At 52.7% G+C, this 115,343-nt stretch carries 84 protein-coding genes, 11 tRNA genes and 1 pseudogene (1 of these 96 running past the window's edge); 27 read left to right on the top strand and 69 right to left on the bottom strand.

Going from position 1 to position 115,343, the window contains the following annotated elements:
* On the bottom strand, positions 1-537 hold the 5' portion of the coding sequence (locus DQG23_RS30570) for an ADP-ribosylglycohydrolase family protein (RefSeq protein WP_113034833.1). Its footprint begins 1,332 nt before the window's first position; only the first 537 of its 1,869 coding nucleotides appear in the window; the start codon lies at positions 535-537; its stop codon lies off the left edge, out of view.
* A 119-nt stretch (positions 538-656) separates the two neighbouring features.
* Here DQG23_RS30570 and DQG23_RS30565 point away from each other — a divergent pair, with 119 nt between their 5' ends.
* From DQG23_RS30565 to DQG23_RS30540, 6 genes and pseudogenes are all read left to right on the top strand, one after another.
* Positions 657-1,544 carry a helix-turn-helix domain-containing protein gene (locus DQG23_RS30565; protein WP_113034832.1) on the top strand — a complete coding sequence of 296 codons (888 nt, stop codon included), beginning with the start codon at positions 657-659 and terminating at the stop codon, positions 1,542-1,544.
* A gap of 150 nt (positions 1,545-1,694) precedes the next feature.
* Positions 1,695-2,360 carry a hypothetical protein gene (locus DQG23_RS42650; RefSeq protein WP_192894656.1) on the top strand — a complete coding sequence of 222 codons (666 nt, stop codon included), beginning with the start codon at positions 1,695-1,697 and terminating at the stop codon, positions 2,358-2,360.
* Positions 2,361-3,179: 819 nt separating this feature from the next.
* Positions 3,180-4,306, top strand: a pseudogene (locus tag DQG23_RS30555) (RNA-guided endonuclease TnpB family protein).
* A 158-nt stretch (positions 4,307-4,464) separates the two neighbouring features.
* Complete coding sequence (locus DQG23_RS30550) at positions 4,465-6,075, top strand: helix-turn-helix domain-containing protein (protein WP_113034831.1); 1,611 nt, start codon at positions 4,465-4,467, stop codon at positions 6,073-6,075.
* Positions 6,076-6,171: 96 nt separating this feature from the next.
* Entirely contained in the window at positions 6,172-7,119 is a 948-nt protein-coding gene (locus DQG23_RS30545; RefSeq protein WP_158560778.1) for an ABC transporter substrate-binding protein, read from the top strand.
* Position 7,120: 1 nt separating this feature from the next.
* Positions 7,121-8,173, top strand: a complete 1,053-nt coding sequence (locus DQG23_RS30540; protein WP_113034829.1) for an NAD(P)/FAD-dependent oxidoreductase — start codon at positions 7,121-7,123, stop codon at positions 8,171-8,173.
* A gap of 70 nt (positions 8,174-8,243) precedes the next feature.
* Here DQG23_RS30540 and msrA read toward each other — a convergent pair whose 3' ends face one another.
* From msrA to DQG23_RS30510, 6 genes are all read right to left on the bottom strand, one after another.
* Positions 8,244-9,194 carry a peptide-methionine (S)-S-oxide reductase MsrA gene (gene msrA, locus DQG23_RS30535; RefSeq protein WP_113034828.1) on the bottom strand — a complete coding sequence of 317 codons (951 nt, stop codon included), beginning with the start codon at positions 9,192-9,194 and terminating at the stop codon, positions 8,244-8,246.
* Positions 9,195-9,394: 200 nt separating this feature from the next.
* On the bottom strand, positions 9,395-10,240 hold the full coding sequence (locus DQG23_RS30530) for a carbohydrate ABC transporter permease (protein ID WP_158560777.1): 846 nt from the start codon (positions 10,238-10,240) through the stop codon (positions 9,395-9,397).
* Positions 10,237-11,130: a carbohydrate ABC transporter permease gene (locus DQG23_RS30525; RefSeq protein ID WP_113034826.1), complete on the bottom strand. Its 894-nt coding sequence runs from the start codon at positions 11,128-11,130 to the stop codon at positions 10,237-10,239. Before DQG23_RS30525 ends, DQG23_RS30530 begins: the two co-directional genes overlap by 4 nt.
* A gap of 91 nt (positions 11,131-11,221) precedes the next feature.
* On the bottom strand, positions 11,222-12,580 hold the full coding sequence (locus DQG23_RS30520; protein ID WP_113034825.1) for an ABC transporter substrate-binding protein: 1,359 nt from the start codon (positions 12,578-12,580) through the stop codon (positions 11,222-11,224).
* A 27-nt stretch (positions 12,581-12,607) separates the two neighbouring features.
* A complete protein-coding gene (locus tag DQG23_RS30515; protein WP_113034824.1) occupies positions 12,608-13,030 on the bottom strand; it encodes an HIT family protein in 423 nt (140 codons plus the stop codon).
* Positions 13,027-14,619 carry a LamG-like jellyroll fold domain-containing protein gene (locus DQG23_RS30510; RefSeq protein ID WP_146762412.1) on the bottom strand — a complete coding sequence of 531 codons (1,593 nt, stop codon included), beginning with the start codon at positions 14,617-14,619 and terminating at the stop codon, positions 13,027-13,029. Before DQG23_RS30510 ends, DQG23_RS30515 begins: the two co-directional genes overlap by 4 nt.
* 180 nt (positions 14,620-14,799) lie before the next feature.
* Here DQG23_RS30510 and DQG23_RS30505 point away from each other — a divergent pair, with 180 nt between their 5' ends.
* Positions 14,800-15,663, top strand: coding sequence for a helix-turn-helix transcriptional regulator (locus DQG23_RS30505; protein ID WP_158560776.1), 864 nt, complete (start codon positions 14,800-14,802; stop codon positions 15,661-15,663).
* Between the two features lie 179 nt (positions 15,664-15,842).
* On the opposite strand, the gene DQG23_RS30500 is transcribed toward DQG23_RS30505, so the two are convergent.
* The 4 genes from DQG23_RS30500 to DQG23_RS30485 all read right to left on the bottom strand — a co-directional run bounded on the left by DQG23_RS30500 (position 15,843) and on the right by DQG23_RS30485 (position 22,055).
* Positions 15,843-17,474 carry an extracellular solute-binding protein gene (locus DQG23_RS30500; RefSeq protein WP_113034821.1) on the bottom strand — a complete coding sequence of 544 codons (1,632 nt, stop codon included), beginning with the start codon at positions 17,472-17,474 and terminating at the stop codon, positions 15,843-15,845.
* Between the two features lie 50 nt (positions 17,475-17,524).
* A complete protein-coding gene (locus DQG23_RS30495) occupies positions 17,525-18,409 on the bottom strand; it encodes a carbohydrate ABC transporter permease (protein ID WP_113034820.1) in 885 nt (294 codons plus the stop codon).
* A gap of 11 nt (positions 18,410-18,420) precedes the next feature.
* Positions 18,421-19,344, bottom strand: a complete 924-nt coding sequence (locus DQG23_RS30490) for an ABC transporter permease (RefSeq protein WP_238178121.1) — start codon at positions 19,342-19,344, stop codon at positions 18,421-18,423.
* 413 nt (positions 19,345-19,757) lie between these two features.
* Positions 19,758-22,055, bottom strand: a complete 2,298-nt coding sequence (locus tag DQG23_RS30485; protein ID WP_113034818.1) for an ATP-dependent helicase — start codon at positions 22,053-22,055, stop codon at positions 19,758-19,760.
* A gap of 259 nt (positions 22,056-22,314) precedes the next feature.
* Here DQG23_RS30485 and DQG23_RS30480 point away from each other — a divergent pair, with 259 nt between their 5' ends.
* The 4 genes from DQG23_RS30480 to DQG23_RS30460 all read left to right on the top strand — a co-directional run bounded on the left by DQG23_RS30480 (position 22,315) and on the right by DQG23_RS30460 (position 33,066).
* Positions 22,315-22,956 (top strand): LytTR family DNA-binding domain-containing protein, encoded by a 642-nt coding sequence (locus DQG23_RS30480; protein WP_113034817.1) that lies wholly within the window; start codon positions 22,315-22,317, stop codon positions 22,954-22,956.
* 385 nt (positions 22,957-23,341) lie between these two features.
* Positions 23,342-24,853: an acetyl-CoA hydrolase/transferase family protein gene (locus tag DQG23_RS30475; RefSeq protein ID WP_113034816.1), complete on the top strand. Its 1,512-nt coding sequence runs from the start codon at positions 23,342-23,344 to the stop codon at positions 24,851-24,853.
* A 482-nt stretch (positions 24,854-25,335) separates the two neighbouring features.
* Positions 25,336-30,249, top strand: coding sequence for a DUF2341 domain-containing protein (locus DQG23_RS30465; RefSeq protein ID WP_113034814.1), 4,914 nt, complete (start codon positions 25,336-25,338; stop codon positions 30,247-30,249).
* A 69-nt stretch (positions 30,250-30,318) separates the two neighbouring features.
* A complete protein-coding gene (locus DQG23_RS30460) occupies positions 30,319-33,066 on the top strand; it encodes an FG-GAP repeat domain-containing protein (RefSeq protein ID WP_113034813.1) in 2,748 nt (915 codons plus the stop codon).
* 378 nt (positions 33,067-33,444) lie between these two features.
* Here DQG23_RS30460 and DQG23_RS30455 read toward each other — a convergent pair whose 3' ends face one another.
* The 16 genes from DQG23_RS30455 to DQG23_RS43505 all read right to left on the bottom strand — a co-directional run bounded on the left by DQG23_RS30455 (position 33,445) and on the right by DQG23_RS43505 (position 49,034).
* A complete protein-coding gene (locus tag DQG23_RS30455; protein WP_158560775.1) occupies positions 33,445-34,179 on the bottom strand; it encodes a response regulator transcription factor in 735 nt (244 codons plus the stop codon).
* On the bottom strand, positions 34,176-35,960 hold the full coding sequence (locus DQG23_RS30450; RefSeq protein WP_113034811.1) for a sensor histidine kinase: 1,785 nt from the start codon (positions 35,958-35,960) through the stop codon (positions 34,176-34,178). Before DQG23_RS30450 ends, DQG23_RS30455 begins: the two co-directional genes overlap by 4 nt.
* Positions 35,961-36,024: 64 nt before the next feature.
* The gene (locus DQG23_RS30445) at positions 36,025-37,731 is read right to left on the bottom strand and encodes an extracellular solute-binding protein (protein ID WP_113034810.1); all 1,707 of its coding nucleotides are present in this window, start codon (positions 37,729-37,731) and stop codon (positions 36,025-36,027) included.
* Positions 37,732-37,789: 58 nt separating this feature from the next.
* Entirely contained in the window at positions 37,790-38,680 is an 891-nt protein-coding gene (locus DQG23_RS30440; protein WP_113034809.1) for a carbohydrate ABC transporter permease, read from the bottom strand.
* Between the two features lie 18 nt (positions 38,681-38,698).
* Positions 38,699-39,499, bottom strand: a complete 801-nt coding sequence (locus DQG23_RS30435) for an ABC transporter permease (RefSeq protein ID WP_238178118.1) — start codon at positions 39,497-39,499, stop codon at positions 38,699-38,701.
* A 326-nt stretch (positions 39,500-39,825) separates the two neighbouring features.
* Positions 39,826-40,206 (bottom strand): rhodanese-like domain-containing protein, encoded by a 381-nt coding sequence (locus tag DQG23_RS30430; RefSeq protein WP_113034808.1) that lies wholly within the window; start codon positions 40,204-40,206, stop codon positions 39,826-39,828.
* Between the two features lie 16 nt (positions 40,207-40,222).
* Positions 40,223-40,483, bottom strand: a complete 261-nt coding sequence (locus DQG23_RS30425; protein ID WP_113034807.1) for a metal-sensitive transcriptional regulator — start codon at positions 40,481-40,483, stop codon at positions 40,223-40,225.
* Between the two features lie 137 nt (positions 40,484-40,620).
* Positions 40,621-41,100 (bottom strand): DsrE/DsrF/DrsH-like family protein, encoded by a 480-nt coding sequence (locus tag DQG23_RS30420; RefSeq protein WP_113034806.1) that lies wholly within the window; start codon positions 41,098-41,100, stop codon positions 40,621-40,623.
* Positions 41,101-41,168: 68 nt separating this feature from the next.
* Positions 41,169-41,396, bottom strand: a complete 228-nt coding sequence (locus DQG23_RS30415; protein ID WP_113034805.1) for a sulfurtransferase TusA family protein — start codon at positions 41,394-41,396, stop codon at positions 41,169-41,171.
* A gap of 15 nt (positions 41,397-41,411) precedes the next feature.
* Positions 41,412-42,548 (bottom strand): MBL fold metallo-hydrolase, encoded by a 1,137-nt coding sequence (locus DQG23_RS30410; protein ID WP_113034804.1) that lies wholly within the window; start codon positions 42,546-42,548, stop codon positions 41,412-41,414.
* Between the two features lie 42 nt (positions 42,549-42,590).
* Positions 42,591-43,166, bottom strand: a complete 576-nt coding sequence (locus tag DQG23_RS30405; protein ID WP_113034803.1) for a sulfurtransferase TusA family protein — start codon at positions 43,164-43,166, stop codon at positions 42,591-42,593.
* 120 nt (positions 43,167-43,286) lie between these two features.
* Positions 43,287-43,502, bottom strand: coding sequence for a thioredoxin family protein (locus DQG23_RS30400; RefSeq protein WP_113034802.1), 216 nt, complete (start codon positions 43,500-43,502; stop codon positions 43,287-43,289).
* A 122-nt stretch (positions 43,503-43,624) separates the two neighbouring features.
* Positions 43,625-45,373, bottom strand: coding sequence for a Rieske (2Fe-2S) protein (locus tag DQG23_RS30395; protein ID WP_113034801.1), 1,749 nt, complete (start codon positions 45,371-45,373; stop codon positions 43,625-43,627).
* Positions 45,374-45,480: 107 nt separating this feature from the next.
* Positions 45,481-47,805 (bottom strand): ATP-dependent DNA helicase, encoded by a 2,325-nt coding sequence (locus DQG23_RS30390; RefSeq protein WP_113034800.1) that lies wholly within the window; start codon positions 47,803-47,805, stop codon positions 45,481-45,483.
* Positions 47,806-47,940: 135 nt separating this feature from the next.
* Positions 47,941-48,690 carry a class I SAM-dependent methyltransferase gene (locus tag DQG23_RS30385; protein ID WP_113034799.1) on the bottom strand — a complete coding sequence of 250 codons (750 nt, stop codon included), beginning with the start codon at positions 48,688-48,690 and terminating at the stop codon, positions 47,941-47,943.
* Between the two features lie 209 nt (positions 48,691-48,899).
* On the bottom strand, positions 48,900-49,034 hold the full coding sequence (locus DQG23_RS43505) for a hypothetical protein (RefSeq protein WP_272949077.1): 135 nt from the start codon (positions 49,032-49,034) through the stop codon (positions 48,900-48,902).
* A gap of 176 nt (positions 49,035-49,210) precedes the next feature.
* Here DQG23_RS43505 and DQG23_RS30380 point away from each other — a divergent pair, with 176 nt between their 5' ends.
* Positions 49,211-50,215 carry an ABC transporter substrate-binding protein gene (locus DQG23_RS30380; protein ID WP_238178117.1) on the top strand — a complete coding sequence of 335 codons (1,005 nt, stop codon included), beginning with the start codon at positions 49,211-49,213 and terminating at the stop codon, positions 50,213-50,215.
* A 129-nt stretch (positions 50,216-50,344) separates the two neighbouring features.
* Here DQG23_RS30380 and DQG23_RS30375 read toward each other — a convergent pair whose 3' ends face one another.
* From DQG23_RS30375 to DQG23_RS30360, 4 genes are all read right to left on the bottom strand, one after another.
* Positions 50,345-50,965, bottom strand: a complete 621-nt coding sequence (locus tag DQG23_RS30375; protein ID WP_113034798.1) for a flavin reductase family protein — start codon at positions 50,963-50,965, stop codon at positions 50,345-50,347.
* Between the two features lie 103 nt (positions 50,966-51,068).
* Positions 51,069-51,677, bottom strand: a complete 609-nt coding sequence (locus DQG23_RS30370) for an alpha/beta hydrolase (RefSeq protein WP_113034797.1) — start codon at positions 51,675-51,677, stop codon at positions 51,069-51,071.
* Positions 51,674-52,624, bottom strand: a complete 951-nt coding sequence (locus tag DQG23_RS30365; RefSeq protein WP_113034796.1) for a ring-cleaving dioxygenase — start codon at positions 52,622-52,624, stop codon at positions 51,674-51,676. Before DQG23_RS30365 ends, DQG23_RS30370 begins: the two co-directional genes overlap by 4 nt.
* A 140-nt stretch (positions 52,625-52,764) precedes the next feature.
* Entirely contained in the window at positions 52,765-53,214 is a 450-nt protein-coding gene (locus tag DQG23_RS30360) for a MarR family winged helix-turn-helix transcriptional regulator (RefSeq protein WP_113034795.1), read from the bottom strand.
* A gap of 190 nt (positions 53,215-53,404) precedes the next feature.
* On the opposite strand from DQG23_RS30360, the gene DQG23_RS30355 reads away from it, so the two are divergent.
* The 3 genes from DQG23_RS30355 (at position 53,405) to DQG23_RS30345 (ending at position 56,589) form a co-directional block, all read left to right on the top strand.
* Complete coding sequence (locus tag DQG23_RS30355) at positions 53,405-54,436, top strand: FUSC family protein (protein WP_113034853.1); 1,032 nt, start codon at positions 53,405-53,407, stop codon at positions 54,434-54,436.
* Positions 54,437-54,725: 289 nt separating this feature from the next.
* Positions 54,726-55,376, top strand: coding sequence for a TetR/AcrR family transcriptional regulator (locus tag DQG23_RS30350; protein WP_113034794.1), 651 nt, complete (start codon positions 54,726-54,728; stop codon positions 55,374-55,376).
* Positions 55,377-55,407: 31 nt separating this feature from the next.
* Complete coding sequence (locus DQG23_RS30345; RefSeq protein ID WP_113034852.1) at positions 55,408-56,589, top strand: YhgE/Pip domain-containing protein; 1,182 nt, start codon at positions 55,408-55,410, stop codon at positions 56,587-56,589.
* 156 nt (positions 56,590-56,745) lie between these two features.
* On the opposite strand, the gene DQG23_RS30340 is transcribed toward DQG23_RS30345, so the two are convergent.
* Positions 56,746-58,995, bottom strand: coding sequence for a helix-turn-helix domain-containing protein (locus DQG23_RS30340; protein WP_113034793.1), 2,250 nt, complete (start codon positions 58,993-58,995; stop codon positions 56,746-56,748).
* A gap of 478 nt (positions 58,996-59,473) precedes the next feature.
* On the opposite strand from DQG23_RS30340, the gene DQG23_RS30335 reads away from it, so the two are divergent.
* The 4 genes from DQG23_RS30335 to trhO all read left to right on the top strand — a co-directional run bounded on the left by DQG23_RS30335 (position 59,474) and on the right by trhO (position 64,193).
* Complete coding sequence (locus DQG23_RS30335; protein ID WP_113034792.1) at positions 59,474-61,135, top strand: extracellular solute-binding protein; 1,662 nt, start codon at positions 59,474-59,476, stop codon at positions 61,133-61,135.
* Positions 61,136-61,262: 127 nt separating this feature from the next.
* Positions 61,263-62,159: an ABC transporter permease gene (locus DQG23_RS30330; protein ID WP_113034791.1), complete on the top strand. Its 897-nt coding sequence runs from the start codon at positions 61,263-61,265 to the stop codon at positions 62,157-62,159.
* Positions 62,160-62,178: 19 nt separating this feature from the next.
* Complete coding sequence (locus DQG23_RS30325; protein ID WP_113034790.1) at positions 62,179-63,063, top strand: carbohydrate ABC transporter permease; 885 nt, start codon at positions 62,179-62,181, stop codon at positions 63,061-63,063.
* A 236-nt stretch (positions 63,064-63,299) separates the two neighbouring features.
* Positions 63,300-64,193 carry an oxygen-dependent tRNA uridine(34) hydroxylase TrhO gene (gene trhO, locus DQG23_RS30320; protein ID WP_113034789.1) on the top strand — a complete coding sequence of 298 codons (894 nt, stop codon included), beginning with the start codon at positions 63,300-63,302 and terminating at the stop codon, positions 64,191-64,193.
* A gap of 370 nt (positions 64,194-64,563) precedes the next feature.
* Here the strand turns inward: trhO and DQG23_RS30315 are convergent, their stop codons facing one another.
* A complete protein-coding gene (locus DQG23_RS30315; RefSeq protein WP_158560774.1) occupies positions 64,564-66,819 on the bottom strand; it encodes an aminotransferase class III-fold pyridoxal phosphate-dependent enzyme in 2,256 nt (751 codons plus the stop codon).
* A 45-nt stretch (positions 66,820-66,864) separates the two neighbouring features.
* Complete coding sequence (locus DQG23_RS30310; protein WP_113034787.1) at positions 66,865-67,098, bottom strand: hypothetical protein; 234 nt, start codon at positions 67,096-67,098, stop codon at positions 66,865-66,867.
* An 88-nt stretch (positions 67,099-67,186) separates the two neighbouring features.
* Here DQG23_RS30310 and DQG23_RS30305 point away from each other — a divergent pair, with 88 nt between their 5' ends.
* A complete protein-coding gene (locus tag DQG23_RS30305; RefSeq protein WP_158560773.1) occupies positions 67,187-68,320 on the top strand; it encodes an SGNH/GDSL hydrolase family protein in 1,134 nt (377 codons plus the stop codon).
* A gap of 507 nt (positions 68,321-68,827) precedes the next feature.
* On the opposite strand, the gene DQG23_RS42330 is transcribed toward DQG23_RS30305, so the two are convergent.
* The 4 genes from DQG23_RS42330 to DQG23_RS30290 all read right to left on the bottom strand — a co-directional run bounded on the left by DQG23_RS42330 (position 68,828) and on the right by DQG23_RS30290 (position 72,848).
* Positions 68,828-68,992, bottom strand: a complete 165-nt coding sequence (locus DQG23_RS42330; protein ID WP_158560772.1) for a hypothetical protein — start codon at positions 68,990-68,992, stop codon at positions 68,828-68,830.
* 380 nt (positions 68,993-69,372) lie between these two features.
* Complete coding sequence (locus DQG23_RS30300) at positions 69,373-69,789, bottom strand: VOC family protein (protein WP_113034785.1); 417 nt, start codon at positions 69,787-69,789, stop codon at positions 69,373-69,375.
* 173 nt (positions 69,790-69,962) lie between these two features.
* Complete coding sequence (locus DQG23_RS30295) at positions 69,963-71,606, bottom strand: aminotransferase class III-fold pyridoxal phosphate-dependent enzyme (RefSeq protein ID WP_202865974.1); 1,644 nt, start codon at positions 71,604-71,606, stop codon at positions 69,963-69,965.
* Positions 71,607-71,645: 39 nt separating this feature from the next.
* Positions 71,646-72,848, bottom strand: a complete 1,203-nt coding sequence (locus DQG23_RS30290; RefSeq protein WP_113034784.1) for an NAD(P)/FAD-dependent oxidoreductase — start codon at positions 72,846-72,848, stop codon at positions 71,646-71,648.
* A gap of 213 nt (positions 72,849-73,061) precedes the next feature.
* On the opposite strand from DQG23_RS30290, the gene DQG23_RS30285 reads away from it, so the two are divergent.
* The 3 genes from DQG23_RS30285 (at position 73,062) to DQG23_RS30270 (ending at position 77,008) form a co-directional block, all read left to right on the top strand.
* A complete protein-coding gene (locus tag DQG23_RS30285; RefSeq protein ID WP_158560771.1) occupies positions 73,062-73,997 on the top strand; it encodes an AraC family transcriptional regulator in 936 nt (311 codons plus the stop codon).
* A gap of 1,079 nt (positions 73,998-75,076) precedes the next feature.
* On the top strand, positions 75,077-75,292 hold the full coding sequence (locus DQG23_RS30275) for a hypothetical protein (protein WP_113034781.1): 216 nt from the start codon (positions 75,077-75,079) through the stop codon (positions 75,290-75,292).
* Positions 75,293-75,838: 546 nt separating this feature from the next.
* A complete protein-coding gene (locus tag DQG23_RS30270) occupies positions 75,839-77,008 on the top strand; it encodes a response regulator (protein WP_158560770.1) in 1,170 nt (389 codons plus the stop codon).
* 51 nt (positions 77,009-77,059) lie between these two features.
* Here the strand turns inward: DQG23_RS30270 and DQG23_RS30265 are convergent, their stop codons facing one another.
* The 3 genes from DQG23_RS30265 to DQG23_RS43500 are packed head-to-tail and all read right to left on the bottom strand — an operon-like array spanning position 77,060 to position 82,866.
* A complete protein-coding gene (locus tag DQG23_RS30265; protein WP_113034779.1) occupies positions 77,060-78,688 on the bottom strand; it encodes an RCC1 domain-containing protein in 1,629 nt (542 codons plus the stop codon).
* A gap of 22 nt (positions 78,689-78,710) precedes the next feature.
* Positions 78,711-80,540, bottom strand: coding sequence for a glycosyltransferase (locus DQG23_RS30260; RefSeq protein ID WP_113034778.1), 1,830 nt, complete (start codon positions 80,538-80,540; stop codon positions 78,711-78,713).
* Positions 80,541-80,556: 16 nt separating this feature from the next.
* Entirely contained in the window at positions 80,557-82,866 is a 2,310-nt protein-coding gene (locus DQG23_RS43500) for a BclA C-terminal domain-containing protein (protein ID WP_113034777.1), read from the bottom strand.
* Positions 82,867-83,163: 297 nt separating this feature from the next.
* On the opposite strand from DQG23_RS43500, the gene secF reads away from it, so the two are divergent.
* Positions 83,164-86,733, top strand: coding sequence for a protein translocase subunit SecF (gene secF, locus DQG23_RS30250; protein ID WP_113034776.1), 3,570 nt, complete (start codon positions 83,164-83,166; stop codon positions 86,731-86,733).
* Between the two features lie 146 nt (positions 86,734-86,879).
* On the opposite strand, the gene DQG23_RS30245 is transcribed toward secF, so the two are convergent.
* From DQG23_RS30245 to DQG23_RS30155, 19 genes are all read right to left on the bottom strand, one after another.
* The gene (locus DQG23_RS30245) at positions 86,880-87,356 is read right to left on the bottom strand and encodes an NUDIX hydrolase (RefSeq protein ID WP_113034775.1); all 477 of its coding nucleotides are present in this window, start codon (positions 87,354-87,356) and stop codon (positions 86,880-86,882) included.
* A gap of 462 nt (positions 87,357-87,818) precedes the next feature.
* Entirely contained in the window at positions 87,819-89,648 is a 1,830-nt protein-coding gene (glmS, locus tag DQG23_RS30240; protein ID WP_113034774.1) for a glutamine--fructose-6-phosphate transaminase (isomerizing), read from the bottom strand.
* Between the two features lie 779 nt (positions 89,649-90,427).
* On the bottom strand, positions 90,428-91,768 hold the full coding sequence (glmM, locus tag DQG23_RS30235; protein WP_113034773.1) for a phosphoglucosamine mutase: 1,341 nt from the start codon (positions 91,766-91,768) through the stop codon (positions 90,428-90,430).
* A 33-nt stretch (positions 91,769-91,801) separates the two neighbouring features.
* Positions 91,802-93,229 carry a CdaR family protein gene (locus DQG23_RS30230; protein ID WP_113034772.1) on the bottom strand — a complete coding sequence of 476 codons (1,428 nt, stop codon included), beginning with the start codon at positions 93,227-93,229 and terminating at the stop codon, positions 91,802-91,804.
* Entirely contained in the window at positions 93,222-94,052 is an 831-nt protein-coding gene (gene cdaA, locus DQG23_RS30225) for a diadenylate cyclase CdaA (RefSeq protein ID WP_113034771.1), read from the bottom strand. The genes DQG23_RS30230 and cdaA overlap by 8 nt, the downstream gene beginning before the upstream one ends.
* A 395-nt stretch (positions 94,053-94,447) precedes the next feature.
* Positions 94,448-95,053 (bottom strand): zf-HC2 domain-containing protein, encoded by a 606-nt coding sequence (locus DQG23_RS30220; RefSeq protein ID WP_113034770.1) that lies wholly within the window; start codon positions 95,051-95,053, stop codon positions 94,448-94,450.
* A gap of 73 nt (positions 95,054-95,126) precedes the next feature.
* A complete protein-coding gene (gene sigW, locus DQG23_RS30215) occupies positions 95,127-95,708 on the bottom strand; it encodes an RNA polymerase sigma factor SigW (protein WP_113034769.1) in 582 nt (193 codons plus the stop codon).
* A 381-nt stretch (positions 95,709-96,089) separates the two neighbouring features.
* On the bottom strand, positions 96,090-98,885 hold the full coding sequence (ppc, locus tag DQG23_RS30210) for a phosphoenolpyruvate carboxylase (RefSeq protein ID WP_113034768.1): 2,796 nt from the start codon (positions 98,883-98,885) through the stop codon (positions 96,090-96,092).
* Between the two features lie 311 nt (positions 98,886-99,196).
* On the bottom strand, positions 99,197-99,985 hold the full coding sequence (locus tag DQG23_RS30205) for an ABC transporter ATP-binding protein (protein WP_113034767.1): 789 nt from the start codon (positions 99,983-99,985) through the stop codon (positions 99,197-99,199).
* Entirely contained in the window at positions 99,975-100,970 is a 996-nt protein-coding gene (locus tag DQG23_RS30200) for a FecCD family ABC transporter permease (RefSeq protein ID WP_113034766.1), read from the bottom strand. The genes DQG23_RS30205 and DQG23_RS30200 overlap by 11 nt, the downstream gene beginning before the upstream one ends.
* Positions 100,967-101,860, bottom strand: coding sequence for a heme ABC transporter substrate-binding protein IsdE (gene isdE / locus DQG23_RS30195; RefSeq protein WP_113034850.1), 894 nt, complete (start codon positions 101,858-101,860; stop codon positions 100,967-100,969). Before isdE ends, DQG23_RS30200 begins: the two co-directional genes overlap by 4 nt.
* Before the next feature lie 170 nt (positions 101,861-102,030).
* Positions 102,031-103,440 carry an NEAT domain-containing protein gene (locus tag DQG23_RS30190; RefSeq protein ID WP_158560769.1) on the bottom strand — a complete coding sequence of 470 codons (1,410 nt, stop codon included), beginning with the start codon at positions 103,438-103,440 and terminating at the stop codon, positions 102,031-102,033.
* A 55-nt stretch (positions 103,441-103,495) separates the two neighbouring features.
* Entirely contained in the window at positions 103,496-104,467 is a 972-nt protein-coding gene (locus DQG23_RS30185; protein ID WP_113034764.1) for an NEAT domain-containing protein, read from the bottom strand.
* Positions 104,468-104,751: 284 nt separating this feature from the next.
* Positions 104,752-104,825 (bottom strand) — tRNA-Gly (locus DQG23_RS30180).
* Between the two features lie 47 nt (positions 104,826-104,872).
* Positions 104,873-104,949: transfer RNA gene (locus tag DQG23_RS30175), tRNA-Pro, on the bottom strand.
* Between the two features lie 9 nt (positions 104,950-104,958).
* A tRNA-Arg gene (locus tag DQG23_RS30170) sits at positions 104,959-105,035 on the bottom strand.
* 63 nt (positions 105,036-105,098) lie between these two features.
* Positions 105,099-105,173, bottom strand: a tRNA-Gly gene (locus tag DQG23_RS30165).
* A 399-nt stretch (positions 105,174-105,572) separates the two neighbouring features.
* Positions 105,573-107,231, bottom strand: coding sequence for a helix-turn-helix domain-containing protein (locus tag DQG23_RS30160; protein ID WP_113034763.1), 1,659 nt, complete (start codon positions 107,229-107,231; stop codon positions 105,573-105,575).
* Positions 107,232-107,253: 22 nt separating this feature from the next.
* The gene (locus DQG23_RS30155; RefSeq protein WP_113034762.1) at positions 107,254-108,276 is read right to left on the bottom strand and encodes an ABC transporter substrate-binding protein; all 1,023 of its coding nucleotides are present in this window, start codon (positions 108,274-108,276) and stop codon (positions 107,254-107,256) included.
* A gap of 385 nt (positions 108,277-108,661) precedes the next feature.
* Here DQG23_RS30155 and nrdI point away from each other — a divergent pair, with 385 nt between their 5' ends.
* From nrdI to nrdF, 3 genes are read left to right on the top strand one after another with little or no spacing between them, the layout of a single operon-like run.
* A complete protein-coding gene (nrdI, locus tag DQG23_RS30150) occupies positions 108,662-109,021 on the top strand; it encodes a class Ib ribonucleoside-diphosphate reductase assembly flavoprotein NrdI (protein WP_113034761.1) in 360 nt (119 codons plus the stop codon).
* Positions 109,008-111,092, top strand: a complete 2,085-nt coding sequence (nrdE, locus tag DQG23_RS30145; protein WP_113034760.1) for a class 1b ribonucleoside-diphosphate reductase subunit alpha — start codon at positions 109,008-109,010, stop codon at positions 111,090-111,092. Before nrdI ends, nrdE begins: the two co-directional genes overlap by 14 nt.
* A 30-nt stretch (positions 111,093-111,122) precedes the next feature.
* On the top strand, positions 111,123-112,094 hold the full coding sequence (gene nrdF, locus DQG23_RS30140) for a class 1b ribonucleoside-diphosphate reductase subunit beta (RefSeq protein ID WP_113034759.1): 972 nt from the start codon (positions 111,123-111,125) through the stop codon (positions 112,092-112,094).
* 215 nt (positions 112,095-112,309) lie between these two features.
* On the opposite strand, the gene DQG23_RS30135 is transcribed toward nrdF, so the two are convergent.
* From DQG23_RS30135 to DQG23_RS30095, 9 genes are all read right to left on the bottom strand, one after another.
* Entirely contained in the window at positions 112,310-113,344 is a 1,035-nt protein-coding gene (locus tag DQG23_RS30135; protein ID WP_238178115.1) for an ABC transporter substrate-binding protein, read from the bottom strand.
* A 117-nt stretch (positions 113,345-113,461) separates the two neighbouring features.
* Positions 113,462-114,292 (bottom strand): AraC family transcriptional regulator, encoded by an 831-nt coding sequence (locus tag DQG23_RS30130; protein ID WP_158560768.1) that lies wholly within the window; start codon positions 114,290-114,292, stop codon positions 113,462-113,464.
* A gap of 384 nt (positions 114,293-114,676) precedes the next feature.
* A tRNA-Leu gene (locus tag DQG23_RS30125) sits at positions 114,677-114,759 on the bottom strand.
* 8 nt (positions 114,760-114,767) lie between these two features.
* Positions 114,768-114,843 (bottom strand) — tRNA-Lys (locus DQG23_RS30120).
* A gap of 5 nt (positions 114,844-114,848) precedes the next feature.
* Positions 114,849-114,923: transfer RNA gene (locus DQG23_RS30115), tRNA-Gln, on the bottom strand.
* Positions 114,924-114,932: 9 nt separating this feature from the next.
* Positions 114,933-115,008: transfer RNA gene (locus DQG23_RS30110), tRNA-Thr, on the bottom strand.
* 18 nt (positions 115,009-115,026) lie between these two features.
* Positions 115,027-115,102 (bottom strand) — tRNA-Val (locus tag DQG23_RS30105).
* An 11-nt stretch (positions 115,103-115,113) separates the two neighbouring features.
* Positions 115,114-115,188, bottom strand: a tRNA-Glu gene (locus tag DQG23_RS30100).
* 10 nt (positions 115,189-115,198) lie between these two features.
* Positions 115,199-115,274: transfer RNA gene (locus DQG23_RS30095), tRNA-Thr, on the bottom strand.
* Positions 115,275-115,343: the final 69 nt, after the last annotated feature.

The following is a 115,343-nucleotide window of genomic DNA, read 5'->3' as shown; positions in this document are numbered from 1 at the left end:
ATCGCGGTCGGTTTCGAAGAACACCGCGCTCTCGATCGCGGCAAAAAACATTTCGCCGTAAACGCCTTCCCCGCCCGCATGATCGACGATGGCGTCCTGATAGGCGTAATAGGCCGCGCGCTCGGGCGCTCCGGGGGCCGTCATCGCCCATATCTCGGAACGGATCGGCGAGCCCATGCAGTCCGCGAACGGATTATTAAACGAGCCCGCTACCGGCGGAATAAGTCCTCTGCGGAGGTTGGAAAGCGCATATCCGTATTCGTCGAACGGAAAAAAAACATGCTCCATCCACTCCTTGCCGAGCTCGCGAGCAGTCAGTCCAGGCCCGTACTGCTCCAGCGCATGCAGCCAAACGAGCTGCAAATCCAAGTCGTCGTTCTCCAGAGGACCGTCCGGCAGCTCCGGATAGAAGGTCAAATCGAGCAGCTCCTTCTTCCCCTCGACCGGCGCGCCGAGCGTTCCCCCTATATTTTTGCCGAGCCATCCCCCATACACGATCCGGTAATAATCTTGTTCGTTTAATATGCTCATGCCCATGCGGAAGCCTCCATCGTTTGTGATATAATCAACCTGACTCGATTATAGGGACGGCTTACGGCGCAGCGCCATGAACGAAAATTCGTTTTTTTAAGAAAAAACATTGGGGGCAGTCATCCATGTACTATTCGTTGTCGCGCTTATCCGTACTGGACGTAAAGTGGGCCGATCTGTTCGACGCGAATCAGGAAGGCTTTGCGAACGATCATTACAATCCGTACTATGAATTGATCCTGGTAGCCGAAGGCACCGTACATCTGCAGGCGGGGGACTCTCGAATGACCCTGCAAACCGGCGAATCCGTGCTGCTGAAGCCTTGGGAGACGCATTCCGGCTGGGGGACCGACGGCCGCGAGGGGAAGTTTTATTGGGTGCAGTTTTCGTGCGAGCCGGGGCTGGACGAATTTGCGCTTAGCCGGGCAGCAGAGCTAAATATCGTCCATGCAGAGCGTACCGAGCTGCGGACCGTCGACATCCGACATGAGGATCAGCTGATCGTCCCCCGGCTCTTTCGCATCCAACAGCGGTACAAGCTGCTCGGTTTGTTCGAAAACCTCGTGGAAACGATGAACCGGCCCGAAGGGTATTTCCGTTTTCACGCTACGCTCCTGCTGGCGGAAATGCTGCGGCTCATTGCCGACGATTTTCTCGAGCGCAGCCATCTCGACACCGCGTTTCCGATTTCATACATCACGTTCCGCAACCTCGTCAACGATTTGAACAACTCCTATTTAACCGATATTTCCAAAGAAACGCTGGAGCGCGCGGCGAACCGGAAATACGAGTATTTATGCCAAGTTTTCAAAAGGTACGCCGGGACGTCGATCTCCCATTACATCCAGCAGCTTCGAATCCAACGCGCCAAGCACCTGCTGCATAATACGGCCAAAAGTGTCCAAGAAATCGCCAAAGACGTCGGATATGCGGATCCTTTTTATTTCAGCCGCATTTTCAAGAAGATCGAAGGCGTGTCCCCGCAGCGGTTCCGGGAAGAGAGACCGACCTGAAGCCTCGGGGGCATCAGGTTTGGCGCCAGGTGAGGGGCTCAAGTTTATGCAAATTCTAACCAAAATTTAAGTTCCCTTTAATATTCACTCCCTACAATGAGAACCGAGTCCAAAAGCGACGGTCATCATTCCAAGAGGAGTCGATAAAATATGAATACCAAGCAAATCATAGGCACCGGGGCCCTGCTCGCCTTGCTCTTGACAGGCTGCGGCGCAAAGCCGGCGGAAGAAAGCCCTGCGCAGGCTAGCTCCAGTCCGGACGCGAATGCAAGCCAAGGACAGCGGCAGGGCGGTGAACGCCCGGCGATGAACCAGGGCATGATGCAGATGAACCTTTCGTTCCAAACGCTTATTGCAATGGACAAGACGGAAGGGCTCGCAATCGCCAAGGATCAGGCGGAGCAGCTGCTGCCGATCGTGCAGGAAAGCATAACGAACAATGAGCTGTCCGCTGACAACAAGGCCAAACTTACCGAGAAGCTGACGGCCGAGCAGAAAAAGTACCTGGAGGATAGCGAAGCCCAGATGCAGGAACGGCTCAGCCAGGGCAGACAAGGCGGACCAAACGGGCAAGGCGCTCCGGGCGGGCAGGACGGGCAAGGCGCTCCCCGCGGACAAGGCGGCGGGCGTATGCAAGGTGCGCCTGGCGAGGGACCGGGCGGGCAAGGCGGACAAAACCCGCAAGGCGCTCCAGGCGACGGACAGGGCCAGCAGGGTGCCCCGGGCGGCGGACAAGGCGGACGCGGAGGGTTCGGTGGGTTCGGCGGCGGCATGAATGCCGGACAACAGTTGGTCGAGCTGCTTCAGTCCAAGTAACACCTATCCATACGCGCTTAAAAATCGGAGGCATCGGCCTCCGATTTTTTTGCACACCCCATTCAGCTGTATATGAAAAATCATATTCATTCTGCTCCATTCGTAGCATTCTTGGCGAACGTATGCGAAAAACCGAGTATAATTAGCTCCTGACCAAGGTTTTCGAGCAATATATATGAAATATCACATACATTTGTTCCCGCTGCAGGTTCTTGGCGAACGTGAATGAATAATCATTCACATTTGCTTCATCAATAGGGTTTTCGGCGAACGTATGCGAAAAGGCACAACCATCTCGCTCCAACTACTGGAAAATAACAGTTCCTTCTCCCAATTGTCAGGTTAGCCGTTCCCGCAGTTCGATTTCGCCCAATTGGAGCAGAGACATCGCCCTCGTATGCCTCTCCAGTCCGATACCCGCTTACAGAGACGTTTTTACAATCTGCGAGCGAAATTCCCCCTTCCAAGCCGACAAAACCGGACTCCAGCTCAAGACTATGCTCTCCTTCTCCCTCCAGGCGGGCAAAATCGGACTTCAGGCAAAAAAGGGCGCCAGCAAGCTCCACTAATCTGCATATGGTTTTTACCCTTGGAAATAAGGTCAGGCGAAGGTTTCCCCCTATTTTTCACTAGTACATCCGTACAGGGTTAGACAAACTTTTAACTTAAGAGCCGAGAAGTCCCCGACCTCTACTACCATACTCACGTAGTGAGCGTGTAGGTGGGGGATGAATCGGTGCATTTCGTTATGTGGTTTGCCAAAAAATAGGAACGTACATTCCCTTATTTGTGGTATAATCTGCTTATGGGGGTGAGGGGATGAATAAGGCTTATCGGCTCCGCATCTATCCTACATCTGAGCAAGAATCGATGATTCGTCAAACATTTGGCTGCGTCCGGTTTCTCTACAATCAGATGCTGGCGGAACGTAAGGACAAGTCCGGATGCGATCAAGCGGATGCCGAACGACCGAATCGGCAAAAGTACCGGACACCGGCAGCATTCAAGACGGCGTTCCCCTGGCTTCGCGAAGTAGACAGCCTTGCCTTATGCAATGCGGAGTTGAACCTAAAGTCGGCCTTCCACCGTTTCTTTCGAGACAAGCGTAACGGGTATCCGAAGTTCAAGAGCCGGAAAAATCCGGTGCAGAGCTACACGACGAACAATCAGAAGGGCACCATACGTATCACGGCCGATCGCAAGCATGTCCGCATCCCGAAGCTCGGCGAGATCCGGATCAAGCTCCATCGCCAAATTCCGAATGGCCATACGATCAAATCGGCCACGATCAGCCGCAGTTCTAGCGGAAGCTATCACATCGCCATCCTGACCCATTACGAGATCGATGTAAAACCGATCGTCCCCCAGCCTGACAAGGTTTTGGGATTAGACTATAGCTCGAAGGGGTCTACATCGACCACACGAATGCAGCCGCAAATTATCCGAAGTACTTCCGCAAAATGGAGACTCGGCTGAAGAACGAACAGCGGGTGCTCTCCCGAAGAAAAAAGGGCGGCTCCAACTGGCATAAACAAAAGCTGCGGGTCGCCCGTCTCCATGAGAAAGTATCCAATCAGCGGAAAGATTTCCTGCACAAATTGAGCAGGCAGCTAGCCGAAGCCTGGGAGGCTGTCGTGGTGGAAGACCTGAATATGAAAGCCATGTCGCAAGCGTTATCTCTCGGAAAAGCAACGATGGATAACGGGAATGGGCTGTTCAGGACGTTCCTGGGCTACAAACTGGCCGAGCGAGGAAAGCGTCTTGTTCGGATCGACAAATGGTTTCCATCCAGCAAACGGTGCGGATCATGCGGCAAGATCAACAAGACATTGACGCTGAAGGAACGTGTCTGGGTATGTGAGGGCTGCGGCAGTATCCATCAAAGGGATGAGAATGCAGCCGGAAACATACGAGTCGAAGGGTTGAGCCTGTTAGGACTAGCATAGAGTAAGAGAGAACCGCCGGGCTGGCGGGGATAGCCCAGTAAGGATAACTGCGATAGCAGGTAGGTCCTGGGAAGCCCCCACTTCTATAAGTGGTGGGAGCATGTCACCCGATGGTGTACCATCATGGTATATCCTTCTCAAAATGACGGGGTGAAACTATGACACAATCTCCTGCATATTGGCTGGCTCAGTGGAAAGAAAGCCATCACTTGACAGAGTGGCTTTCACAAAATAGTAAACAGCCTTTAGTTTACAATGCGATCATTGTCGTCACGGACGGGCAAGCATTATGGCATATTAATGGGCATAAGCAGCGGATCGGCGCAGGCAGTCTGCTCGCAGTTGAAAAAAACTCCGCGATCCGCATCGAAAACCAGGGAACGTTGGATTTTGCCGGCTGCTTGATTTACTTCGATACTTACGATACAAATGATCATTCCCCCTTCGACTGGCAGGCCAAAAACCCCAAAGGCTATCAGACCTTGCAAGTGGCCGATGCCGCTATGGCAGCACTGAGACTTTCTTTGCATGAATCCGTCAAACAGCTGTCGCAAAGCGAAATCATCCGGCAGCAAGCGATCGTTTACGATTTGTTGCGATTATTTTATCAAACCGATGATACCGCATCGCTGCTGCCGGCCCAACGCCTGCAGAAATCCGTTTTATTTATTCAAGAGCATTACAATGAAAACATTACAAGAGAACAACTGGCCGCGATTGCCGGTATCAGTAAATGGCATTATAGCCGGAAATTCACGGAGCTTTACGGTAAATCGCCTTCCGATTTTTTAACGGATTATCGTATTTTTCGCGCGCAAGAAGCCTTGCTGACCACTTCGGCGCTTTCTCAAGATATTTCAAGACAGGTAGGATTTGAAGATGCGCACTATTTCAGCCGCCGCTTTAAGGCCGTCGTAGGCGTCTCGCCCAAACATTATGCCGCAACGCTGCACCGGCGAAACCTATGCTTTACCTCCGCTTCGCACGCTGAAATCGCGATTGCGTTAGGGATTCGTCCGGATAGCGTCGTTGTCGCTTCCAGCATCATGCCGGCCTATCAGCATGAGCTTTTCAAATCCGAACAGATTGCCCTATTGGCTATGCCGCAATATGTTTTGAACGTTGAAGATATCCGGCGGCGGTCGCCTCATTTGATCATTGGCGAAAATTTGTCGGAACCGTCCAAACAAGGCTTACGGGCAATCGCGCCTGTGCTCACGGGATTGCCTCATGATCTTTACGCGCTGATCCGTTATTTGGGCAAGCTCCTTCAACGCGGCTCGGAAGCCGCTCATTTAATCCATACGCTGCAAAATAAAACCGAGCATGTTAAAAATCATATTCATCCACGTCTGCCTGAACATGCGACGGCTCTCTATTTACGCGTCGAGTCGTTCGGTTATCGCTATTTGGGCGAGCTGTCAAGCAGCGTTTCGAAATTGCTGTATCAGGAGCTTGGATTTGCAATGCCTCCTCAGCTTCAAGGGGATAAACGGGGCTTCCATTCCTGCACGCTCGATCAGTTGTTGGCCGTTAACCCCGCATTTTTGTTTGTCGAACAACGAACGATGGAGTACTTCAGCTCCGACGACAGTATGAAAAAATTAAAAGACAGCACGCAATGGCATGCACTGGACGCCGTTAAAAATCAACGTGTTTGCTATGTGGACACGGGCCTTTGGATTAATAATTGCAGCGCTTTCGGCAAGCCGATTATTTTAGATAAAATCGAACAATTTATTGCGAGTACGCAACAAGCAGCACAATAATCCCCCTTTATGCGCACGATATTCTATGGAACATCGTTCTTTTATCTGCTAGCATCTGATAGTGATAATCATTATCAAAGAAAAGGGGATAAAAGAATGCCTAGATTACTGAAACACCTAGTGCCTTTGTTCGTTTTTACGCTTTTATTAAGCGCCTGCTCCGGAACCTCCGCAAAGGAAGAAGCAAAAACGAAAACGGTTCGCGATGCATACGGCGAAGTGACGATTCCGCTAAAGCCCCAAAATATGCTTGTAACCAATACGAGTGTGGCGGAAAGCATGCTTGAGCTCGGGATTATTCCGCAAAAAGTGCTCATCGTAAAAGAAATTGAGCCCGAATACCGTTTCAAGATGTTTGAAAAGCATAAGGTGGAAATGATTGAGGTCCAGCAATATGAAGAAAATCTTGAACGCATCCTTGCTTTGGCGCCTGATTTAATCGTGGGACCGCAGGGCTCTACCGATGCCAAACGATATGAGGCATTAACGAAAATCGCCCCTACTGTGGCCATTGATATAGGCAGTTCTTTGGCTGCGGCGTTACCGGCCATAGGGAAAATGTTCGGCAAGGAAGCGGAGGCTGAAAAAAGCTTAGCCAAATTCAACGAAAAAATTGCGGAGGCTAAACAAAAACTGCAAAAAGCGGTCGGCGAGCAAACGGTTCTTGTTCTACGCGTAGAACCGAAACAGTACCGCGCGCTTGGCGCCAAAGACCTCGGTCCCGGGAATGATATTATGTATCATATGCTTGGCCTGAAAATCCCGGAAAAATTGGCCGATGCAAAAGATTGGTTTACGCCGGTCTCGTTAGAAACGTTACCTGAAATTAAAGCGGACCATATTTTTGTCGAAAAGCGTGTTCTGCAAAACTACAGCAGCGAACAATCGATGAAGGATCTGGAAAACAGCCCGTTATGGAAATCGATGGAAGCCGTTAAAGCGGGACGCGTGTATCCGCTGGAAACCAAAGATTATATTCAAGGAGAAGGACCAGTCGGCTCCGCTTTATTTATTGATTATCTCGTAGAAAAGCTGGTGCCTTAATATGAATACGGAAACCATGGACTTGTATGACGTAACGATTATCGGCGGCGGCCCTGCCGGCATGTATTCCGCTTTTTATAGCGGCATGCGGGAGATGAAGACGAAAATTATCGAGGTCAAACAGGAGCTCGGAGGCTTTATGCGCACCTATCCCGAAAAATTGGTTTGGGATGTCGGAGGCATCGGGCCCGTACGGTGCGAAGAAATTATTGAGGCATTAATGAAGCAAGCCAAAACATTCGACCCTACGATCGTTTTCGGACAAGAGGTCGTCGGCATGGAAAAACGCGATGACGGCATTTTCATCCTGACCTCCAAAACCGGCGAACGCCACTATTCGCGAACGGTCATTTTAGCCGCAGGCCGCGGTATTACGCACATTCAAAAGCTGCTAGTCGAAGGCGCAGACCGCTACGAGCTTACGAATCTGCATTATACCGTGACAAATTTAAACAGATTCAAGGATAAACGCGTCCTCATTTCGGGCGGTGGGGATTCGGCGGTGGAATGGGCAATCGAAATGGCGCCGATTGCCAAAGAAGTCGTCGTGGTGCATCGCCGGGAAGATTTTAGCGCATTCGAATCCTCCGTAAAACGCATGAAGCAAATGACCAAAGCTTTCGTGCCTTATGTCGTCTCGCGTTTGCACGGGAATCAAAATAAAATTGAGCGGGTTTCCATCCAACATGTCGAAACGGGCGGCATTATCGAGCATGACGTTGACGAAGTATTGGTTAATCACGGCTTTGAACGCGTCTTTTACGGCCCGATTATGAAATGGGGCTTAGATACGGAAGAATACGGCGTTTCCGTGTCCCCCAAAATGTGCACGAGTTTGCCGGGTATTTTCGGCGCCGGCGATTGCATAACGAATGAAGGCAAGATTCGTCTGATCGCAGGAGCGTTTAACGATGCCGTATTAGCGGTAAACAGCGCTAAACTTTATTTAGACCCTAATGACACGGAGATGGGCGGTGTCTCTTCCCACAATGACCGTTTCGCAGAAAAAAACGAGCAGTTGATGAAGCGCAAAAGCAAGCCGGAAACGGTTTGACTTTGCGGCTCACGCAAAAGCCGCTTGCTCTTCTCAAGGAAGCAAGCGGCTTTCTCTTTTCGTATCGCTCCTAAAACAAAGACAAGTACTTGCCGTACCCTTCCTTCTCCAGCTCTTCCTTCGGGATGAAGCGCAGCGCCGCGGAGTTGATGCAATACCGCAGCCCGGTTGGCCCGGGACCGTCATGGAAGACATGCCCCAAGTGGGAGTCGGCGTCTTTGCTTCGCACCTCGGTACGAACCATCCCATGGGTCAGATCGACCTCCTCCGTCACGGCCTCATCGGCCACAGGCTTCGTGAAGCTCGGCCAGCCGCAGCCCGAATCGAATTTGTCCCGCGAGGTGAACAGCGGCTCGCCCGAAACGATATCGACGTACAGCCCTTCACCGTGATGATCCCAGAACTCATTGCGGAACGGCGGCTCCGTCGCGCTGTTCTGCGTAACCTCGTACTGGAGCGCCGTAAGCCTTTGGCGGAGCGCCGTTTGATCCTTCTCCAAACTCCACGTCTTCTTCAAAAAAGCGTCCCGTCCCGAGCCCTTCCGGTACATTTTGTAACGGATCGGGTTTTTCTTATGGTAATCCTGATGGTATTCCTCGGCCGCATAAAAAGGCCCCGCCGTTTCGATAGCCGTTACGATCGGGCGATCGAACCGCCCGCTTGCGCCAAGCTCGCGTTTGGAAGCCTCAGCCGCCTCGCGCTGCTCCTCGCTATGAACGAAAATCGCCGGACGGTACGACGAGCCCCTGTCATGAAACTGGCCGCCCGCATCCGTCGGATCGATTTGCTGCCAAAAAACGTTCAACAGCTTCTCATACGTTATTTTCGCAGGATCGAACGTTATTTGAACGGCCTCCGTATGACCGGTCTCATCGGTGCAAACCTGCTCGTAAGTAGGATTCGGCACATGCCCGCCCGTATAGCCGGAAACGACCTTCACGATCCCCGGCCATTCCTCGAAAGGAGTAACCATACACCAAAAGCATCCGCCCGCAAAAGTAGCCAGCTGATTTTCGCTCATTCGAATCTCCTCGCTTTGCACGTTAATTTTATTCGTTGTTCCGTGAATCTCATCTGGCGACGCGTTGTGCCTCCTTTACTATTATAACGCAATTTAAGCAACAAACAGCCACTCTCGCTCGAGCGGCTGCTTGACTTCCCTATTCGTCTGTTAAAGACGGCTATAACCTCGGAATTTTATGCCGCCGTACCGGCACCGGCTTATTCTTTGACCGCCCCCATCGTTAATCCTTTTACAAAATACTTCTGCAAGGCGATGAATATAATCATCAGCGGAATCGCGCCGATCGTCCCCCCTGCCATAGCTAAACCGTAATTGATGGTTGGCGAATTACCGACCGGGTTTCTGGATATGACCGAAATGCCAATATTTATTGTCCACGAGTGAATATCCTTAAGGACGATCAATTGCCACATAAAATCATTCCACGCCGTTAAAAACATAATGACGGCAAGCGCCGTGATCGACGGTTTAACCAAAGGAATAATGATCCGGGTAAAAATCACCGGTTCCGATGCGCCGTCAATTTTTGCCGACTCCAGAAGCTCATTCGGTATGGACTGGATGAATTGCCGCATCATAAAAATGCCGTAAGGCCACACGACAAGCGGTATAATCGCTCCGAATATATTATCCATCAATCCGAACTTAAGCACCGTTAGAAATAGCGGAATTAAGGAAGCTTGCTTAGGGAGCATCATCGTAATCAGAATGGAGACGAACAAGATGGATTTGAACGGAAAGCTCTTTTTGCTGAACGCATAACCCATCATGGTGCAAATAAGGATGCAAAATACGGTTGTAAGCGCGCTAATCGCAAAGCTATTCATAAGCCATGACAAGACGGGAAAGCTTCCGTTAAACAACGTCTTATAGTTTTCCAGCGTCGGCGCAAGCGGAATCAGCTCCGGGGGCACCTGCATGGTTGACTTCATTTGTTTAAATGATCCTGTAACCATCCAATATAGAGGTCCTACACATACCATAGCGAATAAAGCGACCAGCGCAATCAAGCCCGCCCGGCCTGTCCATAACATACGCTTCATGCCCGCTCTCCTCTCTCCGAAAACAAATACCATGAAAGCAGAGCAAACACGGATATGATCAGAACAAGAATCATCCCTTCTGCAGAAGCGCCGCCGTAGTCCCCGCGGACAAAAGCTCTTTTGTACATATCGAAAACGAGCGTCGTCGTACTGTTAAAGGGACCGCCGTCAGTCAGAAGATACACCACTTCCCAGATCTGAAAGCTGAATATGAGCTGCGTGATGACAACGAAGGCGGTAATGGACTTTAACATCGGCAATGTAATCCGGAAGAAAATCCGTACCGGCGACGCGCCGTCAATTTTCGCAGCCTCATATAGAGTTGGCGAAATGGTCCCGAGTGCTGCCACAAATATAATGATTAACGTTCCGCACGTCCATGTTAATACGACAAAGCTGGCGGAATTGAGAGCAGTCGATACATTGGCCAGCCAATAAACCGGCTCCGCCCCGAAAAGGGAAAGCAAATAATTGAGAATCCCGTATACCGGGTGGTAAATCCAGAGCCAAATAGCGGAAACGATAACTCCGCCTACAACATTCGGGAGGAAGAAGGCGCCTCTGAATATCGATTGCATCCAGTTGCGCATGGGAAAGATGGTTACTGCAATCAATAAGGATACCGCTGTGCTGGTCGGGGTAATAATCAAGGCGAATTTAATGGAATTCATAACGCTGGCGCGAAAGACCGAATCCGCAAACAGATCTGTATAATTACGAAATCCTACAAAAGTCTGCTTCACCAAATTATAGTCATAGAAGCTAATTACGAACGTCCGGATCATCGGTATGAAATTGAAGATAAGGAAGATCACATATCCCGGCAAAATGAAATAATATGCCCACCGCTCCTTTACCATGATCCGAACGAATCTGACCAGATACGCCATTGCATTCCCTCCTGGAGGACAGTTCCTTGCTAAGCGCGATTGTCCCTGTTGCTCGAATGGAATGCCAGGGACAATCGCTGAACGGAGTTCTTTACCTTGTTAATATTTTGTTAACCTCGGCTTCAAACCATTTCAATGCTTCTTCCGGCGTTTGATGCTTGGTAAATAACGCTTGATTCATATTTTTGTAGAGCTCTCTAATGTCGGCATACTGGCTTAGTCCCTGGCCGATATTCATAATGCCTTCCTGGCTCATCAGCTTGTAAACGGCTTGCTGCTCGGCGGAAAGATTCATTTTATCCATCTGGCTCTTTCTTAGAGGGAAGGAATTGCGAGCGGCTGCGAGAATAGGTCCCCACTGCTCGGAAACGTATTTGGCAAACTTGGCGGATTCCTCGACGACTTTCGGGTCTTTGTTCTCGAATACGATCAGATTATCGGTAAACACGCCCATCGGGGAGCTTTTCTTGTCCGCAGGGGCGGGATAGGCAACGTAATAAACCTCAAACCCTTTCTCCTTGCCCATCGATTCAAAAACAGGCACCTCCGGCGCAATCGCCAGCTGCTGCTTCTCGAACAGCGCCCACATGTCATCATCGGTTAACGCGGCGGGGGCAGGCACCGCCAAACCTTGATCGAGAAGACTTAAAATAAATTGAGTCCCTTTCACGCCCTCAGGACTATTCAAGGCCGCTTTACTGAAATCCGGGCTGTTAAACATTTGCGCGCCGAACGGCCATAAGTAGCCCATAATCGATTCGGCGGCGCTTTGCGTTTTGGCAAACAGAATCGTGGAATACACATTAGGAGGCGAGTTTATCGCCTTTAATGCTTTTACATATTCATCCGTCGTCCATTTGCGAACGCTCGGATCGGGAAGCAGATTGACCAAGCCCGCCTTCTCGAACAGTGTCTTATTGATCGCCATCACTTTAGGCGTCGTGTAAACGGGTATCCGCCACAAATCCCGCTCAGGGAGCGAACCGGCAATGAAATCCGAACGTTCGTCCGCAGACAAATAGCCGTCCAGCGCTGCCGTTAATCCCATCCCGCGGTACTTGGCCGATCTGCCCTCCGAATCGAACAATACGTTAGGCAGCTTGCCGCTTGCTATTTCCACATCCAACTGCTGCGTCGTTCCGTCCGCCGCATTAAGCGACAGCACATCGAAGGTGACATGCGGATTCAGTTTCGTGTACTCGTCTGCGATCAGCCGGAGATAGTCTCCTACATTTGCGGTACGATCCTCAAAGCCTGGAATTTTCGTCAAGTTGGAATACCCTTGTCCTACGAGCTTCAGCTTAATCTTCGACTTCGTGTCGGAGCCGCTCTGGCTTCCGTTTGTGTTCGCCGGAGAATTGGAAGCGTCCTTCGAACAGCCTGCCAGAACGAATACGATCAATCCGACAACCGCTATGATTGCATACATCCCTGCCCTAAACGTTCTCATTCTATATGCACCCCTTTAGCTTGCTGTTTACAAATGCGCCTTAAGTTTGTCAATGATCGATTGATATTGTTCTTCCGTTAAAAATTTTTTCTTCCCTTCTTCTCCGGTCAACTCGAAAGGCCATCCCCACATTTTTCCCGCGCGTGTCTTAGGTACAAGATGGAAGTGAATATGAGAGTCAATATCCCCATATACCGCATAATTAATCTTATCGGGCGAGAAGACATGCTGTATCGCTTGGGCTACTTTGGCAACATCCTTCATATACCCGGCCAGTTTCTCGTCATCCAGTTGGAACAGCTCCGTCTTGTGGATGTCCAGAACGACATAACAGCGACCCGGATATTCCTGCTCATTATTGAGATATACTCGGGAATGCGCTAGAATCGCCACTTCTTTCATGTAATCCTTATACTCTTCCGTGCAGTAAAAGCAATTGTTTGGGTTCATTTGCCGCCGGCTCCCTTGCTTGAATTTTCTTCGCCTTCCAGCGCTGCATCAAACAGCCTGACATTCCGGATTTGCCCCGAAAATACGCTTTGCGGTCCGGAGCCGATTACCATCGGCACGGTATTCGGAATGAAGTCGCACTCATTGGATACGTCGACGGAAGAAACCGGCTCGTCGTCGAGATATAAAGATAATTTCTTGCCATCGTACGAAATGGCTGCTTGATGCCATCCGTCGGACAAGGAATGATCAAACGTGGCGAGAGGATCGTTGTACAGACTCCATACTTTTCCGCTCGGCAGCGTGCCTGCGTACAGCCCTCCATTGAAAACGGCCATCGACCACACCCTGCGGTATTTAATATCGGGATGCGGAGGCTCCAGCTCGGCAAGCAGCTCCCATTGACGATCTCCTTTGAAGCCATACACTTGCCCGCTTGGCAAAGTGCCTCCATAAAGCTTTCCGTTCAGCACGGAAATCCCCATAACCTCCATTTCCGAGCCCATCAGGCCGTAATCGCTCCACTCCGTTCCGCCTTCGTAACGCAGCATGCGCCCTTCATGCCAAACGCCCATCAGCAGCTCGTTATGAAACGTCGAGAAGCAATAAACCTGGTCAACCTTAGGCGCTGTCCCGCAATATTCCCACGGCGTATTCAAGGTTCTGCGATACACCCCTCCGCTTTGATTGCAGCCGATGTATAGATAACCCTGGTGAACGCTCACGGTCATCGTTCTCAGATCGGCCCCCGGAGCGCCGAGCGCTTGGCACGCTCCCTCCTCGTCATAGGCAAATACCCCATGAGGATAATAAGACATGGCAATCAATCGGTCCTGATAGACGGTTAGAGACCCTACGCTGTCCGAATCCGGAACCGGCAGTTCAGCGAAAAACGACCACTCCCGCCCGCCCTCATACCGATAAATCTTGCCGCCAGGCTCCTGATTCGGAGACTCCGGAAGCAGGGATCCCGCCGCCTTGTAACGCATCGTACCCGCGTACAGCCTGCCCTTCCATTCAACTAGCGACCAGACGGAGTTGCTTTGATCCGGGTGCCCGCAATCCGTCCATTCACCCGCTTCTTGATCAAGCCGGTATACATGACCGAGACGATCCTTCTCGTCATCGAAAATGCCTGCATACAGAGATTCATTGTATACGCATAACGTACAAACCAGTCTGCCGTTGCCCGGGCTTCCCCAATCCTTCCACGTATGCTTCGGCGTTTGGTTGCTCCAGCCGAATTGAAGATTCCGCCAATTGGACTGTGTTGAAGTCACTCCCGTTTGCGTAAGCACGGAAAGATGCCATCCGCTCATCGTATCCCTCGAATAGCGGCTGACAAGACCGCCCGGAAGGAACCCGTCCGCATCATTAATTTTGAATTCCAGCGATAGACTGAACGGGCGGGAACCATCCGTTTCCTGAAGCGCCGGAAGCTCAATAAACGATTGCCGGCCGTCAAAGACAGCGCTTTCATTAAACTTAATATTTTCCGCCTTCCCGTGACGGCCATACTTACTGGCATCTTCGCCATTTTCTATCATAGGCCAATAACCGATTGGTTCTCTTCCAGTATGGATACTCAACTTTCATCTTCCTTTCCAAATCGTAAATGGTATTGCGGATATACTAGCCGCTGCACGGTCAAGGGAGAACGGCGTCGGCAGCCGAGCTTGGAGCGTAGTCCTGCTTTCTTGTCCGAGCGGCTTCCGCCCCCCTTCCCATTGGTGTACTATGAAGACATCATGGAATGGAGTGATCCTCATATGGGGTATGAACATCTGAACATTAAAGTCGGCATCGGATATTTATTGTTTGATTTGCTGCTTGATTCGGTGCTCGAGCCGGTATCCGTGGACAAGCGGTTGGACAAGCACAACCATTTCGCTTTTGAATTGCATTACTTCATTTCAGGGTCGGGCACGATGATCGTGGAGCATCAGTCTTTCCAGATTGAGCCTTGTTCGGTTCATCTGATAGGCCCCGGAGTTTACCATCAAATTCAGGATAACCCAAGCAGCCCTACCACACGGTTCAACACGCAGTTCATGTTCAGCCATGCGAAGGTCGAAGACCGCTACTCCTCCCGGATCGAAAGCGACGAGATTTTTCAGGTTCTGTCCGATATCCGCTACGTCCAGTTCAATGACGACGGGGGCATATCTCGCTTTTTCGAATCGATTCGCAGCGAACTGGAAATCCCTTCCTCTGGAAGATATACGTATATTCAAAGCCTGTTTACTCAGATGCTTGTTCGTCTTGTCCGCTCCATCCGTCCAAATACCGAAACCCGGAACGAACTACCCAATAAGCCGGTTGACGACTTGCGAACGCGCATCATCGACATTTACTTCAATGGATACAAGCATCATATTACGCTCGACGGCCTCGCTTCGCAGTTGAATCTGAGCGTCAAGCAGACGAATCGGATACTGAAAAAATATTACAATACCACCTTCAAGCAGAAGCTTCTGGACACCCGCATCGAAGTAGCCAAGGACCTATTGCGTCATAAAAACTGGTCGATTCAGCGAATCGGCGAAGAAGTCGGTTATTCGACATTGAAGAGCTTTTATGAAGCCTTTGTAAATCGGACGGGCGTCTCGCCGAGCCGGTACCGGAAAACTTGACGAGCGGCCACCCGTTTGTGAGCTATTATATCGAAGAAAAATTAAGGCTGAAACGACCAAAAAGGACCTCTTTTGCAAGCAGAGGTCCAAAAACACCCTATGGATGGGAGGCTAAAGAACAGCCCCCCTTTTTTTCGGTTATTCCCAATCATCTTGAAGTCGAGCAACTATTGCGGCTCTTACTTGCTTTTGCTGTAGCGGTCATATGCCGCTTGATACACTTTCAAGTACTCGGCAACGCCCATATTTTTGACGGTGGTCACGTATTTGTCCCAGTCGTCGAGCGACGCCGCGCCGGTAACGAACTTCGCTTCCATCTCCGCGATGTACGTATGGATGTCCCCGCCTTTGGTCTTCATGAACTCCGACTCTTCCTCCGTGAAGTTGAAGTTGTACCAGAGCTCCTTGATGGCGTGCGGCTCCGCCTTTTTGCCCGCTTCGATCGATTCCGGCAGCGTTTCCGACCCTTTGAAATATTTCTCCTGCACGTACCCCGGGTAGCTGCCGCCCATCCAGGTCACGTACTTGGTCAGCGCTTGGTCCATCGTCAGGCCGGCCGGATTTTTCTTGATTTCGTCGACGTATTCGAGCTTGCCGTCCGCCGTTTTCGTATAGCTGACTCCTTCGACGCCCATGAAGTAGAACTGCGCGCCTTCGTCGCCGTAAAAGTTGTCGATCCAACGAATCGTCGCTTCCGGATTTTTATTTTTGTCCGTGATGACGAACGCGCCCGGCCATACCATCGGCACTTTGATGTGCGTGTACAGCTGATCGCCGTTCGGCCCTTTCAACGCGCCTAAGCCGAAGTAACCTTCGCCGTTGAACTGCGTCTTCGGATTCGGGTTGATCGTCGAGCCGAGCACCCCTTTGCCTCCCTTGGCGTACAGCTCATTGCCCTTCTGCGTAAACACGTCCTTGTCGATCAAGCCTTCCGCATAAAGCTTGCGAACATATTCCAGGACGCCCTTGAAGTTATCGCTCAGACGGTAAAAACGCAGCTCGTTCGTCTTCGGATCAACATCGACATGCTTATGCCCGAGTCCGCGCGTGCCGACGCCCCAGGCTCCCATGATTTGGTCCATAAGCGGTCCGATGCCCGTGCCGCTGTAAGGAATTTCATCCGCCTGTCCGTTCCCGTTCAGATCGGTCGATTTGACGGCCTTCAAATAATTGTACAGCTCCTCCGTCGTTTGCGGCTCCTTCATGTTGAGCTTGTCCAGCCATTCCTGCTTCACCCAGAGCGGCGTCCCGATCAGCATCGGGAGAAATTCCGGACTATAGAAGGACGGGAACGAGTAAATATTTCCGTCCGGCATCGTGAGCGCTTTGCGCAGGTCCGGGTGCTTGTCCATCAGCTTCTTCAGATTCGGGGCATACGTATCCAAATAATCGTTCAGCTTGAGAAAAACGCCCTGGCTTCCGTATTTCATCAGATCCGCCGCAGGCACCCTTGCCGAATAAAAAGCGTCCGGGTAATCCCCGTTGGCCAGCGCAAGATTGCGCTTCTCCGTCAAGCTTTCGAAAGGTATGAACTGGAAGTTGACCTTGACGTTCGTTTGCTTGGCATATTCGCTCCATACGAGCCTTTCCTCGAACTTGTTGCTGCCGTTCGTCGCCGCAAGTCCGGTAAAAAACGTCAGCTCGATCGGCTCCTTCGCGATCGGCATGCCGCTTGCATTTACGTTTTGCGGCGCTTTGTCGGGAGCGCCTGTAGAAGCTGTATCCGAATCCTTCGTATTTCCGCATGCCGCGAGCAAGCTGATCGCCATGACGGAGCTTACGGATAGTGCAGTCCATTGTTTGAATCTCATTGGTGTCGATTCCTCCTACGTATGTTTGTTGCGATATATGCTATAGGGTGTCAGCCCTTTATAGCTCCGATCATGACGCCTTTGACGAAATATTTTTGCAGCAGCGGGTAAAGCACCAGAATCGGCAAATTCGCGATGACGACGACAGCGTATTTGACAAGCTCTTCGTCCATGATCGTCTGGGCGTGCGAGCTGTCGCCGATGCTGACCATCTCCTCCATTTGTCCCTGGATCAAAATTTCCCGCAAAATCAGCTGAAGCGGATAAGCGGCCCGGTCGGTCAAATAAATAAGCGCGTTGAAATACGCGTTCCAGTGGCCGACGCTGTAGAACAGCACCATCACCGCCAAAATCGGTATCGATAGCGGAAGCACGATCCGCCACAAAATCCGCCAATCGGAGCAGCCGTCGATCGCAGCCGCCTCCTGAATTTCGTTCGGAATGCTCGATTGGAAAAACGTCCGCATGATGATGATGTTCCAGATCGAGACCGCACTCGGGATAATAAGCGCCCAGAACGTATTGAGCATGCCGAGCTGCTTGACCAGCATGTAGCTGGGGATGAGCCCGCCGCTGAAAAACATCGTGAACACCATCAATCCCATAATCAAGTTGCGTCCGGCGAAATCGCGCCTGGACAGCGGGTAAGCCGCCATGACCGTCATGACCAGATTGATCGCGGTTCCCGCCGCGGTATAGAAAATCGTGTTGCCATAGCTGTTCAGCAATTCCTTGTTATCCAGCACCTTGCTGTAGCCCTTCCAGGTTATATCCTTGGGCAGCAGCCACATGTCCCCGTTCAGAACATGCGCCGGATTGCTGACGGACGCGCTCAGGACGAACACGAGCGGATATAGCACGATCAGCGAGACTATGGCGAGAAGCGCGATATTCACGCCATCGAACCATTTGTCCCCTAAGCTTCGGGTTTCCATCGAATTCCTCCTTACCACAGGCTGACTTGATTGACTTTTTTGGCGATCCGGTTGACCGTCAGCAGCAAAATGAAATTGACGAGCGAGTTGAACAGCCCCACCGCTGCGGAAAAGCTGTACTGCGCCCCCAAAATGCCGCTCCGGTACACGTAAGTCGAGATAACGTCCGAGCTCTCGTTGTTCAGCGAGTTCTGCATGAGGAACACCTTCTCGAAGCCGACGCCCATAAGCGTGCCGATATTCAATATGAGCAAAATGACGATCGTCGGGCGAATGCCCGGCAAATTGACATGCCAGATCCGCTGCATGCGGGACGCTCCGTCCACCCTCGCCGCTTCGTGAAGCTGCGGGTCGATGCCGGCAAGCGCGGCCAAATAAATGATCGAGCTCCAGCCCATTTGCTGCCAAACGCCGGAGAACACGTAAATCGTTTTGAACCATTCGGGCTGCGTCATGAACGGGATCGGCTCGCCGCCGAGCGCTTTAATGGCCGTGTTGACAAGACCGCTGTTCGGCGACAGGAACATCATCACCATCCCGACGACTACGACGGTCGACAAGAAGTGCGGCGCGTACGTCACCGTCTGCACGAATTTCCGGTATCCTTTTAGACGCACCTCGTTGATCATCAACGCCAAAATAATCGGCACGGGGAAACCTACGGCCAGCTCGTACAGGCTGATTCCAAGCGTGTTCCGGATAAGCCTCCAGAAAAAATAGCTTTCGAAGAAGCGCTCGAAGTGCTTAAAGCCTACCCAAGGGCTTCCCCAGATGCCTTTGGTCGCGATGAAATTTTTGAAGGCGATCTGCACCCCGTACATCGGCCAATAATGAAAAACGAGAAAATAAACGACCACGGGCGCTATCAGCAAATAAAGCTGCCAATGCTTGCGGAGCGCTCTAACGAACGCGCTTCGTCTTTTTGTAACCGTCAAGGCCGGCGTATGCCGGAGTTGCGCTTGCTCCAAAGTGAATTCCTCCCTGAACGTCGATTTCCGATACGCCAAAAAAAGACGATAAAAAAACCAAAAGCCAAGCAGCCCTTTTCGCCTTCACGCGAAAATTGCGTCTTCTCTTCTGGGGTTTCTCATCGTCTCCACCCAAAACTATTCAGTTCTTTTCATCGTTTTCGCCTAAATCTGCTGCGAACGAAAGAACGGCCGTCTAGTCATTCCGTAAACCAACCTGCACTGTCTGTGCCGTCCGTTCCGCTGCATAGGAAAGCTCTCTTGGTGTTTGACGTTGATGCTGCGCTTAAATAAAAGCATACAGCCGAACTATTAGCGGAGAATCAAACGCACGTAAAGAAATTGTAAAGGCCGGCTGTTTGAGAACAGCCGACCTTCGTTTAATGATCCGCAGCCGGCTCCAAAACCCCCAGCTCGATACACGCTTCTATAGAGAGAATCTTCAGTCCCGTCTTGAACCGGATATGGGCGAAATCGCCGTCGAGCTTCGCCACTTCCCCGCGGCCGAAAGCCCGATGCGTAACGGCCGCTCCCGGCGTCAGCCGCGATCTATGCCTGATCGCATTCGGATTATAGGCGGCCTTCGGCTTCGCTGTTTTCGACACGCGGGGAACTGCGGTTCCCGAGCCTTTCGTTTGTCCGGATTCGCCGCGCCGGTTATCGGACGCCCGCATACTCTGCTTGGAAGAAGCGGACGGCTTGACCTGCGGCGGGTCCTGAATATGGCGGACGTTCGTCATAAAGCGGGACTCCCTTACTTTCGCCCCGTCTCTCATCGTATAAGACAATAATTCCAAATGCGTCTTGGCCCTCGTCATCCCGACATAAAAAAGCCGGACCGCCTCCTCCATATCGTCCCTGTCCCCGTCCTCCAGCTTCTTGATATCTTCGCTTGACGGAATGACGCCGTCGATCAAATCGATCATAAATACGTGCTCGAACTCCAAGCCTTTGGTGCTATGAAACGTGGAAAGCGTAACGGCATTGGCGTGCTTGTTGAATCTGGACGTCTTCAAGGCGGACGCCAGATGATTCAGCCTCTTCGCGAAATCCTCCATCGTTTCGAGACTGTCGGCAATTTCCTCGAGCGTATTCAATATGCCTAGCAAGTACTCCTTCCGGAAGCCGAGCCGCTCGCACATTTTTTCGATCGCCTTCTCGTACCCGAGCTTCTGGCGAACCGTACGGATAACGGCGAGCGGAGCGCCCCCCTTCATGCTTTCGAACGTTTCCTTCACTTCCGGCAGCAGCTTGAGCTGATAGTCCTGCAGAGGGACGAAACGCAGCAAATTGTCGAAGACGGACTCCTCGTTATCGATCTCTTTAAGCGCCGCCATCTGCTTTTTGGTAATATAACCGCTGCACTTCATATGGATTTTCTCGAAAATGTCGGCACGTTTGTCCGTATACGTCATCCGCATGAAATTCAACATATCCTCGACGACCCAATGGGAGAAAAAACGATTGTCTCCGTCCTTCATATAAAAAGGAATGCCGGCCCGGTCGAACGCATTCATGAGCGAAATCGACGACGAATTGTTCCTGTACAGGACAGCGGCTTCACGAAGGTCGTCCAGCGCCGACACGCGCTCCACCAGATAGCGCGCCTGCTCGCTGTAATCGGTCAGCGTGTTCAATACAATCGGTTTATGCAAAGGATTCTCGGTGAACATGTTTTTGTCGTACCGGTTCTTGTTGCGCTTAATGAAACGGTTCGCGACATCCACTACATTTTTGGAGGAACGGTAGTTTTGCTCCATTTTCAATATAACGGCCGCAGGATAAATCCGCTTGAAATCGAGCAAATATTGCGGCTCTGCGGCTCGCCACGTATAGATGCTTTGATCGTCGTCCGCAACCACGCACAAATTGCCGTGCGCTTCGACCAGCTTTGCGATAATCGCATGCTGGACCAGCGACGTATCCTGGCTTTCGTCCGTCAGCACGTAATCGTAACGCCGCTGAAACCGCCGTTTCAGCTCCTCGTCCTTGGCGAGGGCGTCATTCGCTATGGTGAGCATGTCGTCGAAATCGATCAGCAGCTTGTCCGCCGCCGACCGCTTAAATGTCTCATAATCCTGCAGCACGCGTACGGCCTGAGGAACATCGCACTTGATCTCGGACCATCTTTCCGGAGGAAGTCCCTTGTTCTTGACGAAGCTGATGTAGGAGGTCAGCTCGTCCATCTGATCGTCGGTGATCGTTTCCCCGGCAATTCTTCTATATAAGTCCCGCAAAATCAGCTTCTTATGAAGAGGCAGGCTGCCCGGAAGGCTCTCTTGCTCCGCATCGGCATCGACTTCGCCTTCAATAATCTGATAAGCCGTTCCCGTACGGCGAAAATGCTCCCTCATCATCTCGAAGGCCAGACTGTGGATCGTCGAAAAATTCGCGCCGCCGCCGGACGGACGGACGGGAAACAGTCGCTCGAAGCGTTCCTTCATATCGTTAGCGGAAGCGCGGCTGAATGTGACGGCCTTGATGCGCGACGGATCTACGCCCTTCTCCTCGAGCAGGAAGCCGATTCTCATAATAATCGTGCTTGTTTTACCGGAGCCGGGCGAAGCCAGCAGCAGGAGCGGCCCTTCGGTACGAAGCACCGCCTGCTTCTGGACCGTATTGAGCGTTATGCCCGTTTCCTTCATTTTTCGAACGAAAAAACGTTCATTTTTGTCCATAACCGTATTATCCTTCCGCTTTTTCTGCTGTTATGGCAGCCAACCAGCGAATCTATCGTCAGCAATCTACCTATATATGCATTATAACACCAACCGCCGGGTTCCAGCCTAAGCCTCATGGTCAAAAAGCATGTTATCGGGCGATCGGGGAATAGTAAAACAAATAAAATAGTAAGGGCAAATTCACATTTTCCCCATAAAACTTGCGGATTTTTATTATATAATTATGGAAAAGAGCAGCATGCAAGAGGTGCAGGAAATGGACTTTACAATGGAATCCCTCTTTGATACGCTTGGCGAATTATTTCTGGACGAAGCATCCATCGCCGTATCGAATTTGAACGAATACATCTATTATCGGCCCAGCAAACGAATCGACCTGAAAATCAAAAAAGGCGATCCCGTCAAAGAGGGAACGATTACCCATAAAGCGCTGACCAGCAGGCAAAAGGTTGCCGAGTATATCGACCGCGACATTTTTGGCGTTCCCTATTACGGCATGGCTGCGCCGCTTATGCGCGACGGGAAGCTGGAGGGCTCCGTATCTGCCATTTTTCCGACATTGACGAACGGAAAAGCGGTCGTTACCATAAGATATAACGACGGATGGATTCCTCTCCCTTTCCCGGAAGTGATGTATTTGGAAGCGAGCGACCGGAAGACGAAGGTAGTAAGCGAACGCGTAATCGGCACCCATAAATACACGCTGAATGAATTCGATTTTCTTCTGCCGAAAGACTATTTTGTCCGCTGCCACCGTTCTTTCATCGTGAACATCAACCACATCAAAGAGATTTATCCGGATACCCATTCGACTCTGGTGCTGATTATGAAAAATAAACAAAAAATTACCGTCAGCCAAACCTATACAAGCTACTTCCGGAAATTGCTTGGCTTTTAATCGTCTTTTTGTGCTTCATACTTAAAAAACAGGGTTTCATCCTATTTTTGACCCATTTCATCCTAAAAAGCAGCTTTAGAAATGCACTTCGCTTAAAATTATTCTAAATGTCATATATTTTGTTATAAATATGGTGTAAAAGGCCAAGGATAAACGGCTTCGCCTTCATTAAGGCAGGCTCGTTTTACCGGGAAGTCGGGCAATCAGCTGCTGTTATACTTTATGAGACTTCAATAGATAAACGCCGAGCGGCGTACGAACGTTTTGCGAATCGGCTTTGGAAACATAAGCTTTGTTGCCATGCGTTTATCTGCCTAAGTACCCGTCAACGACGACATACTTTTTGTAATCGTTTCAAAAATTATAGTATCGGGAGTGGAGTTCAATGGAGAACCTTAACCGTATTAGAAATGAGAACCTTCACAATCGGGTTGTATCTGCAGAAGAAGCGGCTTCGTGGATTCAAGACGGTATGACTCTTGGCCTTAGCGGATTTACTAGAGCGGGCGACGCGAAAGCGGTTCCGCTCGCGCTCGTCGAACGCGCCAAAACCGATCCTTTGAAAGTAAACCTTTTCACAGGCGCGTCGCTTGGCTGCGACATCGATAAATTGTTCGCGGAGAACAATATGATCATCAAGCGTCTGCCTTTCCAGGCCGATGCTTCCATGCGCAAAAAAATCAACAAAGGCGAGTTCTATTTCTACGACCAGCATCTTTCGCACACCTCCGAAATGCTGCGTTCAGGAACGCTTCCGGCCATCGATATCGCGATTCTCGAAGCGCTTGCCATTACGGAAGACGGCATGATCATTCCTACGACGTCGACGGGTAATAACCTGGCATTCGCGCAAAGCGCGAAGTCGATCATCGTCGAGATCAATATGACGCAGCCGGAGCTGCTTGAAGGCGTGCATGACCTGTACGCGCCGGGCAAGCAAGGCGAGCGCGGTCCGGTTCCGATCATGAAGCCGCAAGACCGCATCGGCGTCAAAGGCATTCAAGTTGATCCGGAACGAATCCGCGGCATCGTCTTCACCGAAATCCCGGATTCGCCGTCCACGATTTTCGAGCCGGACGAAGAAACGAACATGATCGCGCAGCACCTGATCACCTTCCTGCGCAAAGAAGTGGAATCGGGACGTTTGACGAACAGCCTGGCACCGCTGCAATCCGGTATCGGCTCCGTGGCGAACGCCGTGCTGTCCGGTATGGTCAATTCCGAATTCGAGAATCTTACCGTATACTCCGAAGTGCTGCAGGACGCCGTGTTCGAGCTGCTCGACGCTGGCAAAGTCGATTTCGCTTCCTGCTGCTCCATTACGCTGTCCGCTCCTATGATGGAGAAAGTGTTCAACAATATGGAGAAATACCGCGACCGGCTCATCATGAGACCGCAGGAAATTTCCAACCTTCCGGAAGTTATCCGCCGCATGGGCTTGATCGCGATGAACACTGCGCTCGAATTCGACATTTACGGCAACGTCAACTCGACGCATGTATCCGGCACGCACATGATGAACGGCATCGGCGGCTCGGGCGACTTTGCCCGCAACTCGCGGATCTCGATCTTCGTCACGAAATCGATCGCGAAAGACGGCGCCATTTCGAGTATCGTCCCTATGGTTTCGCACGTCGATCATACGGAGCATGATGTTCAGGTCGTTGCGACAGAGCAAGGTTACGCGGATCTCCGCGGGCTGGCTCCAAGAGAGCGCGCTATGCTTATTATCGAGAACTGCGCACATCCGATGTACAAAGAACAGCTGCGCGCTTACTACGAAGAAGCACTTACAAGAGGCGGACAAACGCCGCACGTCTTGGAAAAGGCGCTTTCCTGGCACACGAACTACGCGCAAAAAGGAACTATGCTTGAAGAGAAATACCAAAACGCTTAATGCAATCGACAAACACCGGCGGTTTACCGCCGGTGTTTTTTATTGTCTAGGAAATTATACGAAGCGATTTCTGTGGATAACCGGGGGCTCCCCCAAAAGTACTCGGAATAATCTGCGCAGAATACCGTCACTTTTGGGGGACTTTGTTCTGAATAGGAGCGAGCGTCAAGCGGATGCTCTGACCCAGAGCATCTAATCCTTACTACCCCAGCTTGCATTTTGGCATATTCCACATTGGCCTCACCAGGCCCCTTCTTACCATACATCCCACTGGCGGGCTCGCAGAGTCCGTTCGTCTGCAACTTCCCGGGGAATGTTCTGAACATTCCGGGGTTTTCCATGATTGGAGCTGCTCTTATACTTTGAGGGGAAGTCTGATATTCCTAGAGTAGAAAAGGAGGGCTCGATGAACGAATAAGGCATACAGGTCAAAAGAGAAATGTAAACGCATCCAAAATATTGGTAAACGAGGAGGATGGGTTATGGCTGGTAAATGGCCAATTCGTAAAATGTTTCGCAAGCTCCAATTATTCGTTTGCGCGCTTCTGGTTTTAGCCATGCTGGTTCCGGAAGCTTCGGCTGCGGCTGAGCAGACGGGCGGAGGGAACGGTGCGGGAACGGAGGGCGTTCCGCAATCGGTGTACGGCTCCGTATATGACAGCGGACCGGTTTCGTCAGGGCTGCTCCAGGGAGTAGCCGGTTATACGGAGAGAGACACGAATCCGGCAACGGGGCAGCTTAACGGCTTCGGATATGCTTACGGATTTCAGTTGGACTACGGGTACCGCAGTATCGGAGTCGACCTCGGCTCCAAAACAACCGTTAATACGATCGAGCTAGAGGTCGAAGAGGCAAGCAACCGGGTCGAGAAAGCCGACCTGTCGCTGTACGTCAGCGATGATAACGCGACTTTCGTCAAAGTAAAGGATTGGGATTTTGTCAAAATCGACAAGAAGGTTATTTTGTACAATTTTTCGGAATCGGCGCGCTATGTTAAGATTCATAACCATTTCGACGATACCCTGGGTACCTTCTATGCGGACAATCTGCAGGATATGATCAAGGCGTACCGCTTGCCCCCAGGGCGTTTCACGGCAGGCGGGGGACAGAGCTGGCTGTTCCGCAAGCCGGTAACGGTAAGCAATCCGAATAGCGAAACGCTGTACGACAGGGCCGTTTATCTGACTAAAACGGGGCTTGGCACAGAGGAATTGATCACAGCAGGCAAGCTGCAGGCGGATTACCGCGACGTGCGGTTTGCGGATGCCAACGGCAAAGAGCTCCACTACTATATGGACGACAACGGCTTCTTCGTCCGTATTCCTCAGCTTCAAGCATCGGCAAGTGAAATCGTTTACTTCACATACGGCAACTCTAAGGCTGCTTTCCGCGGTCATGCGCAGGAGGCGCTGCAGGTCGAATACGGCAACAAGACGCTCGTCGCTCAAGATGGGGAGGTCAAGCCCTTGAGGCTGAAAGACGGCACCTTGATGATACTTGCCGGATCGAGCGACAAGGGAGTTACCTCGAAATATTCCTATGACGGGGGCAAAAACTGGACGAACCCGGAAACGCTCATTCCGCCGGTGAGCAATTCAGGCAAGTACCATTTCCCGGGCGGCGCGTATGTGGATGACGTTACGGGAGAGGTGTACCTGTTCTTCGCGGTCAATTATTACTTCGGCGCTTGGACCAGCGGCAGCACTTGTCTCGATATAAGTGTATGCCGCAACGATATGTATGTTGTAAAATCGACGAGTTTTAACGGCAAAAAGCCGGTGTTCAGCACGCCGCAGCAAATAACCGGGATCGAAACGGCGTCCGGCCATCCGATTCACTATATGGCTTCCTATACGAATCCGATCCGGTTGAGCACAGGCCGGCTGCTTGAGCCGTTCCATTATGTGATCGGAGACGACGGCACGTTCGGCGTCGGGTTCCTGTATTCGGACGATGAAGGGGCAAGCTGGCATAAGAGCGTCTCGGAGCTTTCCATTCTTTCGGTCGGCGGAGAAGGAGGCGTTACGGAGGTCGCCGTCATCGAGCTGGCCGACGGCACCGTGAAAACGTATATGCGCCAGCAGCGGGCGGATTTGTTTTACTTGGGGACGAGCTCCTCGACCGACCATGGGAGCACGTGGTCGCCAGTCGTAAACAGCGATGTGATGAGCACGAATACGTTCCCGGCCATGATCCGTGACGGAAATAACGATATCCTGCTTACCTGGTCCGGGCATAATGCGCTGGGAGGCGGCAGCTATCACCGTAACAATCTGACCGTCGCTTACAGCAATGACGAGACGGCGACCTGGCAAGCCTACAGGGATGTGCTCGGCCGAACGCGGCTTTCCACGCCGGGATGGCTGAATTTCAATGAAGCTACAACGGTCATACAAGCCGATAAGGTTCCGGCCGGTGAGGATGAATGGCTGTTTACCTGGCCGGGGCGAGTTGGAGTCTACTCGCTATTGCTTGAAGATTTCGATCGGTATTTGCGCCGCAGCCACGGGGTACTCGATGATTTTGAGTATGAGAAACCGCTGATCACACCGGATAACGGTAGCAGATTGGCTAACGATTATTGGTGGAAATCGACTGATTCCGGCGTAGTTACGACAAGCGATGCTCATGCCAAGCAAGGGTCGCGTTCTCTTCAGCTACATGATACGGTGAACGACAAAAAAGGAACGGCCGCCTCGAGACTGTTCCCCGCCGCCCGCAAGGCAAGCGTACAGTTTTCCGTATACGGGGCCAGCTTTGCGAACGATCTGTACGTGTCTCTTCAGGAAGGCTTCTCACAAAGCTGGAACGCGCTTGGCGCAGGATTCATTTTGCAGGTCGCACCTGACGGAAAGCTCCAATACACGGACACCGCTACCGATTCTTCGACTTCGGAGACGAAATTAGGGTTTGTCAATCCGGATACCGATCCGACGAAGGGCAATCTGACCTCGATCGGCATTAAGGATGGATTTGCTTTCGATTACGTAAATAGAAGCGTCGGCGCCGATCTTGCTCGTTATATGAATATTAAGGAGATTCGATTGATCAACAGCAAAGCGAACCAGACCACGAATCGGCTGGAGAAAGCAAATCTTGAGGTATATATCAGCAACTCGAATGGAGGCGACTGGACGAAAGTCGAAGGCTGGTCTTTCACCAAGCCGAATGGGAACAACATTACGATCGGATTTGAGGGCTTGTCCGTATCCGCCCGATATATCAAAGTGCATCAGAGCTATGCCGATACGAATTTTACATTCAGCGGACCGCTGCAAGAAATTATGACGGTCATTACGGACCAAAGCGCGCCGATTGTGTTCCACGAATTGCCGACACCGACTGTACTGACTGCTAACGAGTGGAATACGATCCAAATCGATTACGATTTGGATGCGACACCGGCAGCGTCGGCGGAAGTGTACGTGAATGGCGTTTTCAATGGAGCAATTGCGAAGGCGCATCCCGGTAAAACGATCAATCATCTGATGTTCTCTTCCGGCGCCGGGCTCGGAACGAACGTATTTATCGACGAAGTGATGATCCAGGACAAGTCGCTGGCGTTTCCGCTCGCAGGTCTTGTCGGTCCTGAGGAGGCTGTAGTCGAGGGGCAGGATAAGACGGCTCCGACAGTCGTTATCCTGCCGAACGGCAACGAAGCGTGGCAGAACGCGGCGTCGCCTGTCGTTACGGTGAGCGACGAATGGAGTGGCGTCGATGCAGCCAAGCTGGAGTACGCGTGGTCGCAGAGCGAGACAGCGCCAGCCGCAGGCTGGGAAACCTTTGTCAACGGCGCTGCTTTAGCAAAGAACAGTTCGGCGGCATCCGGGGACTGGTACTTGCACGTCCGTGCAGCCGATCTTGCCGGCAATATAACGGTTGCCCATTCCAAGCGGTTTCGGCTGCTAAGCCAAAACGAGTGGAGCCCGACGGCGGCAAGTATTGTGCTTACGGCGCCTGCCGCGATCCAGCAAGGCCAGACGATAACGGTAACAGGAACGGTATATGATGTTGCAGGCTTGCCGCTTGCGGGAGCAACCGTATTTTTGACAGCTTCGAAGGGTGGCATCGCTCCAAGTGCGGTAACGGACGCCAGCGGTGCGTTTACGGTACAGTTCCTAGCGCCTGCGTATAACTGCGAAATTTTAATTACTGCTTTCGTACCGGGGTCGTCGGCGTTCAAGACGACTGCCATTAAGATAACGACCGCCGGAAATGGTAACGGCAATGGCGGCAATGGCGGCAATGGCGGCAACGGGAACAACGGCGGTAATAGTGGCGGAGGCGCGTCAACCCTTGCGCCGGCGCCGAGCGCTATCGTCATTTTGAAGCCAGCCGACTTTAAGGCGGAGAATGGCGCGGTGACCGTGACGTTGGGAGCAGACAAGGAAGGCGTATCGCTGCCAGGCAATGCGGTTGATTTAATCGGTGCAGATGCAGCCCTCGTCATACAGGCAGGGGACATGAAGCTGAAAATTCCTGCAGGTGTGCTCGCTGACGCGGTTGGATTGCTGCCTGTGAACGAGCGGAATAACGGCTCGATTATCGTGAAGGTAAAACCGGTTGCGAGTTTGGCACAGCCGCATCTGATGTCGGGCAGTTCGATGTTCGAATTAATCATTGAAGCGGTCGGAGCTGATAACAAATCCAAGCGTCTCAGCACATTCGACAAAACGGTAACCGTTACGCTTCCGGCGCCGGACGTGAAAAATCCGAAGCTGGCGGGCATATATTTTATCGATGAGAACGGGACGTTCCGGCTGATCGGCGGAGCTTACTCGCAAGACGGCTATACGGCTGAACTGAGCCGACTCGGCAGGTACGGCGTTTACGAGTATACGAAGTCCTATCGCGATGTGCCGGAAAGCCACTGGGCTTACGCAATCATTCAGGAGCTCTCGTTCAAGGAAATTGCGAACGGCATGACCGACGGCACATTCGCTCCGGATCAAGCGCTGACACGTGCAGAGCTGACCGCTTTGCTCGTCAGGTCTCTAGGGCTTGGCAGCAAGCTTGCGGCGGGATCATCGCAAGCGCAGTTCCGCGATGTGAATGACGGCGACTGGTATGCGGAAGCCGTTCGGACAGCCTATGCGCTCGGGCTGGTGCAAGGAACGAGCGATGAGTCGTTCGAGCCGAACCGTACGGTTACCCGCGAAGAAATGGCGGTCATGATCGTCCGGGCCATCGAGAAACAAACGGGCGAGACTTTACCGAAAGGGGAAGCCGATTTCGCAGACCTGGAGCAAATCAGCGTCTGGGCGCAGTCTGCGGTCGGCAAAGCCTTCAAGCAGAAACTGATCGAAGGACGCGCCGAAAGGAGCTTCGTACCGGACGGAACCGCTACGCGAGCGGAAAGCGCCAAGCTGATTTTGCTGCTTACCGGTCATCTATAAGCTTGCTTCAGGGGTTGTGCCGTTAGCGGTCAACCCCTGGCAATAAACAAAAAGAGAGGCGAGGAAGACGTGAAACAAGGGGTCATCAAAGAAGCGGGGTTCGCTTCCTTCAGTCAGGGGAAGTTTGGGAATGCGGGGCAAAATCTTTATGTTTCGCATAAAGGCATTTTGCAGAGGATTCATTTATTCGATGTAAACGGAGACGGGTACATCGATTTGCCGCTGGTCAATTCGCATGATGACGACACGCGCGTTCCGGCTTACGTTCATGTCAATCCGCTGGAAAACGGCGCCCGGCGCGAATTACCGACCGAAGGGGCTTTTGCCGCCGCCGTCGGCGACTTGAATCAAGACGGGTACGATGATCTGGTCATCGGCAACCAATATAATGGCGTGACGAATTTTGTTTACGCGCAAATTTACTATGGCTCGCCCGAAGGCTACAGCACGAAGCGGATGCTGAATTTATGGGCGCCGTCCTGCAAGGATGTCGAAATCGGCGATTTCAACGGCGACGGACGGAAGGACATCGTCTTTGTCAGTCTGGAAAGGCTGCGGCTGTTTTATCAGAGCAAGGAAGGCTTCCGCACGAATGGGTACGTCGACGTGGAGCTCGATCATCCGATCGAGTCGATCGCTGCGGCCGATCTCGACGGCGACGGGTACGACGATCTGCTCGTCCGTACGACCGACAGCAGGATCGCGATCTACTGGGGCGGTCCCGAGGGCATTCGAGCGGATCGTCGCACCTGGCTGGATACGGCACTGACGGGGACGGCCGCGATCGAGACGAAGATCGATCAAGCCGCGAGCGGAGCCGGGGCGGGCAGCCTGTTTGTGTATGCGGTCCCGCAAGCTCCCCGCTTCAAGGTGCTGCGCCTCGGAGGAAGGCCGCATATATTCGTTTGCCGCGGCGAACAAGCCGTTTTCATCCCGATCCTGCAGGATCGTACAGCTGGCGCGCCCCTTGTGCTCGAGAGCGGGGCGGTAACAAGCGCCGCCGTAGGCGATGTAAACGGTGACGGCCTGGAGGATATCGTGCTGTCGTCCCGCAAGCCGGACGAGGAAGGAAAGGAATGGTCGTGGATTTATTGGGGCTCGGCAAGCGGCTACTCGAACGATAACCGGACGGCCTTCCGAACGACGAGCGCAAACGATGCCGTCGCGGCGGATCTGGACGGAAACGGCTTCGCTGACGTTATCGTTTGTCAGGACAAGACGGAGGAGATGTACACGACCGAATCATTAATCTATCGCGGCTCCCCGAGCGGTTTGGCTGACGAGCCGCTGCGGCTGGAAACGCATTGCGCCCTGGATGTGTTCGTCGCCCGCACAATGGCGGACAGCCGTCCCCAGGTTATTTTTCTCAATCATTTGTCCAACCGGATTTTGGGCGATGTGCCTACTTACATTTATTTGGGCGGTCCGGACGGCTTCTCGCCCGAGCGCAGGCTCGAATTGGCAAGCTGGGCGGCGACGGAAGCGCGGATTTGCGATTTCAACGATGACAGTTATCCGGATATTTTCATTGCTAACTGCAATGAGAACGCGATGCACCTGGACAGAGGCTCCTATATTTACTATAACGGCCCGGAAGGCTTTCAGACGGAAAACCGGGTAGAGCTGCCGACGAAATATTCGATGAACAGTTGCTGCGCCGATCTTAACCGCGACGGCTGGCTCGATCTGATTGTAGTCGGCCATGCCAACGACGAGCTGCTTATTTTCTACGGCTCGGAGAACGGGTTCACGGCAGAGCCTGTCCGCATCAAACTGATTATCGACGGCGTTGTTTATTCGCAGCCGCGGTTTATGACGCTGGCCGATTTGAATAACGACGGCTGGCTCGATCTGGTCATTCCCGATTGCGGGAAGACAGAGGATCTGCTCATTTTGTGGGGCGGTCCCGACGGGTTCTCGATCGACCGCCGCACGCTGCTGCCGGAAGGGGCAGGAATTTGTACCCGCGCAGCCGACTTGAATGGGAACGGCTGGCTCGATCTGGTCGTCGGCGGCATGAGAGGGTCCGATCCGGTAGATCCGTACCGGTCATTCGTCTATATTTACTGGGGCGGTCCGGAAGGGTACTCCAATGACAGGCGCACGCAGCTGCAGGCGCAGTTCGCCGTCGATCTTGCCATAGCCGATTTTAACAATGACGGCATTCTCGATATTTTTGTGGCCAGCTATCATGGAACGCGGACGCGTGATCTCGATTCTTACATCTATTGGGGAGAGCCCGGCGGGGATTTTTCAGAAAACAAGCGGTCGCGCCTGTTCGGCCATTCCGTTGCCGGGGCGCTGGCTGCCGATTTCAACGAAGACGGATACATCGATTTGGCTACGGCCAATCATAAAACATTCGGCAATCATCCGGGGAAGTCCTTCGTTTGGTGGAACGGCCCGGACGGCTTCTCCGAGCAGCGGGTGACCAAGCTGCCGACGATGGGGCCGCACGGGATTACGCATTCCGACATCGGCAATGTGATGGATCGCGGCCCCGAGGAGTATTATGAATCCCGGGCGATCGAGCTACCGGAAGGCTGTTCGTTGACAGGAGTATCATGGGACGCGGACATTCCGCCCAAAACATGGGTGAAGGCGCAGGTTCGCAGCGCGGCGACCGAGGAAACCTTGCGGCAGGCGCCATGGTGCGGCGCCGAAGGAGAGGGATCCTGGCTGGAGGGCAACGGTGAACGGCCAAACGTCTTGCCGCCTGGACAATGGATACAGTACCGGCTGGCGCTTGGCGCGGTCAACAGCGGCGGCACGCCGCGCATTCGCGAAGTGTCTCTCGCATACGAGCGGCAAGCGTGAACCCATTGTGGCCGATGCTGCATCCCGCATTGGCGATCATCGACGATTGCAGCGGATGACAGCGAACGATGATCATTCGATACCTTGCCCCCGCGTCTTGCCCAAGATGCGGGGCAAGTTGTTTCCGAACGCGGCCGGCGGGGAAGCAGCTTCATTTCCGCGATCAATGTTCCGGCGAGAATCAAGAGGCTGCCCGCCGCCAGACGGAAGGTGAACGCTTCATGGAGGATAAGAACGGAAAATAACGAGCCGAACGCTGGATAAAATGATCACGGCCTTCGTTTCCGTCGTATTTTTTTCGCGACGTCTGCAGGAGAAAAGCAATCGTGTGAGAAAATCTACATTTTTTACTGCGCGGTCAACTAGCGAAAGAACCTACTATGACGAGATGAGGTGCTTATTCCGGTAGTCGCCCGGATTGACCCCCGTATACTGCTTGAACTTCTCGTAAAACCAATCCATATCATTGTAACCGACGGCTGCGGCAACCTCGTATACCTTCATATCGTTTGCCTCCAGCATTTCCTTAGCCTTCTCCATTCTAATCCGGAGCACATACTCGCTGAAACCGACCCCGGTCTGCGCCTTGAACAAGCTGCCTAAATAAGCCGCATTCATGTAAAGATGCGCCGCAATATTTTTCATGCTCACTTGCTCGGCGTAATGCTCTTTCACCCAGAACTTTACGAAATCGACTGCGCTGGCCGGACTCTCCGGTTTCGAGCGTCCGCCGCCGCTCTTTTCTTCCAGCTCGTGCTTTAATTTAAGCAGCAGCCGGTCCAGCTCTTCCGCTTCGGCAGGCTTCAGCAAATAATCCTTAACCCCATACTTCATAGCCGCTCTGGCATTCGAAAAGTCTTCGTACCCGCTCATAATGACTACCGCAACATCGGAAAATTCGCGGATCGACGCAATTAATGCGATTCCGTCCATAACCGGCATCCGAATATCTGTAATTACCAGCGCGAAGGAATCTTGGCGCAGCAGCTCCAGAGCCTGTTTGCCGTTAGACGCCTCCGCGCCGATCACGAAGCCCGTTTGCTCCCAGTCCAGCAAATACTTAATCGATTTCAATGCGCCGGGTTCATCGTCGACCAGCAATACTTTATTCATGCGGAGCCCTCCTTTTCGTAAGAAGACGGGGAATAGGGAATACATAAGAACGCCTGCACGCCTTGGCCGGGCTCGCTTTCGAGCCGGACGCCGTACAGGGGGCCGAAGCTTTGCAGTCGCTGATGCACGTTCAGCAGACCGATATGCTGCTGGCCGGAAGGCTGCACGGACTCCGTCAATCTTTGGCGAACCTCGGCCAGACGCTCCGGCGTCATGCCCGGTCCATTATCTGAAACGCAAAGCTGCAGCGTATGCTCGGCGACCCTTTCAGCCAAAATCGTCACCAGCGTCGCCGACTCGTTCCGTTCGACCCCGTGGACGACTGCGTTCTCAATCATCGTTTGCAGGGATAGCTTCGGAATTTGCAGCTCTCGGAACGAGACAGGCACTTTGATACGGTAAGAGAGCCTGTCGGAATAACGGAACGACTGGATTTTCAAATACGTTTCTACAACGTTAATTTCCTCCTCGAGAGAAACCATACGTCCGCTCTTCCCAAGCACCTGACGGAATGATTTTGCCAGCAAGCTGACGATTTCGGCATTGGCCCGATCGCCCTTCTCCAGCAAATTGCCGCGTATTGCGTTCAGCGTGTTGTACAAATAATGCGGATTGATCTGCGTTTGCAGCGCGTAGAGCTCGGCTTCCTTCGTTTTCAGCTGCAGCTCTTTAGCCACGAGCTCCGATTCGTATACTTCGCGGATCAGCCTTTGCATGCGCATCACCATGCCGTTGAATACGTGGCTGAGGCTGCTTACCTCATCACTGCCTTTCACATTCTCGATCGGCTGCAGCCTGTCCATGTCGGTCTGTCTCATCCGCGCGGACAGCTTCCGGAGTCTGCGGGTTATCCGCCCGGAAACGAAAAAATTAACGATCATAAATACAATGAGCGTTAACGAACATAAAATGATGGTGGTTGTAAACAACGTCTTGGACCGTGCCTCCAGCTCGTTGAGCGGAATCAAGGAGGCAACCTGAATGCCGTTGATACTGTTGCGCGAATCCAGCCGCTGTGTGGTCAGTAAATATTCCTTGCCGCCATGCGTCACGCTATGAACACCTGGCCTATCCGGAAACGAGCTGTAATACCAATCGCGATCTGACGCTGCAGGCAGCCGCCCGCCCGTTACACTGTCCAATACGGGAATGCCGTCGGGCATGACGATCAGAAAGCGGCTTTTCTCGCTCTCTTTTGTGATCAGATTGTGCAGCTTCACGGGATGCAGATCGATTTGCATAAATAAACAGGAGCCTGCCGTCAAATGGTTGAGTCTTTGCGTCAAACGCAGCCGGCCCATTCCGCCATCAGGCACGACGCTCCATCGTCGTAGCAATTCCCTGTTGGATCCGTCCGGAGGACAAGCGCGTCCCTCGGCAATGCCGGTCATTTCGGACAGCGGCCTAATATTGCCGACATGAAAAGAAGAATTGTCCGTATAGATATTAATATCCAGCAACTCTTTAGACGACTGGATTGCGAACATTTGAGGTTTCACAAATTCGAAATACTCGTTATGCGCTTCGGCGTACGTTTCGAAATTTTCCTGCAGCCGAAGTTGAAGCACATCGTCCATGTAAAAGTAATCGGTAATATCTTCGTATGATTTCAGCAGATTGTCAACGTTTTCCGCCAACTGAGACGACGAATGCGCCGCGTTTTCCTTTAGAATATCGAGGATCGTTCGCCGCGCGTAGCTTTCCATCGCAATAATGAGGGAAGCGATCAGAATGACGACAACGACTCCGTTCGTAATGAAGAGCTTGCTGCGTATATTCATCCCGCTTCCCCCTTTGCGCTTACACAATGATGATCAAGGATAATCGTTCCGATAAATTACACGATTATTTGAAATATTTCGCGTTCTTCTCGACGTTTTCCTTCCAAAGCGCGGTATACGCTTCCTCCACCTTCTTGATGCCTTCTTTATCCAGCTGTACCTGGAAGGCATCCCACAGCTTGTTGAATTCTTCCTCGTTCTTGCTGAAAATAATTTTCGGAGACTCTTTCAGCCACAATTGCTTCAAGCGCTCCAAAATTTTCGCAGCTTCCGCTTTCATATCTTCCGATAATTCGCCGAGCGTGCCCCGCTTTAGCTTGATCTGAGGCAGGAAATCGGACCATACTTCCTTGCCGTACGCCTTCAGTACTTCATTCGTTCTTGCATCATAGCCTTTCTTCACGGATTCCTTCGTAGTCGGCGTAGCGTAGTCGCCGTCCGCAAGTTTCGTGCCGTGGTCGAGATAGAGCGACGTTCCGTAGAAAGGAGAAGCGATTTCCTTCCAGATCAAATCAGGATTGGATGCTTTATTTTTATCGAACTCGGCGTTTACTGTCCGTTTGCCATCCTTCACCTCGAAGTGCTTGCCTTCAATACCCCAGTTGATCAAAATTTGCCCTTCATCCGAGAAAATGTAATCGAGCAGCTTGATGATTTCCTCCGGATTTTTCGTTTTCTTCGAGATGACCCAGTTCCAGTTCGAACGGGTCAGTGCTGACGTGAAGGAGTTGTTCGGCGCGCTGCTATCGAACATGATCGGGAAGTACGCGAACAAATGGTCGGTATCACCCGATGCGCGCATCACTTTCTCTACTTCAGGCTGAACCCACCAGGACGGGAAAAAGCCTGCCAATACGCGGTTTTCCGTAATTTTCTTGACCGCCGCCTCCGGCTTTAGCGTGAAAAACTCTTTGTCCAGCATGCCGGCATTGTACATTTTGTTCAGAAACTGATAATACCTCTTCATTTCCTCGGTACGATACTGGTACTGCAAGCTGTTGTCGGAACCGACTTTAAATCCGCCTTCATTCAGCATGCCGGACCCTTCCGAGGAAGGAGTCGCCAAATTTTCACCGCCGTTTCCGTAGAAGTTAAAGCCGGTAAACGGAATGATTTGCTTGCCGTCGATCTCCGGATGTTTTTTGTAAAACGCTTGCAAAACGTCAAACAGCTGATCGAACGTTTTGATTTCCGGATAGCCCGCTTCCTCCAGCACGTCGTACCTTACGCCAAAGTTCGCTTGGAGCAAAGGAGACGGCTCCGTTGCCAGCTTCGGTACGAACAGGGAGTAGATGTGGCCGTCTTTGCCTTTGAGCAAATCGAAGTACTTTCCGTATTTCTCCTTGATGTTCTTGCCGTACTTCTCGATCAGCTCATCGAGCTGAATGATGGCTCCGGCATCTTTGTATTTCTCTACGTAAGTCGGCGGCAGCACCAGCATATCGGCCGGATAATCGCCGGAAGCCAGCCACAAGTCGAATTTCTGGATGCGGTCGCCCGTGACGGTAATCGGATCGAATTTCGTATTCGTGCGCTTCTGCAGCTCCGTCATGACCGGATTGTTCATATCCAAATTCGGATACAGGTTGCCGAATTGAATCGTCGTCGGCTCCTTAGGAGCCGCAGGACTTGCGCTTGCGCCGGGGCTCGGACTCGCGCTCGCTCCCCCGGATTTCGTATCGGTTTCTTTGGACTTGTCTCCGCCGCTGCAGCCGGCCAGTGCCGTAACCGCAAGCGCAGCGCTCAGAAAGTAAGCGACTGTTTTTTTCATAGTCCCACCCTTTCATCTCTTGTATTATATCATCCGGTTAAACCGGCAGATATCGAAATTATTCCTTGACGGCGCCGAGCGTCATGCCCTTAATAAAGTATTTCTGCAGGAACGGATACACGAGCAAAATCGGCACCGTCACAAAAATCGTCATCGTCGCGCGAATCGATTCCGGCGTCGTCATGCGCATCATTTCCGGATCGATCGAATCCATATTGCCTGCGCCGATCTGATCGGTAGACTGAAGCAATATTTTCATCAGCTCGTATTGCAGCAAGGACAAGCTCTCTCTCGTGTTGAACAGGAAATTGTCGATCCAGGCATTCCAGTGGCCGACGGAAACGAACAGCGAGATCGTCGCGATAACCGGTAAGCTGATGGGCACCACGACCCGGGTAAGCACTTGAAACTCGCTCGCCCCCTCCATCCTTGCCGATTCGATCAGCCCGCTCGGCAGCTGGTCGAAGAAGCTGCGCATGATCATCACGTTGAAAGCGCCGATTAAGCCGGGAATGATGTAAACAAGGAACGTGTTCGTCAGACCCAAATTTTTAATAAGCAAATAATAAGGAATCAGCCCGCCGTTGACATACATGCTGACGACGATGATCGTGTTCAGCGGCTTGCGGAGCACGTATTCTGTCCGGCTTAGCGCATAAGAGACCATGATAGTGGCGATCAGCGCAAGCGTAGTCCCGATCACCGTTCTGGCGACAGATAGACTGACCGAGGAAAACAGCCGCTGATTTTGAAAAATAAGCACGTAATTGTCGAACGTGAACTTCCTGGGAAGCAAATAGATGCCTCCCTTTACCGTATCCATCGATTGGTTGAGCGAGATGGCCAGCAAATTCAAGAACGGATACAACGTTGCAGCCGCCAGCAGCGTCAGCGCCAAATAGTTGAGCGTATGAAAGGCAGCTCCGCCTAAGGTTAACTTTTCTCTCATTGTGCGTACCCCCGTAGCTTAGAGGACATGGGATTGTCCCAGTCTTTTGGCCAGCTGATTGACGCCGAGCACCAAGATGATACTGACCATCGATTTGAACATACTGATCGCCACGCCGTAAGAATAGTCGCCCAGCTTGAGTGCGTAATCGAGAGCGTACAAATCGAGAACCTTCGAATATTCGATGACAAGCGAGTTGCCGAGAAGCATTTGGGATTCGTATCCGGTCGATATCAAGTGCCCGACTGCCAGTATAAGCAGCATCGTTGCGGTGGGCAGCAAGGAAGGGAACGAAATATAGATCATCTTCTTAAACCGACCCGCGCCATCGACATCGGCCGCTTCGTACAATTCCGGGTTGACTCCGGAAAGCACCGCCAAATAGATGATCGTGCTCCAGCCGAGCTCCTTCCATAATCCGGCGAACGTATGGATAACCCAGAACCATTTTTCCTTGGACAGGAAGTAGATCGGCTCGTCGATGAGGCCAAGGTTCTTTAGCAGCTCGTTGAACGGGCCGTAATCCGGCGATAGCACGAAAATCATAATGTTGGAAATGACGACCCAAGACACGAAATGCGGAATGTAAACGATCGTCTGAACGGTACGCTTAAACAAGGTGAGCCTGACTTCGTTAAGCAGAAGCGCAAGCACGATCGCGCAGACGAAGCCGGACACCAGGCCCATCACGCTCATGGCCAGCGTATTGCGGAGCGCGTTGTAAAACTGATCGTCCTTGAATAGCTCAGCGAATTGATCGAACCCTACGAAAGGGCTTCCAAAAATACCTTTCGGTATCGAGTACTTCTGGAATGCCATAATCCACCCCCATAGGGGCAAATAACCGAATACAACCAACACGCCCACGAATGGGACGGACATCAATACCAGCTGGTACTGGGAAATGAGCTTGCGAAAGCCGCTCTTCTTGCGCGCTATCGGCTCCGTATTCGCTGCTCTGGCTTTGCTGACTTGGCTATTTATTGTTCTCCCCCCCAAAACGTTCCGATACAATAAGTATATAAAGCGGGCTTGACCGTTCCTATCCGGGAACGTGCAGGAGAACACCGGTGAAAATTCAGTTTTTTGGCATGAAAAAAACGATCATCAGCGACTGTACTCGTTCGCCAATGATCGTTCGGATTTTACTTCGCCAGCTTCCCCGGCCATGCCATGATCCCGCCTTGCAGATGAGACAGCTCCCGGAATCCGTTGCCGAGAACCATTTTGGCGGCCTGCTTGCTTCTCATCCCGCTGCGACAGTATAAATAAACGTTTTTGTCATGCGGAATCTCCGATAACCTGCCTTTTAGTTGAGATAAGGGAATATTGACCGCCCCCGGAATATACCCCTGCTTCACTTCCATCTGCTCCCGCACATCGATCAGAACGCGATTGCGGTCCGCTTGAAGCTCCTGCTGAAACTGCTCCGGCGTCAGGTTTCTCAAACCTTTGACCCCGGCCAGCCGGGTATACAGAAACCAGATCAGCAGCGCCCCAATGAGCACATATATGATCGTATTCATTCTGCAGCCTCTCTCCTTATCTGCTTTTCACCAGCAGTTCCACCGCTTGCTTGACGACTTTGCTCGAGTCTCTGCCGGCTTCATTCTCCTCGCGAATGCATTGCTCCAAATTTACCGCAACGATGTACGCGATCGCTTTATCGGCCGCGCTGCGCACGGCGGAAATTTGACTGACGACATCCTTGCAGTCCTGGCCTTCCTCCATCATCTTCAAAATCCCGCGGATTTGCCCTTCCATCCGTCTTAATCTTTTTTTCACATCATCATCGTAATTCATATAAGCCTTCCTCTCATCGATACCGGTATAGGTATATTATTGCCGATAACAAGTGCGGAGACAACTGGAGGAAGGCCACGTTCATGCTCAAGGATAAACGGCTTCGCCGTCCTATACCCTTTCGAAGTCTTATATTTTTATATAAACAAGTTGACCTTCGCATCGGCGGCATCGCCCAAATAAGCGGCAACACCCGCATACTCGATACCGTCCAGCAGCTCTTCCTTCTGCAAGCCGAGCAAATCCATCGTCATCGTGCACGCGACCAATTTCACGCCTTGCTCCTGCGCCAGCTCGATAAGCTGCGGCAGCGTCAGCGCGTTGTGTTTCTTCATGACATGCTTGATCATCTTCGGACCCATGCCGGCGAAATGCATTTTGGATAGTCCGAGCTTATTCGCGCCGCGCGGCATCATTTTGGCGAACATGTTTTCCAGCCAGCCCTTCTTGACCTGCACCGGTTCGTCCTTACGAAGGGTATTCAGCCCCCAGAAGGTAAAAAAGATCGTCACTTCATGGTCGTATGCCGCCGCTCCGTTCGCAATAATGAATGCGGCGATCGCTTTGTCCAGCTCCCCGCTAAACAGTACGATCGTCGTTTTTTCTTTGTTTTCCATGGGTGCCACCTTTCCGTTATGGTTTATACATATACCCGCATAGGTACTAAACTTATGAAAAAAATATACTACGACCCTTTTCTGACGAGAAAAGTAAACACGCCGTTCGCTTCCTTCGCTTCGACAAGCTCATGCTTCGTCTGCTTCACCCAAGCCTGAAAATCGTTCATCGATCCCTTATCCGTCGTTTGAAGCTCCATGATTTGTCCGGGCTGCAAAGAGTCGATCCCTTTCTTCGCTTTGACGATCGGCATCGGACAAGCGAGCCCTTTCGCGTCTACAATTAAGTTTGCCATCCTGTTTTCCTCCTCTTAATGATGATGCACCGCACAGCGGTTTGGACCGATTTCCAGCTCCACGGCGCGCTCCGGCTCAACCTGAAGCTCGCCCCGGTTGATCGCCACAATCTCCTCGAAATTCGGCGGTTTTTCCGAAGAGGCGGCCCCGGCTACATGCTCTACAAAATCGTCCTTGTCAGCATTGCGCATCATATCGTTGCTTTGGCGAATATCGCCGAGACTTGCCCCGACGATACCGTTATCGCCGATTTCCGTTATATCCGCATAATGCGCCGGCAGCACCAGCACGTCGTCGGATAACTTGCTCACTTTATGAAAGACGGTATCGTACAAATCCTGCGCCCACTCTTCCGCTTTTCCGCCGAGATCCGGACGCCCCAAGCCGCCCACGAAAATCGTATCGCCGGACATCAGCAGCTTATCGTTTATCAGAAACGATGTCGAACCCGGCGTATGCCCCGGCGTCGGAACGGCAAGCACCTCCACCTCCGCCCGGCCGAAACGGATCCGCTCATGATGCTCCAGCGGCTCGAACTTCAAATCCGTGCCCTGCACTTCCCCGGAGGAAATATAATAGGCTGCGCCTGTCAGAGCGGCAAGTGCGGGTCCGCCCGAAATATGATCCGCATGAAGATGGGAATCGACGACATGCTCGATCGTAAAGCCGTGCCGCTCGGCCAGCTCCAAATAATAGTCGACCTTCCGGCTTGCATCGACGATCATCGCTTTTCCTTCCGAAATGGCCGCATAAGACAAACAACCCTTCGAAAAACGGTTGATTTGCAGCAGCTCCACTTTATCGTCCGCGAATACGGTCGCAGCATGGTAAAATTGGCTCCACGCCAGCATACCGCCGTCTAATACGGAAGATTTGAAGCCCTTCTCCTCCAGCGTTTCAGCCACGAACATAGCGGATCCGCCTTTGGCGCAAACGACGACCATCTCTTCATCCGTCGGCAAGTCCTTGAAATTCGCGTCATCGTCTTCGAGAAAGTCAAAATACGGGATATTGATCGACCGGACCGTTTGCCCTTCGATTTTCCAGTCCGCATGTTCCTCCGTATTGCGCACGTCCAAAATCCATACGTCTTGACCGGCATTCATTCTCTCATGCAGTTGTTCGGCTGAGAGTAACGGTATGTGAGACATAACTTCCCTCCTCATTCATATAGGACCTTATTCAGCTGAAGCCTAGTCCGTCTCTAGCTTGTAGCTCCACTGCGACATGCCGGGGATGACATTGGCCACGTTGGCGAAGCCTTTCCCCGCAAGCAGTTGACAAGCCATATCGCTCCTGTTGCCGGTGCGGCAAACAACATAATAATTAACGCTCGGATCCAGCGAAGTGAGCTTCCCTTCAAGCTCTCCGGCAGGAATCGAAACGGCGCCGGGAATTCGTCCGAATGCGTATTCGGCCGGCTCCCGTACATCGATGATAATCATACTGGATCCCGAGGCCAGGTTGTCGTTTAGTTCTTCGTTGCTCACGGTGTGCGGAAAGTTCATTTCGGCCTTCGTTTCGGATGCCTCCGCTTTGCGGATGTAGTGACGGTATATGCCGTTTTCTTCTTGTAAGCCTACATATTGATGACCGGTACGATTTGCCCAGCTCTTCAAATCCGCTATGGAGCCCTTGTCCGTCGCGCTAACTTCCAGTACTTCGCCGGCGTTCATCTCGTCGATCGTCTTCTTGGTGCGAACTACGGGCAGCGGGCAGGCGAGCCCTTCGCAAACGAGCTTGCGGTTTACCTGAAATGTGTTAGTCATGAAAATGTCGCTCCTTCTCGTTAAAAGAGTCCGGCAATCCAGTCGGCTCCGGTTTCAATCGATCTTCGAGGATCGCTGCAAAACACATACCCCTATAGGTATATAAAATAGCAAAAAAAATTACATAAACTCGCGAAGCATGCCCATCAAGTGCGCTTTACTTTGAACCCCGACCGTTTTCCGTACGATTCGACCATTTTTAAATAACGCCAAGGTGGGAATACTCATAATGCCGTACTCGGAAAATATCGCCGGATTATGGTCTACAAGCACAGGAACCGGAGACTCCAAAACATCTTTACGAACTGCCCGATCGGAAGTTTGGATCAGTGACATGGACAATCCCTCATTTCGATCTTGTTAAATACATATACCCGTATAGGTATAACAACAATATATAAAAAAAGCCGGCTTCCGTCAACAGCCGGCCAAAAGTATTTTTATCCAATGCAATCGGCTTACTCGTCTTCGAACAACCGCTCTCCGCGATGCAGCCGCCACGCGATCGTTGCCGTGTGCGGCAGCTCTCTGGCGGTCGGCGCATGGGCGGCCAAATAACGCGTGCAGGCAAACAGCATCGTCTCCTTCGCCCGTTCGGCGAAAGCATCCGTTCTATCCCGCCAACGCTCATATTCCGCGACGGAGGCTTCATACAGCTGAAAAGAGTGAAACTCCGCATCTTCTCTCAACAAGGCATGGCCGAGCGTATTCAGCAGCGCTTCCGGATCCCGCTTCGCCCCCAGGTAGCCGGCAACCCAGCGCGCGGCTTCATCGACCTGCTGTCTCTTGTCCATAAGCTCGAGCAGCTGCTCGAGGGCATATTCGCCGCCCGAAGCCGAGCCGTCGGCCGCCGTTTTGGGCCGCTGCGCCCGCGGGACGTTCAAGAAACGGTCATGATACACCGCGATCGCGCCATGGAACAGCGCACGGTTGAGCAGCGGCTCCTTCGAACGAAGCAGCCGTTCGTGCACCGCATGCGCATAGGTAAACGTATGCAGCACCGCTATCCAGTCGCCGAAATCGTTCTGCGTATGGAAATGAACAATACGTTCCGCTGCGGCCGCCGCTACAAGCTGCGCGAGCCGGGACGGCTGCACGCCTGCGAGAAGAAGCTCCGTCAGCCTCTCGATCGTTTCAAGCGGCCGGTCGCTTAAGAACTGCTTTAACAGAGCTTGCTCGTCCAGCGCTTCTTCGCGGGACTCGGCAGGCTCGGCCGCTTCAAGCCGTTCAACCGCTTGCCGGATAGGGGTTACCAAGTCGAGCGGCGCCTGCCAGTGATGAAGCTCCTCGCTGCGGGCAGGGGAACGAAGGAGCGGAACGAGAGAAGCGAGCACCTGATCCTCGGAGCCCGGCTCCATATGCTCCAAAATCTCGAAAGCCTTATTATGAAAATCGAATGTATGTCCGCCATCCAAATAAAAATGGTCCGTAGCGGCAATCAGCATCATGTCGGCCAGCATTTCGGACGAAGCCCCGCCCGCAATAGCCGTCAGGAGAACCTTCTCCGCTCCCTGCGTATCGCGTACCTCCACGCAGCTCCGGTACCATTGGATAAGCCTGTCTTCCTTTAACTCCGCGGCCGGAAGCGAACCGAGCAAATGCCGGGGAGAGCGCCCTGCGCTGGACCTCGCCACATGCACGAGACCATGATAGAGGGCCAAGATCCGTCCTTTTTTATCCAGCTTGGGAAGCACATTGCGCATTGCGGTCAAAATAGACAGCCCGGATCCCCAGCCGTTCCCCTGCTTCGTCCCGAACCGGATCCCCTCGCGAACGATCTCGTCTGCCGGGACGCCCGATTCGACAAGCCCGACGACCGCTTTGGCAATCACGATACCGATGTTCTGCTCAAGTCCCTCCTGCAGCCTCCGCATCTGTTTTTCGGCGCTGAGGGCATGTCTCGGCTTGGCGTTTACCCATACGTCTTCGCCTTCTACTCTCACATCGTAAGACGGCACATCGTCCGCCCAAGGGTCAAGCGTGCCTCCGCTGCAAACGTCGAACCGCGCATGATGCCAATGACAGGTCAGAATACCGTCGCATAAGCTTCCAAGGTGAAGCGGAAATCCCAAATGCGGACAACGATTATCGACAGCCGACACTTGATCCTCATGAAAAAAGACTGCAATTCCGCCCTTGATCACCTTAGCCCGTTCGTTTCTCAGCGTCTCCAGCGTCCCGGCGTGAATCCATTCCGCAGCGCTCATTCCATTCGCCTCCTTTTCGGATACCTTACACCTTTACTATACGCGCCTTAATGCGCGTTTCCTTCCCACGCCAATGAAATAATGGAAAATTTGGGAGGTTTCTTTACTCAATTAAGCTCTGACTCCGGCTCAAGCCCCGCCAATTCATAATGTTTCCATTCGGCAGGCAGCAGCCGATTATACGGCTGCTTCAAATACCTGTCGTCGATCAGCAAAAGCGTCCCCCGGTCCGTCGCCGAACGGATCAGCCTGCCCCCCGCCTGCAGCACCTTGTTCATCCCGGGATAAACGTATGCGTAGTCGTAGCCGTTCTTGCCGCCGCCGTCGAAAAAGTCCTTCAACAAATTGCGCTCCGCACAAAGCTGCGGCAGTCCGACGCCCACGACGACGACCCCTTTCAGCCTGTCCCCGACCAGATCGATTCCCTCCGAAAAAATACCGCCCATAACGGCGAAGCCGATCAGCGGTCTCTCGTTCTCCGCCTGAAACCGCCGCAGATAACTCTCCCGCTCCTCCTCCGTCATCGCCGTTTGCTGCACGATCGTGTCGACCGCATCCGTTATCTCCAGCTCCATAAAGCATTCGTAAACGCTGTTCATGTACGCATAAGAAGGGAAAAACGCGAAGTAATTGCCCGGCTTCTCGGCGACGACCCGCCGAATATGCCTGGCGATCGCGTCCTTCGTCCGGTCCCGGTCCTGATAGCGGGTGGATAGCGGAGCAAGCTCCACGGTCAGCTGATCGCTTGAGAACGGCGAAGGAATCGACACCGAATAGTCGTCTTCCTTGTCTCCCCCCAGCATGTCCATAAAATAGCCGAGCGGCGACAAGGTTGCGGAGAAAAACACCTGCGACCGGTAGCCCTTGCCCATTTGTTTGAGCAGGTAAGAGGGATCCAGGCACATCAGCTTGATCCGGAAGCCGTCTCTCGCGTCCTCCGAATACGTCACATAACGCTCGTCGTAAAGCTTGGCAATGCGGAGAAAGCTTTGGACGGCAAAATACGTGTCCAGCAGTTGCCCGCTATCCGCGTTCGCCGGGACAGCGATCAGATGGCGCTCCGCCTGAGCGGCGAACGTCTCAAGCATCGCGTTAAGCTCGTCCGGCCGTTCCGTCGTTACGGTCATTTTGCCGACACCCGCTTGCTTGCGCGCTTCGATGAAATACGAATTGATCCTTTTGGCCGCTGCGTGAAGCTCCGGTTGAACGGTCTTATACTCGCGCTGAATCGCCAGAAAGTCGGCCTTGTTCAGCTCGCTCGAGTACATCTCCCGCGCCCGGTCGACCAGGTTATGAGCTTCGTCGATCAATAGGGCGGTCCGGCGCTTCTGCTCCTCGAACAGACGCTTCAAGCTCACCCGCGGATCGAACGCATAGTTGTAGTCGCAAATGACCGCATCTGCCGCGTAGGCCGCATCGAGGGCGAATTCGAACGGGCAAACGCTGTGCTTGCGTGCATAGCTTTCGATAACGGGCCTCGTCATAAGCGTCTCGTTCGCCAGCATATCGAGCAAAGCCCCGTTGATCCGGTCATAATAGCCGTCCGCATACGGACAATGCTCCTTCGTGCAGCGCATTTCCGTCTGAAAGCAAACCTTTTCTTTGGCCGTCAGCGTAACGGCATGCACGTGCAGACCTTTGGCGCAAAGCAGCCCGAGCGCTTCCTCCGCCGCCGTTCGAACGATCGTTTTGGCCGTCAAATAGAAAAATTGCTGCAGCAGCCCTTCCCCCATCGCCTTAACGGCCGGGAACAAGGTGGAAATCGTTTTGCCCATTCCGGTCGGCGCTTTTGCAAACAGCTTGCGTCCGTCCGCTATTGTTTTGTATACGGTGCCGGCGAATTTCCTTTGCCCTTCGCGGTACGACTCGAACGGAAACGGCAGCGCCTTGATGCTCTCCGTCCTCTCGCTCTCATGCTTATGCATCAGCGCGGCGTAAGGGGCGTAGGCTTCCACGAGCCGGAGCACGAATCCCTCAAGCTCCTCGAACGAGGCATCCTGCGCAAACCGCTTCTGCTCGTCCGTATTCACCTGCACGTACGTGAGCTGGACGCGCATCCGGCTCAGTCCATGTGCCTTGGCGTACATGTAGGCGTAACATTTGGCTTGCGCCCAATGTACGGGGTACGTATCGTCCGCAATGACGTGCAAATCGCCCGAAGTCGATTTGATTTCGTCCACGGTGACGTCTTCCTCGGAGACCAGCAAGCCGTCGCACCTGCCCTCGATCGCGAACAGCATGCCGCTGCCGGCGATCTCCGTCCGCAGGAACACTTCCTTCTGGTCCTTTTCGCCGTATTGCTTCTGTATCTTTAAATGGGCCTTCGTGCCGTCGGTCAACGCCTGGGAAGTCCGGAATCCGGACTCGATGCTGCCGCTGCGAAACGCATATTCAACAAGAGCTCTCACCGAAATCTGCACCGTATGGGACATAACTCCTCCTCCGCCAACCTTCCGAACATACATTCTTATTCCATTATACCAAAAAAATAAAGCTGCGGCATGCTTCAGCCGGCACGAACGAAGCGAAGAAAAGCCCCGGCAGCTGCTGCCGGAGCTTAATGGCGTTTACTTTCGCGCGATAATCATAAACCGTTCTTCGTTCGTTCGGATTCCGCGTTCCGTTTGATTTTGCTCGACGAAAGCCCGGAGTATGTCCAAATCGTTCGGATTATCCCCGAAGCCGGGAACGATCGGCGTGTGCGTCAGAAGGAACATCAGATCCTCGACGCTTTCATAATAAACGGCCGCATCGTAGACGAAGGACTGAATATCCGCAAAGCCCGCCTCCCGAAGCGCCGCTTCGTTTTGCTTCAGCAGCGTTCCCGGCTCGGCCGCGTCATACTGCCCTCTCCCGAACGCTTGCTTGATATTCCTCTTATCTCCTTCACTCACCTGCTGCGTCAAAAATACGCCGTCCCGTGTAAGCACCCTGGCGGCTTCTCCCGCATGAAAACCGCAATGCCGCGCGCACACCACATCGAAAAAAAACGCAGGGAACTCAAGCCGTCCGGCATCCATCCGCATAAACCGCACATGACGTTTCCCAAGCCGCTCGCGATTCGTTTTTGCCGTTTCCACCATCGGCTCCGAATGGTCTATGCCTACCGCAAGCAGCGCCGCATCGGCGATCTGCAGCAGCTTTTCGCCTCCGCCCGTGCCGATATCAAGCAGCAAATCCGACGGTTTGCACCTGCTTACGACCTCTGCGTAAAAATCCCAAGCGGCACCCTCGGTTATCACCTTCAGCTTGCTGAAATCCCAACCGTTCAGTCGCCCGATTTTATCGTAAAACCGTTTATATAAGCCATTGTCCATATGAATCCGCCTTTCATCATGAGGTAATTAGACCCTCAACCGGCTACTTCGAACGATATGGAGCAGCATCCCCTTCACCCCGCTCTTCAAGCTGCGTTCAGTATAGGCCGTATCCGGCGCCGCCGCAAGGGAACGCTTGGTTGGAACGATTTTCCCCTTCACGGAAAATGAAAATAAGGTTGCACCGCGGACACGTATAGTGCTATACTTCACTTGATAATGATAATCGTTATCATTAATGCTGTGCCGATGATAATCGCTTGCCGGTATATATATTCGCTGGCGTTTATCGCAGCCGGAGAAACTCCCCAGATTTGCGCCGATTCCGAAAAAATCTCCAGCATAGGGCCACTCCAAGGGGGAATTCATTGTAAACACATATGACAAGAAGGTTATTACTCTGGTCCGAATCGCAATCTATACGACGACTACCTATGCAAATCGTTCACATGGCGAGTAGTAAGTGACATTAACTGTTAAGCGGTCCAAGGAATCAAACAATCAAAGGGAGGATATTTCTATGTCTCGACGTTTCAAAAAAATCAGTACATACGCGCACATGATGATGATCATGATGATTGTCGTCGTCGCAGCGGCCTGCGGCAAAGCTCCCGCTCCGGAAACGAAGCCGTCGGCTTCCGTTCAGCCTTCTTCATCCGCGCAAGCTTCCGCAAAGCCTGCCGATAATGCGAACGAAACCATTTCGTATACGGCGGAGAACGGTGTAGTGAAGCTAAAGAAAAATCCGCAGCGCGTCGTCGTTTTGGAAAGCTGGTATGTCGGCTTTTTCCTGGCGATCGGCATTAAGCCCCTCGCGGTAACCCAAGGCGCTTTCGATAATCCTTTTTTCAAAGGGAAGCTGGATGGCGTCGAAAATCTCGGGGACGGGAAATCGGTTGAGAAAATTTTAGAATTGAATCCCGACCTGATCATCGCGTTTGACGGGAACGAGAATCTTGAGAAAATACAAAGCATCGCGCCTACGGTTGCCGTCAAGTACGGGAAGCTGAACTACAAGGACCAGATTGTCGAATTCGGCAAAATGACGGGCAAGGAAGATAAGGCCAAGGAATGGGTGGCGAATTGGAATAAGAAGATCGCCGACTACAAGCCGAAGGTTGAAGCCGCTGTAGGCAGCAAAACGGTTTCGATTTTGAACCCTTATGCGAAGGGACTGTATGTATTCGGACATAACTACGGCCGCGGCGGAGAAATTATTTATGACGAGTTCAAGCTTAAAGCGCCGCCGGGAGCGCAGAAAGCGGCCATCGACAGCAAAACGGGCTGGGCGTCGATCTCTCTGGAGAAGCTGCCCGAGTATGCCGGCGATTTCATTTTCACAAGTCCTTGGTCGGGAGACACGGCGGATCCTGATACGGTTTACGGAAGCACGATTTGGAAATCGCTCCCTGCGGTTAAGGAAAACCGCGTTTTCCAAGTCGATCCTAAAGCCTTTACGTTTAACGACCCCATATCGCTGGAAGCGGAGCTCGACTTCATCGTCGAAAAGCTGACGCAAAAATAACCGCTGGCGGTTCATTATTCGCCATACGGCCGGCACTGCGCCGAATACTATGCAAAAGGAGAAACGCTTGAGCGAAGCCGGCTCAAGGTTTCTCCTTTTTGTATCGTTACCGGACCGCTGAAAATCCGATTACTGCGGACGCTCGATCGCGAACAGTTCGCCCAGCTTGGCGTACGTGCTGCCGGCCATTCGGCTTACCGGGTTCAGGCGGAGCGGATCAATATGGCCGCCGTTATCATAAACGTCCTCGGCCAAATGGAAGCGAACGACGCGGCCGATCAGCAGATCGCAGGCAGGTTCATCCCCATCCCTGGCGCGGCCAAGCGGGATCGCTTGCTCCAGCACGCATTCCATGCGGATTTTCGCCTCCTGCAGACCGGGTACGGCAATCGCCTCTCCGGCGACCGGCGTAAAACCCGCCTTTGCAGCCTCGCTTTCGTCGGGAGGCAATCCTGCCGCCGTTTCGTTTACCTTCCCGACGATCGATTCGTCGGTAATATGAACGACGAACGCACCTGCGTCGATCGCATTCCTTGCCGTGTCCTTCATCGCGCCTTGCTTGCGCTGAACGGATACGGAGAGCATGGGGGGCGAAGCCGTCACAATCGAAAAGTAGCTGAAAGGAGCGGCGTTGAGAACGCCGTCCTTGGATAGCGTCGTGACGAGCGCAATCGGTCTCGGCACGACGCTGCCGATCAGAAGCTTGTAGCTGTCCCGCTCGCTTAGAGCAGCCGGATCGATGGATATCATCTGCATTCTCCTATGCGATCATTATAGAATCGAAGGGCATAATGCGGCATTCTGAGCCGTTCGCGGTAAAAGTTTTCATGACGGCGTCCGCCGCATGCCGTATTTACGCCAAATGCTCCCGAAACCAAGCCGCCGCCGCTTGTACTTCCGTGGAAGTAAGCTGATGGCCGTACCGCTCCCAATGCACCTTGACCGATGCGCCGGCACCGCTCAAAAGCTCTTGAAGCTCCTCGGTCTCCCGGGCGGAACAGATCGGATCGTTCTCCCCGGCGCCGATGAAAATCGGGGTCCCGGACAAATCCGGGATCACGATTCCCCGCCTCGGCACCATCGGATGGTGAAGAATCGCGCCCTTCAAGGCGTTCTTGTAATGGAACAGCAGGCTGCCTGCAATATTGGCCCCGTTGGAATACCCGATCGCCACGACGTTGCTTCTGTCGAAGCCGTACTCGCCGGCCGCTTGATCGAGAAACTCGAACATTTCCTTCGTACGGAAGATCAAATCCTCTTCGTCGAACACGCCTTCGGCCAGACGTCTGAAGAACCGCGGCATCCCGTTCTCTAGCACATTGCCCCGGACGCTGAGCACGGCGGAATCCGGCGAAATCATCTCGGCAAGCGGCAGCAGATCATGCTCCGTTCCCCCGGTTCCATGGAACAATACCAGTGTCGGCGCATCCGGACGGCCGCCCTCTTTGAAAATATGCTTCATTGTTTGTTCCCCTCCAATACTCTCACTTCAATCGGCAGCAAATTCGCTTCGATCTCTGCGCGGTGCGGCTCGAACCATTCGGGCAGCATCAATTTCTCGCCCAGCGATTCGGCCGGCTCATCTTTCGCGAAGCCCGGAGGATCCGTAGCGATCTCGAATAAAATGCCGCCGCTTTCGCGGAAATAAATCGCATTGAAATATTGGCGGTCGATGATTTGCGTCGGCTGATAGCCGTATTGCGATACGGCGCTTTGCCAGTCCGCATGCTCGGCGAAATCCTTCGCGCGCCAAGCGATATGGTGAACGGTGCCCGCTCCGCCGCCGCCCCAGCCCATATTAGCGAGCGGCACGTCGATGACGTTGCCGATGTCGCCTGCGGCTTTGAGCCGTGCGTACTCGGCGTCTTCCCCGACTTTTTGCAAGCCGAGCACGTTCTCCAGCACTTCGATCGTTTTCTGCGAGTTTACGCTGAAGAGAACGGCGCCGCCGAAGCCCTTGATCGCATGGTCGGCCGTTATGCCCCCGAACGACCAGCTGCTGCGCGGTCCTTCCTCGCGTTCGACGAGCTCGAGACGCAGCCCTTCATTATCCGAAAATTGCAGGTATTGCTCGTTAAACCGGCTTACTTTCGCCGCCGCAATGCCGAAGCCTTCCAGACGTTGTTCCCAGAATGCCATCGAGCCCGGCGGAATCACATAAGTCGTGATGCCGACCTGCCCTCCCCCTATGCGCCCTCTGCGCGATTCCGGCCACGGGAAGAAGGTAATGATCGTTCCGGGGCTTCCCGCTTCGTCGCCAAAGTACAAATGATAAACCTCCGGAGCGTCGAAGTTGATCGTTTTTTTAACGAGCCGAAGGCCGAGCACCCCTGCGTAGAAATCGACGTTCGCCTGCGGATCGCTCGCAAAAGCCGTAATATGATGAATACCTGCCGTTTGCATAGTCATATGAATGCCTCCTAATTAGTCGTATTTATGATTAAAATGAGTGTTCCCTTACCTGCAGCGGCACATCCTGATCGCAAATTATCTTAAATATGAATATCTTTTATTTAAGATATTTGGCGAAAAGAGCGCCACCGAACGGCTTATTGCTCTTCCGCTCCCTTGCCCAACTTCTTCAGCAGCTCGGTCGCGTTATGCTTTTCATCCGGTGAAAGTGCCTTCATCAAGGAATGAATAGTGGCCGCATGCTCGGGAAAAATACGGTCAAAGAGCCCGGTTCCCGCCGCTGTAATTTCCGCATAAATGACCCTTCGGTCATCTGCGCAAGGTACCCGCTTCAACAAGCCTTTGCTCTCCAGCTTATCGACATTATACGTGATGCTGCCGCTCGTAATGAGTATTTTCTCCCCGATTTGCTGCAGCGGGATTTTCCCCTTCGTATACAGCACCTCGAGAATCGTAAATTCCGAAGGCGATAAATCGTATTGCTTCATATCTTTCACCGCCCGGTCCATCACGGTCTTGTATGCTTTGGACAAAACGACGAAAAGCTTGAGAGAATCCGCTTGGGCATCGTCCAATTTCACTTGCATGGCTTTCACCTCCTTGCTGAGCAATATTTATTTTGAATTTGAATATCTTAAATTAAAGATAAACCATTTCGAGACCGTTGTCAACCCCTCCCTCCGCTTGTTGAAACGTTTGCCGAACGGTATAATTTTCTTTATTATCGGCCTTATTTTTCGCCGTTACTCATCATTCAAACCAAAGGAGGGAGATGCCATGACCTTCGGTGCCCGCATGATCAAGACGGGAATCGCCGTTACTCTGTCATTGTACGTGAGCGTATGGCTGAATTTCACTCCCCCCGTGATTGCTGCCGTTGCCGCGATATTCGCCATGCAGCCCTCGATATACCGGTCATGGCGCTATTTCCTCGAACAGCTCCAGACCATTACGCTGGGCGCCGCGATTGCCATGCTGGCCGGTATGCTTCTCTCTAACGACCCGATCGCTGTCGGAGTCGTCTGCATCCTGGTCATCATGCTGTGTATCAAGCTCAAAATGGTCGAGACGATCGGCCTGACCTTGGTTACAGTCGTCGCGGTGATGGAAGCCAGCGGTCAATGGGATTTTGCGCTGAATCGTTTTCTGCTTAGCATGATCGGCATCGTTTCGGCCTTCCTGATCAATATCTTGTTCCTTCCGCCTAAACCTAAGGAGCAGTTTAACGACCAGATCCATACCGCCTTTACCCGGCTCTCTTTGCTGCTTCGGACGGCGATATCCGACGAGATCAAAGAAAAGGTGTTCCGGGAAGAAAAGCAAGGACTGCAGGACAGCTTAAATTCGCTCCGGGAGAAATATAAGCTGCTGGAAGAGGAATTGAAAAAGCTGAAACGGGCCAAATACCGCGAAACGCGCCAGCTTGTCGTTTATAAGCAGATGCTGTATACCTTGCAGAAAGGCTACGAGGTGCTGGAAGCCGTGCATGAGCACTACTTCCAAGCGGACCGGACGGCCGACTTGAACAAAAGCTTCGACCGGCACTTGGAGAAGCTGATCAAGTTTCATGAGCATGTGCTTCTTAAATTTGACGACAAGCTGAAGCCCGACAGCTGGGATTCCGCTTCGATCGAGGAAGTGAACGAGCTTTTCATGAAAAACGCCGCGGACTTTTACAGCGAAGGACGGGAAGGCTCGCTGCGGCTCTTTATCGTCGCGTCGGCCATATGTGAATATGGTTATCAAGCTGCCCGTTTGGACCGTTTGGTCAATCACGTGGACCCGGGCGGCGAAGAAAAAGCGGGGTAGAAAAGCTTTAAGCGTTTGGGGAAAATATGGCGATGAGACAAGGTATAGATATGGAGGTACGATAGTTATTTCAATAAAAGGCTGCCGGTAAACCGGCAGCCTTTTGCATGATGCCTTCGTTTCCGCTAAAAAATCTCCCCTTACTTAGAATGGAATAATAAAGATCTGCAAAACATTTAAGTGAGTGGTTACTCACTTTTGTATTGACGAAAAAGCATTGCTTACTATATTATTGAGTAAGTACTTACTCACTATTGAGTCGACTTAACTTAAAATAGAGGTGAAACTGATGACCAACAACCTATTAAGTGCAATCCTATCGTCGCAATCAGTAAAGCTCTCCGTGAAGCAAGAGCGGATCGTCGAAGCGGCAATTCGATTGTTTGCCGAAAAGGGCTATTCAAATACTTCAACTGCTGAAATTGCCAAGGTTGCCGAAGTATCTGAGGCAAGCATCTTTAAGCAATATGGAACGAAAGACAAGTTACTGTTATCCCTTATTGTCCCGCATTTGAAGGAATTCTTCCCTTCTATTGCGGATGAGGTAATCGGTCAAATAAGCAAAGCTAATTCCACTTTTGAAGGATTCTTAACAGCGTTTCTTAAAAATCGTGTAGAATTTGGCTTGGAAAACAAGGAAATATTCCAAGTAATCATAAAAGAATTAATTTATAACGAGGAATTGAAAAGTGAAATCATTCCTTACATTTTCGAAGTAGTTACTTCGCGCATAACCCAAGTTATCGATTTTTTTAAAGAACGCGGCGAACTTAATGACATCCCAACCGACAGAATCCTAAAGTTGCTTTTCACGTTCATTGGCGGATTCTTTGCTTCGCGTTTTGTGCTGTTGAATAAAGAGTCAATTAACGACGAGGAAATTGAAGATGCGATCCGTTTTATAATGGACGGCATTCGAAAATCACCTTCCGCTAACTAATGATTATATAAGAGGAGGAACATTCATGAATATCTTTAAAAACAGGCTCGCACTGTTGTCGCCAATACTTGCATTCTTGGTCATATTTATTTTTTCACTTACACTGTTCCCATCCGTTCAAGTCCAGCCTAAAAACTTACCTATCGCCATTGTCAACGAAGACCAAGGAGTCGAAATTCCAAATCAGCCAAAGATGAATATGGGGCAAACAATCGTTGACACGATGCAGCAAACCTCATCGTCGACATCTGGTGAGGATCCCGCCGTTAAATGGGTGGAAGTAGGTAGTGTTGAAGAAGTACAAAACGGCCTAAATAACCGAGAGTATTACGCGGCGCTTGTCATTCCAAAAGATTTTAGCGCAAAGCAAGCTTCCTTGCGCACTCAAACCCCTGCTTCGCCTGAAGTTCAAATCTATATTAATCAAGGTATGAATAGTGCGGCTTCCGCAATGGGAGGGCAAGTCCTAAACGGAGTCGTGGATAACATAAACAACAATGTTCGTGCCCAGATCCTTGACGGTTTTAATAAACAAGGAGCAACACTGACGACGGAGCAGGCATCCAGCTTGGTAACACCTATAGCCAAGAAGGTTACCAATGTCAATGAAACCGGAACGAAAAGCGCAAATGGCAACGCCCCGATTTCCTTATTCCAACCGCTTTGGATGGCATGTATTGCGAGCGCGGCGATCCTCTTTATTGCCATCAGCAAAACGACGGCTAAAACTCGAAAAGAGAATGTCGCTGCGAAGTTAATGCAGATTGCAATAGGTGGGATTGTTGCAGTAGTCGTTGGATTCGGTTCAACTTGGCTAGCAAAAAATATGGTGGGATTTCATATTCCGCAGTTTACGGATACGGCACTTTTCTTAACGATTACCTCTTTTAGTTTTTTCCTAATGATTTCCGCCGTATTGTCGTTGTTTGGCATGAAAGGAATCGCCGTTTTTGCCTTAATGCTTTTCTTTGGTGCGCCGTTACTCGCCTTAGCTCCTGAAATGATGTCCTCGTTTTATCGGGACTGGGTGTATTCTTGGTTACCAATGCGTTTTATGGTGGAAGGCCTACGAGAACTGTTCTTCTTCGGTAAGGGGTTAAGTTGGAATCTTGTATCGTCGCTTACTTGGATTGGCTTAGCCAGCAGCATCGTTATCCTCGGTTCTGTTTTGAAGCCTCGTGCAGTACGATATCAACAAAAGCTTGAAGGCTGACAATAAAGCACACGAATCCTCAAGTTGATTCGTGTGCTTTTATTTTATTTTGACACAAAGAATTCGGTGAAGTAACCCGCGTCAGGCAATTGCCATTATTTTTATCTTCTTTTCTTTTATGCACTTAGTTGTTCTGATAAGCAAATGAATGACCGCCTACCCCTTCTCCACGACCAAATGGACCCTCTTGTACTCTCCTGGCGTAATGCCCGTCACCTTCTTGAACATGCGCGTAAACGAGTTTGCGTTCAAATACCCGACCTGCTCGGCGATGTCCTGGATGCGCTGGTCCGAATGCAGCAGCAGATGCTTCGCCTTCAAAATCCGAAGCTCGGTCAAATAGTCGGAGAAATTGACGCCCGTTTTATCCTTGAAATACGCCGAAAAATAATTTGCCGACATGTTCAGCTTATCCGCAACCATCTCGAGCGAGAGATCTTCGTTATAATGCGTATGAATGTACTCCAGCATAAAATGCTTGATCGGATGCTGCCCTTCCTTCTGCTCCATCAGCAGCTGGACGGCCTCCGTCAGGAACCATTCGTAGAAATCCGCATAGTGCTCCGGACACGTGCATTCCTGCATGCGCTGATACGGCGAGCTCAGGTCGAAGACCGAGCTGATGTCCAGATTCGCGGCGATCATATGCTTCAACACCTTGCCCACGACTTCCTTGGCCAGCTCCGTGTACTGGTTGGCGGAAGCGTCAACCTTCTCCATCTGCGCGAGCATCCTCGCGAGAATAAGGTGCGCGGACGCCGCATTCCCCGCCTGAAGGAAAGTCTGGAACTCCTGCTCCTGAGCGGCGGTAAAGCCGGGCACATGAGGCTCGGGCCACAGCTCCGTGATCGTTTGGGTCTCGCTTCTGAGCTTGCGTCTCTTGGCCATTTCGAGCGTTTCCTCGTAAGCGGAATTGAATGCGGCGGGAGGCCGCAGCTCCGGGCTGTAGACGATCGTGACGCCGATATGTTTTTTCTCTTCATCGAATGCATGCTTTAAACGGTCGACCGCCCCGGCAAGCTCCTCCAGCCCTTCCTCGGCGAAAATCAGCGTAAGAATATGATCCTTCTCCGTTTGCAGCGTCACCGAATCCGGAAAGCGGCCCGCCAGCGTCGTGCCGATGAATTCGTGAATATAGGAAACGGCCCCGTCCTGCTCCAGGCTCGACAGCTTGTGAAACTCTCGGGTCATCGTCAAATGAAACAAGACGAGATAAAACGGCTTCTGATTCTCCTCCCCCTTCTCCAAAGCCGGATTGCTGTAAATATTTTTGAGCTTATACATGTAATCCAGCTGGCGGAGCTGCGACCGCTTGCGGTCCAAATCCACATTGATTTCCTGGTTCGTCTGGATAATGCTTTTGATTTCTTCATATATAAAGTTGTATTCCTTGATTTTGCTCTTCAGATGATTGTTCGGATTGAACCGGCGAATCGCGGCGATCATTTGCTGAACGGGCGTGTTGAATTTCAAGCTCATAATGATGGAGATCAGTACGCTCAGCAGAAGCGCGAATGCAAGTACCATGATCAGAATGAAGTTGAGGCGCGACACCTGCTTCGTAATATTTTCAAGCGGAACGACCGTTAGATAAGTAATTCCGGTAAGCGCGCCCTTTTTATAGAAATAAAGCTGGTTATTCTTCTTGACGTACGACTCGCTTCCGGTAAGCATTCCCAGAATTTCAGCAGGCACGGGGTCGGGAGCGGATCCGAACAGCTGCTGGTTCAAGGGATCGAACATATACAGCCTGTTTTGATTCGAGTTGCGGTAGGCACGGTACATTTTTTCAGGTTCGAGCAGAGCCGTAATATAAAGCTCACTATAAATATCGTTTTTCAGTACAATGGGAATTAAGGACGCCCGGTTGCTGTAATTATCGATGAAGACTGTTTCTTTCAGAACCTTGGTCTTGTACTGCTCCTCAAATTGCTTATCCCAAAAGGCATAGTCATAGTTCGGGCTGTTGTAGCTGCGGGCGAAAAACTGGGATGCGTCGCTCGGTCCGTTTTTGTCGATCAGGTAAGAACGGTTGCGGAAATGCAGCCAAATGTCGTTCAAGTACATCTGATCGTTGGACAAGATCTTTTTCACCTCGTCGACGACCTGATTAACCGTATCGAAATATTGGCTCATGCCTAGATCGTGCAGCACGACCACCTTCTCGTCAAAATATAGCCGGACAACCGCGCCTTGGATCATGCGGATATGGTTTTCGTACCGCTCTACGGTATTGTTCAAGTTTTGCTGATTGTTATTTATGATTTCCCGTTGAATGTTGCTGTTGAAAAACGAATAAGAAAACAGATGGAACGACAAAATGAGGAGGATGACGCAGATGAAACCGGTCAGCAGCTTAAAAAACAGCGTATTTTTACCGAATGAAAAAGGAAGCGGTTTCAACACTTGGAAGCACCAGCCTTTCTTAAAATCTCAGAAAGCATATCTCCGCTGATTGTTCGATTTCCCGGTAAACGCGCACTTCTTCGGAAAGTACGGAGCAGCCGTTTATCCTTGAAATCTCAGAAAGCATATCTCCGCTGATTGTTCGATTTCTCGGTAAACGCGCACTTCTTCGGAAAGAACGGCGCAGCCGTTTATCCTTGACATGCGTACAAAAGGCGACAAACAGTATTCCTATTGTAGCACAGTAGCAAGCATGCGGTCAGCGGACCGGTAATATGCACTTTCTCCGATTCTATTCCGGTTTACACATTCCGCGATTCGGGCTTCAAATCGGAGAATTTGCAGCTATTCATCCCCATCTCCCCTCCGTTAAGGTAAAAGCACAACACGACGAACTCGAGGACGAACGGAAGGAGGCGCACTCAGCATCATGTAAGCGGTTTAAAAATTCGTACTATACAAGGAGGGTGTCATTCCTATGAAACTGAAACGCGCAAGCATGGCAACCACAGCTTCGATCCTGCTCGCCGCATCGGTGTTGTCCGCATGCAGCCAAAGCAAAGAGACAGAACCGCCGGCATCGGCCCAGCCCAAAGAATCGGCCGCAGCGCCTGCGACCGGCGGCAAATACGATCCGCCCATTGAACTGACCTCAGTCAATTTCACTTACGGCTCTTCGACCAAATTCGGTAACGGCGACGATATGAACAACAATCCTTGGACGCGCCATCTGAAGGATACGCTCGGCATTTCCGTCAAGACGTTATGGGAGGTTCCTTCCGCCGAGCTGGAGCAAAAAACGAATCTGCTGATCGCCTCCGGCGAGCTCCCGGACTTTTTCCTGGTCACGGCTACGCAGCTGGTGCAGCTCGAGAAAGCGAATCTTATCGAAGATATGACGAACGTTTATAAGCAGCATGCCCCGGATAACGTCAAGCAGGTGATGGAGCAAGCCGGCAAGGAGGTCACGGAGGCGGCCACCATCAAAGGCAAGCTGATGGGGATCCCTTTTACGGGAGTCGCGAAAGAATCGGTGCCGTTGCTGTGGGTACGGGAAGATTGGATGAAAAAGCTGAATTTGCCGGAGCCCAAAACGATGCAGGATGTTTTGGCCATTTCGGAAGCCTTCACGAACAAAGACCCTGACGGAAACGGCAAAAACGACACGTTCGGCTTGGCGATGGATAAAGATCTGGGCCTCGCCGGCGGCCTCCTGAATGCCTACCATGCCTATAGATCAATTTGGGTGAAGGATAAGAACGGGCAGCTGGCTTACAGCAGCGTCCAGCCGGAAATGAAAACCGCGCTCGCAAAGCTGCAAGAGATGTACAAAACCGGACAACTGGACAAAGAGTTCGGCGTGAAAAATACGGCTAAAGTAAACGAAGACATCGGCAGCAATAAAGTCGGCATGATGTACAGCAGCTTGACGGCGGGTATTGCGCCGCTGGCCGGCTTGACCAAAGACGCTGTCTGGAAGCCGTATCCCGCACCGTCCGCCGATGGGCAGCCGACGCTTCTGCAGCATCCGCTCAATACGTTCTACGGATTCTGGGTCGTCAAGAAGGGCACCAAGCATCCTGAAGCGGTCCTGAAGCTGGCCGACGAATGGATCAAATTGTTCTATTTGAACACCTCCGACGACTTGTTCAAAAAGTTCAACGCGGACGGCAGCATTTCCTACTGGATGAACTCGCCGGTCAAAATGTACAAATCGTTCAAAAACGCGGAAATTTCCACTCATCTGGAGCCGCTGCTGAAGAGCGACAAAAAGCCGGAAGCCGATCAGCTCGCGAAGCTGACGCCGGAGGAACGGCAGGAATACGACTACATCCAGAAGTACAAGGCAGGCGACAAGAGCTTGTGGGGCTGGGCTTCGCGAAGCGAAATCGGCGGCTCGGGAAGCATCGTCAACCAGTATATCAAGAACAACCAGTTCATGCCGAACCTGTTTACCGCCCCTCCTACGCCGGCAATGGTGCAGAAAAACGCGAACCTGCTGAAGACGGAGCTTGAGGTATTCACCAAAATCATATTGGGCGAATCCGTCGATCTGTTCGATCAATTCGTCAGCGATTGGAAAAAGCTCGGCGGCGACGAAATGACGAAAGAAGTGAACGACTGGTATAAGAGCAAATAAAGCCGGCGCCGCATGCTTCGGACGAGCTGCGCTGGGAAACGGAATCATTTGCGCATTTTGCGCACGCTGACATTTATGACGAGAGGGAGCTTAGTCTCCCTTTTCGTTTGGATCGGAGGATTTGGTTATGCTGAGAACGTTCAAGCTGGAGCTGCCGCTTCACCTCATGATTTGGCCCGGTTTATTGATTGTGCTCCTGTATCATTACGGACCGATGGTCGGCATCGCCATGGCTTTCCAAAATTACATCCCCACGATGGGGCTTCGCGGGTCGGAGTGGGTAGGCCTTGAGAACTTCAAATATATGTTCAGTCTGCCGGACACTCTCATTGTTTTAAAGAACACGCTTATCATTTCCATAATGAAAATCGCAGCCGGCCTCCTGGTGCCCATCACGATGGCTTTGCTCATAAATGAAGTGCGGATCAAATCGTTCAAACGATCCGTGCAAACGATGATTTATTTGCCCCACTTTTTGTCCTGGGTCATTGCCGGGGGCATCCTGATCGACATCCTTTCCCCCTCTCAAGGGATCGTCAATAAAATTTTATCGTCGGTCGGCATAGACCCGATTTATTTCCTCGGGGACAAAAGCTGGTTCCGGTATGTGCTCGTTATATCGAACGAATGGAAGGAATTCGGCTTCAGCACGATCGTTTATTTGGCCGCCTTAACCGGCATCGACCCTTCCCAATACGAGGCGGCAACCATGGACGGCGCCAACCGGTGGCGGCAAACCTGGCATGTTTCGCTTCCCGGCATGCGGCCGATCATTTTCTTGCTCATGACGCTGAGCCTCGGCAACGTGCTGAACGCGGGCTTCGAGCAGGTATTCATTTTGTACAGCCCTCAAGTGTATGAGACAGGCGACATCATCGATACGATGGTATATCGGATGGGTCTCGTGCAGCTGCAGTACAGCATGGCAGCCGCCGTCGGCTTGTTCAAGTCGGTCGTTTCGCTCGTACTCGTCAGCTTATCCTATTGGCTGGCTTACCGCTTCGCCAAGTACCGCATTTTTTAAAGAGCAAGGAGGGATCCGAATGGTCGAAAGGCCGACTTTATCTAGAAAAGCTTTCATTGCGCTCAATTATACAGCATTAACCGTTCTCTCTCTTCTTTGCCTGCTTCCGCTCGTCCATATGCTGGCCATCTCCCTCAGCTCCAGCACGGCTGCAGGAGCCGGAATGGTCAAGCTGTGGCCGATCGAGTTCAATACGAAGGCTTATGAATATGTGCTGCAGAAGGATCAGTTCCTGGACTCGCTGCTCATCTCCGTGAAGAGAGTGCTGCTCGGCACGTCCTTAAATCTTTTGCTTATCGTACTATGCGCCTATCCGCTATCGAAGGAAGTCAAAGCCTTCAAGCTCCGCACCGTTTATGTCTGGCTTTTCTTCATTACGATCCTGTTCGGCGGCGGACTTATCCCGACTTATATGGTCATCCAGAGCACAGGCTTGCTGAACTCCATATGGGCGCTTATCATTCCTAACGCGGTTCCCGTATTCAGTGTCGTGCTGATGCTCAATTTCTTCAGGGGGCTGCCTCGGGAGCTTGAGGAATCGGCCTTCATCGACGGAGCCGGACATTTCACGATCATGTGGAAAATATTCGTTCCGCTTTCCCTGCCCGCGCTTGCGACGCTTACGCTCTTCTCGATCGTCGGGCATTGGAACGCCTGGTTCGACGGCATCATTTATATGAATACGCCGACCAAATACCCGCTTCAGAGCTATTTGCAAACCGCCGTTATTCAGGAGGATCTGGCGGCCATGTCGGTGAACGACCAGAAGCTGATCAAGGAAATATCCAATAAAACGTTCCGTGCCGCCCAGCTCTTCCTGGGTGCCCTGCCGGTGCTGCTCGTATACCCGTTTCTCCAGCGGTTTTTCATCAGCGGAATCGTCATGGGGAGCGTCAAAGGCTAGCCAAACGAGGTGCTGCTTAGGTCCGAATCGCGACCTGAGACGGCCTCGTTTTTTCATGTTTTACTCGTTGCATGCAGCTGTAAAAGCGCCTTCTAAATATACTTTATATACCAAAATATTGACTAAGTAACCAAAAGAAGATACAATGTAGGGTATCGACACGGCGGAAGAGAAGGGAACCCCTTCTGCTTCCGCTATTCCCTGTTTCACATTGAATAGAGAGGTGCATAACCATCATGTCAGATTATCGGATTCTTCTTTTTTATAAATATGTTCCGGTTCCCGAAGCCGAAAGCTTCGCAGCCGAGCATCTTCAATATTGCAAGGAGCTTGGCGTTAAGGGACGCATCCTGATCGCCGACGAAGGCATCAACGGCACGTTGTCCGGTACGATCGAGCAAACGGAGCGCTACATGGCGGATATGCGCAAGCATCCCCTGTTCGCCGATATCGTCTACAAAATAGACGAAAGCGACATTCATGCGTTCAAGAAAATTTTCGTCCGTTACAAGCAGGAGCTTGTTACGCTTCGCTATCATAAAAAGCTAAATCCCCATACGGACGGGGGCAATCGGCTGCAGCCGAAAGAGTTCTACGATTATTTGCAGCGGGACGACGTCATCGTTCTCGACGGAAGAAGCGATTACGAATACGACCTCGGCCGTTTCCGCAATGCGATCAAGCCGAGTCTGGAAGCTTTCCGCGAGTTCCCGGAGTGGATCGAGAACAATATGGCCGAGCACAAAGACAAGACGATTCTCACTTACTGCACAGGCGGCATTCGCTGTGAAATGCTTACGGCTGTGATGCGCGACCAAGGGTTTAAGGACGTCTATCAACTGGACGGCGGGATCGTAACGTACGGGAAAGACCCCGAGGTTCAGGGCAGAGGCTTCGACGGAAACTGTTACGTGTTCGACGAGCGCATTTCGGTGCGGATCAACCAGACCGATGAGCACGTCGTCGTAGGCGAATGCCATCATTGCGGCAAGCCGACCGAACGGTACATTAACTGCAAGGACGACACCTGTCATCGTCAGCATCTCGTCTGCGACGAATGCGAAACGATGTCCGGCGGCTACTGCTCGACCGAATGCGAAAAGCATGATACGACGGCTGCGGCTGTATAATCCGCCAGTCCCCGAAACGATAAAGAAGCCTCCAAATCCACCTAGGGTGGAAATGAGGCTTCTTTTTTTCCAAGGAATCGCTGTCAAGCGGATCGGCCATACTAAGCATCTACATAAGATCGATCATACGCCGCTCAACCCGATGACCATCGTATCGCTAGAGACCGGCTTTGCGATCGCCTGCTTCCGGCAGCCTTCCGTACCGAGATAAACGCTTTCGAAGAAAGCGACTTTGTAAGCATATGCTTAGCGACAAGCGCGTTTACCAAGATTTAGAGCCGCTACCACGATATACTTTCTGATAAGTCAAGAAACACCGGTTGGTCTGCCGAAGCCCCGCTGGGCTTTCACCACATAGGCTAGCTTTAGCTCATTCCTGCCGCCGCCGTTCAAGCATACCGGCGAGCTCGGTAAATACTTCGCCGATCGCTTGCCCGTACGATGCGACGATTTCGGGCGTATGAGCCAGCGTCGGGTAAAAATCCGTTCCGGCCAGAAAACCTCTGTTCAGCATTTTGACGGTATACTGATTTTTCAGTTCGTCCGCATATTCGCCGGTAAACTCGAACCTCGCCAGGCAAGGATACCCGTCGATAGCCTTAATCAGGAGACCGGATTGAAGGCCATACGTTTTCCAGGCGCCTTTTACTGCCGATCCCGCATCCGCAATGATCCCCGGGACGTTCACGGCACGCATCCGCTCCAGCGTTGCAAGCGCTGCGGCCGGTCCTACGCTATCCGTGCAGGAAGCGCTGCTAAGGAAGCTTCGATGTGCGCCTTCCATCGCTTCGCTCGTTCCGATTACCGCCCCGATTGGATAGCCGTTGCCCAGAGTCTTGGCAAAAACGGCGATGTCCGGATAAACGCCCTGCCTCAAGTGAGCGCCGCCCGCATGCAGCCGCCAGCCTATCGTGATTTCGTCGAATATAAGCAGACCGCCGGCCCGATGCGTTTCATCGCGCACATATTCCAAAAAGCCCGGCTCCGGATCCTCATAACGGCAGGGTTCCATTAAAACCGCAGCGAGCCGGTCACCGTACCGGCCGATCAGTTGATCGAACGCTTGCTTGTCATTGGCACGAAACGTAACGATCTTCTCGCTTAGCTCGCCAGGCACGCCTGGCGAGGCTGACTCATGCGGCAAATGCACGTTCAAAGCGTCATCCACGCCGAGACTTGCCGCTAAATCCCCATCGCTCCTGCCATGGCGTCCGCAAACGGCCACGATCGAGCGGTTCGTCGTCGCGCGTGCGATTCGAACGGCCAGGGAGCAAGCTTCCCCTCCCGTTCTCGTATACCCTACCTGCTGCGCCCAAGGATGAATGTCGAGCAGCCGTTCCGACAATTCCGCCTCTTCCGGCGCATAAAACGTGCTTATGCCGCCAAGATGAAGGCGCCTTTTGACGGCACGGGTTACATCCTCGTCGCGGTAGCCGAGCAAGCAGGAGCCGATCCCGTTCGTGGACATATCGTAGTAATGCTTGCGATCGAGATCCCAAACCTCGCATCCCCGCGCCTCGCTGAAATAGGCCGGCCACTTATCGCGTGCCTGCAGCTCCGGCCTTAAAAACTGCGTGCCCCCAGGAATGATTGCTTTGGCTGCGCTGTACAGCCGCTGCGTCCGATTATCATGAGCAGTTGCCTGTTTCGTTAACCGCATCGCATTATCATAGAAAATATGCTCGATATCGGTCTTGTTGAGTCCGATCATATCGGCTGCCGATTTCAAAGCCCGCAGCGATTCCAAACCGACCAGCGTCGGCTCGGTGCGGCCGGCGGCATGCCCCCAGTCCAGCGTTTCCTTCTGCATCCAGAAGAAGCCGTCTCCGACCGTAACGGCCTTGCCTCGGATGTCCGAAACCGGGAAATCGCTGCCCCACATCAGCTTCTCCGGCCCGAATTCGTACAGAACCGGCGCAATCGCCTCCGCCTCGCAAACGGCGGACATGTCGAAATATACGTTTTCCAAGCCTCTTAGCGCTTTTACGTTATACGCATGAGGAGCGTGGAAGCTCCGGCCCGCATGCGCCAGCACGCATTTCGCTTTCGGATACCGGCTGCACAAGTCGCGAAGCTGCTTCTGATTTTCGGGATCCGCCATCGCGGAATCCTTGACGATGTGCAGCATAATGACAAGCTCATGCCGGTCGGCCAATTGCCAGAAGCGTTCCGGTACGAATTCGACGATTTCGGAGTCGGCCGTCACTTGTCTGGAGCTGAAGCAATGATACGGCTTGAAGCCCACGATTTTCTCATTTTGCAAAAACAAGCTGATCTGCTCGTCGGAGTAACCCGGAGCAATCAGAATTAGGCCTCTGCTATTCGTTTCTCCTGCCAATTGTTCGATTAAATATCGATTCGCCCCATCCAGATCGCAAGACTTGAACGGAGCCGGAAACAGCAAACCGCCCTGGACACGTCTTCCCAGCAGCTGCTCGACGGAAGCGCGCCAGCGGTCGGCCGACATCTCGCCGCCTCCCTCGGTCCATATGGATTCACCTGAATAATTGAGGTCCCGGACTCTCCAAATATGCGCATGCGCATCGAAAATACGCCCAGGCACGAAGCCCTCAAGCTGCTCCCTGATCTGCAAGTCCTTCTCCGTAAAGGTAAAATGCTCCCGCATCGCCATATCCTCCATTCTTATCTTCATATGCCTGATAATCTAACGTTAAGTTTGAGGTACGATCGTCGAAAGCCGGGGCGAAAACCGCCGGATTCGAACAGGCTTCGTCACCGAAGGCATGCTTTCATTCGTCATAAAAACGAGCAGAACGGACTTCTTGCCGTCATTCGTCTCCGAGTGGGAGGTACTGATTGCCGAATCCTTCGGCAGAAGGAAATCGGCCGGTAGAAATTCGGACTTCGAATTGTCCCTTATCGGCCGTTTACGGATTGCGAGCAAATGCCCGCTACTTCTTCCTTAACCGCAGCCGCTTGTGCTATTCTGCTTATAGGATTGAAAAACATTTTACTTTTAGGAGATGCCGATTATGCTTACGAATTCGGGTGTAGAATCTGCTGGAACCAACATTCCGGCAACACTATGTACGTTAAACGACGCATGGACGGAGTGGCTGAGGGGAAGCAAATTTCCGATCGCTTTTTTTGGAGACAGCACGGTAGACGGCGCGAATACGACCGATTGGACGGCCAATACCCTCGGAGCGGACAATCTTTCGCCCAACGCTTTCTCGAAGAAGCTGGAGGACTTGCTTAGCCTGGCAACGGGTAACGATTCTTTGCGCATCTATAACGCCGGCTTCAGCGGCAAAACGGGACGCTGGGCGGTAACGATTCTGGAGGAGCAATTCGGCGAGACGTCGGCCTATCATGACGTGAAAATGATCGGAATCGGCTTCGGCATCAACGACCGTTTAGGTTTTGAGGACGAAAAAGCGTATAGAGACGGTTTCAAAGGGTATATCGAGCATATTATTCACTGGTGCTACGACAAAGGCATCCAGCCTTTTCTGCTGACCACCCAGGCAAGCGTCGAGCCAGGCGTCATGACGCAATATGCGGAAGCCTACCCGATGCGAACGAGCGGGCATATCGACAGCGTAGCGAACGAAGTGAAGAGAGAGCTGGCACGGGCATACGGACTGCAGCTCATCGACATGAACCGTTTTACGGAAAGCTTTTTGCTGTATTCGTCTATAAGCACCCAGCGGATTATTTCGGATCGGCTGCATTTCGGAGATATCGGCCATCAATATGAAGCGGAGGTTCTGTTTGCGCACATTTCCCCTCGTACCCTTGTCGCAGACGGCTATACCAAAATCGATTATTCCAGCCAAAAAGTAACGGACAGCGTGCCGGAGGACTGGCTTACGATGCCTGAGGAGCCGGCGGACCGCTTTAAAGTCTACGTCGATCACACGAAAGAGGATACGGCCGACATGCTGATCTTTTCTTCGTGGGTGTTCGTGAACGCCAAACGGATGCTGACGTTGAAGGCATTCCGTGGAAGCTCGCCGGATACGTATGTTCGCGTGAACGGCAAGACAGCACGGTTGGCGGAGGCCGAGACGGTATTGGGTCAATTGGATCTGGGCCTCTATAAACTTGAAGTCTTCACCGGGGCATCGGATAAAGCGGATTTTAAAGGATTTATTTTAGAATAAGCAGGGCTGTGCACGGTTCACGGTCAAGTACGAAAGATTAACCAGACGCACGTTTAAACAACTAGACGTGACATCGCTTATGAAATCAATATAAGAGCTGAAAGGCCGCTGTACGTTGACCGCTTATGATCTAAGGTTTGCTGCCCACACATGTCATGAAAGTGCCGTCCACAACCGATGGTTTTTACAAGGCACAATAGCACCCAAACCTTGCAATAGATGCGGTCAACGTACTAGTACGTTGACCGCTTAAAACCCAAAGCTTGCTGCCCGACTTTTTTGAAAAATCCGCAGACAAGCCCCGGGTTTGTATACGGCACAGTTGCGCTAATACCTTGGATTTGATGCGGTCCAGGTACTTGGTGGATGCATTAGAAAAGCAGGGCGACACCCTGCTTTTTTTGATTCATGCTATACGGTTAAAACTACGCCAAACGCCGGTGTGAAAGACGCCGTCAGACGCGCGGGCCGGCAAAGCTGCGATCGGGGGTGGCCAACGTCGTCAGGTTACCCGGTCCCCGTATCTCCCTCGCCCGTCGAGTTTTCTTTCCCTTTGTTGATCCAACTTCCCTTGCCGATCCAACATGCCGCTTTCCTTCGCTTCGTTCTTCGTTGCTGCTCCAGCGCCGTCATGATGAACCGGTACTTCCCGTACTTCCCTTTCTCCTCCACGCCTTCGAACGAGCCACTCCCGCAATTCGATTTCGCCCAATTGGAGCGGTGGTATCGCCTTTGTCTGCCTCTCCAGTCCGAAAAAAAACCCTTACAGAGCGATTTTTACCATCTACCCGTGAAAACCCTCACGCTAAGCGGGTAAAATCGGACTCCAGCACAATACTGAGCTTTCTCCGTCTCTCTTAGCGGGCAAATTCGGACTCCAGCACAATACTGAGCTTTCTCCGTCTCTCTTAGCGGGCAAATTCGGACTCCAACGCACACCGCGCTTTCCCTGTCTCTCCAAGTGAGCAAATTCGGACTCCAACATAACTTCGAGCTTTCTCCGCCTCTCCAAGCAGATAACTCGGACTCCGGCGAAACTCCGGGCTTTCTCCTTAGCCTTGATTAACGGCACTTTCATCCATATAAATGAACTCCCATAGATGGCCGTCCAAATCCTCGAAGCTCCATGTATACATAAAACCGTGGTCTACCGGTTCATTCGAAGCCTTCCCGCCTGCCGCCAAAGCCTTATTTACGATTTCATCGACCTTTTCCCTGCTGTCGGCGGACATCGCCATAATCACTTCCGTGCTTTTGGTCGCGTCGGAAACTTCCTTTTTGATGAACGTAGAGAAAAACGGTTCCGTCAACAACATGACGAACGTGCTATCGTTGATGATCATGCAGCCTGCGTTCTGATCGGTAAACTGGGGGTTGAATGCAAACCCGATCGCATTAAAAAATTCGATCGTTTTATTCAAATCTTTAATCGGCAAATTGACAAAGGTTTTATCGGCTGTAAGCGCCATACGATCACCTCTACATTAAATTTAACTTCCCTCCCCTATTATAATGCCAATCAGGCATCGCGATTTCTTATGGATTGCTATCTTGAGCCCTCCGCCTTTGCTCTGGCCGCATATTCCCCTTCGAGCTTCAGAAACGTCAGCGGAAGATTATTTTTGAAGCGCACTGCCGGCATTTACAACAATCGGCGAAACCCGCTATGTGCCGTCGGCCCCCGCAAGCTTTGCTCCACCTTGTCTTCCCGAAGCGCATCGGCAATAATGCCAAACACGCAGTCCACCTCCTCGTCGTACATGTTCACGATGTTTTCCGTATGCGCAAGCGTAGGGTATACGGCCGTTCCCGCCAAAAATCCCCGTTCCAGCATCAACTGCGTGTACAGCGTGCGCAGCTGCTCGGCCTGATCGTGGACGAAGCGGAAATGCGCGAGACAAGCATAACCGTCTCCGGTCTCGACGGGCAGCCCGTGCCTCGCCGCATTGCGCGACCATGACGCCATAATCCGCTCCCCGATCGCACCGGCATGTGCGGCCGCTCCTGTCGCTTCCATCTTTGCCAGCGTAGCTAGCGCCGCTGCCGGTCCGACGCGTTCGGTCCAATACGTGCTGCTGATGAACGATACGTGCGCTCCTTGCATCGCCTGCTCCGTACCGATGACGGCGCCGATCGGATGGCCGTTGCCTAGCGCTTTGGCAAATACGGCGATGTCAGGTGCAACGCCCAGCCGAAGATGTGCCCCGCCGTAGGTCAATCGCCAGCCGATCGTAATCTCGTCGAAAACGAGCAGAGCGCCGGCACGATGCGCCTCGTCGCGCACGTATTCAAGGAAGCCCGGCTCCGGATCCCGGTAACGGCACGGCTCCATGATGACGCAAGCGAGCCGCGGGCCGTATCGATCGAGGATCGAGCGAAACGCCTCGCGATCGTTATAGGGGAACGTCGGCACCGTCCCGGTCAGTTCCTTCGGTACGCCTGCCGGGTCGAGCCCGGGCAGCAAATGTCCGCTCAGCGCCTCCGTTTCGCCGAGATTGGCGGACAAATACCAGTCGTGCCAACCGTGGTAGCCGCATACCGCAACGACGGAGCGTCCCGTCGTCGCCCGGGCGATGCGGATCGCCGCCGCGCACGACTCGCCGCCGCTGCGGGTGAAGCGCACCTGCTGCGCCCACGGATGAATCGCGCACAGACGCTCGGCCAGTTCCACCTCTTCCGGCGGATTGAGCGTGCTCATGCTCCCCCGCTCTATCGCGCCGATCGCCGCCCGCGTCACGTCCTCGTCGCGGAAGCCGAGCAGGCACGCTCCGATGCCGTTCGTCGACAGGTCGTAATAATGCCGCCCGTCAAGATCCCATACCTCGCAGCCGCGCGCTTCCCGGTAATAAGCCGGCCACAGCCCCGGCGCCATCTGCTCGGGCCGCTTGCTGAGCAGTTGCACCCCGCCGGGGATGATCCGCTTGGCGCGTTCGTACAGCCGCTGCGTTGCACTCGCGGACGCAGCGACTCTTGCGTCCGGACTTGCCGGCCGCTCAGCCTCTGGCGCTTCTTCGGCCCCCGCACTTCCCTCCGATGCGTCTCTGGGCGCCGCTCCTTCCGTGGACACTTCCCCGTTTGCCGCACCTCCTGCCATCGTTTCCCCAGCTACCGCACTTCCCGCCGACGTGTCCACTGCCGCCGCTCCTTCCGTCGTCGCTTCCCCGGCTGCCGCGCCTCCTGCCATTGTTTCCCCAGCTACCATGCTTCCCGCCGACGCCCCCTCCGCCACACTCCCCACTCTCTCGGGGACATTATCCTTCTGTGACGCATGATCCATAGCCATCATTTTGTCTCCCCCAATTTTCAAATCGATCTTTGACTCCTCCTAATGGCGCCTTCGCGCCACATGCTTCTGCTTTACGGTTTCGGCCAAATAAGCGTCGGCTTCCGCCGGGTCAAAACGATCCGGCGAGAATGCGCCGATATCGATGCCGGTGCGGCCGCTTTCCACCAGCTCCGCCAACAGCAGACCGGCAGCTGGGTTATAGGCGAAGCCACCCGAGTGAAACGCAACGCCGACATACAAACCGGGAAGACCCCCGACCGGCCCGACAATCGGCTCGCCGTCCATCGAAAAGGTGAGCAGCCCGAGCCTTCGCTCCTCCCATTCGACGCCCGTAAGCTGCGGCACATAAGGAGTAAAACTGCGCCTTAGATCCTCCTTCAGCGACTCCGGCGCTTCCAGCGAACTTAGGTGATACGATAGCTCGGTCACTCGCTGCTCCTCCCGTTCCGCCGTTTCGATGCCAAACAGCAGCCTGCCGCCGGCAGCCGGACGAACATACCCGCCGAGCGGATCGGCGTTAATCGCCGGAATCGCAAGCGGCGCTGCGAGCGGCTGCGTCACGTAACGCTGGTGAACGACCGCTTTGACCGGCAGACGGATGCCGGCTTCGGCCAGCAGCGCGTTCGTCCAGGCGTACACGGTGCTGACAACCGCATCCGCCTCGATCGTCCCGCGCGCGGTTCGAACGCCGGCGACCTTGCCGCTCCGCACGACAAACCCGGTCGCCGGTTCATGCTCGCGAATCTCGACGCCAAGCTCCCGGCACCTGCGGGCAAGCGCCGGGACGTACTCGTCCGGTTCGCTATATCCGCCGAGCGGGTCGTACAGCCCGATAAACTCGTCGCGGGGCTGAAGCTGCGGCCACCGCCGGCGCATCTCGTCCGCATCCAGCACCTCGAACGGAGCTCCGCAGCGCCGATACAGGGGCAGCAATCGTTCGCGCTCCGGCCAAGATTGCGGGTCGAACAAATTCAAGGCGCCGACAGCCTGGAACGTATAGCCGTCGAGCTCCTCCGACAACTCACGAAACAGCTGCAGGCTGATTTTGCGGGCAAGCACGCCGGTTTCGCTCCATAGGAGCGCGGTAATAATACCCGCTGCGCGGCTGCTCGAGCCGTCTCCGACCGGCCCTTTGTCGAGCACGACGATGCTGCCGCAGCCTTTGCGCGCCAAGTGATAAGCGGTGCTCAGCCCTGTTACGCCGCCTCCCAGAATTACCGTTTTGGATCCCATAAGACCCATTCCTTTCCGCCTCCTGTCCTGAAGGACGATATGCTGCTATTGTAAAATCTCCCCTGCAGCCGGACAATGATCCGCACGGACATCTTCGCGCGAATGATGACCGGTTTCAATACCCGCTTTGTTCATTGGAGCACCCTCATAATCCATTCTTTACCTGCCGCCGGGATGGTGCTACAATGCATCCATAAAACTGAGCTCCCGAGGTCGATGCGAATGAGCCTTCACCAGTCAGGAGAACAAAGTTCGAAGCAGTCTTTTCCGAAGCAATTCGAATGTCGCGTGGAACTGGGCGCTTTACGGTTCCATTTGTTTACCGATGCCGGCTTTTTTCGAACGAGCTGCGATTGGCGTGTTTTGAATCACAACCATGTTTTGTATGAAGTCCAGTTTGTGCACAAGGGTTCGATCGTACTTAGCCTGGAGGACGGCTGCCATGAAGTGCCGGAAGGAAGCTTCTGTGTCATTCCCCCAGGGATGTATCATTCGCAGCAGCGTCCCCTGTCCGGCGAAGAGGCTCACAAAACCTGCTTTTCTTTCCGTTTTGACGTCATGCCTCGTCCGAAGCACGAATATTCGCCCGGCGAAACGGAAGAGCTGCTTCGCGTGCTGCAGAACGCACCGTTCTTCATCTCCCCGGACAGCCATGCGACAGCAGAGCTCCTGGACGAAATCAAGCGCGAATTGCTCACGCGGCCGGTCGGCTATCTAGCCAAGGTGCAGTGCATGTTCGGCCAAGCTCTCGTCGACGTCATTCGTTCATCGCCCAACATCCAGACGACCCCGCGAAACAGGATGCAACCGGCCACGCCTGTCGACAACAGGCTCACCATCATCGATACGTTCTTCTCCGAGCAATTCGACAGCCCGCTGAGGGAGGAAGATCTCGCCGGTTTGCTTTACGTCAGCCATCGGCAGCTTAACCGCATTTTGCACGATTTGTACGGGATGTCGTTCCGTCGGAAGCTGCAGCACACACGTATGAAAGTAGCGATGGATTTGTTGAAGCATACCGATTTGCCCGTAAAAGAAATCGCGGCGAGAGTCGGCTATCCGTTCGCGGAAAACTTCCACGCCCAATTCAAGGCTCTGACGAATACGACGCCAACCGCTTACCGTAACGGAGCCTCTTCGCGGCCGGATGAAGGCTGACGTATATTTAACCAATATATAGGGGGGACGTTTCCCTGCCTTTGCCGACATGATCGATAATAGCGGCCGGCCCTGTAAACCCTCACACCGCACCCCCGGCGTGCGATGTTTCGCTGCATGACGGCGGTCGGCCGGGCAGCTTTGTCAGGAGGGAAAACAGACCATAAATTAAAAAGAAGCTTTCAAACCCACTGCCAAGAGGAGCGGAGATGTAAGCTTCTTTTTCTGCATAACCAATATCTTGACCGCATCAATTGCAAGGTTTGGATGCTACTGCGCCTCGTAAGAACCATCGGTTTGTGGACGGCACTTTCATGACATGTTTGGGCAGCAAACCTTAGTTCATATGCGGTCAAGGTACTATTACGCCATCAAGTCTAACGAATTGATGACCTGTTTACGAAAACAAAACCCGGATATCGTAATGGTTATGCACGAACCGTTATCAGTTTGAAATAGTGAAGTTTGCCTCACGAACTTTCCCTCATTATGAGGGTCGCTATCCTTCGCACGATCTAATGTTACATCTTTAAAATCTATAGGATAAGCGTTGAAATGCCACTAGCCTCTCGCAACGCTTTCCCGTGCGAACACTAGCAATCTTTTGTTCACTATGATGACATTGCATAACATTGGGTAAATCCGCCTCGATGTTCGTCGAATCCGCCGGCGGCCGAATACCGGAAGCCTCGTCACGGAACGATAGCTATCGGCCAGCTCATGTTTTTTTCGAATTCATGATGACGTAAGCCGTTAGAAATGAGATTTGTAGAGAGATAACCATACATATAACGACTAGCAGACCTTGATCGCCAGCAGGGTCCATTACCATCGAGAGCACATAAAAAGCCGCTATCGTAATAAAAACAATGCCCAGAAAAAACACAACCATTCTAAGCATTCTTTCATTTCTTGCCCGATTCCGAGACATCGAATCCCCCCATCAGTCACCTTGGCGCACTAATCTATTTTCATTATAACTCCCTTCATTGTTTTTTTTAGGTTTATTTCACAAATTAATGATTAAAGCCCTATTTTGTGGTATAAGAAAAACAACAATACTTTAGAGGAGGGTAAAAATGACAGACAAAGATACTACCGAACAAAACGAAACTCCCGCTCCTACCGAACCGTTCAACAGCGCGGTTGACCACTACCAAAAAATTATGGGAATGCCTTCAAGTAAAGCAGACCTGAAAACATTCCCCAAGTTTATTAAATATTTTTACTATTTTGTCATTACATTTGTGATCATCGCTTTCCTTCTCATGATCTTGATTCCGATATTTAAATAATGCAGCACCCTCACTCCTCGCTATCCCCCGACAAGCTCACTTTCCAGCCACTCATAAGCCAGCTTTCGGATCGGACGCGGAAATTGATGGCCGTAGCTGCCGATCAGCCCATGAAATGATCCCGGGCGCCTTCCGTTCATCCCAATATTCGCGAGCATGCTCCGATGCGGTCAGCACAACGCAATAATGCATAGGATGCCGCACCCGTACGAACGGCTGCAATAATTCCCCTAGCTGCAAGTCTCATTTTGCCCCAACCGTCCCTTTATCAGGATATCCCCGCTTCCCCCCATTGTAAGTAACCGCCTATACCTCGTCAATCGGGCGGTAGCGGCGGCTCCATCTCAAAATAATAATTGCCCCCAAACAGGCTGGTTTGTTAAAATAATTTGCGGAGTTGCATTCCCTGCCAAGCAGTCTCTACAACAAGATATCTTTAAGCAGCTCTCTATTCGCGATCCCGAGCAATTCTTTCACAAAGTTTCTTGCTTCATCTGGAGCAAACCGACTACACTCATTTTAGACATGCTGGAGGGAGCATCCGATATGAAAGCCGTCATCGTGGACGACGAGATTCCGTCTCAGGACATATTGAAATATATCTTAGAGAAAGATGGCCGTTTGCAGGTGGCCGGTACATACGCCAGTCCGCACGCCGCCTTGCGTGCTCTCCCTGTCATTCGGCCGGATGTTGTTTTTATCGACGTTCAAATGCCGATGATGAGCGGTTTAGAAATGGCAAGTAAAGTAAACGGTATCAATGAACATATTCATATCGTGTTTGTCACCGGCCACCAAACCTATGCCCTACAAGCATTCGAGCTGGGCGTGTTGGATTACGTTCTGAAACCGGTCACCCCTATACAGTTGAACCGGGCAATAGAACGACTGCTCAAGAGAAAGAGTCAGCAACCCGTTGAGCATGGCGCACATTCCGCCGAATCAAAAACTCCCTCCTCCCCGCCCTTATCTGCTCCCTCTAGCGCGCGTATTCGTTGCCTTGGCGGTTTCGAAGTAACCGGACCAGGTGCGGAAGCCCAGCCTATCAAATGGCGCACATCCAAAACCGAGGAATTGATGGCTTACCTTTATTTAAAACGAAGTAAACGTGTCACCAAATGGGAGCTATTCGACAATATTTGGCCGAACGTTTCTCAAGAGCAAGCGCATTCCCATCTGCACACTACCCTTTATAAAGTACGCCGGTCGCTTAAAGAAGCGGACATCGCCGGAACGATCGATTATGCAAACAACTGCTACGAGGTGCACCTTGCGTCCATTTTATCCGATGCGGAGAGCTTCGAACGCTTTGTTCATAACGAGGCTCCGGTGAACGGCAATAACGCCGAGCAATATGAGCGTATGCTCGCCTCCCATCAAGGCGAATTGTTCGAAGGCTACGATTACGTCTGGTGCGAATCTGCGCGGGAGTATTACCGGGATCTGTATGTCAAAGCATCCAGACAACTGGCTTTGCACTGGATTGAGCAAGGAAGCTACGAACCGGCCATCGCCGTGCTTCGGCGTTCGCTGGACAAATTCTACTTGGACGAGGACTCTCATGAGCTTATGCTGCGAACCTACTTTCTGCGCAAGGACCGGATATCCCTGGTCAAACACTACCAGAGCTTTCATGCCATGCTGCAAACGGAGCTGGGGCTTCTCCCCAAAGAATCGACCAGCCAAATGTACGCGGATATGCTCGAGAGTCTTTAACGTCAAAAACCCCCGGACCATGACGGTTCCGGAGGTTTTGCAGGCAATATGCTAAAGCGTGGTCAGCTGTATGGATGCCCGTTGCGAGAGCTTGCCTGAAGTATCCCTCGACTGGATTTCCACGGTGTAGGAAGCTCCGGACTGCAGGCCGCGCAGGACGTACTCCGGCAAACCGCTTGTCCCGGCCAGTTCGCCGTCTACATAAATTTCATAAGCGGCGATGCCGGCATCGTCGATCGCTCCCGTCCAAGACAATTGCGCCATTGACTTAGATACGCCTACAAGGGAAATCTCTACAGGCGCAGTCGGGTTTTCCGAATCGGCGGCTTCTGGGGAGATCGCCAGCACCTTTACAGGCGCCGTAACGGACTGTTCCGTCCCGTTGCCGAGCTGTCCGCCGGCATTGGAGCCCCAGGTATAGACGACGCCTCTTTCACTAACGGCTCCGCCGTTGTAGAAACCTGCACCGATCGACCGGACGCCGTCAAGTCCTCCGATACGCTCAGGGGAAAAGCGGTCAGCCGTATGTCCGGCGCCAAGTTGGCCTAGCCGGTTCGCTCCCCAGCCCCATAATTGGCCGTCGCCCGTTGCCGCAAAGCTGTAAAACATACCGGCGGCGATATTGGAAATGCCCTGCAATCCCGGGACCTCCGCAGGGTGCAGCCTGTCCGTCATTGTGCCGTCTCCCAGCTGGCCTTGGCCGTTTCCGCCCCAAGCCGTTACCGTGCCGTCTGTCATGACAGCCAGCGCATGATCGGAGCCTGCGGCTATTTGCTTCGCAGCGCCGAGTACCGGAGCCGGCTTGACTTTGCCGCTTTTTGTCCCGTCCCCAAGTTGACCGGAGCTGTTGTCGCCCCAGCTCCACACGGTACCGTCCTCGCCAAGCGCCAGCGTGTAATAGCCTGCCGCCGCAACCTGCTTAATTCCTTCCAAGCCTTCTACCTGCACCGGAACGCTCCGCTTCACGGCATCGTCCGCGCCGAGCTGACCCTTGTTGTTTAAGCCCCAGCTCCAAACCGTACCGTCTTTCTTCAGCGCCACCGTATGCGCAATTCCGCTTGCCATGCCTGCCACGTCTTGCAAGACCGGAACGGGAACCGCGCTGCCTGTCACGGTATCGGCGCCCAATTCGCCCAGACTGTTGCTGCCCCACGCCCATAACGTGCCGTCAGCCGTCAAAGCCAGCGAATAAAACGCTCCCGCGGAAACCGCCGTGGCCTGCTGAAGTCCCGGCACCTGCACGGGAGCTTTTCTGCGGCTATTCGTTCCGTCGCCGAGCTGTCCGTTTCCGTTCTCTCCCCAGCTCCATACTTGTCCAAGCTTATCGATGGCAAGCGCGTGATTTTGGCCGAACGCCATTATCCCGTATACGGTGTCGGGCGCAATGCCCTCGGACGCGCCATCCCCGTAAACCTGCCCGGTGACGGAGCTCGATTCGCCCGGATTGCCGGTAATGGGCAAGGATACCGCCGGCGGAACTTCTTCTGCGCCGTACGTATCTCCCGTCACCGTTGCGGGCTCTCCCGGCGCCGCCGTATCTTGCAAGATCGGCTCGTTCGGCAAACCGGCCGGCACGGCAGGCGATGATGTTACGTCATCCGGCTTCGGCACCGCGTTGGCCGGCGATACCGCCGATGCCAGCAATGCGGCCAAGCCGGCTGCAACCGTTATTTTATTCATTGAAACAGCAAGCTCCTCCTCGTCACGTCGACAAACGTGTCAATAAATACTCCCGATTTCCCTTCACCCGGGTATCGTCGGGAATGAACGCAGCCGCTTGCTCATTATGTCCGTAAGCCAGCTCGTATTGGCCAAGCCTGTCGTAGCATACGCACAGCTGCAAATGCGGCAGCCATGTCCAGCAAACGTGCTGAAGGATCGCGTGGCTGTCCGCAGGCGGCGTCAACCCGGCGGCAAGCTTGTACCACCATACAGCGTCCGCGTAGTTGCCCTCGCTGAGATAGAACATCCCAAGACGACAGCAATTTTCCGCGCGCGGCAGCGCATAGGAGAACGATTGCAGCGCTTTTTGCTTCGCCCTCAGCATATCCTTCAGCTCACGGTAGCATTCCGCCGCTCGCCCGCAGGCGGAAATCTTGTCCTCGACCCAGCCTTCGTTCCCCGCCAAAAAGCATTCGTATTGCTCGGCCGCGCGTTCCCACTGCCCATGCTCGAACAGTTCATTGGCAAAATAAAATTGATCCCTCGGCGTAAACAATTCTCCGGCTGCAAATCTCCGCTCGTAAATTTGCAAATTACGCGAGCTGTTCGTATGTTGACGGTCGTGCGTCACGCAGACATCGGAGTGGAGGAACTTCCCGTATACGTCCAGATATTCATGAACAATGCCAACCCATCTAAAGCCGCAGCTCCGTCTAACAAGACGGTTTCGACGCAAGCTCGCCGTGACGTTGCCGTATTCGTCCCGCGCCAGATTATACGTCATCGAGACGGCGTCGGTTTGCCAGGGCAGCGCAGATACGAGAGTGCGAAATTTAAGCCGGTCCTCCGGCAGCAAAATATCGTCCGCGTCGAGCCAAAGAATATACTCTTGCGTCGCCAACTCGAATGCCCGGTTTCGCGCTTTCGCAAAATCGTCCTCCCAGACGAAATCGTAAATTGCTGCATCGAATTGACGCGCGATCGCTTTCGTTCGATCCGTCGAGCCCGTATCCAAGATGACGATCTCGTCCACCAAGTCGCATACGCTGGACAGGCAGCGCGCCAACGTCTGTTCCTCGTTCTTGACAATCATGCAGAGGCTGACCGTGATATCCCGCTTCCAGTTCGACAGCGCTGCCGTTACGTCTTCGCCCCATTTCTCCATCGCTGTCCGGCGATTGGCTTCCAGCTGGCGGGCCAACCGCCCAGGATCTTCGGGAAAGAGCGGAAGCGGCGGCGAATACCGCACAAAGCAATCCAGCGCCACATACAAGCCGAAACCGGCCAGGAGCGCACGGTAGCACAAGTCGTCATCCTCGTAGGTTTCCAGAACGAACCGTTCATCGAAGCCGCCCAACTGCCGGAAGGCTTCCTTATCGGCTAGCAGCAAAATATTGAGCAGGCGGGCGACCGGCATCGCTGACTGCTGCTTCCCCAGCAGCAGCGGACGCATCGCACGGTCTACCGCAAGCATCGCCTCTGAGGGAACTTCCGACGCATTCTGAATTCCGCTTACGCCGTGAGTCATAGGCCCGACCAGCGCAGCTTCCGGATGAGCATCCATGCAGTCCGATAACGCATCGAGCCAGCCTTCTGAAACCTGAATGTGGTCCCTGATGAAGGCAATACGGTCTCCCGCCGCTGCGGCGAATCCGCGGTTATAGCCTGCGGCCACGCCTTCCCGCTGCTCCAAGGCAACGATCCGGCAAACGGGAGCTCCGGGCTGCGAAAGCAGCCCGTTAATCTCCGGCAAACCTCCATCATTCACCACAATCAGCTCGTAAGGGCGTTTCGTATGCTTTCCGATCGCCGCCAGGCAGCTCTCCAATTGCTTCGCATGCTGGGCCAGTACGACTATGCTAATGTTCATCGCCTATCTACTCCTGTTATTCTTTCAACAATACGATGTTGAGCGAAGCTCCGTCACCGGTTAGCAGTGTAGCAGCTCCAATCAATCCATAAAATTCCAGCGATAAAGTATCTCCGGCGGCAAGACTGACGATCATCGTATTGGTAAAGCTCGATCTGGTTAAGATCGGCGGAATATCACTGTCAGGCAATCCGGCAGTGCCATTCACTGTAATTCTTACTCCCACAAACATCGGCGCAGTTAAGTTGACATCATATTGTAGCAAATAGATACCGGATTTATTGACGGTGAACTCCGTGTTCGAACCATCTACCGTAACTCCGGACGTTTGTTGGCTATTCGGCAGCGGGATTTTCGTGCCGAATGGTACTACCGCTATAACAGCACCCGTAGTATTCGAGGCATAGCCGTGATTGCCCGTCGTGCCTTCTCCCGGTGCTCCGGTCGCTCCCGTTACCCCAGTCTCGCCGGTTGCTCCGGTTGCCCCAGTCGTTCCCGTTGCTCCGGTTGCTCCCGTTACCCCAGTCTCGCCGGTTGCCCCAGTTGCTCCCGTTACCCCAGTCTCGCCGGTTACCCCGGTCGTTCCCGTCGCTCCTGTCGCTCCCGTTGCACCGGTCTCGCCAGTTGCCCCAGTTGCTCCAGTTACCCCAGTCTCGCCGGTTGCCCCAGTCGTTCCCGTCGCTCCAGTCGCTCCCGTTGCACCAGTCTCGCCGGTTGCCCCGGTCGTTCCCGTTGCTCCAGTTGCTCCCGTTGCACCAGTCTCGCCGGTTGCCCCGGTCGTTCCCGTTGCTCCTGTCGCTCCCGTTGCACCGGTCTCGCCAGTTGCTCCAGTTGCTCCCGTTATCCCAGTTTCGCCGGTTGCTCCAGTTGCTCCAGTTGCTCCAGTTGCTCCAGTCTCGCCGGTTGCTGCGGTCGTTCCGGTCGCTCCGGTCGCTCCGGCTGCTCCGGTTGCACCAGTCTCGCCGGTTGCCCCGGTCGTTCCAGTTGCCCCTGTCGTTCCCGTTGCTCCGGTCTCGCCAGTTGCTCCAGTTGCTCCGGTTGCTCCGGTCGTTCCGGTCGCTCCGGTCGATCCAGTTGCTCCGGTCGATCCAGTCTCGCCGGTTGCTCCGGTCGTTCCGGTTGCTCCGGTCGCTCCAGTTGCTCCGGTCGCTCCGGTCGCTCCAGTCTCGCCGGTTGCTCCGGTCGTTCCGGTTGCTCCAGTGCCGCCAGTTGCTCCGGTCGCTCCGGTTGTTCCAGTGCCGCCGGTTACCCCTGTCGAACCGGTTGTACCTGTAGCGCCAGTTGCGCCCGTTGCACCGTCATGGCCGCTATTTCCTGTCATACCGGTCGCGCCTGTTGCTCCAACCGACCCTGTCGCTCCGGTTGCTCCCGTCGCTCCTACCGGTCCTGTTGCGCCTGTAACGCCCTTCGGCAACAGCTTCTTCAGCAGCTCCTCAGGCTTGATCAGCGCTTCCGTTACCTGCACCATGCCCGCTTTTTGACCGTCATGTATAATCGTAACAGGTTGTCCGGCCGCGAGCGCGGAACGGTCCATCGGCTCGCTGGAGCCCGCCGTGAACACCATCGTATCGGCCGCCCATGCGTAAGACTGCACATTGCCATTTGTCAGCACCGTGATCCCGTTATCGTTCGATTCCACCACAGTACCGTACGCTACGCTTCTCGAAACTTTTGCCGTTTTCACCAAATAAGGAAGCGTGCGAGTCAAAATAGCCGTCATCTCGGCACGCGTCAACTTGTCCTTCGGCTTGAACAGGTTGCCCGTCGTGCCTTCGACGATGCCCAAGCTGGCAGCTACGTTCACATAGCCGAGATAATCAGAAGAAATGTTTTCCCCGTCCGTGAAGAACGAAGCTTCCTTGGACATCGCTTCGGCGTCGCGCTGCGCTTGGATCGCCCGTATCACGATTTGCGTCACCCATTCGCGGGACGATTGGGTCTGCCCCCAGAGCATATTGCCTTCGGATACGATCTCGTCGCTATCGATCAATCCGAGCTTCAATCCCAGATTCACATAAGGCTTGGCCCAGTCGTCAGCAGATAGCGAGTCGTCAGTCGTCCCCAAGTTTCCTTCTTCGCCGAGCAAGCGTACCATCATCGCCATCGCTTCTTGCTTGCTTACCATATCCAGAGGATTGAATTTAGTATCCGTCTTGCCTTTAATGACTTCCATTAACGACATTTGGGTAATATGCCTTTGCGCCCATGGGACCGTTTTAATGTCCTCAAAAAATCCGTCTGCGGCTTGTACAGCCTGAGCCGACATGTTTAGCAGCATTACGATGCTCATTCCTGACACGAGTATCCGGCTTTTCTTCTTCTTCATCGCTTCTTCTCCTTATCGTTTCCGCATTTTTCGACAATTTCTGTCCGTTTACCGCCATGAACTGCATAAACCGCGCCGATTGTTCTTCCGTTCCCCCGCTTTCGTCATAATTTGCTATTAATCACCAACTAGTTCATTTTAACTACATGCTCTGGACATTCACTGAACATCCGAATCTTCCTTATAACGCCGCATTGTCCAGTAAATGTCCAGAATCATCGCCTATACTTTTTTAGTAGAATAGGAGAAAATGCGTATAAACATTAAAATGTAACGATCTTCCAATGAGGTGTTAGATTGCTGAACTACAAAAGAATCGCCGCGTTTTTAATCAGCGTAATTTTGACATTGTTCGTCATTGCTGCGACCAGCGGCAATATTTTGCAACAAATGCGATTGGGACTTGACCTGAAAGGCGGATTCGAGGTGCTTTACGAAGCGTCCCCTTCAACGGACGGTATGGAAGTGACCCGCGAAGCGCTGATGCAAACGGCAAAAAGCCTGGAGCATCGCGTCAATGCGCTCGGAACGAGCGAGCCCGAAATTTGGACGGAAGGCAGTCGCTATATCCGTGTAAGGCTCGCCGGCGTCGAGGATGAGCGCAACGTCCGCGAGCTGCTGAAGAAACCAGCGGAGCTGACCATTCGCGGGCCCGACGGTACAATCGAGCTGTACGGACGGGACTTTGTCGAAGGAGCTGCCGCCGTCGTTTACGATAAGGCTCAGCGCCCTATGATCCGCGTCGAGGTGAAAGAAAAAGAAAAGCTTAGAAAGCTGTCGGAAAGGCTCCTTCATCAACCGATTTCCATCTATTTGGATGAAACATTGCTTACCGAGCCTACCATTAACGCCGTTATGACCGACGGCATCTCGACCATTTACGGAAACTATATGCCCGAACAAGCCAAAGAGCTGGCCGATAACATCAATCTGGGTGCGCTTCCGCTCAAGCTGACAGAGAAATATGCCCAATCCGTCGGCGCATCGCTGGGCCAGCATTCTTTAAAAGAAACGGCGCTTGCCGGTCTCACCGGTTCTATTCTCATTCTGATATTCATGCTTGTCTTGTATCGGATGGCCGGAGTCGTCGCCAGCATTACGCTGATTACGTATACCTGGCTGCTTCTGCTTGTAATGAACGGGTTAAACGCGACGTTGACGCTGCCCGGGATTGCGGCAATCGTGCTCGGAATCGGCATGGCGGTTGACGCCAACATCATCACCTATGCCAGGTTCAAAGAAGAAGCGGCCAAAGAGCCGGATTTGCTCAAAGCGCTGAAAGCCAGCTCCAGCCATTCTTTCCGCACGATCATGGACGCGAATGTAACGACTGCGCTGGCGGCTATCGTTTTGTTTCAAGTGGGCACCGGCGCTATACGCGGCTTCGCATTGACTTTACTCGTCAGTATAGCGCTTAGCTTTCTGACGAATGTGTATATGTCGCAGTGGCTGCTGAAAACGTTAATGCAAACCCGTCTATTTCGCCGCCCTTCGGCGTTTGCAGCCGGAATAACGAAACAGGAACCATTCGTTAAGGACAAGACTTCTGCTCGCGGATTCGATTTCGCCGGAAAGCGCAAGCTTTTCTACGCGATCTCCATAGCTTTGACGATCGTCGGCATCGCCAGCTTGGCTGTCCAAGGTTTACATCTGGGAGTAGATTTCAAAGCGGGGACGACGCTCGACATTACGCTGGGACAAAGCATCGATAAACAGCGCGCCGAGCAAATCGTGCGGGATGCCGGCTTCCGGCCGTCCACGGTCACGATCGGAGGAGATGGACAGAATCGGGTGTCTTTACGTTTCGAAACGATCCTCGATCCCAACCTTGGCGAAGGAGACCAAGTCGTAGCTGCATTTGCCGCCGTATACGGAAACCAGATCGAACGGGAAGAAAACACCGTCGATCCCGGTATTGCGCGGGATCTTGCCTTCAAAGCCGTTATCGCGGTAGCGGTAGCCAGCGCAGGGATTCTGCTGTATTTGGCATTCCGTTTCCAATGGTCTTTCGCTTTGGCGGCCATTGTTGCACTACTTCATGATGCCTTTATCGTCGTCAGTACTTTTTCTCTCTTTCGGATCGAGGTCAACTTGACTTTTATTGCGGCCTTGCTTACGATCATCGGTTATTCGATCAACGATACCGTCGTCACATTCGATAGAATTCGTGAAAATGTGAAACGGGAGCGGCCCGTTTCGACGGAGCAATACGCAAGCATCGTGAACGCAAGCATCATGCAGACGCTAGGACGATCGGTTAATACTGTAGTTGCCGTCCTATTCCCCAGCGTCGCCTTGCTGTTCTGGGGCAGCGAGTCCATCCGCGTTTTTTCGCTGGCTATGACGATCGGACTGATTGCAGGCATGTACTCTTCGATCTTTATCGCCAGCCAAATCTGGTTATCTATTCGCATCAAACTTGGGAACAAACCGGAGACCCGGTCCGAGCGCCCGCGCAATCCCCGGTTTGCCGAGATAGAACCGATCGAAGATGTGAGTGGAGCAGAAACGATGCTCACAAGCATTGTGATTATTACCTACAATAAACTCGATTACACGAAATCGTGCATCGAGAGCATCCGTAAGCATACCGCTCCCGATTCCTACGAAATGATCGTCGTCGATAACCATTCCAGCGACGAAACGGTTTCTTGGCTGCGGGAACAATCCGATATCGTCGTCATATACAACGACTTTAATGCCGGGTTTCCTGCTGCGTGCAATCAGGGGATCGGAATCGCGAAGGGCGACGCTATCCTGCTGCTGAATAACGACACCGTAGTCACGGCCCGCTGGCTGGAAAATATGCTAATCGCGCTTCACAGCGATCCGCAAATCGGCGCCGTAGGAACCGTCACCAACAGCTGCTCGTACTATCAAACCATCCCGGCTATGTACAAAAATATGGAAGGCATGCAGCTTTTCGCCGAAGCATTTAACCGGTCAAATCCGATTCTTTGGGAGGAACGGCTGAAGCTGGTCGGTTACAATATGCTGATTAAGCGCCATATTCTCGAGGAAATCGGCGAATTGGACGAGCGATTTACGCCGGGCAATTGCGAGGATGACGACCTTAGCTATCGGATCAGAAGAGCCGGCTACCGTTTGCTGCTATGCAAGGATACATTTATCCATCACTACGGGAGCGTCTCATTCGGAGAGCGGGCGGTCGAATTTAATAAGTTGATTAGCTCCAATCGGCAAAAATTCATGGACAAATGGGGGTTTCACCCGGATCGCGCCACGGAAATACGCAGCGATTTGGTTGATCGAATACCCGGCACAGCCGGCGATGCAGCTCCCCATGTTCTCGAAATCGGATGCGGACTTGGCGGTACCCTGTTAAAGATCAAGGATAAGTTTCCGGAAGCGGTCCTGTACGGCGCAGATGCTAACGGGAATGCCGCTGAAGGCGCATCGCTAGTTTGCTCCGCCCCTGCTTATACGGGAACGGCCGAGCAGGCATTGGAGCTTCATTCTCCCGCTTCGCTTGATGTAGTGATTCTGCATAACACATTTCACAGTTTGCACAATCCGATTTCGGCACTGCACAGATGCCGGGAGACGCTACGGGAAGGCGGGGTGCTACTGGCGGTCGTACCAAATATTTTTCAGCCGTCCACCCTGTTCAGGCTTCTGGACAATTCCATCCAAAGAGACGAGTTGCTCGGCATGGCCTCCCCGGAAATCCGCGATTGGTTAAGTAAAGCCGGCTTCGAGAATATCGAGGTGACAGGCATCTACAATTCGGCGACCACGGAGGACCGCCAATTCATGGAAGCCGTCGCTTCCTTGCGGGGAACCGAAGCTCCCGTGAACTATAACTTCAGGGAGTTCGTGGTGCGCGCTGTCCGCTCGCATGCATAAGCCGACATTCGGCTAGCGCGAACATGCTGAAGGAGAGATAAGCAACTAACAAAAAAAGGGCGTATAAGCGCACAGCTTATTCGCCCTTTTTTCGCCTTTATCCTGATGGTGTAAACCGCCGATCCTTTTAGCGGAACCATTCAAGGTCAGCATTCATTGTGTAATCTGGACAATAAGTTATATTCCGGACTTACTTCACAAGCTTCATACGGAACAAAATGCTTTGCTTTCATAGCATCAAGCGTACGAGACTTTTGCTGCGGACGCGTTATGTATTGGCCAATGTTCGAATCGTCTAGCAGGATATACCTCGCTTCTAAAATCTCCTTCGGTTGAATTTTTATATCGCCGCCGATATACACTGCCTTAAACACTACTGCTAAAACATGCCGAGTCGCATTATAATACACGCCTGTTATGCCGATGGGACGGATTAAAATCCCTGTCTCCTCAAAAAACTCCCTTCGAACAGCCTCATCTAACGGTTCCCCGATCTCGACGTTCCCTCCCGGCATTTCCCATGTATCCGATCGCAAATGAGTTCTTAGTAACAAGACTTCGTCTTTTTCGTTTTTCACCAAAGCTGAGACCGCAATTATATGTTTTGGATGTTCATACCCCACTCGTCATCACCACCTAAGTATGATAATCCGAATATACCATTTTATTTCTTTTAAGCAGCTAATAGCATGCTTATAAATTCATGATAAGCGCCCGTTATTTCAAATAAAAAAGTGAAGCAGCTGCCGCAGCACGCCACCCCACTCTATCGGGCAGGAAAAGGATCAGGCTACAAGAACAGAAATAGTCTGGGTAAAGCCTGAACTTAGCCCCACTCCAACGCCTTAGAAGCCTTGAAACGCCTGATAAAGCCTCTGAGATACATCCGAGAATAACCCTGCTTTCTCCTGTCTTCCCCCAGATCTCCCGCCCCTGCCCCAAAAAGAAAAGCCGAGCAAATGTCAGGAAATAATCCTGGATCTGCTCGACTCTGATACGACTTTTAATTGCTCAATACGAATTTAATTTGCGGTCAAATGACTTTGTTTGCGTGCAACGCCTGCTGCTACAAAACCCAACCCCCACTACTCCACCGTCACGCTCTTCGCCAAGTTCCTCGGCTTGTCGACGTCGTTGCCGCGTGCCAGCGAGGCGTAGTAAGCGAGCAGTTGCAGCGGGATAACGGATAACGCCGGCGTCAGCAGCGGAAGCGTGCGCGGGATGGCGAACACTTCGTCGACCGCTTTCTCGAGCTCATGGTCGCCTTCGTTGGCGAGACCGAGGACGTGCGCGCCGCGCGCCTTCACTTCCTTGATGTTGCTTACCGTCTTCTCGAACAACGCATCCTGCGTCGCCAATGCGATGACGGGGATGCCTTCCTCGATCAGCGCCAGAGTGCCGTGCTTCAACTCTCCGGCCGCATAGGCCTCGGAGTGGATATACGAAATCTCCTTCAGCTTCAAGGAGCCTTCCATAGCTACCGCATAATCTAAACCGCGGCCGATGAAGAACAGATTGTCATGGCCCGCGATGTCCTCGGCGATCCGCTTGATCGCATCTTTTTCCTGCAAAATGGCCTCAACTTGCTCCGGCAGCGCCTGAAGCGCAGCGATCGTTTGCGCGATTTCCGCCGCTTCCATCGTGCCCAGCGTTTGCGCCAGGTGCAGGCCAAACAGGTAAAACGCGATCAACTGCGACGTATACGCCTTCGTGGAGGCGACGGCGATTTCCGGCCCCGCCCACGTGACGATCACATCGTCCGCTTCCCGGGCGACGGAGCTGCCGACCACGTTCGTAATCGCCACGACGCGCGCGCCGCATCGTTTCGCTTCACGCAGCGCCGCCAGCGTATCGGCCGTCTCGCCGGATTGGCTGACGACGATTGCGAGCGTATCGCTCGTAATAATCGGTGACCGGTACCGGTATTCCGACGCGACATCGATTTCGACCGGAATACGCGCCAGCTTCTCGATGACCGACTTGCCGATCAAGCCTGCATGGAATGCCGTGCCGCAGGCGACGATATGAACGTTGCGAATGCCGCGAATTTGCTCAGCCGACATCCCGACTTCCTTCAGCTCGACACGGTCGCCGGTTTGCGAAATACGGCTGCCCATCGTATCGCGGTAAGCCTTCGGCTGCTCGTGAATCTCTTTAAGCATAAAATGGTCGAAGCCGGCCTTCTCCGCCGTCACAATATCCCAGTCCACATGGAACATCTCGCGGGAAATAAAGTTCCCCTCGATCGTCATCAGCTCGACGCCGTCCTGCGTCAACGCCGCCATTTCGCCGTCGTTCAGGATGTACACGTTGCGCGTGTGCTCCAAAATCGCCGGAATATCCGAGCCGATGAAATTCTCATCCTGCCCTACCCCGATAATAAGCGGGCTGGCCAGCCTCACGGCGACAAGCTTATCCGGCTCATACTCGGTCAGAACGCCAAGCGCAAAAGCGCCGCTCATCCGCTTGACGGCCTTCTGGACCGCCTTCACGATGTCGCCTTCGTACAAGCTTGCAATCAAGTGCGAGATAACCTCGGTGTCCGTTTCCGAGACGAACTGCACCCCTTGCGCAATCAGCTCTTCTTTTAAAGCGATATAATTTTCAATAATGCCGTTGTGCACGACAGAAAATTTCTGCGAATTATCCGTATGCGGATGCGAATTGACGTCCGACGGCTTGCCGTGCGTCGCCCAGCGCGTATGTCCGATCCCGATCGTTCCGCGCAGCGGGTCCCCGCTCAATTGCGACTCGAGCACGGCGAGGCGTCCCTTCGCCTTCTTCACCTCAAGTCCGTTCGCCGTATGAACGGCAATGCCTGCGGAATCGTATCCGCGATATTCGAGCTTTTTCAGCCCATCGATCAAAATGTCCTGGGAATCCCGTTTACCTACATAACCAACAATACCGCACATTCGTGATTACCTCCGATATATTCGTCCGCGACGATTTTCAAGGATCAGCAGATAAAAGGCAATAGCAAACCAAGGGCATCCCATGCCCTTTTTTTGAAATGTCGGCAACGTATATCCTTCGCCGGTATTCCATTTCTCCGGTATACGCACTCGTCCTTAGCTTACGCTTAAGAAGCCGTTTCAACTTGAAAACTAGTAGCTTCACCAATCCATAAGCTATAATTTCCAAAGTCAAACAAAGCCGCTCCAAACGGCAATACGCTATACGATTGCTGCTACGCTCTATGCATGCTGTTTCATCACATGTTGGGATCTTGTCCGACCGGTCGCCCGGTTTTTTGCCCCCCAACTTACGGCACTGATGGTGTACCGGAAGGTCCCCGCCGAATAACTTCGAACACCTTCACCTCGTCAGCTCAAGCCGTTTCCGTCCCGCTCGAGCTCTGGCGCTTGCATTTCAAAAACCGCTATCCACCTTTCCATTTTGAGTCATAATCAATAATATTCATTTTAGCTCGGATGCGCAACAGATTTTTTGCGACAATATTCGCGGACACGCTCCGACTCGCCCTCAGTCGCAAGAACCCCCGACTTCGACATCGGGGGTCCGTCTTCGACAGCTTGCAAGCGGCTTTCGTCGCTCACGCTCGACGTCGGCGACAGAACGCACGCAGCGGTCTACCTGCCGAACCTGAAAACCGGCTTACATCGTTTCACGTTCGACACACAGCGGCGGCGTTGGAACGCACGCAGCTGCTACCGGTCGAGCATACAGCGGCTTACGCCAACTCGCGTTCGATGACGTCGGCGATGGAGCGAACGCAGCGTTCCACCTGATCCTTCTCCGGTCCTTCGGCCATGACGCGGATAAGCGACTCGGTTCCCGAAGGTCTGACCAGAACGCGGCCGTTATCGCCCAGCTCTTCTTCCACAACGCGAATCGCTTCGCCGATCGCAACATTTTGCTTCCACGTGCTCTTGTCTGCAACGCGGACGTTAACCAGCACTTGCGGAAACTGGCGCATAAGCTTGCGCAGCTCGCTCAGCTTCTTGCCGGAGCGCACGACCGTATCGGCCAACTGCAGCCCTGACAAAATACCGTCGCCCGACGTGCTGTAATCGAGGAAAATAATATGGCCGGATTGCTCGCCGCCGAGGTTGTATCCGCCTTTGCGCATTTCTTCCATGACGTAGCGGTCGCCTACGGCCGTTTGCACCGTATTCAGTCCAAGCTCGCGAGCCGCCTTAAAAAAGCCCAGGTTGCTCATCACCGTCGTCACGATCGTGCCGTGGTTCAGCTTCCCTTGCTTGTTCAACGCATCGCCGCAAATCGTCAGCACAAAATCGCCGTCTACTTCTTCTCCCATCTCGTCTACCGCAATCAAACGGTCGGCATCGCCGTCAAAGGACAGACCGATGTCCGCCTTCTGCTTCAGCACCTCGGCGCGCAGCGCCTCCGGATGCGTCGAGCCGCAGTTGTCGTTGATGTTGCGGCCGTTCGGCTCCGCCCCGATCGTGATCACTTCCGCCCCCAGCTCGCGGAACACGCGCGGCGCAAGCTCGTATGCAGCGCCGTGCGCGCAGTCGAGTACGATTTTCAGCCCGGCAAACGATGAAGATACCGTCGTTTTCAAAAATTCGGCATACTGCCATTTCAAATCCGCGTCATCCCTCAACGCTCCGAGATCTCCGCCGACGGGACGAGGCAGTTCGTCCGACTCGGCGTCGAGCAGACGCTCGATTTCAAGCTCCTTGTCGTCAAGGAGCTTGAAGCCGTCTCCGCCGAAAAACTTGATGCCGTTATCCTGAACGGGGTTATGCGACGCCGAGATCATGACCCCCGCATCCGCTCCAAGCTTTCTGGTCAAATAAGCAACCGCCGGTGTGGATACCACGCCTAGCCGGATTACATCGGCGCCGATAGAAAGAAGCCCGGCTACGAGCGCAGCCTCAAGCATCGGACCCGAAATACGCGTATCCCGTCCGATCACGACCTTAGGCTGCTTGGCTTGGCCTGTAAGAACATAGCCGCCGCAGCGGCCGATTTTATATGCGAGCTCCGGTGTCAGTTCCTGATTGGCGACGCCTCTCACGCCGTCCGTTCCAAAATATTTCCCCATAGTATTTATACTCCCCCGAATATACTTAATAGTTTAGTTTGTTTTCTTGCCGTCTCCCCCGGCAGGCGCTCCTGAGCTTTCGGAGCTTTTTGACTGTGTAGGCGTTATCGTGGCCGTTCCGCTGGAAGCAGTCGGAGACGGCACAGGTGTAGGTGACGGCGTAGGCGAACCGCTTCCCCCTGCAGGAGGAGCGGTCGGCGTTTCCGTCGATTCTCCGCCCGTAACCGGCTTGGACGGCTGATTCGCCGTAATTTCAACGACTGCTTTCAGCGCAGGCTGCTGAGCGGCCTGCATCAAAAACGGCGGCAGATTCAAGGTGATCGGAAGCTCCTGGGTACCGGAAGCCGCGTTCGTAACGTCGACAACCGCTTGAATGTCCTGAGGCTTCAGCTTATCCAGCAGCGCCGGAGCTCCTTCCACCGTAACCGCCAACTGGCTGCCTTCGGGAGAAATGAGCTTGGCGGTATAACCCTCGCTCTGTCCGATCAGCGTGATCGGCACCTTCTCGACGACCTTCGTAGCTGAAGGGACCACGGCGATCTTAATCTCCGCCTTGGCCGGATCGACCCGGGTGACGCCCTTCTTAAGCGGAACGTCGACCGATAGCGACCTGTCTTCCTTAAGCCCGTTCAAGTCGATCTGCAAGCCGTCGTAGAACTCCATTTTATCCAGTATATCCTGAGGTCCGAAAACGGTGACTTGCTCCGGCTTCGTGACCGATGCCACACTGAAGCCTTGAGCAGGCCGGCCGACGAATTTAACCTGCAGCGGCATCGCTTTGAGCGGGCTCGTAATCGGCACCTCGACATCGACGACCTGCGGGTTGATCACGCCGTCGATCTTCTTTCCATTCTTGTCGTAGGCGACCAGCTTCACCTGCTTCGTCACCGCTCCGTTCGCCTTGTCCACGCTGACCTCGCCTCGCGCCGATTCCACCGCGTTGATCTGGCTTTCCGGCACCGTTACCTGCACGCGCGTCGGCTTGACCACCGGCTGCCCGGCTTTATAGCCTTCCGCAGGCGTACCCGCCACATTGATGGTGACCGGCACTTGCTTCATTTGCATTTCCTCAAGCTCAGCCCTCACGAAAGCAGGCGTCGCCTCCGCCGTTACCGTGCTAGGCGCTCCTATTACTTTAACGGGAAGCGAATGAACGCCGCTTTTCATTTGGGTCAAGTCGAGCTCGACGCGGATTTTGGCCGTATCGACCTTGCGTACCGCATCCGACCGCCCGCTAAGCACAACGGTAACTTCCGCAGGCTGAATGGAGCGGAGCGAGTACAGCTCCTGATCGTATTTGGCCACGATGCTCACATTGCTGATCGTTTGATTCCGCAGCGTCGAGCCCGTATTGCCGCTTGAAGTGGTCTGCACGTCCAAATGAACGACCACCCACAGCAAAATGCCGATTACTAGGGCGATACCCTTCACCACATTGTTATTGCGCAGCCATTTATCCATTCGTCTTGTCCCCCTTCCCTTTCCAGAAGGTGAACGTCGTCTTCTCTTTCACTTTCGGCTTCAGCTCCGAGTGAAGCTTGGAGATGAGCGATTCCTCTTTAATGTCGCGAACGACCATCCCATTGATGGCCAGCGAAACTTGTCCGGTTTCCTCCGATACGACGACGGAAATCGCATCCGACACTTCGCTCATGCCGATTGCCGCGCGGTGGCGCGTGCCGAGCTCCTTGCTGATAAACGGATTCTCGGACAGCGGCAAATAACAGCCGGCCGCCATCAAGCGGTTTTGCCTGATGATGACGGCTCCGTCATGCAGCGGCGTGTTCGGGATGAAAATGTTGATCAGCAGCTCCGACGTAATTTCGGAACCGATCGGTATGCCCGATTCGATATACTCGTTCAAACCCGTCTCCCGTTCGAAAACGATCAATGCGCCTATGCGCCTTTTGGATAAGTTTGCGACGGTTTTCATAATTTCGCCGATGCGCTGATTCACTTCCTGGTCTTCCTCGGCGGTCGAGCGGCTGAACAGCTTGCCTCTGCCGAGCTGCTCGAGCGCACGTCTCAGCTCCGGCTGGAAAATGATAATGAGCGCAATCAACCCGATGTTGAACATTTGCGTCATCATCCACTGCAGCGTGTTCAGATGAAACGTAATGCTGAGCGCCCAAGTCACCATAACGACGAAAATGCCTTTAAGCAGCTGGATCGCTCTTGTACCGCGCAGCAGCATAAGCAGCTTATAAATTACATAACTTACGATCAGCACGTCGATGATTTCTTTAATGGAATCTTTAAACGACAGCTCGGTCAAGTAGTCCATTCTAAGTCCCCCAGTAAAGCCTGTCTCTTTCCGGATATGCGTTTCGGGACTCCCCGTATGTTTGAGTCGAAGCTAAGCGCCTGCAGACGCCTTTTACGCTCGCGTTTACCGTATGTGTAGACACGGCTTCCGCGATATGTTTGCTGGCAAGTTCAAAAAAAGTCGACTTTTTGAACTTCCGCTATTTTATGTAAGTCTTAGTATGCCTTATCTTAGATCATACCATATTCAAGGATAAACGCCTACTCGACGTCATTTGGACTGTGTGTTTACCGCAGGTTTGGCGCTGCATCCACGATATACTTTCCGCTAAACTCAAATAAAAAACCTCCCCTTTCAACAATTGAAGGGAAGGTTTTCAGAAAATGCGCTTGTCTTGCTGTCCCGCAAGAGTCTTATTTGGCAACGGATGACACCCATTCGTTCACCTTGTACCACACCCACTCGATCGTTTGATCGATCGGTTTGATCTTACCGGCAATGTGAGCGGTAGAAGCCAAATTGTAGGTTCCGTCGATGACGATCAGGTTCCCTTTCACTTCGCCTTCCACTTCGACCTTCCCGCGCTGCACCAACAAATCTCCATTTACCGAACGACCCGCCGGGACATATACGGTATCCCCTTTAATGACGACTTCATCCAGATGCGACACTTTGACCATCATATCCGTATCCTGGTCCCAGAAAGTAGCAAAGCTGCTCAGCATGACCAGCAAAAATACGGAGGCGACCGAAATCGCCGGATGCCGCTTCACCCAATGCATCCACATCTTGCGGCGTTTGGGCTGCGGCAGCGAGGAGATGATCCGGGCCGTTAATTCATCGGGCGCATGACTGCGCGGCAGCGTCTTGACTAGCGCTTCCGTTCTCTCAAGCTGCTGGAACCGTGCACGGCAATCCTGGCAAGTCAGCATATGCCGCTTCAGGGCCGTTGCCTCCGAGCTTGTAAGATCGCCGTCCAAATAATCATGCATCAAGGGGAGCGCTTCTTTGCAATTCATCGGTCAGCCGCTCCTTTCTGCCACCATACTGTTTCTATTTTGGTATACCATACGAATGAGCTCACGATATGTTTCATAAATTTTTGCCGCCGTACTCATTTTCCAGCTTTTTGCGTAAAAACTCCCTGCCGCGATGCACCCTCGTTTTGACCGTCGTAACCGGCATATCCAAGACATCGCCGATCTCCTGCAGAGACATATCATGCAAATAACGAAGAATGACGACGGATTTGTACTTTTCCGGCAGCGAATCGATCGCCTTGCGAATGTTATGCTGCGTTTCCGACAACAGCAGCTCGCTTTCCGGGGTCGCCTCGTCGCTCGGCAGCAATGAATACCAGTCGGAGCCTTCGCCGTCCGGCATTTCGGCATCAAGCGAATAATTGGCTTTCCGCTTGCGCAGCCGGTCTATGCATAGATTGGTCGCTATCCGATAAATCCAGGTGGAGAACTTTTGATTTTCATCGTAACGCTCCAAGTTCGTATACACCCGCAAAAACGTTTCTTGCACGATGTCCTCCGCCTCGTGCGCCTGGCTTAACATCCGGTAAGCCAAATGGTACAGCTTGTCTTTATACATGTCGACCAATTCGGCGAACGCCCTTCGATCGCCGTTTCGCGACAATTTGGCAAGCCGCGTCTCCACATAGTTCACTAGATCTCCTCCAACCCGGGTTACCCTGCCCGCAATCGATGCTGTCCCGAACCGCCGCATCGTCGGCTTCTCTGTATGTGGTCCCCTGTGTCCGCCTCATAAAACAAAACGTCTTTATATATTGTAATCAAAAATTAAGCTTTTGACGAATTTCTCGAAGCATAACCTTTAATTGGCGAACTGGCAATGATCCGCTGCCTGTTTAAGGTTCCTGCCTCCATAAAGAAAAGGAGCCGCGCAGCCTTACGTATAAGGTTGCCGACTCCTGTTCGTTCGATCAAATTGCGCCGTCAACCGTTCCGTTAAAATACTAATACGAAGCGGCTGTCGCCACGTTTCAACTATTAAAATTTATCTTTTATCCAATCCGGACTAGGTCGATCAGCCCGTATTCCGCAAGCCTGCCGCAATGCCGTTAATGGTCAGCAGCACTTCTTTAAGCAAGCCGTTGTCGTCTTCTCCGCGCCCGCGAAGCTCGCGCAGCTCCGTCAGGAGACCCACTTGCATGTAGCTCAGCGGGTCGACATACGGATTCCGCAGACGAATCGATTCCTGCAAAATCGGAACATTTTCCAAAATGCCGTCCTGCCCTGTAATCTCCAGAATCAGCCGTGAGGTCAGCTCATATTCTTCCTTGATAAGCGTAAAAATACGAACAGCGACGTCCTGATCCTTGACCATGCTGCCATACTCGTTCGCAATCGTCAAATCCGCCTTGGCCAGCGCCATCTGCAGATTGTCGATCGTGGAGCGGAAGAACGGCCACTTGGCGTACATAAGCTGGAGCTGCTTCATATTGTCCGGATTATCCTGCAAAAAGCTTTGCAAGCCCGTTCCGGCCGCATACCAGGCAGGCAGCAAGTAGCGGGTCTGCGTCCATGCGAATACCCAAGGGATAGCGCGCAAATCTTCGAAGCGGTCGCCGTTTTTGCGCTTGGAAGGACGAGAACCGATGTTCAGCTCGCCGATTTCCGGCAGCGGCGTCGTTTCTTTGAAAAATCCGTAAAAATCCGGATCGCGGAAAATAAGATCCTGATACTTGTTCTGGGCCTGCTCGGAAATGCCGAGCATAATTTCCTCCCATTTCTCTTCGGAAACGTCGTTCTGCGGCTTCTTCGCCATGACGGCGGCCGTAATAAGCGCCCATGTCGCCTGCTCCAGACTCCGGTACGCTATGCCTTTGATCGCATAACGCTGCGAGAGCACCTCGCCCTGCTCGGTAATCTTGATGCCGCCTCCGACCGTATCCGCCGGCTGCGCCAGTATGCTCCGGTTGAGCGGCATGCCGCCGCGTCCGAGAGCGCCGCCCCGGCCGTGGAAAAACTTCAGCTTCACGCCGAATTCGTTCGCCGCTTCCGTAATGCTCTTCAACGCTACGCGCAGCTCCCAGTTTGCAGTCAGAACGCCGCCGTCCTTATTGCTGTCCGAATACCCAAGCATGATCTCCTGGAGCTCGCCCATAGACTTGAGGCTGTCCCGGTAAGCCGGAATCGCGAACAAGGTGCGCATAATATTGGGAGCCGCATGCAGGTCGTCGATCGTTTCGAACAACGGAACTGGCTGCAGCGTACAGATCACTTGCCCGCTGCGTTCGCGCCGGTACAAGCCCACTTCCTTGCTGAAAACCATAACCTCAAGCAGATCGCTTGAATCTTGAGTCATGCTGATCAAGTAGCTGTTGATGCAGTCGCGCCCGAATTCCTCCTGCGCCTTGCGGATTGTCCGGTAAACATCCAAACATTCCTGCGTCGATTCGGTATACTCCAAATAAGGCGATGTAATCGGACGCGGATCATTCAGAACGCCGGTAAGAAGCGTCACTTTTTCTTCTTCGGAAAGTGCGGCGTAGTTGTCCGAGACGCCCATTTTCTGCAAAACTTCCGTCATCGCATTCTCATGCTCTTTGCTGTGCTGTCTGACGTCCAGCGCCGCCATATGGAAGCCGAACAGCTCGACTTGACGAATCAGTTTGCGGACGAAATTGTCGCTAATATAGTCCGCGTAGTGGCTTCTCAGACTGCGATCGATGATATGCAGATCCTCAAGAAAGTCGGCGGAGCTATTGTACCGCTTCGGATCGTTATGTCCCGCTTGGGATTGCCCGATGTTGCGGAGCTTCTCGATCATATATTTAAGCTTAATCCGGTACGTTTCTCTATCATTGCGCCAAAGCTCTTCCGGCTTTAGCTCCAATCGCTCGCTGTCGCGTTTTATCGAATCGACAAGCTCGACGGAAACGGCGGCGATACTGTTGCTGAAGCTCATATGCCCCATCAAGCTGCGAAGCGAGGCTTCATATTTCCGGAGCGCAAGCGAGCGCTGCATGCCGAGCGTTTCCCATGTAATGCGGGAGGTAACGGAAGGATTTCCGTCGCGATCCCCGCCGATCCAAGAACCAAAACGCAGAAACGACGGCACATGCCAAGATTTATTCGGATAATATTTATTCAAACAGCGTTCCAGCTCCCCGTAAACTTCCGGCAGAACCTCGAACAGCGTCTCATCGAAATAATACATGCCGTTCTTCACTTCGTCGATGACCGTCGGCTTGCGTTCCCGCAGCTCGTCGGTCTGCCACAGGGTCAGCACCTCGCCGAGAAGCGTTTCGCGAAGCTGATCCCGCTCCCGGTTCGTCAGCATCGGATTGTCCAGCTCCAAAGCCTCTTTGGCGATGCGCTGATGAATATCAAGAACCGCCCGGCGGGTTGCTTCCGTCGGATGTGCCGTTATAACGAGCTCAAGCGAAATGCGCTTCAAAATGTCATCCACTTCATCGGCGCCCGTCCCATGCAGGCTGAGTTCCTTCACGACGCTTTCAATCGATCCCGGCTGGATCGACTCTCCGGCCGATCGTTCGTAATCGCGTTTGCGGCGAATCCGATGATTCTGCTCGGCAATGTTGACAAGCTGAAAGAAAATGGCAAATGCACGAATAACCTTCTTGCGCTTATCGGGAGCAAGAGAGTCAAGCGTGCTCTTAAATTGATCGTATACCTCATGCGTAAATTGCGCTCGCATGGACTTGCTCAATTCTCTAATTTGCTCCACGATAGCCAATAGTTCGTTACCGCCCTGATGGACAAGCACTTCTCCCAGAATGCTGGTGAGAAAGCGTACGTCGCGGCGCAGCAGTTGCTTTGACGAATCATTCGACAAGGGGTTTCTAGCTTCCGACATAATTACCTACCTTCCTATCTGGAAAACCATATCATGATGACGTAACCATTTTGTCACATTCTTATTATTTTATCATATTTATCGCTTTTGCGAAGGTTGTTTTCCAAAATGAAAGCGCATAACGCAGGAAGTTTTTCAGCGGATCTACCACTTCCTTGCCGCAAAGACGTTGTCAACGGAGTCTGATGCCATTTTCTGGCGGACTTACTGACTCGAGCATTCTAAATAAACAGCAATAACCCCTCAAAGGCTTAAAGCCTTGAGGGGCTGCTCCCGACTGTCCGAAAAACGGAGGAAAATAATTAGTCCTGTTAGCGCCTGATCGAGTCTTGGATGCCGACAGGGACGATGTATATGCCCGTATTTTCCTCTTCACCCACAATGACATGAACGCCGTAAATCTCCCTGACCCTCTCCGAAGTAATGACCTCATGCGGCAAACCGTGGGCGACGATCTCTCCGTCCTTCATCGCAATGATGTAATCGCTGTAGCGAATCGCCTGGTTAATATCGTGCAAAACCATCGCAATGGTCAGGTTGTATTCGCGGTTGAGCCGTCTGACGAGCTCCAGTATCTCCAATTGATAGTACATATCCAGGAAGGTGGTCGGCTCATCGAGAAACAGCATGGGCGTTTTTTGCGCCAGCGCCATGGCCAGCCATACCCTTTGCCGCTCCCCGCCGGATAGCTTCTCGACGGAAGTATCCCGCTTCCCGGTCAGATTGGTGCAGGCCAACGCCCATTGAATCGCTTCCCGGTCTTCCTCGCCATTGCCGCCAAACCAGCTGCGATGAGGAATGCGCCCGTATCCAACCAGCCGCTCTACCGTTATATCCGCCGGAGCGCTGTTCTGCTGATGAACGACCGCCAGCTTGCGGGCCAGCTCCATGGCGGAATAACGATGGACCGCCTTGCCGTCGATCACCGCCTTACCGGATTGCGGATGATGCAGGCCGGACATGACCCCGAGCAAAGTCGATTTTCCGCAACCGTTCGGTCCGATAATTGTCGTGATTTTGCCGCCGGGAAGAGCGGCCTGAATGCCCTTCAGATGTTCCTTCCGCTTGTCATGAGAGAAGACGACCTGGTTAATTTCCATACATCCGCCCTCCCCTCTTCAACAAGATGAGCAAAAACGGCCCGCCGATCATCATCATGATGACCGAAGCAGGAATTTCGACCGGTTGCGCCACGATTCTGCCCAATGTATCAGCGACCAGCACCAGCAAGGCGCCGGCGAGCGCGGAGAAGGGAAGCGATACGCGATGTTCGGAGCCGACGCAAATCCGGGCGATCGCCGGCACAAGCAAACCGACGAAAAAAAGAAATCCGCCGACAGCAGCGGCCGAACTGGCCAGCAGCACCGCTACCGCCGAAAGGGCAACACGTGCCCGGACGACATGCAAGCCGAGGTTTTGTGCGGTTTTGTCCTGAAGCAGCAGCATATCGCACCAGGGGAACAGGACATAGGCCAGAATAAGCCCGATCGTTCCGTAAATAAGCAGCAAGCGCACGTCTCCCCAGGTCGTCAATGAAAACGTTGATGCGCTGATCAGATTCGCTTGGCCGATGGAAGAGCGCACAAAAGCCGGAACCAGTTGCCCGATGCCTGTAAAGATCATATGAACGGCAATGCCGACCAGCACCATCCGCAGCGGACTTAACCCGCCCTGCCACGCAAATGTGTAAACGAGCAGGCACGCGACGGCTCCTCCGATAAAGGCAAACAGCGGCGTCCAGAAAAACAGCATCGGAAACAGACCGGCCAAAACCATTGTAAACACGCCGGCGCCGGCAGAAATACCGATGATCCCCGCGTCCGCCAGCGGGTTGCGCATCACAGCCTGCAGCAATGCCCCGGATACGGCTAACGTCGCACCGGCCAGCATCGACACGAAGATTCTCGGGAAACGCAAATCGCGAATAACATCCACGCGCTCATCCGTTCCGCTCAATAAGCCTGCGATCAATTCCGGGGCGGTAATCCGGATGCTCCCGGTGATCGCCGCATACAGAAACACGGCAATCAGAGCCGTCAGCAAACCGGCAAACATGGCAACAAGCTTTATCGATCTCCTGTTCATTCGTACAACATCCTGATCAAATCGTCCAAAGCATCGCTCACGGCCATATTGCCTATCATCCCGAACCGCGATTCTTCCAGATCGTAAACGCGTCCCGTCTTCACGGCATTAAAATGCTTCCATATACTATTCGTCCGAAACTCCTTGTCGAACATCTTGACCACCTCATCGGGCAAGCCGTGGGCAGCACGCAATATGATATCCGGATTCGCCTGCTGCAGATGCTCCGTGTTCGATGCGACATATTCCACCTGTTCGCCCTGAACGACATTAACGCCTCCCAGGCTTTTCACCAAATCTCCGATATACGAATGTTCCGTTGCAACCAGATAACTGCCGGGGATGCCCATCAGAATAAGCACGCTCGGCGCCGGCTTGCCGGCTATCGCCGCCTGTACTTCCCCCATCTTCTCCCGATACTGCCGCGCAACCCGCTCCGCCTGCTCCTCACGCCCATACCGCTGTCCAAGCTTAAGGATCGTCGCATTCATACTCTCCAGACTCGTTAAATCGAGAAAATCAGCCTTAACGCCAGCGCTTTCATACTTTGGGCCCAGATCATATTTCAGCGTCGTGACCGACAACACCTCGTCCGGTTTCAGCATACGCACCAATTCCATATCGGGGCTCATCGGGCTTCCAATCTTCTTCGCCCCGTCATAACGGGCCGGAAGCTTCTTGCTGCTGGTTGGCACGCCTACCACATCGACTTCCAGAAGGTCCAGAATCTCCGTAATCGCCACCGTTGTGGAAACAATACGGGGGGAGGTCTGGACATCCGCTTTCGCCGCCTGCTCCTGCGTCTTAGGACCGGGACTCGCAGCCAGAGCGGCTGATTCCGCATTGCCGGGCGATGCGGTCGTCGCGGCTGCAGGATCGGGAGCGGTCATGCAGCCCGGCAACAGTGCGCCCACGAAGAACAAGCATATTGCCAGCAACCCGTTCCGAGCCATTAATCGATAATTCCTCTGTATCGTAATCACCCCTCTGGCCAAAAGGGATGCCAGTGTCCTGACATCCCCATTAACCGTAAAACTATTGTGGACTTTGCCTATTTTCTTTACTTCGCTGCGGAGCTCGCCAACAATTTAATAACCAGTGTTACGATTTCTGCGCGCGTCGCAATGTCCGCCGGAGCGAATGTATGCTCGCTGCGGCCGGAGATCAACCCGGCTTCCACAGCGGCAGCTACCGAAGGCTGCGCCCATACCGGGATGCTGCCGGCATCGCTGAAGGACGGCACAGCGCCATCCGTTACCTTAAGCCCCTTCGCTTTGGCAATAATAACGGCCAGTTCCGCTCTATTGAGGCTGGCATTCGGACGGAATGCCCCATCGTCATAACCGCTCATCAATCCTGCCGCGCGAACTTGCTTGACGGCAGCCGCGGCATAGCCGGGAATGTCCGCTTCATCCGAAGCATTCGGAATTTCCACTGCCTGATTCAGCTTCAACGCATTTGCAAAAATAACAGCAGCCTGCGCTCTCGTTATTTGGTTATCCGGTTTAAAGGTATGATCTTCGTAACCTTGCACGATACCGTGTTTAACCGCTTCTTCAATGGCTGTTTTTGCCCAATGCTCCTGAATGTCGCGGAAAGTCGGCTGTGCAGCTTCTCCGCTGCCTTCCGATGATCCCGATGCGGCGCTCAAAACAATTTGCGCTTTATGTTTCATGACGCCTCGCGGCCCCGCGTTAACTTCCAGCGCGATATTTTGCTTCTTGGTCACATCAGTGACGACGATCCCCACCGTGCGGCTGTCGGCATCCTTGTCTTCGCTCAGAACGACCGAATCGACAAATTTTTCGCCGTTTTCATACTGAAACGCAGTAATCATGGAGCTGCTGAACAATGTGAAGGTCAAGAAATACGCGCCATCACGCTCGTAAAGCTTTCCGGTTTTGCTAGCATAGTTGCCCAGGCTCGAAGGCTCGTCCGTTCCGTCTTTCAGGACGGAAAGCTGCACTTCGTTAGAACCGTCCGTTGCTTCGGCTTCTTCCGCAGGCTTTGACCCTCCCGGCATGCCGGTCGTGTCGAACGACAGTTGAACGTTATATTCGCCCTTGTAATTCATCGCCGGCACTTCTACAACGAACCGGGCATTGGTCTTCTCGCGGATATTGCCCACCCGGAACTTAACCGTCCGCGTATCAGCAGCCTCGTCTTGCCCTGTGACCGAAGCCGCTTGCAAGGTTCCATCCTGTTCGACTTCAAACTTGGCAATCCAGCCGCTTTTCAGCAGCGTCAGCTCGGCATAGCCAACCCCGTCTTCCACGGTCACCTTCGCCGGCTTCTGCACATACTGATCGGCCGCCGAAACTTCGTCGGTACCGTCTTTTAATACTTTGAAATCAACTTGATACGCGCGCTCCGGTTGCCCTTCGCTTTCCGCGGCGAATGCCGGTACTGCCGAAAAGATCAATAACAGTGCAGTCAATAAAGAAATAAGATTCGTCCATTTTGCTCTCAATGTGTTCAAGCTCCTTTGTGCGAAATTTCTACTGTTATGCTGATTATTGCTCATACTAGGAATGCGCTTGCCGCTTTCTCCTTTTATGCCGGTAGGCAAATACGATGCCCAAAGCGCATCCCGCTAAGACAACCGGCATAATCACCAGCCATGTGCTGCTCCCTGACGCAACATCCTCAGAATTGTCGGACGGCTCCTGATCGGCCTCTTGCCGAACGCTCCCGCTCTCCGCCGAATCCGAGACGCCCGTCGCCACCGCGCCACCGCCCGATGCCGCAGGAGCGGCGTTCTCTGCGGAGCGTTCCGGTTCTGCGCCTTTTTCCGGCCCGGATGACTCTTGTTCCTGCTGTTTCGGCTCGGATGCCGAGAGCTCCTGCTGCTTCGGTTCAACAGCCGGGGACTCCTGTCGCTTCGGCTCGACTGCCGGGAGCTCCTGTTGCTTCGGCTCGGCTTTACCCGGCTCGTTCCGCGTATCTTCTTTCACCGAATCGCTTGCTTTGGCTTCCCCGCCTGCGCCGGCTACGGGTTCATCGGGTAGGCTCTTTCCCTCCGCTACCGGTGCAGACTCGTCGAGCAGCTGATCCGTCTTAAACACCAGCCGAACGGTATAGGCATGATCGTAGTCCAGCTCGTCAATTTTCACATGAACAGCGAGTGCAGCCGGCACAAGCAGATCCTTATGCGGAAGCCGGAATACTTTCGTATCCTCGGCCTCATTGGCATCCACAGCTTGCAATTGAACGCCGTCGGGTCCCGCCGGATACTTGAGCGACGTTATCCATTTGTTGTGATTCGTCTGAAAATACACAACCGCTTCGCCGTTTCGCACTTCTACACGGGCCGGTTTCTCAAAATAATCATTGGAGATGGATACGGATTCATCGTCCGGTTTTTTTACCGTGTATTCTACCTCGTACGTGCCGTCCGCCAGTTTGGCTGCCGCAGCTTCGTTATTTCCGGCGAGAAAAAATAATGCGATCACCATCACCGCCGACAATCCCCATGCCGTGATCGTATCTTTTGGCATTATCCAACAGTCCTCCTTACACGCTCGTCGGCACCGCTGTCATCCAGCGGCATGTCCATCGTTCCCCCACCTCTTTCTTTATGTACAACGTACACAGCGCAAATTTTGGTAAATGACCTGACTTCTTTCAGAATACCATTGGTTTTAAATCAATATCAATAATAATAATCATTCTCAAGTGAAGAAAGTATGAACATTTGTTCCAACCGCCTTCTCGCTCCCGCACACAGCCCTGAAACAACAAAAAAAGCCTTATATGCTAAGGCTTCATAGTTTTAAAATTATGGAGCGGGTGATGGGAATCGAACCCACGCTACCAGCTTGGAAGGCTGGAGTTCTACCATTGAACTACACCCGCAAATATCATCTGCAAAAGCTGAAGCTTCTGCCGATTTGAAAACTTAATGGTCGGGACGACACGATTTGAACATGCGACCCCCTGGTCCCAAACCAGGTGCTCTACCAAGCTGAGCTACGTCCCGAAGTATGAATGGCGTGCCCTGAGAGATTCGAACTCCCGACCTTTTGATTCGTAGTCAAACGCTCTATCCAGCTGAGCTAAGGGCACATTCATGAAGTTGTANCAAACGCTCTATCCAGCTGAGCTAAGGGCACATTCATGAAGTTGTAATGGAGCGGACGACGGGAATCGAACCCGCGACCCTCGCCTTGGCAAGGCGATGCTCTACCGCTGAGCCACGTCCGCATGTAACTTTTGCTGTTATCCTCACTTCGTTTAGAAGCAAGTTGTTCAGCAGCGACAAAATCTATTGTATCAAATCCTCAACCAGTTTGCAAGCTTTTTTTGAAAAAGTTTTTTGTTGAGGATGCCGGCGCCTTTAGGGCAGTTGAACCCCACAGTCTTTCTTGAGTGAAGCTCGTTTCGCTCAATTTAGCGACATCCGTTATATTATCAGGTTTTTCCGCCGATTGCAAATATTTTTTGAATTTATTTTCGATCCGTTTTTTTTGAGCTTTTTCCGAGCTGGAAGGCCTCCCCCTTCACTGTTCCGGAGCGAGCTGCTGGAGGCCTAAACCTTATTGAGGACATTCAGTAACGATTCGAAACCGTTAAACTTTGCATGATGCGGTCGGCTGAGCGATGTCATGTCCAAAGAGCGGGGAAATGCTCCAGCGCAAGCTGGCTCGTTAACGCATCGTCCAAATTCCAGAATGCTTCCAGACAATGGACCTTGCCGGAACGAACGGCGGGCAGCCGCACCCAGCTCGAGCAGCAAGCAAGCTCCGAAAGCACGGCCGATACGCGCAGATCCGGACGAACAAAAACGAACAGCCGGTCTCCCACGGCATATTGATCGAGACGCTCGGGAGTTATGGATATGTAATAATGGCCGCGAACCGGGCGCAAGCGTTGTATCCGCTCGTCCATGCGAAATCCGAGAGGGTGATACAGCAGTTTGGCCAGCCCGCGTTGACGATGAAGCAAATAAAGCTTGAGATTGCCGTCATAGAACAGCACGGTCGCCGTTTCATCGTCGGCTTTGCGGGCTTGAAGCTTCTGCCACATCCGTTCCCGGCGCAAGTCGTATGCGTTCAGCCAGCGATCCGCTCGTTCTCGTATGCCGAGAACCTCCCCCAGTTTTTGCAGACGGCGATACATGGGCGCATATTCGTTCACCACAATCGTCGGCGCGATCGCGGAAAGCTCCGGGTACTTGTCGCTCCCATAACGGCTGAGCAGCACAAGATCGGGATTCAGCTCGCGAACCTTATCCGGGCTTAACGGGAATCCGATCTCGCGTGTAAGTTGTACCTTGCCCAACAAGGGATCGTTATCGCAAAAACGCAAATTCGCGCCGACGGGCGAAATGTCCAGCGCAAGCAAATCTCCCAGAGTGCCGCCGTCGTCATAAACGATGCGACTGAGCGCCGCGGGAGAAGGATGCACGGCCTCCTGCTCCCGCGGCGCGGAATGCTTGGGGTTATAGATCCGCGCATATTGGCCGGGAGATACGCCGGTCAGCAGCTTGAATCTGCGATTAAAATAATGCTCGTCGCTGAATCCGACCCGATGAGCCACTTCCCACACTTGCTCATCGGTACCGCTCAGCCGTATTTTTGCCTGCTCGATTCTTAAATGGATCAGGTAGCTGCTTGGCTTGGTCCCGGTCAATTTCTTGAATATGCGGAGATATTGCCAGCGGGGCAGCTGAGCCATATCCGCAAGCTGCTGCACAGTGATGACCCGGTGATAATGGTTTTGCAAATAATCGATCGTTTGTCCCACCGAACTCTCAGGATCGCGGGACTGCTTCTCCAGCGCGCTTTGTTCCAAAAGCAGGAGAAGCAGAGACAGAAAATCGCGGTTCCATCGGAGCTGGATCAGCCCGTCTTGCCGGGCGTCTCCTTTCTCCCAAAGCCCGGCAAATTCGTTGAGAACGGATGCGGGCAGCCGGGTACCTTGGGACAACCGCTCCAATATACTTTGCAGGGCTTTATCGTCCGCACCGGCATGAATTGCCGTAAAGGACATCAGACAGGCTGCGCACGCTCTCCCGTTACCGGTAATAACGGCTTCGCTGCCGGGAGAAATCAAGAGGCAGGTCCCCGGCTCGGCCATTCGTCCTTGCCCCTCGAACTTCACCTCCGGCGTTCCCTGAAGGACCAGAAGGAGCCGGTATACGTCTGCCCGTTCGCGTTCAATCGGAACCTGTTCATCGCTGTCGCAGGTCAAACGCCGAACGGCCGCCAATACGAATGTGAACGGAAGCGACCGCCGGTCGTTTGATGAAGATGAAAACATAGGTCTGATCTCTCCTGTTGGCTTACTCGAAAGTCTCGGTTTCCAAAATCCGCGGAAAAACCTCAATGAGCTTGCGGGTAGTAATCAAATCACTGTCATTGTATTCGAGCGGAATGTAATGCGTCTTGCCGTTTTTGACCGGCGGAAGGCTTTGAAAAATTTTGCTCTGTTTCAATTGCTTGAAGCCTTCTTTGGCTTCCGCATTGTTCGCATAGAGCAGAAACAAGCGATCGGCGATCAAGGTGTCATGCAGCGCCTCCTCCGTGATTTCTATGTAAGGCGAACCGGAGGATGGCGACAAGGATGCGACCTTTTCCGACATTTTAAAACCCATAGGGTTGTTGATCAGGTCGAACACGCCGAAGTTTTTCATCAAATACATGCTCTTGTTCCAATAATAAACGACGACGGCCGCCGTTTCTCCTTCGGCTATTTTTCCTTGCGAGCGCAGCTGCTGCCACATCGCCTTGGTTTTGTCCTCCAGCTCGGACAGGATGGCCTTTGCCTCCGCTTGTTTGCCCAAAATCTCGCCGATTTCGGTAAGCCGCTTTTGCAGCGGCACCGACTCGTCAAAAGCGGCCAGAGGCCCGATTTTCTTCAGCATATCGTATTCGTTATCCTGTGTCTCGTAACCCATGATCGTCAACTCCGGTTGCAGTTCGACCAATTGCTCCAAGTTCGTGGGCATGCCCAGATCGGGCGCTTTGGCGCTTAAGCTTTCATGCACCGATTTCAAAATGGCGGAGTTGCTCATATAACGGTGCGGGTAACCGACTGGCTCAAAACCCAATTCCTTGACGTCAAGTATGGCTCCCGATCCTGCCACAACCGCAATCCTCCGCGGATAAACGGGAATTTCGGTTTTTCGGCCTTGAAAATCCGTATACGTTTTGAACGCTTGCGGCACTTCGGCGGCGGCAGCGTTTTGTTGTTCCCCAGATGATGCGTCGGACGATTTTGTGGATGCCGCGCCGCAAGCGGCTAGCAAAACAAACAATAGAAGGATTGATGCGCTTTTACATAAAGCGAACCGTAGTTTGTTCATAGTTTCCCCGTCTCCTGTACGATTTGTGTGCTCTCTTGCAATTGATAATGATAATCATTATACTTGAGCCACCTTTAGATTACACTACGGATTTTGAAAACATCAATGGATGGAAATGACGACCTTTTGCACAAAGAAAACAGCGCGGCGCACTAAGAAAGAAGCGAAAATCGCTCTCTTCCAATCGATAATGAAACTCATACTCGTACATTTTCATTCCATCTACCCATTGACACCCACAATATATTGATATAAATTATGGTAGAACCAACTACATATTGATTAAAATACTGGATTGCCGATAGACAAACAATGCGACGACCCGGCCTGAGGTCCGGGATCCCTCGCCGCCTGAGCCGCTATCCGGTCCGAAGGAGATGCTCACGTGCTTATCGCTTACGATTCCAAAACAGGGAATGTAAAGAGATTTATTCATAAGCTGAACCTGCCGTCCGTTCAAATCGAGGACGCGATGACGATCGGCGAACCGTTCGTCTTGGTTACCTATACGACAGGCTTCGGTCAGGCGCCTGCGAAGGTGCTGTCATTTCTGAGGCACAACTATAATCGGATGATCGGCGTTTCGGCCAGCGGAAACCGCAACTGGGGAGACCGCTTCGGGGCAAGCGCGGATCTCATTGCCCGCTTGTACAATGTTCCGGTCTTAAGCAAGTTCGAGCTTTCCGGCACGTCCAAGGACATCGAAATATTCAAGAGAGAGGTGAGCGCAGTTGCGTCATATTGAACTCAACAACCTGCTGATGCAACGCGATTCGGACGGTTTTTTTCAGCTGGAAAAAGACCGGGAGGCCGTCGGGGCTTTCATGGCCGAGGTGGAGAGCAAAAGCGTCAAGTTCTCGTCCACTGCAGAGAAGTTGCGCTATATGATAGATGGAGATTATTACGAGAATGTCTATGAGCGCTATACGCACGAAGAGGTCGAGAGAGCGTACGACCTGGCGCATTCCTACAGCTTCCGCTTCCAATCGTACATGGCCGCGTCTAAGTTCTATACCGACTACGCCGTCAAAACTAACGACAAGTCGCTATATCTTGAGCATTATCCCGATCGCATCGCGATTGTTGCGCTTCACCTGGGGCGCGGCAGCATCGATACGGCACTGAAGCTGACGGCCGCGATGATGGAGCAGCGCGTGCAGCCGGCTACGCCGACCTTCCTCAACGCCGGAAAGAGCCGGCGCGGCGAGCTGGTCTCCTGCTTCCTGCTGGAGATGGACGACACGCTCAACTCGATCAACTATGTGCTAGGCACATGCATGCAGTTGTCCAAAATCGGCGGCGGCGTTGCCGTCAACCTGTCCAAGCTGCGCGGCCGCGGCGAGCCGATCAAAGGCGTCGAAGGCGCCGCCAAAGGCATCATGCCGGTGCTTAAGCTGATGGAGGACGCGTTCTCCTATGCAGACCAGATGGGCCAGCGTAAAGGTTCAGGCGCAGGTTACTACAATATCTTCGGCTGGGACGTAATGGAGTTCCTTGACAGCAAAAAGATCAACGCCGATGAGAAAGCCCGGCTGAAGACGTTATCGATCGGCTTGATCGTACCTAACAAGTTTTACGAGCTGGCCGCGGCAAACAAGTCGCTGCACGTGTTCGGGCCATATTCGGTATACAAGGCTTACGGCGTCCATCTGGACGACATGGATTTAGACGAGATGTACGAAACGCTGCTTGCCGACGAACGAGTCAGGAAAAAAGCGGTGATGAGCGCCCGCGACATGCTCGTCAAGATCGCCACGACCCAGCTTGAATCCGGATATCCTTATATCATGAACCGGTCGAATGCGAATCGCGGCCATGCGCTCAAAGGAATCGGCTCCATCAAGATGTCGAATCTGTGCACGGAAATTTTCCAGCTGCAGGAGACGTCCGAGATCGGCGATTACGGCCAACCCGACGTCATTCGCCGCGATATTAGCTGCAATCTGGCGTCGCTTAACATCGCCAACGTCATGGAGCGGCGCAAAATTCGCGAGTCCGTGCATGAAGGCATCACGGCACTCACCGCCGTCAGCGACATGTCGGTCGTCGCCAACGCGCCCGGAGTCGCCAAGGCGAATGCGGAGCTGCATTCGGTCGGGCTAGGCGCGATGAATTTGCACGGCTACCTGTCCAAACATCATATTGCTTACGAGAGTGCGGAAGCCCGCGAATTCGTCCGCACGTTTTTTATGATGATAAATTTCCACTCGCTGGAGAGAAGCATGGAAATCGCCCGTGAGAAGGGCAAAACATTCGCCGGCTTCGAACGTTCGGAATACGCGAGCGGCGCTTATTTTGAACGCTACACAAGCACCGACTACGGTCCGGTTACGAACAAGGTGAAACAATTGTTCGAGGGCATCCCGATTCCGACACCCGGGGATTGGGCGGAGCTGGCTGCGGCTGTGGGCGAGCATGGTTTGTACCATGCATACCGTTTGGCTATAGCTCCGACACAGAGCATCTCCTATGTGCAGAACGCCACTGCGAGCGTCATGCCGATCGTCGAGCAGATCGAGACGCGTACGTATGCCAACTCGACGACGTATTATCCGATGCCTTATTTGAGCAAAGACAACTTTTTCTATTATAAATCCGCGTATCAGATGGACCAGTTCAAGGTGATCGACCTTATTGCCGAAATCCAGGCGCATGTCGACCAAGGCATTTCGACTGTGCTTCACGTCAACAGCGACGTGACGACCCGCGAGCTGGCGCGCTTCTATCTTTATGCGGCCAAGAAGGGACTCAAGTCTCTCTACTATACCCGAACGAACATGCTGTCCGTCGAGAATTGCATTAGCTGCGCGGTTTAATGGATGTACAGGAAAGGGGAAGGTTTATCCATGAGTGGCATCAAAGCCGTTAACTGGAACCGGCCGGATGACGATTTTACAAGTATGTTCTGGAGCCAGAACCTTATGCAGTTCTGGACCGACGAAGAAATTCCGCTGTCGGACGACAAGATGTCGTGGATGGAACTGAACGAAGCGGAACGCACGCTCTACAAAAAAGTGCTGGGCGGCCTGACGCTTCTCGATACGGTGCAAGGAGGCGTCGGCATGCCCAAAATTTTGGAGCATGTGGACGGGCTGCAGCGCAAAGCGGTGCTCGGTTTTATGGCGATGATGGAGCAGATTCATGCGAAGAGCTACAGCAGCATTTTCACGACGCTTGCCGCCACTGAAGAAATTGACGAGGTGTTCCGCTGGGTCGAGGAAAACCGGAATCTGCAGATCAAAGCGGATACGATTTCCCAATACTATAAAAATATCAAGACGCGCAAAGACCTGTATCTCGCGATGGCCGCATCCGTGCTGCTCGAGAGCTACTTATTCTACAGCGGCTTCTTCTATCCGTTATACTTGGCGGGACAAGGAAAGATGACAAGCAGCGGCGAGATCATCGACCTCATTTTGCGGGATGAAAGCATCCATGGCGTCTACGTCGGCCTGCTTGCCCAGGAGGTTTTTAGCGAGTTGGAGGCCGATGAACAGGAGCATGCCGGCGAAACGCTGCTGGGACTGCTGCATTTTCTCCACCAAAACGAGCTGGAGTACACCGAAGAGTTGTACGCCGGGTTAGGGCTGGCGGAGGAAGTCAAGACCTTTATCCGCTACAATGCGAACAAAGCGATGATGAATTTGGGACTTGAGCCTGTTTTTCCCGAAGAAGAAATCAACCCGATCGTGTTCAACGGTATCAGCACGAGGACAAAGCAGCATGATTTCTTCTCGAAGAAAGGGAACGGCTATGTGCGCACACTGAATGTCGTGCCACTAACGGACGATGATTTCAAATTCGATTTTGAATCCTAACAAAGACAAGGATAAACAGCTTCGCCTCCCGTTGAGGACAGGCGCGTTTACCGGTAAAATCGAACAATCCGCGGCGGGGACATACTTTCCGGGATTTTGAACACAACCAGTCGGCTCTCCAATGAGAACCGGCTGGTTTTCCGTATACAGCCTCGGAAGCGCTATGCCGTCTGCCTCGACATAGTCCGTCGGCTGACTTGAAGTAACCCAAAGTATTATTTCATGCCCTCTATAACGGTTTCCAGGCCATACTTTTGACCGATGGGGCCAAGACCGAGAGCGAGCTCGCCGTTTATCGGGTAAACATGATTATTTTTAACCGCCTTCAACGACTTCCATACTTGGCTCTTCTCCCACTCATCCGTCAGCGCCGCTAACGATTTATCCGTGTAATTAAAATATCCAAGGAAAATATGGTCAGGATCTATTTGGCTTAACCCCTCCAGCGTTAACTGCTCAAAATTAGTCATCTTTTCCACGCTGGGCGGGGAAGTCAAATCAAGCCCTTCATAATAACGCGCCAAAGTTGACGGCGGCATGACATAAACCGCCTTCTCCCGAACTTGCACGAAAAGTACCGTCTCCCCTTTTCGAGCTGCCAGCTTTCCTTTGCCTTCGCTCTGCTTCGCGGTAAAATCATCGATAATCGTTTTCGCGCGTTCTTCCTGCCCCAAAATGCTGCCCATCAACGTTACAACCTTAGGCCATTCGTTACGCACGTTGATCTTCTCTTCATCGATCCAAACGGTTGGGGCGATTTGCTCCAATTGCTCTTTAATCGCTTTGTTCGTAGTGCTTCCTGCAACGATCAGATCCGGCCCATAAGCAAGCAGTGTTTCCAAATTGACCTTTGTGTTCTCGCCTATGACTTTAATCTCTTTGAACTTATCGGCATATGGTTTGAGAACATCTGAACTCAAGGCCGAATTCGCCGCCGCGAAAGGAACCGTTATCCCTGCGGAACTCTGATCAAAAGGCAACAGCATCTCAAGAAGCTGCCAGGACGCCAATGCGACCTTAGCCGGCCGTTCTTTGATCGTGATATTCCCGCCTGCGCTTTCGACTTCACGCGGGAACCCAGGCTGGGCTGCGGGCGATTGTTTCGGTTGCTCGGAAGCCGGCGCGGCCGTCTTCCCCCCGTTTGGCGAAGCTGTCGGACTCCCTTGCTTCTGCTCCTGATTATTGGATGTACAAGCTGTCAGCATCAACAATAAAATGAATAATAAAATACCGGCACCATTCTTTTTCATTCTCTCTCCCCTATCGATCGCTTAAATGATATTGATTATCATTATCGATTATAGCGGTAGATGATTAAAAATGAAATGGCATATATCCTGTACTTTTGATGCGATAAATTCCGATGGTTACATTCGCTTTCCCACGATTCCGTGTCCGGATTTAAGATCGCTTGGCGCAACGCCTTTGTATTTCTTGAATATTTTGCTGAACTGGTAAGGATCGCTATAACCTACGCTTTTCCCGATCTCGCGGATTGAAGCATTTGTCGACAGCAGCATTTTTTCTGCAATATTAATTCGATAACGAATAATATAGTTGATCGGACTGACTCCCGCCACTTTATAAAACAATTCGGCAAAATACTTAGGACTGATTTCATAACGGCTGGCTAAACTAAACAGCGAATGAGGCTCTTGAATGTGGAGATGAATATACGTCATCGTTTCTTCAATCATGACTCGGTGTTCATTAACCTGCAGTTTCTTGGATGAAATACGCGTCTCATTAAGAAAATGATAAAATAAAGTTTTTACTTGCAGCTCGGATTGAATATCGCCTTGGCTAGAAAACTCGCACATTTGCTCCAATATCGTATAAATTTGTGGACTATCGCCGATCGTTACCTGATAATGCTTGTACGTTTCCTGCATGTGAGGATTCCCCATCAAGCTTGTCTCATAGAGCACCCGGTAACATTCGAAAAACTCGTCTCCCGTATTCCAAGCCTTTAGCCACATATCTGAGCAGCTGTGCACGATTGTTCCCGGCTGCAGACCATATGTATGTGTATCCAAAAGAAGAACGCCCTGACCCTGCTTAATGATAGTGAACGAAGGCTTGATTGTCCGGTAAGAGGTAAATAATTCGCCGGGTTTTTTGATGAATTTCATCACCGTGCCTATTCGAAAATTGCTGTCGGACCATTGCTTCGATAGCACATTCCAATCGATTTCCATAAGTGAGCGGGCACCGCCTTCGGCATTAGGTTCTTCCACCATTATAAATGATAACCATTCTCACATAAAGAAAAATAGATTCGTACATACAGAACCACATTCCTTATCCTATCGAACCGAGCGTTGCTGTAGGGAAATGACTGTCTTAGACCCTAATGTCGCTGGCAGGAGAACTCAAGGCTCGTGCAGGTTATACTAGGACGAATCCTTCCGTGACGATACCGGTCGCGAAATAAAGCAGCTTCAGTTCAGAAGCCATAGCCCTTTGCCTCATTACCTTTTTCCAGCCTGCGTCAATACAAAAACAAAAAACGCAAGTTCCAGGCTGCTTAGCCGTAGAACTTGCGTTTCACATTTATTATAAATGTTGCTTGAATGTAAAGATGGTGCGCGTAGAGGGACTTGAACCCCCACGGTCGCCCGCCAGATCCTAAGTCTGGTGCGTCTGCCAATTCCGCCATACGCGCATAAAAACTGGTGAGGCATGTAGGACTCGAACCTACGACACCCTGATTAAAAGTCAGGTGCTCTACCAACTGAGCTAATGCCTCATAAATGGCTGAGGATCCAGGATTTGAACCTGGGCATGACGGAGTCAAAGTCCGTTGCCTTACCGCTTGGCTAATCCCCAATACAAACATGGTGCCGTCGAGAGGACTTGAACCCCCAACCTACTGATTACAAGTCAGTTGCTCTACCAGTTGAGCTACAACGGCATGTACATATTTAGATAATGGTGGGCGCTGACGGGATCGAACCGCCGACCCTCTGCTTGTAAGGCAGATGCTCTCCCGGCTGAGCTAAGCGCCCGTTAAAAATAATGGTGACCCGTAGGGGATTCGAACCCCTGTTACCTCCGTGAAAGGGAGGTGTCTTAACCCCTTGACCAACGGGCCTAGAAACTTCTGGAGCTTCCAACCGGAATCGAACCGGTGACCTCATCCTTACCATGGATGCACTCTACCTACTGAGCTATGGAAGCATATGGCTCCCCGAACAGGACTCGAACCTGTGACAACTCGATTAACAGTCGAGTGCTCTACCAACTGAG

Origin of the sequence: Paenibacillus contaminans (genome assembly GCF_003285015.1) — a bacterium.
GTDB lineage: Bacteria > Bacillota > Bacilli > Paenibacillales > NBRC-103111 > Paenibacillus_V > Paenibacillus_V contaminans.
This window is presented reverse-complemented; position numbering and strand designations above follow the sequence as displayed.

What these genes read in the sequence shown, in the direction of transcription:
- cdaA (WP_113034771.1), bottom strand. Translation starts at nt 94,052, where the DNA reads ATGGACTACTTGACCGAGCTGTCGTTTAAAGATTCCATTAAAGAAATC.
- DQG23_RS30265 (WP_113034779.1), bottom strand. Translation starts at nt 78,688, where the DNA reads ATGAATAAAATAACGGTTGCAGCCGGCTTGGCCGCATTGCTGGCATCG.
- isdE (WP_113034850.1), bottom strand. Translation starts at nt 101,860, where the DNA reads ATGACCGCTCCCGATCCTGCAGCCGCGACGACCGCATCGCCCGGCAAT.
- DQG23_RS42650 (WP_192894656.1), top strand. Translation starts at nt 1,695, where the DNA reads ATGAATACCAAGCAAATCATAGGCACCGGGGCCCTGCTCGCCTTGCTC.
- DQG23_RS30260 (WP_113034778.1), bottom strand. Translation starts at nt 80,540, where the DNA reads ATGAACATTAGCATAGTCGTACTGGCCCAGCATGCGAAGCAATTGGAG.
- DQG23_RS30450 (WP_113034811.1), bottom strand. Translation starts at nt 35,960, where the DNA reads ATGAATATACGCAGCAAGCTCTTCATTACGAACGGAGTCGTTGTCGTC.
- DQG23_RS30390 (WP_113034800.1), bottom strand. Translation starts at nt 47,805, where the DNA reads ATGTCCCATACGGTGCAGATTTCGGTGAGAGCTCTTGTTGAATATGCG.
- DQG23_RS30565 (WP_113034832.1), top strand. Translation starts at nt 657, where the DNA reads ATGTACTATTCGTTGTCGCGCTTATCCGTACTGGACGTAAAGTGGGCC.
- DQG23_RS30285 (WP_158560771.1), top strand. Translation starts at nt 73,062, where the DNA reads ATGAGCCTTCACCAGTCAGGAGAACAAAGTTCGAAGCAGTCTTTTCCG.
- nrdF (WP_113034759.1), top strand. Translation starts at nt 111,123, where the DNA reads ATGAGTGGCATCAAAGCCGTTAACTGGAACCGGCCGGATGACGATTTT.
- DQG23_RS30530 (WP_158560777.1), bottom strand. Translation starts at nt 10,240, where the DNA reads ATGAAGCGTATGTTATGGACAGGCCGGGCGGGCTTGATTGCGCTGGTC.
- DQG23_RS30415 (WP_113034805.1), bottom strand. Translation starts at nt 41,396, where the DNA reads ATGGCAAACTTAATTGTAGACGCGAAAGGGCTCGCTTGTCCGATGCCG.
- ppc (WP_113034768.1), bottom strand. Translation starts at nt 98,885, where the DNA reads ATGTCGGAAGCTAGAAACCCCTTGTCGAATGATTCGTCAAAGCAACTG.
- DQG23_RS30485 (WP_113034818.1), bottom strand. Translation starts at nt 22,055, where the DNA reads ATGGACAAAAATGAACGTTTTTTCGTTCGAAAAATGAAGGAAACGGGC.
- DQG23_RS30405 (WP_113034803.1), bottom strand. Translation starts at nt 43,166, where the DNA reads ATGACTAACACATTTCAGGTAAACCGCAAGCTCGTTTGCGAAGGGCTC.
- DQG23_RS30455 (WP_158560775.1), bottom strand. Translation starts at nt 34,179, where the DNA reads ATGAATAAAGTATTGCTGGTCGACGATGAACCCGGCGCATTGAAATCG.
- DQG23_RS30505 (WP_158560776.1), top strand. Translation starts at nt 14,800, where the DNA reads ATGGGGTATGAACATCTGAACATTAAAGTCGGCATCGGATATTTATTG.
- DQG23_RS30205 (WP_113034767.1), bottom strand. Translation starts at nt 99,985, where the DNA reads ATGGAAATTAACCAGGTCGTCTTCTCTCATGACAAGCGGAAGGAACAT.
- DQG23_RS30220 (WP_113034770.1), bottom strand. Translation starts at nt 95,053, where the DNA reads ATGAATTGCAAAGAAGCGCTCCCCTTGATGCATGATTATTTGGACGGC.
- DQG23_RS30400 (WP_113034802.1), bottom strand. Translation starts at nt 43,502, where the DNA reads ATGTCACTGATCCAAACTTCCGATCGGGCAGTTCGTAAAGATGTTTTG.
- DQG23_RS30155 (WP_113034762.1), bottom strand. Translation starts at nt 108,276, where the DNA reads ATGAACAAACTACGGTTCGCTTTATGTAAAAGCGCATCAATCCTTCTA.
- DQG23_RS30540 (WP_113034829.1), top strand. Translation starts at nt 7,121, where the DNA reads ATGAATACGGAAACCATGGACTTGTATGACGTAACGATTATCGGCGGC.
- DQG23_RS30290 (WP_113034784.1), bottom strand. Translation starts at nt 72,848, where the DNA reads ATGGGTCTTATGGGATCCAAAACGGTAATTCTGGGAGGCGGCGTAACA.
- DQG23_RS30275 (WP_113034781.1), top strand. Translation starts at nt 75,077, where the DNA reads ATGACAGACAAAGATACTACCGAACAAAACGAAACTCCCGCTCCTACC.
- DQG23_RS30130 (WP_158560768.1), bottom strand. Translation starts at nt 114,292, where the DNA reads ATGGAAATCGATTGGAATGTGCTATCGAAGCAATGGTCCGACAGCAAT.
- DQG23_RS30365 (WP_113034796.1), bottom strand. Translation starts at nt 52,624, where the DNA reads ATGACTATGCAAACGGCAGGTATTCATCATATTACGGCTTTTGCGAGC.
- DQG23_RS43505 (WP_272949077.1), bottom strand. Translation starts at nt 49,034, where the DNA reads ATGCTGGAGATTTTTTCGGAATCGGCGCAAATCTGGGGAGTTTCTCCG.
- DQG23_RS30420 (WP_113034806.1), bottom strand. Translation starts at nt 41,100, where the DNA reads ATGGAAAACAAAGAAAAAACGACGATCGTACTGTTTAGCGGGGAGCTG.
- DQG23_RS30315 (WP_158560774.1), bottom strand. Translation starts at nt 66,819, where the DNA reads ATGCGGGAGCATTTTACCTTTACGGAGAAGGACTTGCAGATCAGGGAG.
- DQG23_RS30375 (WP_113034798.1), bottom strand. Translation starts at nt 50,965, where the DNA reads ATGATATCCATCGATCCGGCTGCTCTAAGCGAGCGGGACAGCTACAAG.
- DQG23_RS30380 (WP_238178117.1), top strand. Translation starts at nt 49,211, where the DNA reads ATGTCTCGACGTTTCAAAAAAATCAGTACATACGCGCACATGATGATG.
- DQG23_RS30185 (WP_113034764.1), bottom strand. Translation starts at nt 104,467, where the DNA reads ATGCCAAAAGATACGATCACGGCATGGGGATTGTCGGCGGTGATGGTG.
- DQG23_RS30350 (WP_113034794.1), top strand. Translation starts at nt 54,726, where the DNA reads ATGACCAACAACCTATTAAGTGCAATCCTATCGTCGCAATCAGTAAAG.
- DQG23_RS30395 (WP_113034801.1), bottom strand. Translation starts at nt 45,373, where the DNA reads ATGAGCGCTGCGGAATGGATTCACGCCGGGACGCTGGAGACGCTGAGA.
- DQG23_RS30425 (WP_113034807.1), bottom strand. Translation starts at nt 40,483, where the DNA reads ATGAATTACGATGATGATGTGAAAAAAAGATTAAGACGGATGGAAGGG.
- DQG23_RS30200 (WP_113034766.1), bottom strand. Translation starts at nt 100,970, where the DNA reads ATGAACAGGAGATCGATAAAGCTTGTTGCCATGTTTGCCGGTTTGCTG.
- DQG23_RS30325 (WP_113034790.1), top strand. Translation starts at nt 62,179, where the DNA reads ATGGTCGAAAGGCCGACTTTATCTAGAAAAGCTTTCATTGCGCTCAAT.
- DQG23_RS30160 (WP_113034763.1), bottom strand. Translation starts at nt 107,231, where the DNA reads ATGTTTTCATCTTCATCAAACGACCGGCGGTCGCTTCCGTTCACATTC.
- DQG23_RS30480 (WP_113034817.1), top strand. Translation starts at nt 22,315, where the DNA reads ATGGACTTTACAATGGAATCCCTCTTTGATACGCTTGGCGAATTATTT.
- msrA (WP_113034828.1), bottom strand. Translation starts at nt 9,194, where the DNA reads ATGAGCGAAAATCAGCTGGCTACTTTTGCGGGCGGATGCTTTTGGTGT.
- DQG23_RS30550 (WP_113034831.1), top strand. Translation starts at nt 4,465, where the DNA reads ATGACACAATCTCCTGCATATTGGCTGGCTCAGTGGAAAGAAAGCCAT.
- DQG23_RS30520 (WP_113034825.1), bottom strand. Translation starts at nt 12,580, where the DNA reads ATGAGAACGTTTAGGGCAGGGATGTATGCAATCATAGCGGTTGTCGGA.
- DQG23_RS30385 (WP_113034799.1), bottom strand. Translation starts at nt 48,690, where the DNA reads ATGGACAATGGCTTATATAAACGGTTTTACGATAAAATCGGGCGACTG.
- DQG23_RS30300 (WP_113034785.1), bottom strand. Translation starts at nt 69,789, where the DNA reads ATGGCGCTTACAGCCGATAAAACCTTTGTCAATTTGCCGATTAAAGAT.
- DQG23_RS30500 (WP_113034821.1), bottom strand. Translation starts at nt 17,474, where the DNA reads ATGAGATTCAAACAATGGACTGCACTATCCGTAAGCTCCGTCATGGCG.
- DQG23_RS30440 (WP_113034809.1), bottom strand. Translation starts at nt 38,680, where the DNA reads ATGAGAGAAAAGTTAACCTTAGGCGGAGCTGCCTTTCATACGCTCAAC.
- DQG23_RS30370 (WP_113034797.1), bottom strand. Translation starts at nt 51,677, where the DNA reads ATGAAGCATATTTTCAAAGAGGGCGGCCGTCCGGATGCGCCGACACTG.
- DQG23_RS30435 (WP_238178118.1), bottom strand. Translation starts at nt 39,499, where the DNA reads ATGGCATTCCAGAAGTACTCGATACCGAAAGGTATTTTTGGAAGCCCT.
- DQG23_RS30525 (WP_113034826.1), bottom strand. Translation starts at nt 11,130, where the DNA reads ATGGCGTATCTGGTCAGATTCGTTCGGATCATGGTAAAGGAGCGGTGG.
- DQG23_RS30295 (WP_202865974.1), bottom strand. Translation starts at nt 71,606, where the DNA reads ATGATGGCTATGGATCATGCGTCACAGAAGGATAATGTCCCCGAGAGA.
- DQG23_RS43500 (WP_113034777.1), bottom strand. Translation starts at nt 82,866, where the DNA reads ATGAAGAAGAAGAAAAGCCGGATACTCGTGTCAGGAATGAGCATCGTA.
- DQG23_RS30355 (WP_113034853.1), top strand. Translation starts at nt 53,405, where the DNA reads ATGACCTTCGGTGCCCGCATGATCAAGACGGGAATCGCCGTTACTCTG.
- DQG23_RS30465 (WP_113034814.1), top strand. Translation starts at nt 25,336, where the DNA reads ATGGCTGGTAAATGGCCAATTCGTAAAATGTTTCGCAAGCTCCAATTA.
- DQG23_RS30515 (WP_113034824.1), bottom strand. Translation starts at nt 13,030, where the DNA reads ATGAACCCAAACAATTGCTTTTACTGCACGGAAGAGTATAAGGATTAC.
- DQG23_RS30545 (WP_158560778.1), top strand. Translation starts at nt 6,172, where the DNA reads ATGCCTAGATTACTGAAACACCTAGTGCCTTTGTTCGTTTTTACGCTT.
- DQG23_RS30305 (WP_158560773.1), top strand. Translation starts at nt 67,187, where the DNA reads ATGCTTACGAATTCGGGTGTAGAATCTGCTGGAACCAACATTCCGGCA.
- DQG23_RS30330 (WP_113034791.1), top strand. Translation starts at nt 61,263, where the DNA reads ATGCTGAGAACGTTCAAGCTGGAGCTGCCGCTTCACCTCATGATTTGG.
- DQG23_RS30335 (WP_113034792.1), top strand. Translation starts at nt 59,474, where the DNA reads ATGAAACTGAAACGCGCAAGCATGGCAACCACAGCTTCGATCCTGCTC.
- trhO (WP_113034789.1), top strand. Translation starts at nt 63,300, where the DNA reads ATGTCAGATTATCGGATTCTTCTTTTTTATAAATATGTTCCGGTTCCC.
- DQG23_RS30270 (WP_158560770.1), top strand. Translation starts at nt 75,839, where the DNA reads ATGAAAGCCGTCATCGTGGACGACGAGATTCCGTCTCAGGACATATTG.
- DQG23_RS30475 (WP_113034816.1), top strand. Translation starts at nt 23,342, where the DNA reads ATGGAGAACCTTAACCGTATTAGAAATGAGAACCTTCACAATCGGGTT.
- DQG23_RS30135 (WP_238178115.1), bottom strand. Translation starts at nt 113,344, where the DNA reads ATGAAAAAGAATGGTGCCGGTATTTTATTATTCATTTTATTGTTGATG.
- DQG23_RS30495 (WP_113034820.1), bottom strand. Translation starts at nt 18,409, where the DNA reads ATGGAAACCCGAAGCTTAGGGGACAAATGGTTCGATGGCGTGAATATC.
- DQG23_RS30230 (WP_113034772.1), bottom strand. Translation starts at nt 93,229, where the DNA reads ATGGATAAATGGCTGCGCAATAACAATGTGGTGAAGGGTATCGCCCTA.
- DQG23_RS30430 (WP_113034808.1), bottom strand. Translation starts at nt 40,206, where the DNA reads ATGAATACGATCATATATGTGCTCATTGGGGCGCTGCTGATCTGGTTT.
- glmS (WP_113034774.1), bottom strand. Translation starts at nt 89,648, where the DNA reads ATGTGCGGTATTGTTGGTTATGTAGGTAAACGGGATTCCCAGGACATT.
- DQG23_RS30360 (WP_113034795.1), bottom strand. Translation starts at nt 53,214, where the DNA reads ATGCAAGTGAAATTGGACGATGCCCAAGCGGATTCTCTCAAGCTTTTC.
- DQG23_RS30410 (WP_113034804.1), bottom strand. Translation starts at nt 42,548, where the DNA reads ATGTCTCACATACCGTTACTCTCAGCCGAACAACTGCATGAGAGAATG.
- DQG23_RS30445 (WP_113034810.1), bottom strand. Translation starts at nt 37,731, where the DNA reads ATGAAAAAAACAGTCGCTTACTTTCTGAGCGCTGCGCTTGCGGTTACG.
- glmM (WP_113034773.1), bottom strand. Translation starts at nt 91,768, where the DNA reads ATGGGGAAATATTTTGGAACGGACGGCGTGAGAGGCGTCGCCAATCAG.